Here is a 115343-nt window from a genome sequence, read left to right as displayed (position 1 = left end):
AATCTTTTAATTAATTTTAATAAAATCGCAACACTTACTTTGTCATCTAAATGACGTGATTTTATGTATCCACTCTCTGTAATTTGAACGCGCGGATCAAATGAAACGAAGTCTCCTACTTCAATTCCTAATTCGCGTACTTCATCAGCTGAAAATACGCGCTCATCAATACGAACTTCAATATTTTTCTCATCGCGTTTTGCTTCACCTGCATCTTTATATACATGTACAGATGTTTGATGCATTAAAATCGTCCCTGTATACGTCTTGCCACTTGATGTTTCAATTTCGCAATATTCTCCTTCTACAGAGTTCCAGCGAAATCCACCAATCATAGAAAGACTCAGGCGACCGTCAGGCTTAATTTCTTTCACCATCGCACCTAACGTATCAACGTGTGCCGTTAATAAGCGGTGCTGCGCATCATTCTTCCCTTTTACCGTTAAAATAAGAGCGCCTTTATTGTTACGTTTCGTTTCTACATTCCACTCACTTACATAGTTTTCAATAAAATTAATAATTTTTGCTGTATTTCCAGATGGACTTGGAATAGAGACAAGCTCCTTAATAAGTTCCATCGTTTCTCTCGCATGATGTGCCATTGTCGTTTCCTCCTCATTTTCTCTACTATTCAGTATACAAAATTCACCAGAAAACCTCTACTTATATAGCTTAATTTTCTAAATTGTAGTAAAATTCTTTTTAGTATACAAAAGGAGTCCTGAAATATGAATATATCAAAAAAATATATACACATTGCACTCATTTGGTTTTTAGCATCATTATTTTGTTTACAAGTTTCTTATGCCGTTCATACTACTACTTCTATTACAATCGGCTGGATATTAACAGCTATCTTCTTCATTATTAGCTTCATTGCAACAAAAAAGCATAGCGTTACTCATTAACGCTATGCTTTTCCTATAAAACTATTCTTCTGAAACATCTAATAAATAAATCCCTCTTTCAAATCCACCGCGCTCTACTTCTTTTTTCTTACGAAGGCGTTCCACATCTTCAATTGATGCACCTTCCGCACGTGCTAATGAAATGATTACTTCTAGTGCATCCGCAAGAGAATCTAGCGCATGTTCGCGTTCCTTCATAGAAGCAAATTCACGAATTTCTTCCGTTCCAATTTTCGCTAAAGCCTGTATGTATGCTTGACCTGTTAATTTTTGTGCTGTATACGTTTTTCCAGACATTAAAATCTTCTCTGGAACACGATCTCTTACTAACTTGTTATATGCTGACATCATTCATCCTCCTATATTTAATAACACCCGAGCTCTGCTTTATAGAACAACCATTTTTTCTTCACGCATGCACTTAACATATCAATTCCTGATCCATGTGCTCTTACATGCGGAAAGAAATAGTGCTCTGAGTCTTCTTCCTTACCGTATAAGGTTTGGTACTCATCTGGAATCGCTTCTTTTTTCACATCTTTTTCTTTCGTCACCCCGCCAGAAAACGCAACACTTGGATGTCCCTCAAAAAATAACGCAGTCCGAACTGCCAAAAATGGTGTACTATGCAAAGCATAATATGTAAGCAAAATAATAGTCATAATACCGATCATTCTCTTCATGTATTACTCCTTAAAAAAAGTGCTAACACAATTATACTAAAATGTGTTAGCACTTTCTCCCCTTTATCCCGAATTAACGAGCTAATAATCAGTGAGGAATGGACCACTTTATTCCCCTTTAAATGCTGGTAAACGTTTCTCTAAAAACGCAGCAATTCCTTCTTTATGATCCGCTGTTTGTCTCATTGCATATTGACCACGCTTTTCTAATTGCAATGTTTGCTCTAAATTAGAGCGATTTACTTCACATAAAATTTGCTTCGTTTGAATCATTGCTTTAATCGGTTTTTGTGACCATTCATTAATTTTTTGCTTCACAGCCGTTTGGAAATCTTCGCCGATTACTTCATCAATTAAGCCGATATCAAGCGCTTCTGTCGCTGATAATTTCTTACCTTCCCAAATAATTTGCTTCGTCATATTTTCACCAACGCGCTTTTGAAGGAAGAAATGACCGCCTCCATCTGGAATTAAAGCGATTCCAATAAAGTTCATTGCAATAACAGATGATATATCCGCCATTACATAATCAGCTGTTAACGCAATACTTAACCCAAGACCTGCAGTTGGTCCATGAATTGCACTAATAACAAGCTTCGGCATCGTATATAATGTCACGACAACTTCAGAAATGGTATTCATAATGCCATCAAACTTACTTTCATCATTACTTGAAAGCATCGATTTAATATCCCCACCCGCAGAAAAACCACGGCCGTTCCCGCATAACACAACAATATGCGCAGAACTTTCCGCTACTTCTTTCAACTTTTGTAATAACTCTTTTAATGTTGGCTCATCTAACGCATTTAACACCTCTGGGCGATTGACCATAACCGTTGCAACGTGGCCTTCATATTTCACAACGACAGATTCTGTTTTACTTGTTATTTCCATTATATATACCCCTCTTTTCTCCATAAAGATTATACTTATATAATTATAGAAAACCACTGAAAAATCCTTCTTTTTTCTCAATTTTCTGTCTAATAATCTCGCAATTTGTACATATACCGTATAAAACATACAATTCCGTTGAAAAATATAGAAATTAAAGTCGGTTTATCCATGCTTTTCATCTATTTACCATTACAATGAAATGGTGTATTCTTAAGTTTGATAAAAAAACAAATATTGAAATTCATTCGCCTTACTATGTAAAAAAGGCTTTATACCCATCTTTTGGGTGTTGTAATAAAGGAATGAAGAACTGGAGGAACATATGGTTACTAAGTTGAAACAAACGGATAACTACTTCCCACATTTCCTATTGCTATTCATTGTGTTTCAACCAATTTTAGATTTATTAACATCTTTTTCAATCTATATACTACACATGAGCGCAACAGTTGGAGTTGTAGTCCGTTTCGCCTTTATGCTTCTTGCATTAGGATACCTACTTCTTCATCACAAACAACAAGATGCGAAAAAGTACATCCTCTATTTATGTTTACTCGGAATCGCACTCGCAATCGGTCTTGTAAATAATATGATGGTTAAATCTCCAGTTTCATTTGGAGAAGAAGTTAAATTCATCTTAAAGAGCGTATATCCAATTGTGCTACTGTTTGGATATATTATCGCGTTTAAAGAGCTAAAAAATAAAGAGTATGTATTTCATAAAATCATTACATATTTCTTATATGCAACTTTAATTTTAAGTATTACAATGATTGTCGCAATGCAAACTGGAACAGATTTCCCAAGCTATCCTCACTCAAAAATCGGTTCAAGAGGTTGGTTCTTCGCTGGAAATGATTTAAGTTCTCTTTTCGCCATTATGTTCCCAATCATTGTCTTATATTCGATTCATAAAACAACTTCTTTCTCGAAAATATATTACTGGATTCCAACAATACTTGCGATGTATGCAAGTATTATGGTCGGAACGAAAGTCGGATATGGCGCAATTGTTATTACATTAGGAGTAGCACTTTTCTTCTCATTGATTGAATATATGATAAATCGTAAAAAAGAAGGAAAAGGATTCACACATATTGTAAATACCGTTGTTGCCGCAGTTATACTAGGCGGCTTAATTGCTCTTACACCACATACTCCTATCGCAAAAAATATGGGCATTCACATGCAAATATACGAATACAAAAAATCAGTACAAGAAGAGAAAGATCGAAAAGAAGGAAAAGTAATTAAAGAAGATCCAGAAGATGCAAAAAAACATGCAAAAGGTGAACTTACAGATTCTGAAATGAAAAGTTTGATTTACAGTGATCGCGACAAATTCTTAAAAACATACAAACAATACTATAAAGACGCACCGCTTTCACAAAAACTATTCGGAATGGGTTACGCTGGTAACTACACAGATAAAATTAAATTAATTGAAATGGACTTCCATGACCTATTTTTCGCCTTTGGCATTGTCGGTTTCCTTATTTACCTACTACCACTTCTATACTTTGGTATTAAATTATTCATCCGCATGATCACAAACTTTAAGAAAATCATGAAAGTAAAGTATATGCTATTAGCGAGCACACTCATTCTATCACTTGGCATTGGCTTTATGTCTGGCCACGTATTAACAGCGCCAGCCGTTAGTATTTTCTTCGTTGTTATACTCGCTTATCCCATTGTTGATTTTGAAATTGAATAGAAAGAAGGTGCTACGAAATATCAGTAGCACCTTCTTTTTTATTTAATTAATGTTTTACATATTCTAAGCTTTCTTTTGCGATATACGCTTCAGTTACAGTAGGATTATCTGAAATAACTTTAATCCACGCTTTTCCATTTATTATTTCTTCACCAGTAACTGTGACAACTGCATTTGTATTTAAACGATACAGTCGCTCATTTGATATGCTAGGATTCTTTTTCACTTCCACGTTATTCATCACACGTGCAAGTTTGTACTTGTTGTATTCTTTTTTACCTAAATAAGAATCAAAACGGTTCATATGCCCCGCTACTTTTTTACCCCAGTTCGCATCAGATGCATATTTCGCATTTAAACCAGCAGCTTTATCACCTGTATATGTTGCTGTATAACGCCAATGTCCTGGATTTAAATATCCTTCATTCATGTATAATTTTGCTGCATGTTCAATACAATCTTCTTTTGAATTAAATGCTTCCCCGTTACCATATGGACTATCGTCTGTTGCTTTTAAACCAAATAAATTATTTTTATCTTTTGCAAGAGCGCTTGTTCCATAATAACTTTCATGAATTGCTAATGAATATAAGAATAATGCATTTACATTATACTTGCTTTCTACTTCTTTAAATTTCTTTCCTAAACCAATTAATGGAGAGTCTGGCTTAATCGATTTCACATAACTATCTAGTTGTTCAGCTGTATAATCTGTTTTCGAACGTAATGATAAATAATTGAAATATTGATAGAAAGTTTCGTCTCCAAATGTCTTTCCATCTACACTATACATTTGCTGTCCTTGCTTCATGAAAGAAGGTGCCACACCATATCTAAATTCTGTATATCCAGGTGAACTTGTATTATATGTATAATATTTATGGTATAAATATCCATCTGATTTCACATAATAAGACGACTGTTTCATTTCATTTGTAGGAATTAAAGTGATTTCATTCTTCTTCACATAACCTGTCAAACCAGAAAGTTGAACTTTCACACGATCTTCGCCAACTTCTAACACTTTCAATTCTGTTCCATACTGAATATACGTATATACTGTTGATAAATTCTCGTCATAAATATTAATGATGTTTTGCCCAGTTATTCTTTTCGCACTTGCAAAACCATCTTTAATCCATAAAAATTCGTTCTCGTATTTTACCGCATTCATACCTTTATTTTGAGCAGCCGTAACCGCTTCTTTATACGTATTATAGCGCTCTACTTCTTGCTCTGTTCCGTTTTCTCTTACATTTGTCACAACATATTTCTTAGTTTCTACAGGATTGCTATTTCCGTTTTTTTCAATCGTCTGAAGCATGCGATCCAACATAGCTGAAGCCATCCCTCTTGTAGCTGATAAATGTGGTCTAAATGTATTATCTTCTGGATACCCTTTAATAATTTGAGTAGCCACCATAACTTGCACATGCTCTTTATAGTTAATACTATCTTTATCAGTAAAGGTAAGCGGACTTACAGCTACTTTAATATTTTTATAGTCTAACGCTCGCTTTACCATTATCGACATTTCTTCACGTGTAATCACATCATTTGGTGAGAATGTCTCGTTCGTACGACCATTAATAATTTTCGCTCCATATGCTCTACTTACACCATCATATAAACCGTAAGTCTTCGGCACATCCTCGAAATTCGAATCAGCTTTCGGTAAATTTAAAGCCCTTGCTATGAATGTAGCAAACTCTGCTCTTGTTACTAATTTATCAGGCGCATATACATTGTCTCCATACCCCATTAAAACTCCTTTAGTAATAAGTGAACGCATATGCGTCTCAAACATATGTCCTGTAATATCATCATTTGCTGCATAACTTGAAATAGGAGTTAAAAGTAATGATCCCGTTAATGCCACTGCTGTTATACCTTTTGAAAAAGTCTTCAAGGTTATCCTCCTCGTAATCTACGAATTTATTATCACAAATTTGATTATATAATAATCACAATCATTTTAGCATAATAAATAGGAATTAAAATAAAACGTTTTTTAATTAGAATTTTCATTACATTCAAAACAAAACAAAAGACACTTTACTTTTTTAATAAAGTGCCTTTTTCCATATGATCAATGAGTTTCTTTGTTGCCTGTTTGCCTTGCAACCGAAGCTCATCTATTGTCAATTGTAACTCTTGCTGCACAGTTCCTTGTTGCATTAATTGCTTTTTCGCAATTTCATATAAATATTCAGCACTCCATTCGCCATCCACACTCCCTATAACTGGCTGATTCACTTGACTTAAAAACGAATCAATTTTCGGATCGTATGAAATCCCGACCATTGGAGTTTTGGCTACAGCAGAAAAAACAAGTGCATGAAGACGCATACCAATTAGTAATGAACATTGTGATAAAATGAATATTTTCTCGTCGATATCCATTTTATATGGAAGCATATACGTCTCTTCTCCCATTAAGTCTACTACTTCACGCGAAGCTTTTTGATCAAATGGCTCATGCATTGGAACAAATAAAATTTGGTATCCTTCTTGCTTTAATTTTTTTAATGCCGCAGCTAATTTTTTTATATAATCTTCTTTTGCATTCCAATAACGCACACTAACCGCGACTACTTTTCCATGTATCGAATGCTTTTGCAACCAATCCGATTGTTTTGTCCGTTTCCATGTTAAAACAGGGTCTGGAACAATTTCAATATCGTTTTTTATGCCAAGTTCTTTTAAATATAAAAACGAGTCCTCATCTCGAACTGATACATAGGAAGCTTTTGACAAGTTCCATTTTACTAATAGACGATTATATCCTTTTGTAATTGGACCTATTCCTTGTGAATAAATATAATATGGCTTTTTTAATAATCGAGCGAGTCCCATAATACCCGTATAATATAGAATACTCTTCGTACTTGTCTGATCTTGAAGAAGGCTCCCGCCACCGCTAATAACTCCATCACTGTTTTTGATTGCATGATAAACAGCTTTTATATTCCAGCGATCTACCGATTCTACACCATACCTTTCCTTTGTATATTTAGAATCATTTGATAGTACTACTAGTTCTATATCCGGGTTCTCTTTACTTAACGATTCAATAATTGATTGTAGAATCGCCTCGTCTCCAACATTATAAAAACCATAATATCCTGATAAGACTAAACGCACCCTAAATCTCCTCCAAAACTAGGTAACCGTTTATTTCATCTAACATAAACTGGTACCCATTCCTTACCTAAACACTTAATACCCTGCATAGTTTCCTCTTTATCAGCTCATATGAATTTTAATAAAAAATTAAATTTCTATATTTATCTTTTCAAAAATGGTATTTTTTTTATTGATATCCATTTTAATTTCAAAGCACATACACCATACAAAATGGCTGTAATACTTAATGCTATACCACTGAATAATAACGTCATAATTCTTGAAGATGTAACATCTATCACATTACATAGTTCATACAATCCTAGTCCGAAAATACATGCTATTGCTAGCACACCGAAAAAGCTTTTGAAATGAATAGAATAGGCAATATAGCTTCGAATATACAAATGATTTACAATACAAATCAATACGTAAGTAATTAATGTACTATACGCCGCTCCATCTATGCCAAACTTCTGCACTAACATAATGTTTAACACGACTTTCACACAACTCGCGCCAATAACAATCCATGCAGCTTGTGCAGAACGATTAATCCCCTGTAAAACACCTATTGATAATACCATAACCGCAGTAAAATACGAACTGCCAATCATAACTGTTAACATACTACTGCCTTTTACGTCTGTGAACAATCCGACATTTAACGGTACTGTTAATGCCATCAACCATATTGTTAATGGTGCTGTCAAAACATGCGCTAGTCGATTTGTATTTTGAATTGTTATTTTCGCCAAATTTATATCTCTTTTGGCCAATGCGGAAGTTAAGAGTGGTATTAACGGAAATACAATTGCACTTGCAAAAATAACAATTATTTGCGTGAATGCAAAACCGCGACTGTATATTCCAAATTGTTCTTGAATTTCTGTTGATGATCCTTGTAATACATGCGGTATTGTAAGCGAGTCTACTAAATTTAAAAGTGGCATTGATAAAGCTCCGATAGCGATTGGGATCGATACCCGCAATATCTTTTTGCCGTTTTCTCTTAAATCTCGGAGCGAATAGGAATTGCTTTTATTGTAGTATGGACTTCTATTATATTTTATACGCAAATATATAAGCGAACTAATGACTCCAAGAAAAGAGCCAACCATTGCACCACTAGTAATAACAGTATTGCTCTTATCCCACGATACTAGTATGTAAGCAATTATTAACATAAAAAACACACGTACAAATTGCTCAATGACTTGTGATACCCCTGTTGGTTTCATATCACCGAAACCTTGAAAATATCCTCTATACACCGCCATGTATGGCGCAATGAGTAATGCTAATGAAGTAATAAGCAACGGCATTCTAGTTTCTTGTCCACCGAGCATATTTGCAATTTCAATAGAAAATAATACAATGACTAAACAACCGAAAACGCCAAATGCTATCCCTATAATTGACGCTGATTTAAATAATTTCGCAATTTCCTTTTGCTTATTTTTTTCGTTCAACTCTGCAATTAGTTTCGAAATTGCAAGTGGAACTCCGGCTACCGATAGTGTAAGAGCAATCATATATACAGGAAAAACAAGGCGGAAAATACCGAGCACTTCATCTCCTGCAATATTTTGTAATGGAATTTGAAAAAAACTACCAAGCAATTTCGACAAAAAAGTTGTAATGGTTAAAATTGCTGCTCCTTTTACAAATGTTTTATTCATATTTTTTCTCTTTTCTTTTATACATATACTCTCAAACATATTGTTTTAAACGATAGGGATTCACTTTATCCCATTGGTTATCATAACAAATTTATTATAGGTTGAATACTTGGTTTTTTTTTCAAAATAGAAAAGAGAACCCATTTAAGCCTGTCTCTTCACAATATTTTTTCTAATTCCTTCCATTATATATGTACACACTATAACTGTTTCTGTTACGCCAAAAGAGCCCTTCCTCTCTATCACTGCGATACATATTACTAAAAACATTATAAGAATATCCCACAACTCTACATTATAATTTATGTAAGATTGTGAGATATTCTAATTACCATCTAAACACTTAAGATTTTCAATTGCTCTTTCTGTTCATCGCTTGCCATTACTACGATTGTTTTTTCAATACTCGGATGTACTTGCTCAAGCTTTACACTTGCTCCTACTTTACTTGATTGCTCAACAAAATTTAATAATGCCATAGCTCCTGATACATCCATATAGCGCACATCTTTCATACGTAAAACAACCGGTGACTTCACATCTTGTAAAGTAGAGAAAATACGATCTACTGATAGGAAAGAGAGCGGTCCTTGAATTGTGTACGTTTCTTCTTTTTCTTTTACGATAGAAGTTTTACGTTCTTTACATTTCACCATATATATGATGAACGAAAGAATAATACCGAATGCAACAGCAATCATTAAATCGAACTTCACCGTTACAATCATCGTTACGAGCATAACAACGACATCACCTTTAGGAGCGACATGCATCTTTTTCATGCTTCCCCAATCGAACATTCCAATACCAGTTAAAATTAAAATACCTGATAATACAGCAAGTGGAATATATTGTACGACCGAACCAAGACCCATAATAAAAATAAATAAGATAACACTATGCATACATGCCGAAAGTGCCGTTTTACCGCCACTTCTTATATTAACGATAGACCTTACAGTCGCACCTGCACCTGCTAATCCGCCAAACAATCCGCTCATCATATTACCGATACCTTGTCCGACCAGTTCTTTATTACTTTTATGACGTGTACCTGTCACATTATCCATTACGACCGATGTTAACAACGAGTCAATCGATCCTAATAAAGCAATACTAAGCGCTGGCAAAATAAGTGCTGCTATTCCTGTTCCACTTAAAGATGGAATATGAAGCGTAGGCATCGCTTCTGGAATGGTTCCAATCTTTTCAATTACTTTATTTAGTGAAAGATTTCCGATAATCGGTAACTTTACTGTAAGTCCTTCGAGTAGAGAAGAAAATAAAGGAAGCAAAGCTGTCACACCGACTAGTGCTACTAAACTAGACGGAATCGCCTTAATCCATTTACCAGAAACAATCATTACAATAATCGTTAACACAACAAGTAAAAAACTATTTTGTACGTGCTTTATTTCGCCTAAAATAATGATTAATGCAATACCATTCATAAATCCCGAAACGACAGGATACGGAATATATCGAACGTAAGAACCGAGCTTACATACACCGAATAAAATTTGAAATAACCCTGCCATCATAAAGGCAATAAAACTTGCCTCTAACCCGTGCGTCGCAATAACTCCTGTTGCAATAACGGTAATTGGTCCAGTTGGCCCCGTTACTTGCCCAGGTGTCCCGCCAAATAACGCTGCGAATAAACCTGCAAAAATTGCACCATACAATCCAACAAGCGCTCCCTCAGACGTTCCTGTCGCGGCAATACCAAATGCAATCGCAAGTGGTAACGCAACAATCGCAACAGTAAATCCTGCTAAACATTCCTTTGCTATTTTTTGAAACATAAAAAAACCACCTTTGTATAAAGTCCATGTTCCATTGTACACCTAAAAAGATACATTCGTTAGCTCACTTTTTACATTCTCGTGACGTAAACGGATTTAATGAAAAGTTTCTCCCTTATCTTTGGAAACAATTGCAACTATGCTATAATGAACAAATTAAATCTTTTACTATATACTTGGAGGCACTATGCTAACTTTTGAACAAAAATTATCGATTATTGAATCTTTCCCAGAACTAGAAAGAAAGAACGTATCATTAAAACGTGTAAACTTCCACTTTGAAGAAAGTCGTTTAGATAAAAAGAACGTTGTATTTCATTTACACCCAAATGGAAATGGATTTGTGTATGCAAGCGGTATTAAAGGTTACAAAACGGATGATAAAGGTATGGTTAACATCCGTGAGTTTTCAGCAGAAGAATTACGTTCAGTAATTGAGAAATCAATTGACCTTCTATCACAAGAAGAAGTAGTAGCACCTGTAGAACCTGCGAAAGAAGAAGAATGGCAGAACGAAGATGGTCATATTCTTACTCTTATTTCAGAGGATGACATGTGGAACGTGTACGCTGGTGTAAACTTAGACGGTACATTCAACTCTTATCCAGAAGCTGCGGAATACCTTGATGAAGAAGGCTTTTCACGCAAATAAAAATAGAAAGTGGGTATCCCCCACTTTCTATTTTTTTGTCCCTTTCAACGACTCCCTCAGCACAAACTTCTGCAACTTCCCGCTCGCATTACGCGGAAGTTCATCTACAAATAAATAATGACGCGGACGCTTATAATCTGCTAATTCGTCACTTTCTTTGCAATACGTTTCTAAATCTGCTTCTGTTATTGTTTCATCTTTCTTCACAATAACTGCCACCACACGCTCTCCCCATAATTCATCTGGCTCACCAAGTACCGCCACATCTAATATACCGGGATGACTATGAAGGAAATCTTCAATTTCACGAGGGTAAATATTTACACCACCGCTAATTACCATATCATCAACGCGATCTGCAACGAATAAATAACCATCTTTATCGAAGTATCCTAAATCACCAGAATGATACCATCCTTTATACATCGATTTTTTATTTGCCTCTTCGCGATTATGATAGCCAGACATCATAGTTGGGCCACGTAAAATAATTTCTCCCACCTCATAAGGAGGTAATACATCATCTGGTTCTGCTGGTGCCTCCTCGTTCGGTTTCACAATACGAACTTCATGGCTAAAGCATGGCGTGCCTGCTGAACCAGCTTTCGTAATTTGATCCTCCTCTACGAGAAACGCAACAACTGGTCCCATTTCTGTCATTCCGTATATTTGAACAAGGTCAATATAAAGACGTTCTTTACATTCCTTCACTAATGCCGGCGCCATTGCCGCTCCGCCATATATACCAATTTTCATTGAAGTTAAATCATACTGAGTTAAATCTTTTTGCAACAACATATTCCACATCGTCGGTGCTGCAAAGAACGTCGTAATCTTTTCTTCTTGAATCGTATGTAATACTGTTTCTGTATCAAAATGATGCAAAATGACATTCTTCCCGCCAACTTGAATGCGTGGTATGATTCCGGCATTTAATTCACCACAGTGATATAAAGGCGCAACAACAAGCCCCACACTATCTCTATTATATTTTAGGAAATACGTACAAATCATACTATGCTCAGTCATTTCACGATGACGATGTAACACACCTTTCGGATGACCTGTCGTACCGCTCGTATAAAGCATAGAACAAAAGTCCATTTCATCAATTTCGATATTTACTTTCTCAGAAGATGCTGCATTCACTTTTTCATGGTAGGAACTTGCATAGGAAGGTTTATCGTTTTCTATAGACCAAAAAGATGTATTTGGAAAATCTCGTTCAATGATAGCAACAGTTGACTCAACTGCTTTTTCAAAGACAACGACTTTCGAGGATGCGTCCTGAAGAATATAAGATACTTCTTTCGCCTTTAAACGAAAGTTAATCGGGTTAAAAATCGCACCAATTTTCGCACAAGCTAAGTAAACGTTTACAAATTCATGGCAGTTATATAAGTAAACAGATACCGTATCTCCCTTTCTTACTCCGTCTTCTAATAAAGCGTGTGCCGTTTTATTTATTTGTTCGTCCCACTGTTTATATGTCCAGCGAATATTTTTTTCAGGTTCCACTAACGCCTCTTTATTCGGATACTTACCAACAGATAAATCAAAAATTCTCCCTATCGTCATGTACATGCCAACAATTTCCCCCTTTTCTCTTTCATAAATCTATCATTTCGTCCATAAGTAGACATTGTCCTTCAATGTTTTGACTAATTTTTCTGATTATTATCGACATAGTTTTACAACACGTGCAAACCGTTGGTACATGAAATTATATTGGCGATTTTTCAAATATATCGAACGCAATTCAATTTATAGCAGCGATTTTTCGAATATATCGCCTTACCGACAAAAGCTGACAATATAAAAAAGAGAGTGTTCCGATTTGGAACACTCTCCTTCTTATACAAATAGCTCTTCTAAAATTTTCAGTTTATCTTCTGTATATTTTACAAAGCCATCGTTATATGATTTTGGATCTTTCGGATTTGCGAAGTGCGTAATTGCCCCCGTCTTCGGATGAACAAATTTACTTGATGCACCGCAACCAAGTCCGATAATTGATTGTACTTCTTCCATAATGACAATGTTGTAAATACTTTCTTGCGTCGGCATTGCATAGCCAACGTTCTCTAAGTTACCTAAAATATTCTTTTGACGATATAGGTAGTATGGTACGTAATTATGCTTTTGCGTCCACTCTTCTGCTTCGTGCATCATCGCTGTAATCTCTTCGCGACCTGCTACTTTATATTTACGTTTGTTTTGTGTCATTTCAGAAGCACGTTTAAATGATAACGTATGAACTGTTAATGATTCTGGCATTAACTTTTCTGTTTCATCTAACGTATGCTTGAAGATATCTAACCCTTCACCAGGAAGACCAATAATTAAGTCCATATTAATATTGTTCATTCCCATTTCACGAGCTAAATGGTATTTCTCAATTGTTTCTTCTACAGTATGGTGACGTCCAATTGCTTTTAGTGTCTCTTGATGATATGACTGCGGATTAATACTAATACGGTCAATGTTCCATTTATTTAACACTTCTAGCTTTGCTGGCGTGATTGTATCTGGACGACCTGCCTCAACTGTTACTTCACGTACATTTTTCACGTCTGGGAACGCTTCATACATTTCTTCATACAGCATATCCATCTCTTCTGCTGTAATACTTGTAGGTGTACCGCCGCCATAATAAATCGTCGTAACTTTCACACCTTTTTCTTTTAAAAACTTACCAATTTCACGAACTTCATAATGTAAACCACCTAAGAACGAATCAACAGATCCTTGGCGTCCATTAATCGCATAAGCCGGGAATGTACAGTATGCACATTTCGTTGGGCAGAACGGAATACCGATATAAATACTTACTTCTTCTTTCAAACGGTATAAATCCGGAACAACTGCTAATTGGCAATCAACAATGCGCTGAAGAAGTTCAATTTTCTCTTCATGAATTAAATAACTTTCACGAAGTTCTTGATGCGCTTCTTCTTTTGACATACCATTTTGAAGCATTTTATGAAGAAGTTTCGTCGGACGTACTCCCGTTAAAATACCCCAGCTTTGTTCAAGTCCAGTTAACTGCTGAAGAACAGAAAGATATACATAAGAAACAACGTGCTTCACTTGCTTCATACGCTCTTTTTCATCTGTGAAAGCAGATAAATCTTTCGAGAATGTTTCTTCATACACATTTCCTGTGCTAACATCCGTTAATCGAGCGGATGCTTTCACATTATCCTCAATGTGTATATCAACGATCAGATTCGCTTCCTCTTGTTCAAATCCAATCGTACTATCTTCAAAAAATAAGCCGCCAATATTTTGTAGCGGACGTAAAAAACGATCATCTTGTAACGTTTTAATTGAAATTAACACATTATCACCTTTTCATTTGCAAACTCTCTTTAGTTTACTTGAAGGGCGTTTACAGGTCAATACAGAAGGTTTTACCTGTTTCTCTTACAGTTTTTCAAATAATTCTTTTTATGAATATCGCTCATGTATATAGACATCGTGATTTTCTCTTGTTAAAATTTATTAGTACAAAAAATCGTCACATAGCGAAAATACAATATATAAAGGAGGAATGTTAACACTAGATTCCATAATCTAATGTGTTAAAAAAATATGAAAAAGAAATTTTATAGTGTTTTAACTCTCTCTCTTGCATTACAAACTGTTCTTGCACCTACTTATTCATTTGCAGAGAGTGCTGAAAAATCCGCTGAAGTATATACGGAAGATCAAGTTTTTAAAAGTATTAAAGAGCATGTTAATGAGCATAGTACTCATGAAGAAGATATAGAGGTTACTGGCCAATTCCTACTATACACTTCAAAAAAACATTCATTATATACCGCGAATGATTTAAAAAACAAATCGAATATCGAGATTACAGAACAAGTTGTAACGGCGACAAAGAAAAAAGGAAATGCTTACTACATAACGACGCCAACTGGCGCTGGATGGATAGATAACAATGATAATAGCTTAGAAGTCCAAGAGATTCATAAACTATCTAATCAAAAATTAATCGTAAAAGAGGAAGCTTCCATACATGCCCTTCCGTTCCAATCGTTTAAAGAAGAAGGGAAACTGCAGCCACAAGTCATTACTCCTACTGAACAAGCTGGAAATTGGTTTAAAGTCCAAATAAATGAAACAGCAAAATGGATTTATGCACCTTCTTCTACATTTGAAGGTACAAAAGCTTCATTATTAAAAAACAGTCGTTCTGCTAAAAATAGTTTATTGAGAGCGCCAGAAGCTCTACAAACAAACAATATTTATGGCGTTACATTTAAAGAAATGATTGTCCCAAAAGGAAATGACGATATTCGCCCTGGCTACCCGATGGTGCCTAAATATATTACGATTCACGAAACGGCTAATACAGCGAAAGGTGCTAATGCTCTAAATCATGCAAAATTCTTAGATAATCAAGCACGCGGAACAGCTGATCGCGCCGCATCTTGGCATTTCACAGTAGATGATAAAGAAATTTATCAACATCTTCCAGTAAATGAAGTTGGATGGCATGCTGGAAATAAAACTGGAAACTATGAATCTATCGGAATTGAAATTGCCGTTAATCAAGATGGAAACTATGAAAAAGCGGTAGAAAATGCCCGTAAATTGGCAGCTTATTTAATGAACGACTTAAATATTTCTCTAGATAAGGTCCAAAAACATCAATTTTGGTCAGGAAAAAACTGCCCTGCGTTTATGATTCAACGCGGACAATGGAATGCTTTCTTAAAAGGAACTGAAACATACTATAAAGAAAACCAAAAAGATCCAGTAACTGATGACATTACAGGTGGATGGTATGAACAAGACATTCGTCAATTAGCAGCTAGAGGCATTATGCAAGGAGAAGGGAACGGCAAGTACTTCCCAGAACGTCTTGTAACGCGTGCTGAATTTGCTACATTAATTACTCGTGCTTTACAATTACCAAGTGGAAATGCTAATTTCACAGACTTAGAACAAGTACACCCATCTTTAAGAGACGGTATTAATCGTGCAGCAAGCGCAGGCATAATCCGCGGACGTGGTGATAATACATTTGATCCAAATACTACAATTACACGCGAAGAAGCTGTTATTATGATTGATCGTTCTCTAAAACACGCTGGTATTTTTGCAAAACAAGTTGAACTACCATTCGTAGACCAAAACTTAATTTACGCTAAAGAAGAAGTACAAAGAGTGTATGGATTTGGAATTGTAAAAGGTAATGAATTTAATCAATTCGTACCAAAAGGACCATCACAACGTGCACACGCAGCTGCATTTATAAACAGAATGCTTAGCGTAATTGAAGCTTAAAATATTTATCATTTATATAGATATTTTCATTTCATCTGTATTCACTTAAAAAGGCATCAGAGATTATACAATCTCTGATGCCTTTTTTACATCTTTTAACTATTTTTAGCCATGAATCTTAAACGTATTCCTAGTAGCAGAAGCATAAAACCGATGAATGGAACGTAATTCGTATTGTGTCCTGTAGCTGGAAGTTGTTGATTATTAGAAGAACCTTGTCCTTTTTCTGGTAAATTAGGTTTTTCTACTCCCTCACCTGGCTTCTCTGTTCCTTCACCTGGTTTTTCTGTTCCTTCACCTGGTTTTTCTGTTCCTTCACCTGGCTTTCCTGTTCCCTCACCTGGCTTCTCTGTTCCTTCACCTGGCTTTTCTGTTCCTTCACCCGGTTTTTCTGTTCCTTCACCTGGCTTTTCTATTCCTTCACCTGGCTTTTCTGTTCCTTCACCTGGCTTTTCTGTTCCTTCACCTGGTTTTTCTGTTCCTTCACCTGGTTTTTCTGTTCCTTCACCTGGTTTTTCTGTTCCTTCACCTGGTTTTTCTGTTCCTTCACCTGGTTTTTCTGTTCCTTCACCTGGTTTTTCTGTTCCTTCACCTGGTTTTTCCGGACCTTTTTCTGTATCTTTTTTATTTGTAATTTGAAGTTTTACAAATTCAATTTTTTCATTAGAAATCGTAAATTTCATTTCCTTATCGGATAAAGTATATCCTTCTGGCGCTTGGATTTCTTTTAAAGTGTAATCTCCTGGTTCTAACTTCTTAGAAGTCGCTTTACCGCTCTTATTTGTTGTTAATGTGTCGATTTTTGTTCCGTCTTTCCAAATTTCAAACACTGCGCCTGCTAATATTTTATTTGTATTATTAGCGTCTACCTTTGTAATTTCTAATTGACCTGTAATTTCTTCTTTCACTTTTTCATTCATAACTTCTTGTTTTACTACTTCATTTGCTACAATGTCTACTTCTACTGTTACTTCTACTGCTTTGTAGCCTTCTGGCGCTTTTGTTTCTTCTAACGTATACTTACCTGGCACTAAGTTTTCGAATGTTACTACACCGTCTTTATTCGTAGTTTTCGCTTCTCCAACTACTTGACCAGCTTCGTTTTTCAGTTTAAATTCTGCGCCTTCTAGAACTTTCCCACTCTCTGCATCCTTTTTGATTACTTGTAAGCTTCCTAGTTCTTTTGCGTTTTCTATTTGTACTTCTACTACTTTATTTGCTTCCACAACGACTTCAATTTCTTCTTTTAACAATTTATATCCTTGTGGTGCTTTAATTTCTTTTAATGTGTACTTTCCTGGCTCTAATTTCTGAGAAATTACTTTACCTGCTTTATCTGTTCGTAATGTATCTACTTTCTTGCGGTCTTTATACACTTCGAATTCTGCATCTGATAATACTTTCGTTTTATCTTCCGCATCTACTTTTACGATTTCGAATTGACCAAAGCTCTTACTGTTCATTACTTTTACACCAACAACTTTTTCACCGTCAACTGTTACATGAATTATTTGTTTTGTTAACTCATAACCTTCTGGTGCTTTTGTTTCTTCTAACGTATATTCACCTGGCACAAGTCCGTCTACTTTAACCGTTCCAGACTTATCTGTTGTAATTTCTTCTTTTACAACATTTCCTTTCGCATCTTTCAATGTAAATTCTGCTCCTGCTAAGCGTTTCGTTTGATCTTTATCATCCATTTTAATAATTTGTAGAGAACCTAAGATTTTTTCGTTTTCTGCCACTACTTTTACTACTTCTTTCTCGTTTTGAATTGTTACTTTCCATTCTTTACTTGAAAGCTTGTAGCCCGCTGGTGCTTTCGTTTCTTTCACTGTGTATTCACCTAGCGGTAATTTCGGTGACATCACTTTTCCACTCTCATCTGTTTTCAGTTCCGCTACCTTTTTACCATCTTTATACACTTCGAATTCTGCACCTGATAACAATTTCGTTTTATCATTCGCATCTACTTTCACAATTTCAAATTGACCTGTTACTTTTTCATTCGTAACCTCTTGTTTTACTACTTCGTTCGCTACAACGTTTACGTCCACTGTTACTTCTAACGCCTTATAACCTTCTGGCGCTTTCGTTTCTTCCAACGTATACTTTCCTGGCACTAAGTTTTCGAATGTTACAACACCAGCTTTATTTGTTGTTTTCGCCTCTCCAACTACTTGACCAATTTCGTTCTTCAGTCTAAATTGCGCGCCTTCTAGAACTTTCCCACTCTCTGCATCCTTTTTGATTACTTGTAAGCTTCCTAGTTCTTTCGCATTTTCTACTTGTACTTCTACTACTTTGTTTGCTTCCACAACGACTTCAATTTCTTCTTTTAACAACTTATATCCTTGTGGTGCTTTCGTTTCTTTTAATGTGTACTTTCCTGGCTCTAATTTCTGAGAAACTACTTTACCAGTTTTATCTGTTCGTAACGTATCTACTTTTTTACCATCTTTATACACTTCGAATTCTGCATCTGATAATACTTTCGTTTTGTCTTCCGCATCTACTTTCACAATTTCAAATTGACCTGTTACTTTTTCGGGGATCTTTTTATTCACCACATCTACAGTCACTACTTTATTAGCCTCTACATCAACAGATACTGAACTAGATGATAATTCATATCCTTTCGGTGCTGCTACTTCTTTTAATGTATAGCTTCCAACTGGAAGTTGTTTCGATAAGGCTTCACCTTTATCATCTGTAACAATTGTCTCCACAACTTTCCCATCTTTATCGATAACATCAAATTTTGCACCTGGTAGAAGTTGACCAGATTCACTATCTTTTTTCAATAATTTAAATTGGCCATTCTCTACTTTTTTCGTATTCTTCATAACAAGTTCAATTACGTTTGTATTATCAATTGTTACTTTGACTGGTGTATCAACTTTTATATATCCTTCTGGTGCATTTATTTCTTTTACAAAATAGTCACCAAGTGGTAAATCTTTAACTTCCGCAATACCCTTTTCGTTTGTTGTAACAGTAGCCACAACGTTATTATCTTTGTCTATAACATCAAATTTTGCGTCTTTTAAAACAATGTTTTCATCGTTTTCATCAACTTTTTTAATTTGTAAATGTCCTTTTTCAGCTGCTGGTTTATTCCACTTTGGCCAGTTAAATTTAAAGTTATGAACCTCAAAACCATCTCTTTGGTGTAATCCTCCAACATAAGCTTGTCCATTAATAGAACCACCTTTTGTTTCTACAACTGCATTAGGTGCAAACACACTACCTACTACACCATAACCTTTAGTTGTTATCTTTGTAGCATTAGGAAATACCCAAATTACCTTACTAGCTAACTCAGTAAAAGATGAATTAGGATCGTATGCTTGAGATGTATTAATTAAATCCGTTGCCATCCCAGTATTTCTTGTATCATACAAAATTGCACCGCCACCAAAACTCACTTCTTCTGCATCTGAATAAATAACAATAAAGTCTTTATTCTCTACATTCGGAAGAAAAACGTCTTTTACATCAAATGCTTTCTTTCCAGTTTGGCCTGAAGAGACATAAATATTAGGGTTGTTTACATCTTCACCGATTCCAAAGCTCATATTAAGTTTTGGCTTATCAGTGTGTAGTTTACTTGCATCCCCAATTACACCATCAACGTCTTTTCTAAATTCTTTAAACTTAGCATCAATCTCCGCTTGCTCTTTATAAGAGATACGGTCATATGATGTTTTCATTGCGCCATCTGGGTCACCGTCTTTTGTCATCGCCACTGTTCCATCTTGAATAATTACTTGTCCTGCTCCCGCTTTCGTAAATTGACCGCCTAGTAATAATGATGGATATCCTTCATCTACCCAAGTTGCTCCAGCTAAGTTATTTGCTCCAGTTGCAGCCGCTACGACTGTATAACTTGATGCGTTCATATTTTTCTGAACAGCCATCGCACCTTCAATATCCGCACTCGTTGCACTATGATCTCCAAAAATGATGGCGTTGTAATAAGATACATCACCTAAACCTTTTAATTCTGTTGTAGCTGCCTCTGCTTTAAATGGTAAATGGATTAAAAAATTCATACATATTAGTAATACAACTATTAAACTACTACTTAACTTTTTAATTTTTTGATTAAATGATTTCCTCAAGAAATTCATTCCCCCTTTTAAACTTCCTAAAACCACAAAAAGAAGTACATATCATATGTACCAAACCTTACTCACATTAACTTAAAATAATCCATTTAAATAAAACAAAGAAACACTACAACTACTTAATAAAATTGCTACAATTCATTTTTGAAATAATACGTGAACTAAAGTATCATGCGGAAATACTTTTACGTATGGGAGCCCAATAAAATTAATCTGAAGAATATTTCATGTGGTGTAACTGTTTTGGCAACATCATCCACTTTACATTAGTTTTCTGGAGGATTCAAGTGAATTGTATGAATACCATACACAATTCACAATTTAAAACGTTTTCATTCCTTTTAATAAGCTCAATAAAAAAACGTAGCCACAAAGCTACGTTTTCCCTTCATTGTTTCGGTGTATTTTTATGATTCTTCAAAAACGGAAGCGGGAATTGCTTACGGAAATGCTCTTTAATCATATACTCTACACCGTTCTCACTATTTGAACGTGTGATCCAATCTGCTGCTTGCTTTAATTCTACAGGTGCGTTCCCCATCGCTACCCCAAGTCCCACGTTTTCAATAACCTCTAAATCTTCCATACTATCTCCAATCGCAACCATCTCATTTAGCGAAATATTTAAATGCTCTCCAAGCAATTGTAATCCGCGTAACTTCGATACATTTTGTGGCAAGATTTCTATTCGTTTTAAATCACATTCAACATACTCAATATCTTGGAACGCTTTTCTTAATGTATTTAGTCCGCGTTCTTTTTCACCTTTACTTTGGAAAATAACATCAATTTTTGGCGCCGCTACCGGATGGTCACGAAGCGCGTCACCTAACGAATCTACAAATTGAACTGGATAAAATAACGGATCTGCGCTTGATAATACAGTGCGCGCAATTAAGTTTGGTGTATTTCTCTCACGATTTCCTATCGAAAACCGTTCATGAGAAATACGTACGTTACAATCAAAGTGCTCTAACACTTGCACAATGTTAAAAGTCTTCTCTTCAGATAATCTCCTTTGAACGTACGGCTTATCTAAAGTTGCTGAAACGAAAGCACCACCATGTGTCACTAATATAGAATCTAATTTTAACGCCTTTGCTACTTTATGAGCGGATTGAAAATTACGACTCGTAAATAACGTAACGTATACATCTTTTCTTTTCACAAATTCAATTGTTTCTCTTAACCCTTTTGCAATTTTTCCATTGTTGTATAGTAGTGTCCCATCTATATTAAGAGCTAGTAAGCGATAAATCATGTCGCACTCCCCCTCTTCGCTGTTGTACTCTATCCATAATTTATGAAATAAATGTAGCAAATAGAACGAGTTAGAATTACTACTGAAAATTTGGTTTACTATATACATATACACTTAGCAAAGGAGATAGTACAATGCAGGCACCACCTTCCTTTTATGAAGGCGATACGTTAGAAGTCGCAAAAAAATTACTCGGACAAAAACTTGTTCATATTGTAGACGGAATAAAGCGAAGCGGAATCATTGTAGAAGTAGAAGCATATAAAGGCCCAGATGATAAGGCCGCACATAGTTACGGAGGCAGACGGACAGATCGCACAGAAGTTATGTTTGGTGCACCAGGGCATGCTTACGTATATTTAATTTACGGTATGCATCATTGCTTTAACGTTATTACAGCGTCAGTTGGCACCCCACAAGGTGTTCTCATTCGAGCACTTGAACCAGTAGACGGTATTGAAGAAATAAAACTAGCGCGCTTCAATAAAACAGACATTACAAAAGTGCAATATAAAAACTTAACAAACGGTCCTGGCAAACTATGCCGTGCACTTGGCATCACTTTAAAAGAACGCGGCGTATCGTTACAAAGTGATACGTTACATATTGAATTAGTTCCAAAAGAAGAACACATGTCATCACAATATAAAGTAACGGCGGGGCCCCGTATTAACATCGACTATGCAGAAGAAGCTGTTCATTATCCGTGGCGATTTTATTATGAGGGGCATCCGTTTGTTTCAAAGAAGTAAGCGATATCAACGATTTTTCGAATATATCTATCGTAACTTACAATATATCAACGGTTCGACAAGAAATATCGATTTATCGCCAAATAATAACATTACGAATAAAAGAAGACTGTTCCAAAATGGAACAGTCTTTCCCTCTTACTCTGCACCTTCCGCAGTTGCAATATTATCCTCTAAATTTTCTCTTGATAATTCAGCCGCCATAAAATCAGCTGTTTCTGGAAGTGCTAAATGCATATGAGCTTTTTGACAAATTTGGATCGTACAGTTTTCTATAACATAGTCGAAAACATGTCCGCCCCCGCTTCTTTCATCATCAATGTAATGTAAGTGGAATCCAGCTACCCCAATACCTTGCGCATAATCTGGTGTCCAAAATCCAGCAAGCGTACCTTCTGTATTTTCAAATGAAAAGATTGGTTGTGATTTCGTCACTTCAACGAGCGGTGTATACGGTTTTTCTTGTCTTGGAACAGTTCTCGTCCTTACTTCACGGAACGTACCGTCCATTCGAATACCGTAAAATAAGTTTTTACTTGGCATTAATTCATGTAATAACGCTTCAACTTCTTCACGATTCATCGGATGCTCTACCGTATAACTCATTTCTTTTTCAAAAAACGTTACAGTCGCAAATGGCGTTGTTTCTTCTGGCTCTACTTTTTCTGCTGAACCGTCTGAACGTAAATGATAAAATTCATTATCAAATGCAATCATTTCACCATCTAATTGATCAAATGTGCCGATGCCGAAATCACCATGTTTTTTCAAATCTTCAAAGCTAATCACACCATCATATATACCATCTAATAGCGCAAGCATTGTAGATGTTTGATATACTTCATTACTCGTTTTCGTTTTTTTTGCATCAATATCAATTAATTGCGCAACAGTCATCTCAAATCTGCCTCCATTAGTTTAATTGGTTTGGTAATAATTTTTCGCTTAATTTAATGTTGTCACGATAGTCAATTGGAATATCAATAATGACAGGACCATCTGCTGCTAATGCTTCTTTTAATACCCCTTCTAATTCATCAGGTGTGTTAACACGAAGACCTAACGCCCCAAAACTTTCCGCATATTTCACAAGATCAACATCGCCAAACTCTGTAGCTGATGTTCTGCCGTATTTCATCATTTGTTGGAATGCAACCATATCATATGTGCCGTCTCTCCAAACAAGATGTACGATCGGAGAATTTAAACGTACTGCCGTTTCTAACTCCATCGCTGAGAATAAGAAACCACCGTCACCTGATACGGAAACTACTTTTTTACCTGGTTCTACTAAAGTAGCTGCGATTGCCCAAGGAAGTGCAACACCTAGCGTTTGCATACCGTTACTAAATAATAGTCTACGTGGTTCATAAGAACGGAAACATCTCGCCATCCAAATAGAATGGGAACCGATGTCACACGTAACAGTTGTATCATCACTAATTAAAGAACGAAGTGTGCGAATGACTTGAAGCGGATGCGTAACACCTTCAGAAGCACGGTTTGGAACTTCTGCTTGTTCTGATAATTTCGCGCGTAATCGTTCTAACACTGCTTCTGACTTCGTACTTAATACAAGTTTCGGTAATTTTTCTGCGATGCTATTTACAGTTAAGGCAATATCGCCAATTAATTCACGCTCTGGTTGATAGTCATGGTCGATATCCGCTTGATGATCATCAAGATGAATAATCGTTCTGTCTCCAAGTTTATTCCAGAATTTCGGATCATACTCAATTGGGTCATAACCGATAGAAATAACAAGATCCGCTTCTTCTAGTAAAATATCACCTGGTTGGTTACGGAATAATCCAACGCGGCCGAAGAAATGATCTTCTAGTTCACGCGAAATTGCACCAGCTGCTTGATACGTTTCAACGACAGGAAGTTCTGTATCTGCAATTAATTTACGAACGGCTTTCGTCACTTCATTTGTGCTCGCTCTCATACCGAGTAAAATAACTGGTAATTTCGCTGATTTTATTTTTTCTACTACATATGTAACATCATGTGTGGGAGCGATTCCAAGCTGTGGCTTAGAAAGCGCACCGATAGACTCTACATTCGTTTCCGCAGTCATAACATCTTGCGGAAGACTTACTAAAGTTGCTCCCGGATTTGTGGAGGTAGCACTTCGAAATGCATTTGATAGTGCTTCTGGTACATTATCCGGATGCTCTACTTCTACGCTATATTTTGTGATTGGTTCGAATAGTGCAGCATTATCCATAGATTGATGCGTACGTTTTAATCGATCCGTACGCGGTACTGCACCAGCTAAAGCAACAACGGGATCACTCTCCGCATTCGCAGTAACAAGACCTGTCGCTAAATTTGATGTCCCTGGTCCTGAAGTTACAAGACATACGCCCGGTTTCCCTGTTAATCTACCAATAGCAGCTGCCATAAATGCTGCATTTTGTTCATGACGACAAACGATTAACTCTGGTCCTCTTTCTTGCAATACATCAAATACAGAGTCAATCTTTGCTCCTGGAATACCGAAAACATGTGTAACACCTTGTTTAATTAAACAATCAACAACAAGATCTGCTCCTTTTGTTTTTGTCTTCACGTCGTTTGCTTTTACACCTGTACTCAAACTAATCATCCCTTTATTTCATAATGTGTGTAATAAAGACTTTAATTTCACCTAGTTAATTAATGTGGTGAAGTATTGTTATCATTATATTACAAATGCATTATTTTTCCAACAATATGAATTTGAAATTATTTTGACAACATCCAAAGAATACGCTTACAACCTTTTGTTTATCTTAAAATAACATTTTTATATCTCTCCTAAAAATGTACAAAAATACTTCCATCCATTCACATTATTAACAATTTTACAGTACCTTGCAAAGAATAATAGTAAGTGATATATTTGTAAATAATGGAACACCCATTATTTGGAATGTCATTTACAATTAGTATATCCCCCTTCAAAAGGAAGATACAGATTGTGCTGTTTAGAAAAAAGATAGGATTCTCAGCTGTAATTCATCATTTTATAAAGGAAAGTGATTGTTATGAACAAAAGTGAATTTTTAAAGCAACTTAGTTCTTCCCTATGGAATATGTCTAATTCAGAAAAGGAGGATATTATCTCGGAGTACGAAACTCATTTTATTAGTGGTAAACAAGATGGAATATCTGAAGAGGAAATTTCTAAAAAGCTAGGAAACCCTAAAGCTATCGCTAAAGAACTTAATGTTTCATATGCAATAAGCAATGCTGACAATAGGCGCAGCCTAAAAAATATTATGACAGCACTGTTTTCTGTTATGAGCTTAAGTGTTTTAAACTTTATATTTATCATTATCGCATTTTTCGTATTACTCTTTCTATTACCGCTTCTTCTAGCGCTTATAATTGCTACACCATTATTAATTATTTCACCTATCTTATTAATAGGATTAGGATTCTTTAAAGGGTTTCATCAAATCAGTTATTCCGATGTTTATAATGTATTTATAGCTTTTTGCATCGGCTTACTAATATCCGTCATATCTTATCAATTAATAAAACATATATACTCACTTTTAGTTAAGTATTTAAAATGGAATTTAGCTATTTTACAAAGATACTAATGAATATAAAAGGAGATTAATATGAAAAAGTATATTTTATATCCACTCATGTTACTTACAATGTTATTTCTATCAGCTTGTTCAAACAGTGTACAACCTAAGGAAGAAAACGATGTACAATCTATTAAAGATGTTGCTATTAAAGTTCCAGAAAATATATTTAGTTCCTCAAAGAAAAATGAAAATATTAGTGAAGACGAAATGAAACAAAATATAAAAAGTTATTTAAATTATAGCGGAGAGTTAGACGAAAACATCGTTCCACTTTCATCCACTACATCCGATGAAAATATCACTGAATCTGACCGAGAAAAATTACAAAAACTAATAGAGTTAGCGAAACAAAATGATACAAACTTCCATAATTTTATTAGTAACAATACAATCCCTGATGATTACAAAAAGCCTTCAAAAGAAATATATGAATTTATTTCATCATCTACAGCAATTTCAGTAGAACTAGATCAAGAATTAGACAAACTCGCTCAAGATGGTAACTTATTCAAAACTGATTTTTCTTTTACAAAGCGCTTTGAGAAAGCTAATGGTAGAAAGCAAAAAGAGATTGAAAAGTTTTTGAAGGAAAAGAACATTAAAACTGAGTATTTCAGTAAGTGATAATACATGTTAGATCATACATTCCGCTTTAAAATAGTCACCAACATATGAAAATTGTAAAGAGGCTTTATTATGTGTAAGGATATACTCCATCCGTTTCCCATAAAAAAAAGGCCTCCTTAAAGGAGGCCAAGCAAAAACAACAAACGCAAAATAACAACAAATAATGGACGATAAAATCACTATATTGACAAAGTATAGGATTTTTATCAATTGGAGTAACTCAACCCTAAATTACTCTTTTAACAATGCAATACTAATAACTTATTACAGCAATTTTTTACCGTGTCTTAAAATAATTGACTGTCTTTCAAATAATTTTCTTTATATTGATTGTTATTAATTAGTATATACTTGAATACGACTATACACCCTAATAAAAGGCAATATATTAAGCTGCTAGTCCTCGCGAGTTTATTTTGCCTTTAATGTAACTATACTATATTCTTCCATTTGCATCACCGAATATTCCTCTCGCATTCACGCATTTTTTCTTGCGTGAATACCGCAACTTATTACATCGGCGTATCTGCTAACACCCACTCTAACTTCCCTTTATATTCCATACCAACTTTAATAAGCGGGCTAGGCTCAATAAATAATCGGATACCATTCGTTTCTTCATTCCAAGCTACTTCAGTCGGTTCGTTATTCGTTGAAATAGACGCAGCCACTTCTACAGCCGTTTCACCTAACGTATATTGCTGACTGCCCTTTACATACCTCATGGCACCAATTAGCTGTTCTTTTCCGTCCAAAGTTAACGGCTCTGTCTCTTTAACGTATATCTTCCACGCATTTTTTTCAGGTCGATCATCCTGTACGACAAGCTTCCCATTAATTTGCGAAGGAGAATATATTGTTGGTTTAGAAGGAATCGTTAATTCTCCAAATGCTATCGTATCAGGTACACTAACTAACCTTAAATCACCTGCTGGAATATCTGGAACTACAATATGCCCGGTTACACTATCTGATACATGTATTGCGTTATTTAATACATCCTTCCCGGATACGTAAGCTGTATTTTTCACTTCCGTAATATTAGAACCTGGCTTTACCCTCACTTTAAATGTAATGGCCTCCTTTGCACCCACATCTAAAGTTCCTCCACGCTCTGCATTAGCTCCCTTACCGATGCGATATTTTATTTCATTCCCACCTATCACATCTACTTGATCATCCTTTTGTTGATCCGTTCTATTCTCTACACCATTATGTGTCTCATGCGTTATACTATTTGGAATATATTCTAAATAATCATCTAGCTTATCATATCCTTGTACACCTAATGCTTTTGCCAGCGGATTTGATACATTATTTTTAATCTCAATTCTATATAAAAACTCTTGTCCGGCTTTAACACTGTTAATTTCTTGGCCTTCTGTATTCAACATTTTTTTCGTTACGATTAAATTGGGAGAATCATATTCAGCAACAAAAGTAACATTATTTAGCGTATAAATATTTCCAGCCGCATTATATGCTTTAAAACTAATTTTTCCATCCTTTAAGTTATTCGCAATTTGATTCGGACCTTCTAGATGATACGTATGTATATCCGTTGCAAATGAATTCGTCCAGTCTGGATTATACCCCTTATACTTTTTAGTAACTAATTCATTTGTACCATCTGTTTGTATTTCTGTCATACTACCATCATTCGCATCTTCTGCATTTCCAAGATGATTTTTGACATTAACTTTACCTTTTCCAAAGTCATATGTAGCGTAATCTTTTCCATACACATCATTCTCTGCTGGCGTACCGTTAGAAGCGTAATAACTAAATTTTGCTTTAAAGTTGCCTTCTTTTGGCGTATTGATATTTTTTATATTAATATGCGTCCAATCATAACCTCTTTGCGTGATTAATCCTTCCCAAACTTGCATGTCTTTTACTGTTTCTTTTGGATCTTCATAAACAACAATTAAATTCCAATTTCCCCAGTAGTAACCAGTACCATTTGTATTTGAAAGTTGCGGAATATTAGCGACCGTAATTGGTTTATTTAAATTATAATCTTCTATTGCATTTGTCACATCAGCATATGCAACATAAGCATCACCGTTATAACCTGCAAAATAAGATCCAATATACGGTAAACCTACTTCTTTCCTTATACTGTTAGGAAATACATCTTTATAGCTTCCATCTTCCGATTTAATTTTTACAGGCTGTTGTATTTGTAAATCCGTTATGCTTTTTCCATCTAGATACCCTTTTGCTCCCATAGCAGCCGTCCAAAATAAATACGCTTTTTTCACCTTACCACTTTGAGGAACTGGAGGAAGTACTCCGGTTGACGAGTTAAAAGTGCTCTTATCATTATCGACATTCACTATGTACTTATCTGTTCTTCTTCCCATAGATCCTCTCGTATATCGATCCTTCTCTAATCCTAAAGTCACATTTCCAGTTTGCACCAAGTTCCCTTTTAGGCGTTCTTCATAAATAGGTGTATCGAATCCACCATTTGGCTTAACTGGAATTGAATTAGAAAACACAAGGTTTTCATCTTGCTTTTTTTCTTCTACAACTTCTAGCTTTTCTTTATTTTCTTCCTTAATCTCTTGTTTCTCTTCTTTTACTGTTTGTTCTTTATCTTCTTCTCTAACCTCTTGTTTCTCTTCTTTTACTGTTTGTTCTTTATCTTCTTCTCTAATCTCTTGTTTCTCTTCTTTTACTGTTTGTTCTTTATCTTCTTCTCTACCCTTTTGTTTCTCTTCTTTTATTGTTTTCTCTTTATCTTCTTCTCTAATCTTTTGTTCCTTTTCATCTTTTGTTCCTTTTTCTTCTGTAAATACTTTATTTTGTATAAATAGATGACCAACCTCTTGACCATTCTGTTCAATAATCACTTTCGGAGATTGTTCTTTATTTAATTCTTTCGCACCTATTACAATATCTATACTTTCCTTACTTTTTATATGTAGTCCTTGGATATTCCGAGCGTACATATTACTACCTGCTAGTTTTTCTTCTTTATAAAACGTATCTACTTCATCACCTATTAATTTCTTTCCATTAATCGTAAATGATTGTTTTATAAAGTGTATTCCCTTTTCTTCTTCACTAATATGCTTCAAAGATAGATTTTGAATTTCTTTTTCACCAATGTTAGAAACTGTATACTTTAAAGTCATTTTTTTACTATTTAATACCTCTACTTGAATGTGAATATCATCATTTTGAAACGTATTAAGCGGTTCTTTTACACCCTCAATCGCTAGTACATTGAGATTAGAAAATAATAAAGAAATATTGATAATTGCTATTATCATAACAATTATCACCTTTTTTCCAATTCGCATCTTGTATCGCCCTCTTTTCCCATTCATAACGCAGTGCACATTTTAAAAATCATATAATAATATTGTTATATTACATACCCTTCTCTTTCACACCCGTATATTATACGCGCTTTCTAAAATCATGTAATTTTTACAAAATATAGATTTATATATATTTCTTAAGGCACTTCATTTACGAAACATAATTTTCAAACCTGTTAATTTACGACCTTGCGAATCTATAAATTGGCCATTCTGACTAATATTCTCTTTCTTTCAAATACTTTATAAAAAAAATACAAAACACTATTTCTTAACAGTGTTTTGTATCATGCTATCATTCTCTTAATAGTACTTACATCATCAATATATATCGTTTACTATTCTTATTCGCCATCTTTTTTCTTAGAGCGTCTTCCTAGCAAGAATACTAAAACTAGTAGTGCTACAAGTAATAAAATTCCACCTATAATATAGTACAGAGTATAATCCTTTTTGGCCTCTACAGCTGTATCATTTAACTTCTGTGCTTCTTTTCCTTCAATCGTAAATTTTTTGGTCCACTCCCATTTCTGGTCACCATCCGTTGCTTTCATTTCTAGACGGTATGTTCCTGGCTCTAAAGCTTTATTGTCCCAACTAATTGCATAATCGAAATTAGAATTTGGTGCCATTCTTAAATTTTCTTTTTTCGTTTCATGTAGTATATCTTTACCTTTTTCAGTGTATACCTTTGCATCTACGCTTAAATTCTTTAACATTGCTGGTTTTATATTTTGTAAATTCGCTGTCACTACATTACGCGCATTCACTTGACCTGGTTTTACTTCATTTAATTTCATATCTGGTTTTACTTCTGCATCCGTTTCTCTTAATACAACACCGATAGCATATGCATACTTATTTTTAATTTGCACACCTTCTGATTTTTTCTTATCTTCTTCATCTTCTTTTTCTTTAAAGTATAAACCACCTAAAATCACACCATCATATGATTCTGTAGGCATTTCAATATTCACATTTAATACTACTGTACTTTTCGCTGGAATTTTTGTCTCCTTTTGTACTTTCGCAATTTTTGAAAACGGGGTCTTTAATGTAGAATCAAACTCTAGATTCACTACACTGTAATCAGTGATTCCATTATTATTTGTAATTGCGGTATTCGCATATGTCTCTACTTCTACTTCTTTATCTGTATCATTTTTCATTTGTACTTGCAGCGTTTGTTTTTGTCCTGGTTCCATCTTCAAATCAAAATATGTTTGGTTTTTATCCACTTGATTTTCTGGAATGACCGCCGTTACCGCAAATTTCATTTCAGCTGCTTCTACTTTCACATTAAAAACAGTTATACAAATCGCTACAGCCAATAAACAACTCATAATTTTCTTTACATATTTCATACTATATTCCTCACATATTCCATAGTTTAATATACAAACGAAAGAGATAAAGACTGAAAAACAGCTTTATCTCTTTCGTTATTTCTCTTAAATGCTTCTATTACATTGGTGCGTCTTTTAATTCCCAAGTTAGAGAAGTTGTGTACTGAGCTTGTTCTTTTTTTGTTTTACCCGGTACACTTAACTCAACGCTCTTCTCGCCATCTTTTACTGATTCACCGAACGAATTCGTCCATGTTCCCATACCTTCTTCTTCTTGGGCTGTCGCAACATCAAAAGCTTGACCTGGAGTTAAAGCGATATTTTGTGCAGCTGTTGGTGCCTTACTACCGGCTGCGGAATTTAACGTACCGTTCTTCAGCGTTAAAGTAGCTCCCGTTAACTCTTTAGCATCTGCAGTTTTAAATTGATCGTTTTGTTTTACTGTTAATTTCCACCCTGCATTTGTACCACGATTATCTGTTACTTGTACAAAGTTTGGAACTTCACTTTCAGCACCTGTTTTTTTATTTTTCACATTATCTAATTTTGCATAGTACACCTCGTTATTACCAGATGCTTTTTGTTTGTCAAAATTAAAGTTAGATACATAGTCGATACTTAACGGGCCGTTGGTTCCTGGCTCATGTGTATCATCTGGATTTTCTGGATCTACAATTGGCTCTACTACTTCATCCGGATTAATTGGATTAATTGGATTAATTGGATCTACCGTATCTGTATTTTTTTCAAACTGAATAAAAGCTTTTGAATTTAACGTTCCACCATCTTTTTCTGCGAAAGCTGATGTTCCTCCCGCTAATGTTGTTAATGCGAATGCTCCTACTACTGCTACTTTTGTAAATTTCATATTAGTTCTCCTTTTACGCTCTTTTTATTTTTAATATTCAGAAATTATTTTGGTGTATCCTCTAAAGTCCAAGTTAATGTCGTTTTATACTTTGCATCTTTTACCTTTTCTGTTGTACCTGGTACAGATAAACTAACACTGTTTTTAGCTTGTTCAACATCTTGACCATATGCAGTTGTCCATGTTCCCATACCTTGACCTTGTTGTGCACTTGTTACATCTTGTGCTGATCCGTCTGGATTTAACGTTACAGGTTTTGCCGTTGGCGCGTATTTTTTATCTGTTGCAGAGTTTACAACTGAATTCATTAATTTAATCTCAGCACCATCCAACTTTTTACCGTCTGCAGTTGTAAATTGATCATCCTGTTTTACCGTCAGTTTCCATCCTACGTTTGTACCACGGTTATCTGTGATTTGTACATAATTTGGCACTTTTTTTGTTTGTCCTGATGCTGTTTTTACATTTTCTAACTCAGCATAGTAAACTTTATCATGACCAGAAATCGATTGTTTTCCGAAATGGAAATTAGATACATAATCAATACTTAACGGGCCGTTGGTTCCTGGCTCATGTGTATCGTCTGGATTTTCTGGATCTACAATTGGCTCAACTACTTCATCTGGGTTCGTTGGATCCACCGGTCCCGTAATACCTTCATTTTCTGTAAAGATTACATCCGTTACAGACTTCATTGAAGCTGCTTCTTCTGCAAATGCTTGTGTTCCCCCTGCAAGCACTGAAAGTGATACTGCTCCTGCTAATGCTAATTTTATTAATTTCATCATTTACCTCCACTAAATTAATTTATTTAATAGAAACTTTTGTTTCTATTTTCCTAGTTTGAAATAATGTTATACAGGCTGCTATCAATAAACCAACCCCTGCATACTGCAAAATAAGTGAGGTTTGTCCGCCTGTTTTTGGCAACACCTTATTAGTAATCCGGTCATCTGATATATTAACGACTATTTTAGATCCATCTGGAATCAATGGATCCTCAATTTCTGACGGATTATAACTATTTGAAAAAGTAATTCCTGCTTTTGAATTCATGCTACTTGCCAATACTTCTTCATAAAAGAGAAACACCGGTACTACTAGTATCATCAGTAATAGGACGTATTTCTTCACCATTACACTATCTCCTTTCTAAATTTAATATCTACATTCTAGCTTCTAGATATTTCACTTTAAATTGGAGCATTCGTTAACGTCCATTCAAGCTCACCTTTATAGCTCTTATTTACTTTTATATTTGGACCTGAAGTAACCCGTAAGCGAATCCCTTCGTCATCCTTCCAATCAAACAAAACATCTTCATTATTCGTTGAAGTATGAGTAGTAACTAAGTAAGACTGTTCATTTAATACGGTATCAATGCCATTTGTACTATATATAATCGAATCCGGTAATATATCATTGTCCGTATTCATTAATGGGCTTGTTTGCTTTACATAAACTTGCCACTCAGTCTTATCTTTACGTTTATCAGAAACAATTAATTTTCCTTTCATACCACTGCGATTAAAGACTTTCTCCCTTGATTGAACTTTTACATTACCAAACGAAATACTTTGTGGCACATCAATTAGCTCAAGATTCCCACCAATTACACTTACTTTAATCTTTCTTTCAACATCTTTAACTTTTAAAGCTACAGTGTAATCACCGATTTGGTTTGTTAAACCACCTATATCTACAATTTGAACTTCCTTCGTAACATCAGCTCCGACTGGAAGTTCCCACGCCTTCACTTCTGCTTCTTTCAATATAAACTGCTTTAACTGTTCCACATCTGCCGGCACATCATCTACAACAGATACGAAATCCCTCGCCTGTAGGGCAGCTTCATTTCCAATCGTAACCCGATCATCTTTTATGAATACAGGAACAATCACTTTCGTTGCGTTTCCAGCCGCATCCGTTATTGTAACTTCAGCTTCAACATATCCTATTTTCGATACATCTGGTTTTTTCGTAACTTTGTAAGAAAGATTACTATCAGAAATACCCGCATTATCATTTACATTCGTTACATAATCTTTCGCATTACCCGATAAATCATCACCAATTTTGATTACTTGAGTAACCGGATTAGCTGTCGGTGGCATTGTATCTTTCACGCTAACGAGATCAGATTTCTCACTTACGTTTCCTGCTGCATCTGTAGCTGTTACATAATATTTAGTTCCAGGAACTAAAGGTCTTTTCTCTTCTGGTATTACAAATGTATATACTCCGTTAGCATCTGCTTTCACCGATCCAATTAGCACATCCTCACTATAAATATGTACGAATGAATTTGGTTCAGCTTTTCCTTGAAACTTTTCGGATATATCTTTAATTGGTTCCTCAAGAGTAGGCTTTTCTGGAGCTGTTTCATCCTTAACAATTGTTTTCGAATCAGCAAATTTACCATTTAAATACGAGAAAGCTTTTACTGTATTTCCAGCCGTTAAATATTTCCCTTTAGGCAAAGTAAATGAATATTTCCCTTCACTATCAGCAACTACGTGATACTTTTCAGAAATATTTATATCAGAAGAATCAATTGTTGGACTTGGAATTGCATCGTCTCCTGATAAACGCACTAGCGCACCTGGATTTGTAACACCCGTAATAATATGACTGTTTTCTTTATTCTGATTATCTGTTAATTTATCAATAGAAACTGCTACATTTGGAATATATTCAAATAGTACTCTTTTAAAGTTTTGCGTTCGGAAGTTTTCTCGGAAATCATTTTGTACTTTTTCAGTTAATGAATTCCCTACTGCTTCTCTAACGTCACTATAATTATATTTAACCTGCATTCCATACATCGGATTCCAGATGTAACTTGGTTTATCATCATCATCGATTGACACACCATTTTTCCAAGCTTTTACACGCTGTACATCTACATCTAATACTCCACTTACACCATACATATAAATTAGCCTACTTGATGCATGAGAACTATCTAATGCCAAATTTACTCTTTCAGCATTTGCGAATTGGAACTTTGCATTTGTACCAATATAAATAAGGTTTTTTGATCCAGTTCCATCGGAATGTACATCGAACGTTGATTTTTCACCAATTATAAAAGAGCTTCCATTCCCTGCATATACACTTGCTTGCGTAGAAGTTGATGTGTTTTCTGATTTCACAGTTAATTTCGCACTATCAGCAACTTTAAGATTTGCACTTGGTCCTAGATAAAGCGCATTGTAACCTAGATTACCTTTTGTATTAATGTTCAACTCCGCATTCTTTTTTACAGTAATCCCCGAATTTGTTCCTTCAACACGTATTCCGCCTCGATTGCTAGTTGAAGTTGTATTCACGTTAACTTTTGCACCGTCATGGATTATAAACTGCCCTTGCGTTACAATTACTGCCTGCGGATTTTCTCCGCCAGTATCAGATGCTGAAACATCAATAATGGCATCTTTCCCTACATCTACTGTTCCACCATTAAATAGCCCAAATACTGCTGATTTTTTAGTGCTACCAGTATAATGAGTACCTTCAAGAAATTTCACATTTGTCGCTTCAACATTTTGCTGTGTATCTGTACCGGTAGTTGGAATAGATTTTCCGTCTAATGACGTGTATTTTTCAACCGATTGAACATTCAGCTTACCAGCAAATATAACATCCGCATTATAAGAACACGTTAACTGCGGTCCTATATAACTCAAGTTTTCATATTTTATAACAGCAGAGTTAGAGTTTGCAGGGGCATCCATACGAAACGGACCATACCAGTTACTTCCAAGAATATTTATATTTTGTATAGTAAGATTCATTTTATTCGCCACAGTAGCTGTGAAAATCCCACATAGCCCTCCAAAGTCAACAGTATGACCATTTCCTTCAATCACCAAATCTGATCTAACTGGAAAAGTGAGAAAACCATATGCAGGGTGATTTACAGTAAAGTTGTTTTTGATGTTAATCTTTGAAACATTCTTATCATTCAACGCTTCTCTAAATGTCTTATCATCATAAACATCTACTGTGCCATTTACTACAGCATGTTTTACTTCCTGATTCTCTAGGCGCTCTTCTACATTTTCTATAGTCGCTATTTCATTAGACACTATCTCTTCATTTTTCACTTCTTCAACATGTGTTTTTTCTGAATCAATTATTTTTTCTATTTCTACTTGAGTTGTTTCTTTCTGTTTCACGACATGTTTTTTGTTTTCTTCAATGCGTCCTTCTTTTAGCCCAGTGCCTTCTTCATTATGGATTCCCACATTTTTTTCGCTTTTTTCTTCTTTATCACTTTGATGAATGATGTCAGACTTCTTTTCTTCAAAAGTCCCTTTCACCATTGTATTTTCAGTAATATGTACTATCGGATTTATTTTCGATTGAACTTCTTGATTTTCTTGCTTTAGCTTCGTCTCAAATTTATAAGTTCCAGGCCTTTTTCCTTTCACCGACAAACGTACTACATCTAAAGCTTTACTTTGTGAATTTTTTTCAATTTGAATTACCGCATTTTCTATTAAACGAATTCTTTCAGACGTGCCATTGCGTTCATTCAATACTTTAGTCGCCTCTTCATCAAATTCCATACCTTCTGGCACTACAATCTCAACTTTATCACCAGTTTTTTTCAATTCCATTATTCTTAATACTATTTCTTCATCTACCTGCGCTTTATTCTTTTCAGATTGTAACAATAATTTTATTTCTTGATTATCTTCAATTGCATAAGCTGTACTTGATAAAGCATCTAATGTACTTAGTTGTGTAAACATAATCGTACTTGCTAAACAAATACGCCCTATTTTTTTCTTTTATTCAATATCTTCATTTTCCTCCTTTCTTTATTCACTAAAGTACTTAAAACACATATAATTAAATACTTCAATTTATCTTTTTTTTAGTCTATATCCATTAAGTAAGACAACTAAGTTTTCAACTCTACATATAATGTTAACCATTTTCTTGAAATACATAAACGAAAAGTACGCACGGGGGAACGCATTTATTTTTGCGGGAAACCGCGCGAAAAACCAAAAATTATCCATAGTACATAAATAAAAAAGGCATAAACCAATATCATATTGAGCTTATGCCTAACGAAATAAACTTTATTTTGTTCTATATAAATCTATCTCTTTCATAAACAAGTTACACTTATACACATATAACCGGTCCTAATTGCTTCATATTGTTAAAGAATAAATAATCCCTAGTTCTTGCGCCTTTTGTACTGCTTCCATCCTTGATGACACCTGTAACTTATGAAATATGTCAGTTAATTTATATTCTACCGACCTTTGACTTAAATTTAATATTTCGGCAAGCTCTCTATTTGTTTTCCCCTTACTTACTTCAACTAGGATTTTTTTCTCTTCTTCATTTAAAGATACTGCCCTTTCAGGTCCATCCTCTATACTTATATTTGATATATTTTCTGTTATTCTCAATTGCCTAACTAATTGATAAGGTAAAACAACTTCTTTTTTCACTGCATGACGTATTGCATTTATCACTTGTTCCTCAGAAGAAGTTTTACTCAATACACCAAGAACCCCATTATCTATTAATAAATTATAATGTGCAAATACATCAAATCCTGTGAAAATAAGGATCGATGCCTCTGAATGTATCTTTAATATTTTCTTAGATAACTCTAAACCGTTTATATTTGGCATTTGTAGATCAATTAAGTAAACATCATATTTTTGATTCTTAATTTTTTTTTCTACTTCCATACTATCATGTACTACATCTACATTCATCTCATCGTATTTTTCAATTAACGCCTTCGTCCCTAATCCTACTGCAACATGGTCATCTACTACAAGTATTGAAATCATATTCTCACCCTTTCAATATCGTTACATACAATATCATCCTATCATCTGACGATTCATCGAAAACTAATTATCTTTAAATCTAATAATTATTTGCAAACCAAGATTAGGTTTTGATTCAACAGACATCTTTCCATTCAGACTTTGTATCCTAGTGACAATCCCAGACAATCCTAACGTGTTGTAAGAATGGTTTACTTCATCTAACTTAATACCAACCCCATTATCTACATAAGTTAAATATAGGTGATCGTCTTTATGAAATAATCTTATCGTTACATTTGTCGCTTTTGAATGTTTCATTGCGTTGTTTAATAGTTCTTGTATAATTCGATAAATCGCTTGTTCATGTTCAATACTAGGCACAACAATTCTTTCAGGAATATCATAATAGAAGAAAAAGGTCGCTTTTAAATTAATCTGCTTAAATAAATTCAGTAGTGCTTGTTTTAAACCTAACTCATATAGAAATGGTGGCCTCAAATTATTACACGTTTCACGAATTGTATAAATATGATCTAATAGTTCTTCATGTATTTCATTAAGTATATCTTTCATTTCCTCATCTTTAACACGTTCATTATAACTCTCAAATTTTCTAGTTAAACGTATTTGATCTTGCAAAACTCCATCATGTATATCACTTGCAAGATTTGTTCGTTCTTTTTCCGATAGTTTGAACATAAGTCTCGCCAACCACATGGGTGGGTGCTCTAAACTTTTTATCTCCTGTAATTGCTTTAATAAATCTTCAATTTGATTAGAACACTCTAATAATAAATCTGTATAATTACATAATGTTTCAATCCAAACTACTTCATCTACATTTAAATTTTCTTTCCCATTATAATTACACAATAAAATAAGCATTTTATCTGCTGAAGCAGATAAAACAAATCCAAAGTGTTTTTCTAACTGTACGATGGAACCAACCTTGTAGGTATCTAGTTGATGATTAAATAACGTTTCTATCGTCCGGTGCGGAACATATTCACTATCCAAAACACGGACAGACTTCTCAATTTTATTTATTTCTATGCAGCACGTCTCTTCAAGTTTTAAAATATCCGCTATCTCTCTTCGCATACTATAAATTAAATTTGATAGTTTATATTCATTTTTGGCTTGATGTAAAAATCGATGCAAACTGAATTGATAATTTTTTTGATGATGATATAAACTTTTTCTCAACTTAAAATCTATATAATCCTTAATATATAAAAAACAAATACAGATAATGATAGCAATAATTCTAAATTTTATCCACTCTAATAAACCTGCCTCACTCTCTTCAAAAAGTACCATAGTTAATACGGCCAAAAATATGTTAATCCCTACAGATAAAATAATATAATGCGGTAGTCGCTGAACGATAAATCTAAAATCAAACAACTTCCCTGCAATTACTAAATAAAATAAGCACACTGGGATAAATAAAAAGAAAATCCCCGTTGTTTCACTGCTTATAAATTCTTCCCCATAATATAAATTTGGAATTAAATATAAACAAACAAATGGGGTTACCGATACAAAAAAACTAATAATAATAATTTTTAAATATTTAATGTAACTACTATTTTTACTTTTCAAATAAAACCTTACTAAAAGGTATACTGTAAAACAAAATAATATAAAACTTAAAGTGACTGTAAACAAATTAGCCCATTCATTATGTTCTACATATACAAAAATACTCACTATAATAAGGAATACCGATATTGCATTTAAAACTTTTAATTGTTTTGGTATTAAAAACTTTATTTCATTATGCAAGAAATACAACATCATGAATCGAATAAAGAAAGTAAATGAACACACTAATGAAATTGAAGCCACAATAAAAGAGAATATATCTTCTCTTTCAACAGCCATAATGCTAATAAAATTTAATCCAAGAGAAATTAAAAAATATACTAGATTAGTGGTACTACGATTCATTTCAGGAACAAACATTAAAAGATATAATGCCATCAAAAAACATACTATATAAAATCCAACTGGAATGATAAAATGATAAAATAATTGTTTGCTATAAGGTGTATATTTTATCTCATACTCTTTTATTTGTCCGTTCCTATTTAATATGATTTTTTTTGCTTGTTCAATTGAATGATACGATACAACTGTAAAATGTTGAGATGGTGATTCGCCATCTATTTTTTCTATAATATCTCCTATTTGGAAATCTCTTTTTCCCGCCCAACTATATTTTGATAAATCATTTATAACATATTGTTTAGATTCATATTTTACAGATATACCTATCTCAGGATATTCTTTTATTAAATTAGCTAAATAACTACTAACTATAAGGGAAAATAATAGAATCAACAACTGCCACTTAGATTTCCACATTCTCGCTATCATTGCATAACTCCTTTTGCAAACACAACCATATACATTGCCCCCCCTAGGTATTATTAAAGGGAAATTTTTTACTTTTCATTCTCAATAAAAATAGAGTTATTTACCTTATACTTTCAACATTAAAAATAGATCCGCATTTTTTTCAAAGGTAAATAAATTATATATTGCCCTACCTAGGTATTCTTTAAAAATTTTTTTACTTTTCATTCCTCAATAAAGATAGAATTATTCACCTTATACTTTCAACATTAAAAATAAATCCGCTTTTTTCAAAGGTAAATAAATTATACATTGCCCTCCCTTGATATTCTTAAAAGGAAAGTTTTTTTATTTTCATTCCTCAATAAAGATAGAATTATTTATCTTACACTCAAAAAATTAAAAATAGCTCTATATTTTTCAAAAGTAAATACATTACATACACTTCTAAAAAATTAGAACCCCCATAAAAATATATACTCATCATCATGAGATTAGGAAAAAATTATAACACAAAGTAAAAAAAATTATAAGCTACTTTCTATATATATATTATATTAATATAATATCACTTTAGTACTATCTAGCTGATGTGTTAAATAAAATTCATTATTCTTCTTATAAATCTCAATACCTTTTGTAAATATCTTTACATTATTTATAAAAATAGTTGAATCATTTACCCAAATATTTTCAACCAATTGCGATCCTTGATAAAAGAAATCATTTTCTATCATCATATGAAGTACATGTTTCGCTAATATTTCCGTTTTAAAACTATTTAAATCTATAAGGGTCTCCATCTATTCTAACCTCTTCCATTTATCTCTATTAATTTCCTTATTAGTAAATACATTATATGTAAAAATTGCGATTATTTCACCGAAATACTAATGCGCCCTTACGAAATAGATAGGTGATTACCGAAAGGGTATTCCCTCGATATACTTTTTATGCATATAACTTCCCCGACTACTTTACTCTTTTATTAACCACCAAATACGGTTCACCGCAATATAAATGCGTGCAAATAAAAAATTAATATCCCACCTGTTATATATAGAGTATTTTACATGTATAAAGTTACATTCAGAGTTCCATAAAGTGAAACTTTAATCAGTGGGGGTTTTACGGGCAGCCCAACAAATAGCAGGATAAAAACAAAAAAAGACGCCCCCTAGGGACGTCTTCCACTATTACGCTTGTTGTTGCGCGCTATATAATTCTTCAAGTGGCTTCATGATAATTTTGTTAACGTCACCGATTACAACGTTTAGACGTTGCTCAGTTTCCATTAATTTTGTAATTTTAGCATCTTGTTGAATGCGAGCTACAACTTCTTGCGCTTGTTGATTGTCTTCTTCAGTGATTTCTTGGCCTTGCATCATTTTTTGTTGTAGGCTAAGTTGCATTGTACGGAACTCATCGAATAAGTTCTTTGAAGCTGTGTCAGCTTGAACGGCTGCGTAGCTCTCTTTTAACGTTTTGAAGTCATCGTTTTCAGCGATTGCTTTTTGTAATTCATATGCAACATCATGAATGTTCTTTGTCATTTTATTTTTCCTCCTTTAGAAGGCTAGCGCTTTTCACTCGCACTGCCTTTTCAGTGCATTTACATACGCACCTCTTCTTACCATATCAAACTATGCAAGAGATGTGAAGAAATTTCACTTTTATTTCTATGTACTCACCTTATTATCTAAGAAACAATAGTAACAATCCTTGCACGAGACCAATCATTCCGCCTAATAGCGCTCCTAAATACGTAATCATTTTCAATTCGTTTTTCGTAATAGACAGCACTAAGTCTTCTAATCTTTCTGTTGAGAATGTAGACACTTCTTGCTGGACAATTTCCGCAAGGTGTAGATTGTTTAGTATACTCTCTACGTTTTCTGTTCCCCACTTTAAGCCTTCCGTTACTGCGCTTGGAACCAATTTTTCAATGATTGTTTCTCGAACTGGTTCACATACTTGCTGAACAGATTGATTTAAAAACTTACTCACTGTTTCCTCTACTTTAACTGCTGACAGCACGGAGCTTACAATCATTTCTTTCTCTACAAACGCTTCTAATTCTTTTACATCTCTTCCTTTTAACTTTTCCCACTCTTTTTGCAGTACATCAGTTAAAAGCTGCTTTGTACCATCTTGACCTAAAAATTTAATAACTTCTGGCTGCACACGATCCACTACACTTACATTTCCTAAAAACATTCCGACTAAGTTAAGTAGCGTTCCGCGAGAAGCAAAGAAATCATCAATCATTTTTGAAAGACGACCTTTCCCTTCTTCACTTTCAAAAAAGCTAATTCCTCGCTCTAAAATAAACGCCGAGACATTCGGAATCGCATTCTCTACTTTTTCATTTACAGAATGAGGTAAAACCTGTTCCCATGTATATGTATAATACTCTGCTAAAAATGCATGAATTTTTTCTGTAATTACATGTTCGATTTTTCGAGTCGCTTCTTCTTCTACATGCGCTACATTCCATTTTTCTAACATATGTCGCAGTGATTGTTCATTCGTAATTACTTTATCCACTTCCACTTGCGCCCAGTGGATTAAACCTTTTTGAAACTCTTCATTTGTTAGCTTTTTTCCGATTCCTTCTGGTGTTAACAAATGTTCTACAACCATTTTCCCTAATTGAACAGCAAGTTCATCACGACGCTTCGGAATTAATCCTGGTGTAAATGGAACTTGAAACTTTCCGATATAAATAGGACGATGAGGACGAAATAACATTTTTATCGCTAAATGATTCGTGTATCCCCCAATAATTGCTCCGAGTCCTGTCGTCGTTAACATATTTAACCATATATTCATTACAATCAACCTTTCACTTCTCCAAAACTATAGCATATCATCATACGGACAAAAGTATAATGGTATAAAAACGTATTTGCAATATATAGCTTCGCCTATTATGCAAATAGTAGTAAAGGAGTGATTTCGTTGGTTCTCGGTCTTTTAGCTTCTAAACTTCATTATGAGCAAACATATTACACCGAAATCGCTAAACGCGCTCGGCTTTATCATAATGTCGTTGCCCAGTTTACGCCATTTTGTATTGATCCTAAAACAGACCTTGTTTCTGGTCTTATTTACGATACAGATACAGGAAAATGGAAAGAGCAAACATTCCCTATTCCTTCTTATATATATGATCGTTATTCTTTTCACGAGGAAACAGACTCTGAAAAAGCAACATCAATTATTCACTCTTTGCACAATCGTCCTTCCACTACCTTTTTAAATAACACACTTATTAATTTAAGTGAACTACATGATTTATTTCTCACTAATAAGAAACTGTCTCCTTATATACCAAAATTTGAAATTGCAACGATACAAAACATTTTCAAACTGTTGTTAAAAACTAAAGATATTATTATACGCCCCACTAATATACATTCTAAGGATAACTTATATCGAATTGCTTACAAAAATAAAACGTTTCATATCGATACAGTAAATGAAAAATATCATACTTCTATTCCACTCAAACGGACAGATGAATTTATATCTTGGTACAAATCTAACATACCCTCATCACGTTACATAGCGCACACTATGCTACAACCACCAAATCAACTAACATATCCACTCCATATTCGAACCATTTTGCAAAAAAACAAAGAACAAACTTGGAATGTTATCGGTCAATTTATACAAAAAAGTTCATTTCCTAATCAGCTTTTACCCTCAGCAACAGACGATGATTCATTACATTCATTTTCAAAAATTAAATACGTACTATCTAGTACGGGTGTGCAACTATTGCACGACGCTTTACACGACATTATAAATGAAGTAGTCCAAACACTAGATCAGTCTTATTCTTCGTTATTTGAACTAGAACTTTCCACAATTATGGATCAAAAAGGTGCAATCTGGCTTATGTATGTCAACACAATCCCTCCTTACGAACAATACATTCGTCATAGTGATTCATTAGCTGAAAAGATATTTCACGGACCACTTAAATTCAGTCGCTTTACACCATAATGAAAGGAGGTAAACCTATTTTGAAAGAACATATATATACATTAAACATTTCAGATGAAAATCCAAATAGCATTACTTTACCTTACGTTTTTTCTATTACGCCGCCTATTACATCCCTCTCCTTCGGTATACGTCACATTGCAAGTGAAGAGGTGAAAATTCATTATTCCTTTACTCGCGAAATTATTATCGGAAAACATATTGCCGAAAAACTTTTACTACCTCAATCAACCACTATTCATGCATTCACACAAAACCAAACAATTATTTTCGGACCATTAATCGGCATTTTTACAACTGGCTTTAACGATGATTCTTCTAACCCTTTAGGAAATCGTTCAATTGCCCTCAGTGAGTTGTTAACACCACCATTTTCATTACGACCGTTCGTATTCGTCTTTGGCGTTCAACATATAAACTGGGAAGAAGAAACGATTGAAGGATATTTCTTTCAAGAGAAACAATGGATAAAGAAAAAGGTTCCTTTACCAAATGTCATTTACGATCGATTACCAAATCGACAAGCAGAAAATTACAAACCAATTGTCAGAGCAAAAAGAAAGTTAGAACATGACTACTCCATTCCATGGTTTAACCCAGGTTTTTTCAATAAATGGGAAGTTCATCAACTTCTTATGAAAGATGAATCAATTAGACCCTTCTTACCAAACACAGAAGCATTTCAGCATTTTGAACAAGTAGAGCGGTTTCTTGGCACGTATAAATCTGTGTACATGAAACCAATACACGGAAGCTTTGGTAGAAATATTCATCAAATATTTTATTCTCAAACAGAAAATTGCTACTACTGTCGTTATCGCAAAAATGAAGAAAATAAACTGAGAAAGTATCAATCATTAGAAACGCTTCTAAACCACGTATTAAAAGGACATGATTTAAAAAAGTTTATCGTGCAGCAAGGTATTTCGTTACTTCGCTTCGATGGGCAACCTGTTGATTTCCGCATTCATACAAATAAAAATCATTTCGGTAATTGGATAGTTAGTGCAATCGTCGCCAAAATCGCTGGCAAAGGCAGTTTAACAACGCACGTAAATAGCGGCGGTGATACAAAATTACTGCAAGAGCTTTTCCCAGATTCAACGAAACAAGTTCAAATTGAAAACAAATTAAAACATACTGCCTTACAAATAAGTTACGCGCTCGATGAACAAGTAACCGGAAATATTGGAGAAATCGGTTTTGATATCGGTTTAGACACAAAGGAAAATCCGTGGCTCTTTGAAGCCAACTCTAAACCTGGGCGAACTGTATTCCAAGATGAAAAGTTAAAAGAGCAAAGTGAAATGACGCGCCAGTTATTTTACGAATATGCCGTCTACTTAACTGAACATTCTTTACGCGATACAAAAGAAAAAATGTCTCAAATAAAATCCAAGACTTCATCAAATACCGAACATATCCCTTCTCCTATGATTCACTCACAAATACAAAAACAAAAACTTCCACCTAGATAATAAGGTGGAAGTTTTCTATTTACACAAGTTTTACTACAACCTCTGTTTCCACGTTACATACTCCGCAATAAAAAATATGATTGCAATATTCATTTGAATTATTATGCGTTAAACCATCTACTGCACTTAATAATTCTTGATCCATATAGGCACTATAATCGTCTATATAATCTACAGACTTCCCATAATCTTGGAGTATACTTTGGCAATTTTGACAAGAATATGTTTGTAATTCTAATGCGTTGCATAGCGGGCAAATCCCCATCATGATTCCTCCATACGTTATCGTTTAAAGCCTCTCTTTTTTAGATTGAAGAGAGCACCTACCCATGCATAGGAGCGGTCACTCCATCCCTACTTAAAAATAGAACTATGAAGTTGCTACCGATTTCATTTCAATAAATCATAAATAAGAAGCTAATGATTAGCCTACAAGTAGCAGGCTACAATGAGAAAATTATATTTAATATCCTCCTTAGTTTGGCCTGTTTTCTTAAAAATACAACGATTACTCTTATTTCATAATTTACGAAATCAATAAGTTTTTTTGACAAAATTTACAAATTATTATTTTGTATATCTTTCTAGGTAACATCCATACTATGAGTACAAACTTAATTACCGATGGATTAGCGCCAACCGGGGCGATAATCTGGTTCAACTCCAGCTAGTCCAACCAAAAAAACTTTTATAACTCTAAGGAGGATATATTCCTATGGCAAACCAAAATTCTTCAAATCAATTAGTAGTACCAGGTGCAACAGCTGCAATCGATCAAATGAAGTACGAAATCGCTCAAGAATTTGGTGTACAATTAGGAGCAGATTCTACGGCTCGCGCTAACGGTTCAGTTGGTGGAGAAATTACAAAACGTCTAGTTGCAATGGCTGAGCAAAGCCTTGGCGGATTCCACAAATAAATATAAATGGCAAAAAGGTCTCAGGGCATATACCCTGAGACCTTTCTTAATTTACTGCAACATTTGTAAAAACTTTTTCGTGCGTTCTTCTTTTGGATTTGTAAATACATCTTCTGGTGTACCTTGTTCGACAACGACACCACCATCCATGAAAATAACACGGTTCGCAATTTGATGTGCAAAACGCATTTCGTGCGTTACAATAACCATCGTCATGCCTTCTTTAGCAAGTTCTTTCATTACTTTTAAAACCTCTTGAACGAGTTCAGGATCAAGCGCTGAAGTCGGCTCATCAAATAATAACACTTCTGGCTCCATCGCAAGCGCGCGCGCAATTCCAACGCGCTGTTGTTGACCACCTGATAATTGAAATGGATATAAATCCACTTTATCTGCTAAACCAACTTTTTCAAGGAAGTAGTTTGCTTTTTTCTTTGCTTCTTCTTTCCCTACTTTTTTCACTGTAATGAGCCCTTCCATTACATTTTGAAGTGCTGTTAAATGAGGGAATAAGTTATGGTGCTGGAATACCATACCTGTTTGTGTACGAAGATTTACAATATCTTTCTTCGATACTTTTTGAGCAAAATTAAGCTCTTTATTGCCGATGCGAATGCTACCGGCGTTTGGTGTTTCTAGTACGTTAAGACAACGTAAGAATGTCGTTTTACCAGATCCAGACGGTCCAATAATAACAACAACCTCGCCTTTCTCAACTGTTAAATCTATATGCTTTAGTACGGTATTATCTCCGAAACTTTTTTGTAAGTGCTGAATTGAAATCATAAAAACAAAAACTCCTTTTGTAAAAGGATTATTTTAATGTGTAGCGTTCTGAACGCTTCTCTAACATCTGTTGTACGATTGATAATAAGAAACAAATAACCCAATAAATAAGACCTGCTTCAAAATAAACAATTAAAAACTCGTAGTTCATCGCCGCAATTTCCTGCGCTTTTCGGAACATTTCTGTTACTAAAATTAATGATGCTAATGAAGTATCCTTCACTAAGCTAATAAATGTATTCGAAAGCGGTGGAATTGATACACGCGTTGCTTGTGGTAAAATAACACGTTTTAATGCTTGTGGATATGTCATCCCAATTGTGTAAGCTGCTTCCCACTGCCCTTTCGGAATGGAAAGGATAGAAGCACGAATAATTTCAGATGCATATGCACCGACATTTAATGAAAATCCAACAACTGCTGCTGTATATGGCTCAACTTCAATATTAAGAGTTGGAAGACCATAGAAAATAATAAATAACTGTACAAGAAGTGGCGTTCCGCGAATGATAGATACATAGATACGAGCAATCCATTGTAAAATACGACTACCAGAAATACGTGCGAGCGCCGTTAACGTTGCCAGTATAATCCCGATAATAAATGTAATAAGCGTTAATGGAATTGTCGTAAAAACAGCTTCCTTCAGCATAGGCATGAAGGAAGACTGCATAATATCTATCCAAGTAGACAATCGATCTGAAACCAATGCACTACTTAGATACATTTTCACCGAACCATTTTTTCGTTATTTTGTCATACGTACCGTCTTTTTTCATATCTTCTAACGCTTTATCTACTTCTTGTACAAGCTTAGTGCTACCTTTACGGAATAAGAATCCACTTTCTGAAGCTTCTTTTTCAGTATCTACAATTTTAATTTTCGCATCTTTTTTCGTTTCTAAGTAGTTTAGTACTGATAACTTATCATTGATTGTGAAATCAACGCGTCCTGAAGCTAATAATTCTGCTGCCTGGCTAAATCCTTCTACACCAATAATTTCCGCACCATTTTTCTTAGCGATATCTGCATAGTTACTCGTTAAAGATTGTGCTCCTTTTAGTCCTTTTACATCAGCAAATGTAGCAGGCTTATCTTTATCTTTTGCAATAACTAATGCCGCTGAAGATGAAACGTATGGCTTAGAGAAATCGTATTTCTTTTGACGATCTTCACGAATACCAACTTCGTTTGCAACCATATCGAAACGTTTTGCATCTAGGCCAGCCAGTAAGCTATCCCATTGTGTTTCTTTAAATACAGGTTTTACACCTAAACGTTTTGCAACTTCTTCTGCTAATTCAACATCAAATCCAGTTAATTTATTGCTTGAATCGTGGAACGTAAATGGTGGGTATGTACCTTCTGTACCAATTACAAGTTCACCGCTTTGTTTAATCTTTTGTAAAGCGTCTTGACTAGCTGTATCTTTTTTCTCTTCTTTACCGCAGCCGGCTACAATCCCGATCGCTAAAGTAGTTACTGCAAGCACTGAAAATAATTTCTTCATGATAGTAATCCTCCAAGTATTCTGATAGGAATTTAAAAACTATATTGATTGTATGCAATCTTGAACAATTTTTCAATGAAAATGTTCTTATTTAGTTTATCCTTTTTCTTCATAATCAAACAAAAGGGAAAAATAACGCTACATACAAAAAATAAGTAACATTTTTTAATATAGCATTTATAAAGAAAAAGGTAAAACAATACTTCTTATCTAACTGTCGTAATTTGCTAAAGAGTCGACATGTTCATCAATAAAAAAGAACTTGTGAAAATCACAAGTTCTCCTCCATATCTGTTAAGCACTCTGATTACCTTCCATTTGCGTTTTATACATATCGTAATAACGCCCGCGCTTTTTCATGAGTTCATCATGAGAGCCTTTTTCTAAAATGGTTCCTCTATCAAGCACAATAATTTGATCTGCGCTTTTAATTGTTGAAAGTCGGTGAGCAATAATAAATGTCGTTCTTCCTTTTTTCACAACTTCTAGTGCTTGTTGAATCATCGCCTCTGTTTCTGTATCAATACTAGACGTTGCTTCATCTAAAATTAAGATAGCTGGATCAAAAGCAAGCGCCCTAGCAAACGAAATAAGCTGACGTTCTCCAGTGGAAAGCGTACTTCCCTTTTCTGTAATTTCTTCATTTATATTGTTTGCAAATCTTTCAGCACCAACATCACGTAGCGCCTTTACAATGCGCTCTTTTGAAATTTTTTCATTTTCTAAACTTACATTGGAAGCCACCGTCCCGCTAAAAAGAAACGGGTCTTGCAGTACGATTCCCATATGCTCACGAGTTGCTTGTTTCGGCATTTCTTTTACATCGTGACCATCAATCGTAAGTTTTCCTTTTTCAAACTCATAAAATTGAAAGAGTACATTCATGATAGAACTTTTTCCTGATCCAGTATGACCGACAAGTGCCACTGTCTCACCTTGTTTTGCTTCAAAAGAAATATTTTTTAACACTTCATCTTTTCCATTATAAGAAAATGATACATTATCAAATTTTACATTTCCTTTTAAACGAGGCATACGTTCTTCTTCTACCGCTTCTCCTTTTTCCTCTAACAATTCAAATACACGTTCTGATGCAACGCGCGCTTGCTCTAAGTTTGCAAGCTGGTTCACCATATTCGTAATTGGCGAGAATAATCTTGTTAAATAATCGACGAACGCATACAGTACCCCAAGTGAAATAATACCTGTAGCACTTAATGACGCACCGCCGAAATACCAAATTACTCCTGTGAAAGCGATATTTCTTAATACGGCTACTAAGTTATGCGAAGTCGCTGCATTTAAATTTAAAATTTTATTTTGATATTTAAAATAATCGCCATTTAATTCTTCAAACTCTTTTTTCGTTTCACGCTCTTGACGGAACGCTTGAATAATTGGCATCCCTTGAATGGATTCATTCACTGTTCCATTAATATCAGATAAACGAGAGCGCATTTTATGATTGTATACAGACGCATATTTTCTATAAAGAATCGCCCAAACAATTAAAATTGGGATAATTAATAAACATAATGAAGCGAGCTTCACATCTAATAAAAATAGCGCAGCGAATATCCCAATAATATAGATGATACTAGAAACAAATGTTGCCAGCACCGTTACATATAAATCACGAATGGCTTCTGTATCATTCGTCACACGCGAAACAATTTTCCCCGCAGGTAAATGATCAAAGTACCGAATTGGCAACGTTTGAATATGAGAAAAAACATCTTCCCTCATAATTTGAATAATTTTGTTCGCTGCCTTCTGCAAGAAGAACTGCTTTCCGTATGCAAATAATGATACGACTACTAATAAAGCGAAATAGCCACCACCAAGTAATAATAGACGGTTTATTTCTGGTTTATAAAACGCAAACACTTCTTCTGTCGTTAATGCCTTCGCTTTATACACTTGCACCGCCTTACCATTTTGAACGGTAATCATATCACCTTTTACAGTACGTGACCCTTCAATATTCACTTTATTCGGTACAAAATAATATTGAAAACCGACTTGCATCACACGTACTTCTTTACCTTTTGTCTCGCCTTGTTCAAAGCGATCACTTCGCTTATAAAAAGCGCCATTATATGAAACAGCTTCTTCACTCTTTTCTGTTTCATACCAAGGTTTCTCTATCCCGACGATATGATCATCAATCATCGTTTTAGCGACGAAAGGACCAGCAAGCTCTGCAATGACGAAAATAAATAACATTAACATCGCTGCAAAAATCGTTCCTTTCACTTTCATCGCATATTGAAATAATCGTTTTGAAACGCTCATATTTTCACCCCACTATCCGCACTTTCACTTTCACCTTGTTGTCTTTCAAACTGCTCAGCATACCAGCCTCCGCTCTGGATAAGCTGAGCATGTGTACCTTCTTCCATTACTTGCCCCTCATCCATAACGAGAATCCAATCCGCATGTTGTACGGCAGATAAACGGTGCGTCGTAATAATCGTCGTCTTTCCGCTTCTTTCTGTTCTTATATTTTCAATAATCGCTGCTTCCGTACGAGCATCAACAGCTGATAAAGAATCGTCCAAAATTAAAATTTCTGGATTTTGAATAACAGCTCGTGCAATCGAGATCCTTTGTTTTTGCCCTCCTGATAAAGAAACACCTTTCTCTCCAACGAGCGTTTCTAACCCTTCTGGTAAAAACTCTAAATCCTTTGTAAACGCCGCAATTTCAATTGCTTTCTCAAGTTCTTCTTCAGTCGCTTCCCTATTTCCGAATAAAATATTTTCTCTCGCTGTTTTTGAGAACAAAATATGTTCCTGAGGTACATACCCAATCCATCCGAGTACATTTTCATTCGTTATTTTATCTAATGTCACATCAGAGACCGCAATATCCCCATCTCCAAGCGGATATTGGCGAAGAAGCTGACGTACAAGCGTCGTTTTTCCGCTTCCTGTTTTTCCGACAACCCCTAGCGTTTCTCCTTGCTTTAATGTGAAAGAAACCTTCTTTAAATTTTCTTCAGTTGATGAAGGGTATGAGAAAGACACATCATCAAACTGAATATAATCCGGCTCTTGCACAAGCTTTGGATGTTTTGGATTCTTTACATCTGGCTCATACGCTAACGTTTCATTCACACGGTCAAGCGAAGCATTTCCTCTTTGCATAACATTGATTAATTCACCAATTGCAAACATCGGCCAAATCATCATCCCTAAATACACGTTAAAAGAAACGAGTTCGCCAAGCGTCACCTTTGATTGGAACACAAGGTATGCGCCATACACTAAACCGATTAAATAACTAAGACCGACAAGCATTTTCACAGTTGGTTGGAATAATGCATCAATTCTCGCTACCTTCATATTTTTTTCGTAGACGTCATCTCCTAAACGATGAAATCTTTCCTGATCTGCATTCTCTTGTACATATGCACGAATAACGCGCACACCAGCTATTGACTCAAGTACTTTATCGTTCATATCACCAAACGCATCTTGCGCAACTGTAAATCTTTCATGCAGTTTTTTTCCATATATATTCATCGCATACGCCATAATTGGAAGCGGGATAAGCGCTGCAAATGTAAGCTCCCAACTAATTGTAAATCCCATCATAAAGACAATCGTAAGCATGTATAAACTAGAATCTACAAGCGTTAATATACCAAAACCAGCTGTCATAGCGATTGCTTTTAAATCATTCGTTGCTCTCGCCATTAAGTCGCCAGTACGATTTTTTTGATAAAACGTCGGTGTCATCTTAAGTAAATGCCCCATAAATTTAGAGCGCATCGTTTTCTCAAGTACAAATGCACCGCCAAACAATTGATGTTGCCACACGAAAGTAAGGCCATACCCAACGATCGTAACCCCTATTAAAATAAGAATAGACTGTATAATTGCTTCGTTCGATAACGTTCCTGTTTTGATATTATCTATCGTAACCCCTAACACTTTCGGGGGAATAACTTCAACTATATTTACAATTAAAAGAGCTCCAATGGCGATACTATATCTCTTCCAATGCTCCCTAAAAAACCATTTTAACTTTAGTAATACTGATAACAATGTAACCTCTCCCTTCTCGTTCTCTTTTAACTCTCACTTCTTTATCCACTATCCAAACCCATCACATTTACATTTCGTAACCCATACAATCTCATCACATTTTTCCACCTTCCAAAATTTCCATCGTAACCATACAAGGAAAAATAAACAAAAAAAAGCATACCGCCGCTTGACGATATGCACAAAAATGCATAAAAAGCGTACGTTACGATATACGCAACGTACGCTTCTTATAAGACAGAGAATGCCTTATATATCCGCACGGGTTGCGTAATGATATGAATGTTTTCTGCCATTTAACAGAGCTAAGCCCATTACATTTACGATTATAATCATTACGCACACCCCTTTCATTTATTTTCCATTTATAATCTTACAACTTTATTGAGTATTCTGTCAATTATTTTTTTACACATAATATAAAATACACGACAATCATAAAAAATGAAGAGGATTCATGATACGATAAATCAATTTGAAATAAGAGAATATTCCGTAAGAAAGGGCATACAAAATAAAAAAATAATAAGAAATCGTTTTCACAAACATTTCATTTGAAAAATGTTATCAAACCCCCTACAATCACCTTATACTCACTCTTACAAGTTGCTATTTTAGGAGGACTAATCATGACAACTAGCAATACGTACAAATTTTATTTAAACGGAGAATGGAGAGAAAGCTCTTCAGGAGAAACAATCGAAATTCCATCTCCATATTTACACAAAGTAATTGGACAAGTACAAGCAATTACTCGCGGAGAAGTAGATGAAGCAATTGCATCTGCAAAAGAAGCTCAAAAATCATGGGCTGAAGCTTCCCTACAAGATCGCGCAAAATACTTATATAAATGGGCTGATGAGCTCGTAAATATGCAGGATGAAATTGCCGATATCATTATGAAAGAAGTCGGTAAAGGCTATAAAGATGCGAAGAAAGAAGTTGTTCGTACAGCTGACTTCATTCGTTATACTATCGAAGAAGCTCTACATATGCACGGAGAAAGCATGATGGGCGATAGCTTCCCTGGCGGAACGAAATCTAAACTTGCGATTATCCAACGCGCACCACTTGGTGTTGTATTAGCAATCGCACCATTTAACTACCCAGTAAACTTATCTGCTGCAAAACTTGCACCAGCATTAATTATGGGTAACGCTGTTATTTTCAAACCAGCAACTCAAGGTGCAATTAGTGGTATTAAAATGGTTGAAGCACTTCATAAAGCTGGCCTTCCAAAAGGTCTTGTAAACGTAGCTACAGGACGCGGTTCTGTAATTGGTGACTACTTAGTAGAGCACGAAGGCATCAATATGGTATCGTTCACAGGTGGTACAAACACAGGTAAACATTTAGCGAAAAAAGCTGCAATGATTCCACTTGTATTAGAACTTGGTGGTAAAGACCCTGGTATCGTTCGTGAAGATGCTGACTTACAAGATGCTGCAAACCATATCGTAAGCGGTGCATTCTCTTACTCTGGTCAACGTTGTACAGCTATTAAACGTGTACTTGTACACGAAAACGTAGCGGACGAGCTTGTTGACTTAGTAAAAGCACAAGTAGCTGAACTATCAGTTGGATCTCCAGAACAAGACAGCACAATCGTTCCATTAATCGACGACAAGTCTGCTGACTTCGTTCAAGGTTTAGTTGACGACGCTGTAGAAAAAGGTGCAACAATCGTTATTGGTAACAAACGTGAGCGTAACTTAATTTACCCAACATTAATCGACCACGTAACAGAAGAAATGAAAGTTGCTTGGGAAGAGCCATTCGGCCCAATCCTTCCAATCATCCGTGTTTCTTCAGATGAGCAAGCAATTGAGATTGCTAACAAATCAGAGTTCGGTCTGCAAGCAAGTGTCTTCACAAAAGACATTAACAAAGCATTTGCAATTGCTAACAAAATCGAAACTGGTTCTGTTCAAATTAACGGACGCACAGAGCGCGGCCCTGACCACTTCCCATTCATTGGTGTAAAAGGTTCAGGTATGGGCGCACAAGGTATTCGTAAGAGCCTTGAGTCTATGACACGTGAAAAAGTAACAGTATTAAACTTAGTTTAATTTTATATGTAGAAGCTGATCTAGTTTTAGATCAGCTTCTTTTTATATCAAATAATTATTCATCCCTAATCACAAACTCTTCTCTATAATCTGATTATTACTATATCCATTGACGTATAAAAATTCATTTGTTACTCTTAAAGACGTTAATTTAATATTTAAATCCTCATTCGTATCTCGGTGAGGTAGAGGTTGCAATCATTAAGAGTATCATTTCAGGAGATGTAGTGGCATTGATGAAGGAATGAGAAAGGAATGGTTGCCGAAGTAAGTCGTGTCCACCATGCACACTTGCTGGGTCTGCATTTAATAAGTGCAGAACTGTCACAAACGTTTCGTTTGTGGAGAGCTATCGAGAGGTATGTCGTGGGTTTCTTATAAGATAGAAAGCATGTAGCGGCAGATTACGTGCTTTTTTTGTTTTGTTTGGGACTTCTCTTCCTGACTCAGGAAGACATACATATCTCCTCGCTTGACTTGGTTATACTAACTTTGGAGGTATTTTCTATGCAACAAAAAAAATGGGGCTTTTGGGTACTAACAGCTTTCGTTGTCGGTAACATGGTTGGCGCTGGTATTTTCATGGTGCCAAGTACGTTGGCACAAACAGCAAGCCCACTCGGTGTCACTTTAGCTTGGTTAACTACAGGGTTTGGTGTTTTAATGCTAGCTCTTGTTTTCGGTAATTTAGCAATTCGTCGTCCTGATTTAACGACAGGACCACAAAGTCATGCATATGCTTTATTCTCAACACCAAAAAAGAAAAAAATGGCTGGCTTCAGTATGGTATGGGGATATTGGGTTGCAAACTGGGCAAGTAACGTTGCCATCATTACATCATTTGCGGGATATTTATCACTCTTCTTCCCAATTATGAAAGATACACGACTACTATTTTCAATCGGTTCGTTTAACATAGAAGTCGGGAAGCTAATTACATTTACTATTTGTTCCATCTTACTTTGGGGAACTCATATTATATTAACAAACGGTGTAAGTGGAGCTGGAAAACTAAACTTCTTAGCAACAACAACGAAAGTAACTGGATTCCTTTTATTCATCGTCGTTACGTTATTTGCATTCGAAGCTTCTAAGTTTGGACAATGGTACACACCGATGATCGATAAATCAGGTGTATCACACGGCCTTCTTTCACAAGTAAACTTAGCTGCTCTTACAACACTTTGGGCATTTATCGGAATTGAATCAGCTGTTCTTTTATCAAACCGTGCTGTTTCTCCAAAAACGGTAAAACGTGCAACAGTTGCGGGATTACTTATTACAGTTGCAATTTACTTAGGAATTACAATTTTAACAATGGGTGTACTTCATGTTGATAAATTACAAGCTTCGGAACGTCCATTAGCAGATGCGCTAAACGCTGCAATGGGTCATGGAGGCGGGAAATTGATGGCATTACTTGCTCTTACTTCCCTGTTCGGTTCTATCTTAGGCTGGATTTTATTAAGCTCAGAAGTACCATATCAAGCAGCAAAAGAAGGTTTCTTCCCTTCCTTCTTCACAAAAACAAATAAAAAAGGAAGTCCAATTTACTCATTACGATTAACAAACATTATGTCGCAAGTGTTCTTATTCTCAACATTATCAGGAACAATTGCGGAAGCTTATACATTCGTTATTACCGTATCAACACTAGCCTACCTCATTCCATATCTCGTTTCACCAATCTTCCAGTTAAAACTAGTCGCTACTGGTGAAACATATAAAAATGAAATGCGGGCAAGAATTACAGATGGTATAGTCGCAGTAATCGCACTCTGCTACGCACTATGGGTTATTAAAACCGGCGCATCCGATATAAAAACGTTCCTTCTCGGAATTGGTTTATTCGTAATCGGATTTGCTTTCTATCCATTAATGAATCGTGATCAGAAAAAAAATAACGAAAAGAAAAACGGGCAAGTTGCATAACGCAATTTGCTCGTTTTTTCTTTTGTAAAACATATATAATAGAACAAAGAGGTGAAAAACATGTCAATCGAATCGCTATGGAGCAGTCGCTTCCAACAACATATTCAAAATATCATTACATACTTTGCACGTATGATTAACGGTTTACTATATAGCTTCATCTTTATTTCATGCGTTGGTGCATATTATTATGCCCAGTTTCTAAAAGCATCTCCTTCTAAAGGAATATCTTTACTACTCATAACGATTGTACTTACATTCATTATAACGAGATGCCCTATCCGTACATTTATTCAAAAACCTGATGCTGTCTATTTACTTGCATTAGAAGAGAAACTAACATCCTATTTCAAAAAATCTCTTCTATACAATTACATCATTCAGCTTTTTCCATTATTATTTACTTTCCTTATTCTCGTACCACTTGCTATGCAATCATTGCAATTAACTGTACCTTTTTTATGTACAATCTTTATCGTGTTAATGATTACGAAAGCTTGGAACATGTACATACATTGGATCTGGCGTGATAGTCACGAAAAAAACATATGGCTGATCATTCGTATTACTTGTAACGCCTTAATCATTTACATGCTGTTTTATTCCGCGAATGTTCTCATATTGGGTGGATTACTCTTATTACTTGCTTTCCTGCTTATATACACGAAAAAACAGCCTACAAAACGAATACCGTGGGATTACATAATCGAGCAAGAAGAAAAAATGAACGTTCGTTTTTATCAATTCGCTAGCATCTTCACCGATGTTCCGCAACTGAATAAACAAGTAAATAAAAGAAAATGGCTTACAAATTGGATTGAACCTTTATTACATAAAAAACGAGCAACTTTCTTCTATTTACATACACTCGCATTTTTACGTGGGAATGATTATTTCGGTATATATATTCGCTTAGGATTGATCGGTGCCTTCGCCTTATATTTTATACCAAACATATACGTAAAAGGCGCTATCGCTTATATCGTTCTATATATGATCTCTATGCAGCTTCGTTCACTATGGAAATATTTTTCGGGAAATATTATTGTAGCATTGTATCCAATCCATACTGAAAAACGAATGAATCAATTCCTTCGCTTAATCTTTATATTGTTAAGCATTCAACTCATTGTATTTTCAATTGTTATACTCCTTGCTACAGGACAATTTTTACATAGCCTTATCATTATGATTATCGGGTTACTCTGGATCAAATTTATTATTGTACCAAAAACGAAGCAACGCGTTTCTTCGTTTTAACGAAAAGAAATATCTTAAAAGCCAAGGAGAAAATAAATTACCTCCTTGGCTTTTTTATTTTTCTTCCTCAAACAAGAATCACTGAAACAACCGATATTTTATGATTTTTACATACAAAAACGATAATACATGTTTACGTCCTAATAAAAAGGGTATTTATTAAATTAACAGGGCAAAGGAACTGGAGGGAATGAAAAAATATGAATTAAAGTTTCACTTTATAAAAGACATTGCTCAAGGAAGATTCTGGAACCGATAATATAATGTAAGGAGCGGATTAGAATGAGTAAAAAAATTGCTATTTTAATAACGGATTACTTCGAGGATACAGAATACACAGAGCCGGTAGAAGCTTTTAAACAAAAGGGATATGAATTAACAACTATTGAAATGGAAAAAGGGAAAACGGTACACGGTAAGCAAGGAAAAAGTGAAGTCGTGATTGATAAAAGTATTGATGATGTTTCTCCAGAGAACTTTGATGCCCTCTTCATACCGGGTGGATTTTCTCCAGATATACTTCGTGCAGCTGAACGTTTTGTTCGCTTTAGTAAAACATTTATGGATGCGGAAAAACCTGTTTTCGCTATTTGTCACGGACCTCAGCTACTCATCACTGCACAAACACTTGAAGGACGTGATGTAACTGGATATAAATCTATTGAAGTCGATTTAAAAAATGCCGGCGGGAACTTTCATGACAAAGAGGTTGTCGTATGTCAAAATCAGCTAGTAACAAGTAGACAGCCAGAGGACATCCCAGCGTTTATTGAAGAATCGTTGCGTATATTAGGATAACTACTTCGGTTAACTAACCTCCTTTTATTTACATGAAAATAATTAATCAGTGGGGTTTTATTCATCCCCCACTGATTAATTATCCCTCACCAACTGGTCGTTTGCAGGAAATCCGACCACCACAAATAGCAGGATAAATAAAAAAGGGGGGAATCCAAAAGTTCAGTTTTAATAATCTTTTGGATTCCCCCCTTTTCTCGCCCCAAAATTCCTTATCACTTTTCATAGGCATTTCTCATATAGTGAAAATGACTATATAATTCCTATCCATAAGTTAAATAATGATTTCGCACATATATAAATACAAAAGATGGGAGCCTTACTTATGAATAACAATCCACCTTCAACGCCCCAAGACAACTCCGAAAACAATAGCCGTGATATTACACTGCAAACATTAAGGGTCATCGGACTCGTCGTCCTTATTAGTGGTTATATCCTCGTTGCGCTCTCTGAAGTAGGTGAGCTGAAAACCTTATTAACAAATCCGAATGCTAACCCTGATTTGGCTGAAGTTGATCCGTTTTAAAAAGAATAACATATCACCCTTCCTAAAAAACGTAACAACTGATTCATTCGGCTGGGCAAATTTTGCGAAGTTATGGATAGAGTCATCCCCGCATTAAATACGGGGATGACTCTAATTATTGAATGATTTCTTCTAAATGATTCTTCAAGTTCCCTAAATACTTCTCTATATCCGGATTCTTCACCACATCATAACAAGCAAAACTCTTTAACGGACTCATACCGAGAAACTTCTGCACGCGGTGTAAATGACTAAGCGTTGATTCTAAACTTTCTCCTTCAAAGAACTTCGTCTTATCTCCAAATGCTTTTTCAGGTGCATTCCAAGTTGTAGAGAACATATACTCTTTCTCTTTTAATAAACCACCTGTTCCATATTCATCTGCACCTTTAAAGAACAAACCGTATTCATATACTTCATCCATGTACGTTTTAAATAATCCTGGAACGCTAAACCAATAAATTGGTGTTTGATAAATTACAACATCGGCCCATAAAAATTTATCTTGTTCTTCTTTCATATTGTAACCATCTTGAATCGTTGTTGTTTTCACATGATGATTCTCTCCTAATACAGTAACCATATAATCAACTAACGTTCTATTTAATCGTCCTTCCTTTGTACCGTATTTTTCATGTCCATTTATAATAAATATATTTTTCATCGTTTTTCTCTCCCCTATATGATCTACTCTTCAGCTATTAAGCCGAGTTGCTGCTGTAGTGTAAGATTATCTTCTAAATGCCAATCTTCCGTTATCTTTCCGTCTTTCACATGTAAAATATCAATTGCAAAAAAATTGATTTTCTTCCCATTATGCGTTCCTGTAAAAGAAAGACGGGCTGTTACTTTATCACCAACAACTAATAAGTCTTCAATCTCACAATGTATATCAGGAACGACTTTATGAAAATTTTGCGCTGCAAACTTTAATCCTTCAACACCTTGTGGACGGCCTTTTGGTAACGTATTATCGAAGAAACTTTCGGTAACAGTCTGCGGAATAAGTTCCTCCTTACCTGTATTCCAAAATGCATAAAAACGCTGCGCTGCATGAACCATTTCTGTCGCTTTCTCTTTACTTAGTGAAGAATCAATTGTCATTGCTTTTGGCTTTGGCATTTCTTTTAATAACTGGACTTCAGTTTTTTCCTCCACACCACATGCTACAAGTACAATACAAACAACAAACAAACTAAGAAATCTAAACAACTTTTTTATCCCCATGAAAATCACCTCCTCTTCATCTAAACCCTTTGTATTTCGTATTGCTATTGTATATTCACTAGCTTCCTTTATGGAAGTAGTGATATTTTTTTCATATAGTTACTAAAAGTATAGTTTTGTGGTACTATAAAGCAAATTCATTCAAAAAATTTTATGGAGGCTTGTTCCATGAACAATATAGATCCAGTTGAATTAACGAAAGGTTTACCTGGCATACCTTGTCCTATCGCTAAAACGCTTGATGTAATTAGTACAAAATGGACGTTTCTAATCATTCGTGATCTTCTTATCGAAGGAACATTACGCTTTAGTGATTTACAAAAATCAATGGATGGTATTAGTCCAAAAACATTATCGCTTCGACTAAAAGAATTAGAATCTCAAGGCATTATAACGAGAAAAGTATATCCAGAAGTTCCGCCTCGTGTAGAGTACACATTAACGAATAAAGGAAAGCAATTAGAGGGGATTTTTATTGAATTAAAACGGTTTGGATTAAGCTTATAAAACAAAAAAGCCTTACCGTTAAAGTGAAGTGAACCCGAATAGTGGTACATGAAAAAAATAAGAGTTCATTACCCAGAAGAAGTAAAGTGGAAAGTGATTGAAATGAAAAAGGATGGGTATTCCAATTGGACCATTATGGAGAAACTCGGAATTAAAAATGTTTCCCAAATTAAGATATAGATGAAATGGTATCGTACAGATCAAACGTATCAGTTTCAACAACCTGTAGGAAAACAATATTCTTATGGAAAAAGACCAAAAGAGCTCAGTGAATTAGAATAGCTACGTATAGAAAATAAACACCTAAAAACAAAATTACTTGTATGGGGAAATTATCTGGAAATCGAAAGGGGCTGAAATCAGAAACTGTAGTTACTTTATGGAAAAATTTAAAAACAAAAATAACGGTAAAAGAATTGCGTAACGTATTAGAATTACCCCTTCCACATTTTATCGTTGATTACAACGAACGGAAGATCTGAAAGATGATATAGGGGTACAGACACATCGCCATCAAGCTAACAGAACAGATTGTCCCTAAACGAAAATTTTGTAGCTTTTTTAGCACGGAAGTTCATTATTATCGTTTTTTATGTTTCTTAACTTGATAGAGGTGTGGTGGATCCCTTTTTTAGAAGTAAATACTTCTAACACCTTGTAGTATTTGAAGATCAATTTTATCTGCTTTTGTCCTTTGAATTATAAAATCTAATCCATTTTTAGTATTGTCCGCATATTTAGGCATTGCTTCAAGTGTATCTGTCAATGGTTTGGTGAAATCGTCCCAGTGTATTGGAATAACAAGCTTCGGTTGTACTTTTCGTACAGCTTGCTCGTAATACATATTTTGGAAATTAATTTCCTGCTTTCCTAATCCCCCTATTCCTAAAAACAGGACATCAGCTCGAATATCATCTAATACACCTTCTATATAGTTAGCACTTGGTTTAACAAGGAAAGTTTTATTATTATACGTAATCAAGTAATCATATGAAGAGTCTTCATGATAATCTAGTGCTTTAGTTGGTTGTTTAAGTGGCTTTTTTATTTTTTCTCCTTCATCAAAGGTTGGTGAATGTTTCGATGGAAGGACAGTAACAGTAAAATCACCAAACTTCATAGCCTTATTTACTTCATATACAGACATCTGGTTCTTATTTATATCACCACCAATACCTATGTTAATTGCTGACTCTGAACCATATACATGTGTTCCAGTTCGTTTAGCTATGTAAGCTAAATCAAACGCATGATCATAATGTGTATGTGCAATAAATAATCCCTTAAGTTTATTATTATCAGCCCCTATTTGATTAAAAATTTTATCTACAGTATCTTCGTCTGTTTTTATATTGCTGAACAACATTTTTGGTAAGGATGGCCTAGAAATAAAACCATCAATCATTACTTGCGTATTTCCATCATCAAATAGTAAAGATGATGTTCCTAAGAATGTGACCTTTACCTCACCGTGATTCAATACTTTTTGTGTTGTTTTTGGAGCATAATATGCCTTGTATTGTTGAATATCTGCTGAAGGTGTTAAAAACTTATAATAAACGAAAATAGAAGCGATTAGTACTAGTACTAATAATCCTATAAAAAACACCCTTAATTTTTTTCTTAATTTATATTTCAAAAAACATTCTCCTTTCTAGACAAAAGATATTATTATTTGACTGTGCTAAATCCTCCTACTTGAGGTTACCACAAAGTATCTATAAAATTTAAAAAACACCATCCTTTCCTATGATTCTACAGAAAGAATAGCGTATTTTTTCATTTTAGGAGGAATTTTGTTTTGTTAGCTTGATAGCGATGTGGCGGTACCCCATATAGAAAAAACCGATTCCCTACACGTTAAGGATATCGGCTTTTGTTCATTCCATTATTCTTTACCATTTAAAACTTAGTAAATTTTAATTCAAACATTAAAATTATTTATTACTTATACACAATTTTAAAATAAGAATAAACCGTTAATACATAATACCCAAAATAGATTATGCAATATACACCACTACCAATTAATATAGGAATTATAATAGTATATTTAGGCATATTTGTTAGTATTGGTATAGCAAATAAGCTATGAGTTAGTCCGATTATCACAGGTAAAATAAAACTAAAGCTAACTTGTTTTGAAATTGACTTTCTTACTTCTTTTTTCGTAACACCAATTTTACGAAGTGTCTCATAATATCTCTGATTTGCATATGCTTCAGATAATTGCTTATAGTAGATAATAGAGCCTGTTTCCAGCACAAATACAGCCCCTAAAAAGATACCAATAAATAATATGAGCCCATACATCTCCATAACATCTAAATTTATTTTATAGAAAGTATTGATTTTAAAAACATCATCATCAGGTACTATTTTTAATAAACCTTCAGTCAATTCTTTACTATCCTTTTGTTGTGCTACATCAATATTTTTCACGATATAGGTCTTATGTGTTTGCTTAACTATTTCATAGAGCTCATCAGGTACAACGACAACCAATTCTCCTAAATTTGTTAGTTTACGAATTTTGACGTCCTGCATGACAATTATTTTCGGCTCAACTTCAAGGGGTAATTGAATTCTATTTCCCTTTTCAAAATTCTTATCTTCATGTAGATTATATATAAATACTTCTCCCGGATTTAAGTTGACTTTTTTCACTCCCATATTTTTAGCGTTTCTATTCAACATAGATTGGGACATAAGCTGAAAATCATACGGTATTTTAAAAGGTGAATTGGGTAAAGCTGTACTTTCTTTTTTCTCAAAAGGACCTCCCTTAATCGTTACCATTTCAACTTCAAAATCACGGATAATTGAATTTTTTTTCTTGTTCTCTTCGAAAAGAGTCTGTATGCGCCTTTCAATCGCATTCTCTTGTTTTTTATATGAAAAACTGTACGGTGCCTCGCCTTTTGCTTCCAATTGTCCTTCGAAATACCCTGATACAACAGTACTAATTGCTGTTAAAGCTACAGCACTTAATAGAGCAATGATTGCAAGTAACTTTGCGTTTCCTTTTATCCGATATAACAACTGTGAAATATTTAGTATGTTCATACCATTGTAAAGTATGTTTCTTTTACTTCTTATTTTCTTTAATACAATTACTGTGTAAGATGAGAATAGAAAGTATGTTCCAAGAACAATTGCAATCAAAATAATAACTGGGACATACACAGGATCTTCCATAGGTCTCTTCACAAACTTTACGACTTCATTAAAATAAAAGGCTAAAACATAACCTATTCCTATTAAAATAATACTCATGTACGCCAACATTCTAGATCCTTTTGGCATACTTTCTCCTTTATGATCGGCTTGAAACATCTCAATTAAAGAAAATTGATAAATTATACGAGAACTTTTCCATGCAGTATATAATAAAATAGCTAAAAAGATGACAGATGTATCTATCAGCGATTTTATAGAAAACTCAAAATAAACAGGTGCATTTAATTTCATCAAGTTTGTTAGCAATTCTAAAGCTAATTTAGAACCTAAACTACCAATTAGTACTCCAATTACTAAAGCCACGCTCCCCATAATAATAGTTTCCCAAAATAGCATTGTACTGATTTGTTTTTTAGTTATACCTAATAAAGAGTACAATCCTACCTCTTTTTTGCGCTTCCTCATAAAAAAATTAGTAGAGTAAATAATAAATATCGCTATAAAAAGGATGAGAATTACTTTGGATGATTGAAGAACACTATTAACCATCACACTATCAACTATTACTTTTTTGATTTGAGCACTATAGCGAAGTGAGGCAAATATAAAATAGATAACCATACTCACAGTTAGGGAAACAAAATAGAGTATATACTCTTTAAAATTACGTCGTATATTACATTGAACGATATCAAATAACGTCATCCATTACACCTCCGGAAATGGATGACATTACGTCAACCACTTGTTGAAAGAACTGTTTACGTGTTAATTTCCCGCGATGTAATTCTTTACATAACTCACCATCTTTAATAAAAATAACTCGTTTACAGTAACTTGCTGCAAACGCGTCATGCGTTACCATTAGAATTGTTGAGTTATCCTGTTCATTTAATGACTTCATACTTTCTAATAAGTCTGTGGCTGACTTAGAATCAAGCGCTCCTGTTGGCTCGTCTCCAAAGACCATACTTGGATTGGTAATAATTGCACGAGATGCTGCGCAGCGTTGCTTCTGTCCCCCAGATACTTGGTATGGAAATTGATTAAAAATATGCTCAATTTCAAACTTCTTCGCAATTTCCAAAACGCGTCGATCAATTTCGCTCGCTTCCACTTTTGATAATGCAAGCGGAAGGGCAATATTCTCTTTCACCGTTAGTGTATCTAATAAATTATAATCTTGGAAAATGAAACCTAAATGGTTACGTCGAAATAATGCCAACGTATCATCATTCATCTTTACAATATCTTTTCCATCAATTAAAATCTCACCGCTAGTCACATTATCGATTGTAGAAAGAACATTTAATAGCGTCGTCTTACCTGAACCAGAAGGTCCCATAATTCCAACGAATTCACCTTCTTTTACTTGTAAGTTAATATCTTTCAACGCTTCAAATGCATTTCCGCCTGTTTCATATACTTTTATTATATTTTTTGTTTCTAATACTGTTTTCATTTTTACATTCCTCTCTTCATATCTATAGCCCAAAAAAACTATATAAAATTAGAAATAAGATTGCTTAACTTTTGGGTTACCTCATGAAAGTCCTTATTTAAAAAGAATAAATACCCATATGGGTATTTATTCTTTTTAAACATCTTTCCATTCAACTACACCATTATTCATAACGAAGACAATCAACTGGATCCAATTTGGATGCTTTATTAGCTGGAAGTATACCAGCGGTAATCCCGATTGATATTGATATTCCAACAGACAGTAGACCGAGATTTACAGAAATAATAAGTGGCCAGCCACCTATGAGTGCAGCTATCCAGGCAAAGATAATACCTAAACCAAAACCAATCGCTCCGCCCAATGCTGTTAAAATACAAGCTTCAATGAGAAATTGCATTAGTATTTCCCCTCTTGTTGCACCAAGTGCTTTTCGAACACCAATTTCACGCGTGCGCTCTGTAACGGATATAAGCATGATATTCATCACACCAGCACCACCTACTATTAATGACATCCCAGCGATACAAGCGAACACCATTTTCAACTCTCGGGATGTTTCTTCTAGTCCTTGACTATTTGTTCCTGTATCCACCGCCGTAAATAGATGCTCGAATTCCGGTGATTTCAATTCATTTAATACAGATAAAGCTTGTTTCTCTACAGTTTCTCTGTCACTAGGAGAAGATAACTTAATTTGCACTGTATCATACTCCTCAACCCCTGAAATCAGCGGTACATTATCAATCGGTGTATACCCTACATAAGATTTAAATTGTCGGTTCAAACTATCCTCATGTTTGTACACCCCAGCAATCTTATATGGTTTTCCTTTTATATCTATATACAAATCATCTTTCCAAGTATCAAATACCTTTATAAATAAATCTTCATGGAGAATTACAATAGGAGTTGGTTTTTTTAGCTCATCCTCTGTTAACTCACGTCCATGTACCATTTTTATTTTACGATCCTGCATAAAATTACCTGTTCCCGCAAACAAATTAAAAGCAACATCTTGTGAACCCGTATATGCTTTTACGTTCATACTCACATCTGGATACACATCTTTTACACCAGGTATCATTTGTAATTGCTTTACCATATCTGCTGTAATTTTCGCTTTCTCTAATGGGAAATCTGGATTGTTATACTCTATATTAATTTCATCCATATGGTTGTTCTTCTCAAACTCTTTTTGCATCTTTGCAGTTTGCCCATCACCCATTGCGAGAATCGTAATAATCGCAATGATTCCAATAATAAGTCCCAGCATCGTTAAAATGGATCGCATTTTATGGGCAAAGATAGAAGAGATAGCCATACGTATATTTTCATGTATATTCAAATTTATTCTCTCCAATCCTGAACAATATTTCCGTCACGAATAACGATTTGACGTGCTGCGGCTTCCCCGATTTCACGATCGTGAGTAATCATAATAATTGTTGAACCTTGCTTGTTTAATTCATAAAATAGATTTACAATTTGTTCACTTGTTTTCGTGTCTAGTGCACCTGTTGATTCATCTGCCAAAATAAATTTCGGGTTATTTACAATTGCGCGTGCAACTGCAACACGCTGTTTTTGTCCACCTGACAATTCATTTGGAAGATGGGTAGCGTGACTAGCTAAACCAACTTTTGTTAAAGCTGCTAATGAACGCTCTTGCCTTTCTTTTTTATCGACTCCTGCATAAATAAGTGGTAATTCAATGTTTTGCAACGCTGTAAGTCGTGGCAATAACATGAAGTTTTGAAATACAAATCCAATCTCTTTATTACGAACATGCGCAAGTTCAGTTTCAGACATGTTTGAAATATTTTGCCCAGCTAATTCATACGTACCTGTCGTAGGCTTATCTAAGCACCCAATAATATTCATTAATGTTGATTTACCAGAACCAGAAGGCCCCATGATAGAAGTGAATTCTCCTTGATTTAGCGTTACATCAATTCCGTGCAATATTTGAATGGATTCTTCACCATTTTGAAAAGATTTTTTAATGCCTTGTAAGTTAATCATTGCGTGGAAACCTCCATACCGTCTTTTAGATTTACAGTAGGTCTAGAGATAATTTTTTCTCCTTTTTTCACTCCGGAAATTTTTGCTTCATTACCTGTTTCAAATTCAACCGTAACAACTTGTTCTTTTGCTTTTCCGTCTTTTACAACAAAGACAACATTTTTATCACCTTTTTTTAAAATACTGGTCTTTGGAATGACTGTACCCGTTGCTTCACCTGATTTAGTTTCTACGTATACGTGGAAACCATTTTGTAAGCCTTCACTATTGTCTAACGTCACAGTAAATGGATAACTAGAAACTGTTTTGTTTTCATCCATACTTTTTAATGGTGTAGAACCAATTTCTGTTACTTTTCCTGTCCATGTTTTACCCGCTACAGTTTTTGATGAAACTGTTATTTCTTGTCCAATTTTTACATTAGCAAGTTCAAATTCAGACATTTGACCTGCTACTTTAAATGGACCTGCATGGCGAAGTGTAATTCCGCTCATACCGTTTCTTTCATTAGAAGCTGTAATAATATCATCAATTACACCGTCAGCAGGACTCATAACAGAAAGTGTGTTTACTTTCTCTTTTGCTACTTTAATCATTTCATCCGCTTTTTCTACTTCAAACTTCTTCATTTCAAGCTGTGATTCTAATTGTTGAATTTCAATCTCTGACGCTTTTACTGCTTCTGCAGGAAGACCAGCATTTTTATCTTTTTGTAGCTTTTGTTTTGCTGCATCAATTTGTTTTTGTTGTAATGTTACTTCTTTTTGTGCAATTTTCTTTTGCATTTCCACTTCTGTTACACCTTGTTTAACAGTTGGATCATTGTATTTAAACAGAAGCTGTCCTTTCTTTACTTCATCGCCTTTTTTAACAGCTAGTTCATTCGTACCTTTTGTTGGATCAAATGAAATGATCTCCATTCCATTTGGAATCACTTCACCAGCAAACTTTTGCTGATTTTCGATTTGTTTTTCTAGTACTTCAGATGTTTTATAGGTCATAACTGGTTCAGAACTTCCGGCAAAAGTCATATAAGCCCCAGCTCCTATACCAACTGTTAATACACCAACAATGACTACCTTATTTACTGTCTTCATATTATCCTCACTATTTCTTGTACTTTATTTTTGGAGACCATTATTTCCGTTTGTATAATTAGTTAACATTTTTAGAAATTATATATAAATTAGATTTCAAAGTATTAACATATCTCTTTTAAAATCAAATTGTGATAAAAATCCAGGCGTATACTTTTCGCAATATAAAAAGCCCCACCTTTTATTAGTAATTTCTCTTTGGCCTAACCTATAAATAGGATAGAAGAAATTAATTAAATAAAAAGTGGGGTAATAATTAAATATTTATTAAATTTTTCAATTCTCTTCTTTTGGTAATCTCACTTCAAAAATTGTTCTCACTACATTACTTTCTGCAGAAATCTTCCCATTATGTTTCTCAACAATATTTTTAGCAATAAATAATCCAAGACCCGTACTATTTTTCTGTACTGTTCTTGCTTTATCACCTGTATAAAACATATCAAAAAGATAAGGTAACTCTTCTTCTGGTATACTTTCTCCATAATTAATAATCTGTACAACAACGTCTCCATCTTCAATGTATCCATTCATATCAACAAACTTCCCATTATTTCCATATCGAACCGCATTTGTTAGAAGATTTTCAAATACTCGTGCTAACAAATTCCCGTCACCGTTGATAGTTAAATTTGGTGCAACATGTAATCTAGCCTCTAATTGATTTTTCTCTAATAATGGATATAATTCCAAATCTAATTGCACGAGCAATTCACTTATATTAATGTTTTTTTTATCTATTTGTTGTACACCATAGTTCATTCGTGTAATTTCAAATAACTCATCAATTAAACTTTCAAGTCGTTGTGATTTTGCGAATGCAATTGTAGAATAATATTTAATTTGTTCCGCAGTTAAGTTTTTCTCATTGAGAATTAAATCTAAATAACCTAGGACAGATGTTAATGGTGTTCTTAAATCATGAGCTAAGTTAACAACAAGTTGATCTTTACTACTTTCTGCAAAGTCTCCTCGTTCAACCGCCTCTTTTAATTTTTCACTTGCAATATTAATTGCGCGTGCAATATCGCTGAATTCATCATTTGATGAAATATAAACTTTATGTGTGAAATCTCCTTTAGAGAGATGATGAATGCCATTAGAAATTTCATCAAAATACTTTAAATAAGGTTTCGTTAAAAAGAAAAAGAATAAAATAGATAGCAAAGTGAAGGAAAGGAAAGAGAAATAAATACTTCCCCCAACCACTCTATTTGCTACATAGTCTTCATGACTAACCATCATTCTAAAAGAGAACCCTAATGTTTTATAAATTATATATGTTCCGAAAGCTGCTAACATCATACTTAGTGCAAACAAGGCAATCATTTTAAACCTAAAACTTTTTATTATTTTAGCCATTGAAAGTATAACCTACTCCCCATATCGTTTTTATTAACTTGTTCTTCCTTTTATCTTCTCCAAGTTTCTTTCGTAAAGTACGAATATGCACCGTAACTGTATTATTGTTATCATCATAATAATCATTTGTCCATATCTGCTGAAAAATATTTTCAAGGCTATATACTTTTTTCGGATGACTTGCTAATAAATATAAAATATCAAACTCTTTTGGTGTCAAATCAATTCGTTCTCCGTATACATGTACCGTTCTTTTCTCAAAATCAATAACAACGCCTCCAGCCTCTAAAACAGATGTTTCTTCTACTTTCGGTTGATTTAACGTAAGAAATCGGCGAAGTTGAGCATTCACACGTGCAACTAATTCAATTGGTGTAAAAGGTTTCGTCATATAATCATCTGCACCTAGTACAAGACCCGTCACTTTATCAAAATCAGATGTTTTCGCACTTAAGAAAATAATTGGCATATTTTGTTTGGTACGGATTTGACGCGTCACCTCATAACCATCCATTTTTGGCATCATGATGTCTAAAACCACTAAATCAATTGCCTGCGATTGAATAATTTCAATTGCGTCTTCTCCATCAGTTGCTTTTACAACCTGGTATCCTTCTTTTTTTAAATGTATTTCAATTAATTCAGCAATCTTCAAGTCATCATCAGCTATTAGAATTGTAATCGGCTTCATTTTATCCTACCTCTTCTTTTTCTTCCTTATATTCAAATACAAAATTGATTACTCTATTAATTTCATCTGCAAAATTACTAATGTGTAATTCAGTCTTTTTGAAAATAATTTGAATTCCTGTCATTCCCTTAAAAAGAAAAATTCTTTTAGTATTTTTTAAATGGCTATAAAATTCCACGTTTCTACATTGAAATCTTATCATTTTCAGAAGGAAAGTGCAGAATGTCTCTAATAAAGCATATTTTTAAATACCTTACTAGCATCATTCTAATATTTTCCCTCATTGAAAATGTAGCTCCATTATGAATAGAACTTATCGCATACAGCCAAGTTTGGAATAAAGTATCATTGACTAGATAACAAGCAAAACCAGCTCGTATTCCATTACATACATATCAAATATATATAATATCTAGATTGCTTTTTAGCCATACATCTAAAGTTCCTTTATCAATCCATAGTTTCTTCTATAATTTTGAAGGCATCCTACTTTGTTTTTTATACGTACATACTTTTTCTACCCATGGAAAATAAATTGTTAATTTGTCTTTATCTTGTACCATTTTTTGTTTTTGAGTAAAATTGTTTCCATAATCAATATTTATCCATTCATTATCAAGCCAAGTGTATGTCCCTGCATTTTTATATTCATTTGCTATTTTTGAGTATGCATCTCTATTAACCATATAGTTTTCTTTTTTTATTTTCTGGATTAACTTCGATTTTCTTATCAAACTGGTAAGAAACCGGACAAGTAGTGTCATTATCCGCTAATCTCCAATTCCCATTCAATTCTTTACCGCTACATCCAATTAGCAATAAACTAAAGCTAATTGGAACAATTAACTTTTTTATTTTTTTCAATATACATTTACCTTTCATTATCACTTTTTTATCTAATGCGTAGCTCAGTACAATTCCTTCTTTAACAGAAAGGTATTATATGAATTCCAACATGTATAAGATAGAGAAAATTAATTAAATAAAATGTAGGGCAAATATAAAATTTTCATTAAATTTTTAAACTCTCTGCATTTTGCAATCTTATTTTAAATATTGCTCTTATTTCATTACTTCCAGCAAGCCTTGTTCACTTATGCTATTTAAAGATACCTTTAAGCAAAATAAATGTGCTTAAAAATATCTTCCTATAAAAGATTAATTACTTTTAAGATTTAAATATTAAAACAGATTATTGGGAAATCAACATTAGTTTGTAGAGGTATAATTATGGTAGAAAATGTAAAGAGATAATTTTATATGTAAAATATTTACACAAGAAATTTATCCAAGGTAGAAAAATAGTGAAATAACAGGAGTTAAGTTTATGAAACTATTAAAACTGAAGAAAAATACTTTTATAAAATAGTGAAAGAATATGAAGCACACAAAGTAACAACTAACCTATAACGAATTAGAATCGAAAATTTCTTAGAGTAGAAAAATCGGCTTTTTTATGTCAAAATTTGCTTAGCGTATACTTTCGTTAAAATGCGGGTGGTATCCCATTTAGAAGAGAAAGTAAAGGACGTCGAAAAAAGAAATATATCAATGGTGCGGAACCAATGGTAGCCCCTGATCGATTGGAGTGCCAATTCAATACATCCAGGTTTACGGATGTGACGTATCTCTTATTAGGAGAGCGTACCTTATATTTATCAACGATCATGGATGCCCTTAATCGCGAAATTATTAGTTGTGTCATCAACGAATTACAAACACTGACATTAGCGACGAAGACATTGAAACAAGCAATGAGAGGGTGAAAAGTAAAAAATGTCATCCTTCACTCATATCAAGGAAGTATTTATACTGCGAAGGAATTTCAAGCGTATGCCAAACAAAACGGCATCATCACCAGCATGTCCCGTAAAAGAAATTGCCATGATAATGCCGTCATGGAAAGCTTCTTTGGCCATTTAAAAAGTGAAGCTTTCGATTCACAAAAGATAACAAAAGTATCCAAACTGTGCGAAAGATTGTGCTAGAATACATTCATTACTACAATTATGTGAAAATTCAATTAAAATTAAACCACCTATCCCCTAAAGAATTTAGGGAACAGATGGTTTAGGTGTTTTGATATGTGTCCCGTTGTCGGGGGTCACTTTACCTCACGTCGTAAGGGGTTTTATTACTTAGCAAAACTCTCGGCCAACTGTTTCTCTCTCCACATAAATGTAATGCCGAGACCAACTATTAAAACGACTCCTGAAAATGCATATGGATAATGAATATTCATATCAAATAATATTCCGCCCATCGCTGGTCCTGCGATATTTCCTAAACTCGTATAAGTCGAGTTCATACCAGCAACGAATCCTTGCTCTTTTCCAGCTGCTTTTGATAAAAACGTCGTTAAAGCTGGACGAAGTAAATCAAATGCTAAGAAAATGAAGCAAGTAACGAGAAGTACAATCCAATAATTAAAGACTACAGTTGAGACGAATGCTAATACTGCACCTACAATTAAACATATTTGAATTAACACTTTCTCACCGAACATGTCTACCAATTTGCCAAACATAAATACTTGCACAACTACCCCAAAGATTGAACTAATTGTAATAATTGCTGCGATATCTTTCGGCGAGAAGCCAAATTTATGATCAGAGAACAAGCTAAACACTGTTTCATACGCTGATAATCCGAATGCGAGTACAAATACGATAATGAATGCAATTGCATACATTGGATGTAATGATTTCTTTAAATCACCAATAAAACTTGATTCCTTCGTATTAGAAGAAATCTCTGCAAGTTCTTCTTTCGTTAACGGTTCTTTTAAAATAAAGATCGAAATCACACATGCTATAAAAGCAATTACTGCTGCAACGAAAAACGGCACACGTATACCGTATTCTGCAATAAATCCGCCGATTCCAGGACCTATAATGAATCCAGTACTAATAGCCGCAGATAAGTATCCCATCGCCTTTGGACGTTCCTGAATAGATGTAATATCCGCAACATATGCCGTAACACCAGGCATAATAAAAGCAGCACTAATTCCGCCTAATACCCTTGCTACATAAAGCATCCATACATCTTTTCCTAATCCAAAAAGAAGCTCTGAAACACCAAAAATAAATAATCCAATGATTATCATTTTCTTTCTACCGTAAAGATCAACCCACCGGCCTGTAATAGGTGAAGTAATGAGCTGTGCCATTGCAAACACTGCAACGAGATATCCCATCGTCTTCCCTGTTAAACCCATATCATTCATAAAGGACGGCATAACCGGAATGATTAATCCAATCCCTAAAAAAGCGATAAATATATTACTCAAAAGAATGACCAATACCATCTTTTGTTCTTTTATCGGTTTCTTCACTTTTTAACACCTCTTCCCGTAAGTTCCTCTCAAAAAATAATGCCCAAGAAGCTTTTTCTCTATCCTTCTATTTGTGGGCTAGTCATGAGTAGAGATGCCCCCTACTCGTTAGAATTTCACACTATCCTTCCACACATACATACGCATTAGGTGAATGACTATCATTCAGTTTTCCTCAAAAATGAACCTACCTTTTCAGACAGGTTCATCTCACTATTTCTTTATATGTAGTGCATGTGTTAAAAAATCTAGTACTTCTGCCTTTTGTAGCTCGACTTGCTCATCATCTTTATGATCATATAGATACACTTGTTCCGCTGCTGATTCAACTAGAGCGATAAATAACTTCGCTGTTCGCTCTGCGTGAACCGAATCACGAATTTCACCAGCTTCTTTTGCCTCATTTAAAAATTCACTTAGCCACATATAAAGGGGCTCATACACAGCTTCCCATTCTTTTATATGTTCTGTAGATGCAAGACCAGCATACATTAAAGCTTGTATTTCACGATATTCAGCTATAAAGTGAAACACCGCATCGATTACTTGTGCCACTTTATTTGAAAAAGGTACATCTTTTTGTACTTTTTCTTTCACTGCAAGTATCATCTTTTCAACCATCACTTCTGCTATTGCAGGCATAACAGATAGCTTAGAAGGAAAATATAAATAGAAAGTTCCTTGCGCAATGCCAGCTAATTTCACGATATCAGAAATCTTCGTTTTTTCGACGCCCTTTTCCTGAAACACTTCAATAGCTGCATAGACAATTTTCTCTTTTTTATTCATCATCTAAACCCTTTCACACGCATATTGAATGACTGTCACTCATTTTATAAAATAACTAGCTGTACTGTCAATTATCGTGTACTTTTTATAATAAAAATCTCCTAACGATTTGTTAGGAGATACAGTATATCTTTACGAAAGAGCTTTTAATCCTGTCACTCCACATACAATAAGAAACACACTAATGATACGCGCTTTACTTTTCGACTCACCAAACAAGAACATGTTTAACAAAACTGCACCTGCTGTTCCGATACCAATCCAAACCGCATATGCGACACTTACTTGTAAAAATAAGAAGGAAGTATACAAAAATGCGAAGGATGTAGCAAACCCACCTATATAAATCGCACCATTGGCTAATGTCTTATCTTTACTATACATTTTAAGTCCTATCACACCGACTATTTCACTAATTGCAGCACAACATACGAAAAACCAACCCATTTTTAAGCAGCTCCTTCCACAGTTTCTTCTTTATTGTCAGCTAACTTTAAACCGATAACGCCGGCTACTACCATAAGAATGAAGAATAGTTTGCCTGCGCTGAAACTTCCACCGAAAAGAAATACATCCATTAAGAAAGTACCTACCGTACCAGCTCCAGCGAAAACAGCATATACAGTTCCTGTTGCAAGATGTTCACACGCTTTAGAAAGGAAGTGAAAATCAACAGCGATAACTCCTAAAATAATAATCCAATGCCACCAAGTATTAGCCGTATTAAAACCAAACACCCAAAAAATTTCAAAGATACATGTTAATATGACATATAACCAAGCTCTATTTTTCATACCTCTCACCTCTTATGACTGACTATCAGTCATTTTTATTTTAAAAAAATATACTCTTTCATCAATACTATATTAACCACTATCATCCTCATTTACCATTGTATTTGTTCCATTTCTAAGCTAACTGCATTCTGTCACATAAAAATGACTGAATGTCATTCATAAATATTGTACACGAATATTTTATAAACTGTCAATGATGAAAGATTATTTAAATTATCGTTCATCCGATTGTATATTTCTCAATAATCTGTCAATAATATTAGTAACATAATATTTTCTCCACTCCCCCTTGGAGAGATCCCTTTAATAGAGCAGTTAGCTTTTGCTAGCTGCTCTTTTTAATTTGTCCGCACACGATGATGAAATACTCATAGATCAAATCTATTTTTCATCACATAACAACATCTATTTATTTTCCAATGAGCACTTGTATGCACTAATTTTATTTTCGAGCATCTTCTCTGTAACTTCTAAGTTTTCTCTTTGAATCTGAATAGACTTCTTATGATCTTCTAGGAGCTGTAAACGCGCTTCGGTTGTATGCTCCCCTTCTGTATATAATCTAGCGTATTCTCTTATTTTCGCTATTGGCATTTGCGTTTGTTTTAATTTCATTACAAACTGCAACCACTTTATATGTGACTCTTCGTAAAGTCGATTTCCATTTGTATCGCGATTTGCCATTAATATATTTTCTTTTTCATAATAACGTAGTGTATATGTGCTCACTCCTAATAATTTTGCTACCTCGCTAATTGTGTACATACTAAAACCCCCTCCGCATGCCATTTATCCTCATACATTTTACGATCTTATCAAATTTATAAAAACCATTTGACTTAGAGTATACTCTAACAAATACAATCTAACCATAAATTAATTTGAACTTAGGAGGATTTTATATGAAATACACTGTTATTACTGGTGCAAGTTCCGGAATTGGTTATGAAGCAGCTTTAACATTTGCATCTCGCGGAAAAAATTTAGTACTTGTAGCTCGAAGACAAGAAGAATTAAACGGATTAAAATTGAAAATTAACGAAATGTATCCCGAGTTGGATGTTATCATTCGAAGAACTGATTTATCTGTCACTGAAGATGTTTATAAACTTTATGAAAGCCTACAAGCTTTTCAAATTGAAACATGGATTAACAATGCTGGTTTTGGTAATTTCGCCTCAATTGCTGAACAAAATTTAAATAAAATAGAGACTATGCTGCATGTCAATATAGAAGCACTAACAATACTCTCTTCCCTTTTCGTTCGAGATTATTCAATGGTTGATGGAACACAGCTTATTAACGTTTCATCGGGCGGCGGATACACGATTGTTGCTAATGCTGTTACGTATTGCGCTACAAAATTCTATGTAAGTGCATTTACAGAAGGGCTGTCTCACGAACTGAAGGAACAAGGCGCAAAACTGCAAGCAAAGGTTTTAGCTCCTGCTGCAACTGAAACAGAATTTGCGAAACGTTCATTTGATATTGATGAATTTCAATACGATAATGTTGTACCAAAATTCCACACTGCAAAACAAATGGCACAATTTATGCTCGATCTTTATGATAATGATAAAGTTGTAGGAATTGTCGACGGTTTAACGTATAACTATGAACTTAAAGATCCACTTTATAATTTTGCCGTGAGACAAACGAATTCAAATGCTTGATAACATCTCCATTTCTTATGAAATATATGTTCCCGCTATATATGTAAATAATAGTGGGAACTTGTTCTCTATAAATTTTTCACCCAACATACCGAACCATCGCCACTTCATCACAATAATCCACCTTTGGGCAATGTCTACAATCAATCCATACTTTCTCCGGCAAAGCTTCTTTATTTACAAAATCAAATCCACACTTTTGAAAAAATACTGTTTCATATGTTAAGGAAATTACTCTTTTTACATTTATTTTCGTAGCTTCCTCCATTACATGATTTACGAGCATACGCCCTATCCCTTTCCCTGCATATGTATGCGAAACTACTAACGATCGTATCTCTGCAAGATCTTCCCCTAATACATGCAATCCAGCAACTCCAACAATTCTCTCATCTTCTTTCATAACATATAAACATTGCAAATATTGATAAAGAGACAAAAGAGAACGCGGTAAAACAACTCCCTCTTTTGCATAAATCTCAATAAGACTATAAATTTCTTTCACATCACTCGTAACTGCATTAAAGATTTTCATATTACATCCCCTTGCTCCCGATATTAATATTTATAACTTCGAATGAATTTTAATACATAATTTTATATAATAATACAGCTCTCTTTTCTCCTCGTCAATCACTTTATACAAACAAAAAACCAAGCAATCTAATCGATGCTCGGTTCCTCATTTCGTATCGGTAATACCGTCGAATATTTAATTTCACGAAGTGCTAAACTTGTCTGTATCCTTGTAATACCAAGCTTATTCAACATTCTAATAAACTGCTCCAGTTCTTTACGATCACGATTTGCAACCTTTAATAAATAATCGTACTCTCCTGTTAAACAGTGACATTCTAACACTTCTGGCATTGATTCTAATTCTTTCTCCAACACTTCCAACTTGTCAAATTGATGAATATTCGTACTCATAAAAATAAAACATAATAAATCAAACCCAAGCTTTTCTTGATTTAAAATCGCAACTTGCTTATCGATGAAACCTTCCCCATCTAATCTTTTTATTCTTGCATGCATCGCAGCCGGTGATAAATTAACGCGACGTGCCAGTTCTGCATTACTTACTTGTGACTCCTTCTGCAATATATCTAAAATTTGTACATCCAAATCATCCAACACTTTAATAACAGACGACTCCATTACAATTCCCCCTTTTTTCTTACCGATGATTATTCGAAAAAACACCTTATAATTCATATAAAATTGAATATATTTTCGTAAATACTATTTACAACTAAACATTTTATCGAGTTTTTATCATTATACAAAAGAATATATTACATAATAAAGAAAAATGCTAAAATTATTTACAATTCGTATTGATTACAAAAAAGGGGATTTTAGTATGCCTTATTTTTATGTCTTTTTACTATTACTAACGAGCTTATTATGGGGAGGAAATTTTGTCGTTGGGAAATCACTCGTCGATCATGCATCACCGATGACACTGACAAATTTAAGATGGATGATTGCGATTGTTTGTTTATTACCAATGGTATGGTTTAAAGAAAAGAAAATCCTTCCACCACGTACCGCAATAATTCCGTTAATATTAATGGGAATTTCAGGAGTCGCTCTTTTTAACATCTTTCAATTTTTAGCATTAGAAAAAACATCCGCTACGAATGTAGGTCTTATCTCTACATTGAATGCAATTTCAATCGCATTATTTTCAGTATTATTTCTAAAAGAAAAAGTAAATACACTTCAAATCCTATCCATGATTCTTTCATTCTTCGGGGTTATCCTCGTCCTATTAAAAGGTGATTTCTCACTTTTATTTTCACTACATTTTAATAGCGGTGATTTATGGATGATTGCAGCAGTTTGTATTTGGGGAATCTATTCTGTTTGTAGTAAATGGGCAACAAAAACAACTACACCACTTATGGCAACGTTGTACTCTGGTATTTTCGGCGTTATTTTATTACTACCGTTTAACATAGGTAGCTTCACTGTTTCAAATATAAATACTTCTTTCATCACATCACTTTTATATACTGGGCTTATTTCGACAGTTCTTTGTATGGTATTTTGGAATCTTGGCGTACAAAAATTAGGCGCAACTACATCAGGTATTTTTCTAAACTTCAATCCAATTTTCACAGCCATTCTAGCATTCATATTTCTCGGAGAAGAATTAACGTGGATACAAATTTTAGGGACAATTGTCGTTGTAACAGGATGTTATTTATTTTCTCATTTCAAAACTGTTGCCGTTCAGCCTGTTAGACCTTTAATGCGAAAACATTCTTAATGAAAAAACATCGTCATCTGGGTTGGCGATGTTTTTATTTACTCTTCATTTCTTTTATATACTGCTTTTCCTCTTCTGGCGATAAACGTTCCGTCGCCTTGCCAGTATCTCCACCTTGAAGGCTCCATAAAAAGTTGTGCTCCTCAACGGTTTGAGAAAAATCTCCTTTTTCCCATCTATTTATAATAGAAAATAACTTCATTTTATATTGAAAGCCTGTACTATTTTCAATATCTCTTTTTACATTAGAAATTTCCTTTTTTGTCATCTCTACAAATCCCCATTTTTCAGAGGATTTTACCTTTTGGTGCACCATTTTATGCATAGTAGAAATAATTTCACCTTCACTAATTTGCGGATGCGGAGCTTCTTCTGCGGCTTTTTTCTCTTTTTCGTTTGCCGCTCGCTCGGTTTGAATATTTTTATTTTCTTTTTCCACATATGCAAGCAATTTCTTTCCGCCAACTATAGAAGAGAAAATTACCATAATGGTAATACATATACCTACAATCCATTTAAAAAGCATTAGCTCTTCATTGCTTCCTTAACAATATAACTATCTACATATTGCTTAAACTTCACGATTTTTCCGTTCTCAAGTTGCCATACATGAACAAATTCTGCTTCAAATGATTTTCCTGTTTCTTTATAAACTCCAGAATACATACCTTCAGCAATAATTACATCTTTTCCGTTTACTTCATGATATGTATTTACACTTGCTTTATAATCATCCCATTCTGATCCTAAACGGCTAAACACATTTTCCATTATAGCTTCTACACCTTTATATGTTCCGCCATACGGGAAACCTTCTGCCTCTGTCCATTCCACTTTTTCAGAGAAGGCTTCTGCTAAATGCTGTGCATTCGAAGAAGCTGATCCTTCATACGTGCTTTGAATAATTTCTAAATTTGATTTAGGCATATTACTTCCTCCCGTTTATTTATTTTTACACAAGACGTAACCAATATAGTTACACCTTGTGTAAAAAAATATTTAAATTGTTTTACTCTTAATCTATTTATTGTAATCATTATAGTTACAATTATTCTTCAAGTCAACAATTTATAAATAAAATTTACTTCGTTTTCATTACTTTCTCTTTTAAGAAACGATCTACATATCCTTCTGCTTTTACTACGAATAAATACGCACCCATTGATAATAATGCAAGATCTAATTCATATCCCGGATTCTTTCCATCTCCTAATAAACCTGCTGCTCCATTTACCTTTACGATAGCTCCAGCTAAAATAAGAGCGAATAACAATCCTACATATCGGACACCTAAACCGATAATTAATAATATACCACCAACTAATTCAACTGTTGCTACGCCGTATGCAAGACCACCTGGTAAACCAATGCTTGTAAACCATCCTGCTACGTTATCGATACCTGATTGAAACTTTGCTAAACCGTGTGCAAAGAACGTAACTCCTAACACGATACGAATAATTAAATTCCCAATATATTGATTCATTTTGAACTCTCCTTTTTGTTTTGTTATGGTGAACTTTTATTTACAAGTCAAAACAATACGGTATTTTATTTCATTCGTCAAATACTTTTTTAAAGAAAACAAAAAACATTATCCGTTTTACGGATAATGTTTTCCTACAAAATAGCGCTAATTCAAGCTTTTATTCTATCGCATAGAAAAAGTTGAAACATTTTTCCAACGCCAATATAAGGCAGTAAAGAAACGTCCTCTTCCATAACCATTCCAACAACATTCACTTTCTCATCTACAGGTAAATCATGTGTAGCAACTTGTATCTCCCCTGTATATCTACCGTACAATTCATTATCAATTGTAATGCTGCCTTTCTTTCTTACAATTGTATGCATCGGCTGTAAAACCACTCTATTTCTTTCCCTTGATTCTACAGATCGAATAACATCACGAGCCGGATCTAGTCTATTTGTATGCACTTGCTCCACCACTTTTAATACTTCTTTATCAGTTATAAATGATTTGTAACGCAATGGAATAATCCCTCTACTCGCACTAGCTACTTCTTGCATACTTTCCAAACTTGCGCTTATATCTCCAATCAATACTTTATCAACACCACAATCTTGAACAAGTTCTAAGTACGCTTCAAGCGGGCGCATATGGCGATGTTTTTCTAACGTTGGCAACCCTTCATGTAACGGACCACGTTTTTCCGCATCTCCTGGAATAAATGCCATCGTTTTTATTCCGCACTCCTGTAAATATTGATTTTGCTTTTGTAAGAAGGACTTTGCTAGTCCTGTCTCTGGACGTGGGTAAAAATTATGCCATGCTTCTACATTCTCTACTCTTATATGTTCTGCAAGTAATTCTTTCCAAAATGGCTTTGTAATCGTACTCGCATTTAAAGCTACTTTCATCTTATGAGATACGCTTGCAATTTCTTTTGGCGCAATGCCGTAATCCATTCTTAAACCGGTAATGCCCCAGTCCAATAGTTCTTCCACATTTTCATATGTTAGCCCTAAATGGTGTAACGATTTTGGAGAAACATCAATCATTAACTCCATTTCATGTGCAAGAGCTTGTTTCCCTAATATTTGAATTAACTCTTTATACGTATTTGGATCATCTTCTGGAATGTGCAGTGATGTAAAAATAGATGTAAACCCATTTTCCTTCGCTACTTTTAGCCACTCTTCTTGTTTCTCTACTCGTTCTTTTGAAAGATAAATGGAAACTCCGATCATATAAATCTCCCTTTCTATTAATAGAAAAAGAGAAAGGAACCCCTTTCTCTATATGTTTTCTGCCATTTCTTCTTTAAATCCGAAGAAGTACGTAAAGATAAATCCAAAAGCATATGCAATTACTAAACCTAAGAAATATAGTAAATATTTATTGTCAGCAATTAACGGAATTAAAGATAGCCCTGATACGCCAATTCCAAGAGAAGCTGTTTGCATAACTGCTTGGAATGCACCACCGACAGCCGCTCCTAAACAAGCAGTAATAAATGGTTTCCCAAGTGGTAATGTCACCCCGTATAATAACGGCTCACCAATTCCTAAAAAGCCAACTGGCAATCCACCTTTAATTACATTTCGAAGTCGCTTGTTTTTTGTTTTCACATAAATCGCAATTGCTGCGCCCACTTGTCCAGCACCAGCCATTGCGAGTACTGGCAATAAAGGTGTTACGTGTGTTTGATTAATGAATTCCATATGAATTGGTGTTAAACCGTGATGCAATCCGACCATAACGAGAGGTAAAAATGTTCCGGCAAGTACTGCGCCAGCAAATGCTCCGCCAATATTTAAAATAGCATTAATTCCGCTCGTAATACCATCTGATAAGAAACCTGCTAATGGCTGAATGGCTAACATCGTTACGATACTTACAACTAATACAGTAATGAGTGGTGTCACGATAATATCAACTGCATTCGGCACTGCTTTTCGAACTTGTCTTTCCACTACAACCATAAGCCATGCTGCAAAAATAACTGCGAATAATCCGCCCCGTCCGGGCACTAATGCTTCACCAAACAATTTTACGTTTGCCATCGCCGGATTGAAAATTAAAATACCAGCAATTGCCCCAAGAACCGGTGTCCCGCCGAACTCTTTCGCTGTATTCCAACCAACTAAAATTCCTAAGAATGTAAAGATACCGCCGCCAATGAGTAGTAACATTTGTAACCACGTTGCATTTGGATCAGCACCAGCGTTTTTCGCAAAGTTAGCAACCCCGTTTATAATTCCTGACGCAACAAGTCCTGGAATTAACGGAATGAAAATACTTCCTATTTTTCGTAAAAAGTTTTTCACCGGTGTATTATTTTTCTTCTTAATCTCTGATTTCATCTCTTGTCCAATATCTTCAAGGTGATGATCTGCTACCTCACCAATTCGTAGCCCTGTCAAACCTTCCATTTCAGCTGCTACTTTATTTACTGTTCCGGGACCAACGACAACTTGAAGCGTCTCATCTTCTATAACACCCATAACGCCTTCAACTTTTTTTAAAAGGTCCATATTTACTTTACTTTCATCATGAAGCGTTAATCGTAGTCTCGTCATACAATAAGCAATACTACGAATGTTTTTTATTCCTCCAAGTTGCTCCGAAATTTCCTTGGCCATTCTCTCTTCTTTCTTCATAATAGAATCCCCCCTCCCTATTATTTTATAGTGCTTTCTTCACAAACCCTTTTGCGTATTTTAGTTTCTCCAGTGCTTCCCCATACTCACACTGCAACAACACCATAACAATCGCAGCTTTTACGTTACGTTCTGCCTTTTCATAATACTCTCCCGCCACTTCATAACTAGCGCCTGTTGCTTCCACAATAATGCGTTTTGATCGTTCTACTAACTTTTCATTTGTAGATTGAACATCTACCATTAAGTTTTTATATACTTTCCCAACACCAATCATAGAAGCTGTTGAAATCATATTAAGTACTAATTTTTGCGCTGTACCAGCCTTTAAACGCGTTGATCCTGTTAATATTTCTGCACCTGTCTCTACTTCCACGTTTAACTTTGCATATTTACTTATTTCAGCATTTTTATTACAAGAAATACTCGCTGTACTCGCTCCTACGCTCTGTGCGTATTTCAAGCCACCAATTACGTAAGGAGTTCTGCCACTTGCAGCAATTCCAATCACTGTGTCTTTCTCATTTAATCCAATACTTTTTAAATCTTCTTCTGCTAACTCTTCGCGATCTTCGGCACCTTCCACCGCTTTAGTAAACGCTTTCAATCCACCTGCTATAAATCCTTGCACCATTTTATCATCCGTGCCAAATGTCGGCGGACATTCCACTGCATCTAGAATACCTAAACGACCACTCGTACCAGCACCAATGTAAATTAAGCGTCCCTCTTCTTCAAAAGATTTAATAACAGTCTGTACAACCTTTTCAATTTGTTCTATCTCTTTTTCAACTGCTAACGCAACAGTTCGATCTTCTTCATTCATACTTTGCAACACTTCTTTTATGCTCATTTCATCCAGATTCATTGTTTTCTCATTACGATGTTCTGTCGATAAATTTTCTAACATATTTCCACCCTCTTTGAAATTATATTTCACACTTTTATTATAACTTTAAGAAACTAAAAATCAATAACTCTTTCTTATTTTATGAAATAAAATTTCACAACATGACATATTTGTGTCAAAGATAATAAAAAAGATGAGTCTCCTCACCTTTTCTTCTACTTTAACTTCCGTAACCGCAACGCTTCTTCTCGCGTCTCCATAAATTGATCCAATACTTTATTGCCAATTCGGTTGAAAGTAATCACATATAAAGCATCAATCATATTCAGTTGCGTCATTCTCGACGCAATACTTGCAATACGATGATCTTGTTCTACATCTGGCATACAAAGACGAATGTCCGCTTCTTTATATAAGGGGGATGATTGATCTAGCTTCGTAATTCCAATAACAGTTGCACCTTGTCTCTTTGCATACTGCGCCATTTCAAGCACATCTCTCGTTCGACCAGATGTTGAAATCGCAACAAATATATCACCTTCTTTTAAATTTGTCACAAGCGGCAACATCATATGAAAATCAGATAGCATCATCGCTGTAAATCCGAGCCGCGTAAATTTATAAGCCCCGTCCATTGCTGGCGTAGCTGATCCGCCTACTCCGTAAAATATAATTTTATCCGCATTGACAATACGATCTGCAGCTTTCTCAAGTTCCTTCTTATCTATCGCAGTAACACTCGCCTCAATCGCAGCTTTATTCACATAAGTGACTTTATTAAACAAATCGTACGGGCCATCTTCCGTATTCATCACTGAAAAATCGTTAATATTATAATCAGCAATCGTTAATTCACGAACGAGTGCTATTTTAAATGCTTTAAAGCTCCCAATCCCAATCGACTTACAAAAGCGAACGACACTCGCTTCACTTGCGCCTGCATTCGTTGACACTTCTTTCGTCGTTAAATTCGGTACAATCTCTGCATTCTCCATTATGTACATGGCAACCTTCTTCTCAGCTGGTGAAAATTGATCCATATTACTTTCAATTTTAAATAGTAATGTTGAAGCTTTCACTATTTAACCTCCACTTCTTACGGTTGCGTTCACTTATTTTCTCTTACTTCAAGAAGGTAAAAACCATCATCGCCAGGAGGATGAAACACATTTACAATGCGATTCCCTTTTTGATAAACAGTTCTTTCTCCTTCTGTCCACTTCTCTTTCCAACCGTTCATCCAAATCGCAACATCAGGTAAAAAAGCAGTATATTTCAGCTTCTGATCGTACTCACCATCTGCTTCTTCCGAAAAAATAGAAACCGGAAAATCTTTCACTTTTGATTCTTTCCATGCAGTAAATGGTATACATACTGCAATAAGTACAATTACACCGATAACCTTCTCCTTCGTAATCTTCACACTTCCCTCTCCTTGTCATATCACATACATAGATTTTACCATAATTACAAACCCTTCATGCTATATGATCGTTGCTTTTAGGAATAAAAAAAGAGCTTACCTACATCAGATAAGCCCTTCCTCTCTATACAAAATATTTCTTCAAAAGTGGCGGTGTAATAATCGTCGTCAATATAACAACAATAACAATCGCTGTGAAATTTTCTTTCGCTAATAAATTCGCCGTAAGTCCATTTGCTGCGATGATAAGCGCTACTTCACCACGTGATACCATCCCCGCACCAATACTAATAGAAGATTGGAGATTAAATCCTGTCAGTCTCGCTCCTAAACCTGATCCGATTAACTTTGTGAAAATTGCAATGAGAGTCATAATAATAATGAACCAAAGCTGGCTTCCAATGCCTTGAAATGTAATTTCCATTCCGATACTTACGAAGAATACTGGAACAAATATTGCATAAGCAATCGGTTCAATTTTATGTTCCACCTCATGCTTATACTCTGTTTGAGAAATAGCAATTCCTGCTGCAAATGCTCCAATAATGCCTGCAATCCCCATCATTTCACTGTAATAAGAAAAAGAGAAGCAAATAATAAGAGCCGCGCTAATTAACGCTTCTGTTACACGAAGCGGGACAAGCATTTTCATAATCCAAGGAACGACTTTCCAAGCAATAAAAACAATACTTACAAAGAAAATAATTTTCTTTGCAATGACAAGTGTTATATTAACATCTTGTGTTCCTAAAAAACTCATTACAAATGCCAATAAAATAACGACAATGACATCATCAAATACGGCAGCACCTAAAATTGTTGTACTTTCTCTCGTATTCATTTTTCCTAGATCACGTAGCGTCTGCACCGTAATACTAACCGATGTTGCGCAAAGTAATAACCCTAAAAAAATGGCATAGGACTGCATTAATCCAAACAGCAATCCTGTTACATAACCACCGATGAAAGGAAAAATAATTCCACCAGCCGCTACTGCAAATGACGATTTCAAATTCCGATTTAACTCTTCTAAATCTGTTTCAAGTCCCGCCATAAACATAAGTAACAAAACACCAATCTCACTCAATTCATCAATCAGTTCAGAACTATTAATAATACCTAATACAGCCGGACCGATAATAATACCGACAATTAACTTACCAAGTACAGAAGGCTGACCAAGTCTTACACTAATGTCACCAGCTAATTTCGTACAAAGTAAAATGACGACAAGTTCAAAATAAAATAACATAGCATCTGCTCCTACTTTAACTTTAATCAGTGGGTCGTTAACCCCCGTCCATTTCTGCAAGTAGTTTCCCCTATTGATCCGCATTTTATTTGTCATATTTTTATTTGACAAAATATTCTGAATTATATTAAGATTAATCCAGCAATTTTAAAAACTACATACCATAACTGCACCTCCACTTCCTTACTTACTCTTTTTTAACGGGCTCATACTATAGTCGTAGTTATGGAAATGAAAAAACGGGGGGAGAGTCCAAAGTGAAGTCATTATTACGAAAAAAAGCGCTTAGTACTGAATCACCAAAGCAGCTAGATAGAACATTAACTGCACTCGATTTAACGTTTCTAGGAATCGGCGCCGTAATTGGGACAGGGATTTTTGTATTAACAGGTATTGTTGCAGCAAAACATTCTGGTCCTGGTATTATGCTATCATTTCTTATTGCTGCATTTACTTGTGCTTGTGTAGCCTTTTGTTATGCTGAATTTGCTTCTTCTATTCCTGTCTCAGGAAGTGTGTATACTTACGCATACATGACAGTCGGAGAAGTCGTCGCCTTCATCGTCGGCTGGTGTTTAATGCTCGAATATTTACTTGCCGTTGCAGCAGTAGCTGTCGGTTGGTCTGGTTATTTACAATCTTTACTACAAGGATTTAACGTCCATCTTCCCGCCATAATCGCCTCGGCCCCTGGCGTAGGAAAAGGTGGTCTCATTGATTTACCAGCTGTCTGCATTTTACTTCTTATTACTGGCCTTTTAAGTTTTGGTATACGCGAAAGCGCACGCATTAATAATATTATGGTTCTTATCAAGTTAGCCGTTATTATCGCCTTTATCGTAGCAGGTGCAAAATATGTAAAACCTGAAAATTGGACACCGTTCATCCCATTCGGATACGACGGTATTATTACTGGGGCTGCCACTGTGTTCTTCGCCTTCTTAGGATTTGATGCAATTGCAACCGCTGCAGAAGAAACGAAAAAACCGCAGCGTGACTTACCAATTGGTATTATCGGTTCTCTTCTTATTTGTACTGTTTTATATATGATTGTATCTTTCGTTTTAACAGGTATGGTTCCTTATACGCAATTAGACGTTTCTGATCCAGTTGCATTTGCATTGCATTTCGTTGGTGAGGATACAATTGCAGGACTACTCGCTGTTGGAGCGATGACTGGAATGACAACCGTTCTCTTAGTCGTTATGTATGGACAAGTTCGCGTTTCGTATGCAATGAGCCGTGATGGTCTACTTCCAAAAGCGTTAGCACGTGTAAATAAAAGAGTAAAAATCCCTTTATTAAATACGTGGATTACTGGCGTTGTTGCTGCTTTATTAGCAGGACTTTTAGATTTACATTTGCTAGCGAATTTAGTAAACATCGGCACGTTAACAGCCTTTACATTCGTTTGCTGCGCAGTACTTATTTTACGAAAAACACACCCTGATTTAAAACGTGGATTCCGTACACCTTTCGTACCTGTATTACCAGTTGTCGCGATTCTTTGCTGCTTATATTTAATGATCAATTTGTCTAAAACAACATGGATTAGCTTTGCAGTTTGGCTTATAGTCGGCTTATGCTTCTATTTCTTCTACTCTAGGAAACATAGTCATTTAGCTATTGAAAAAACAAATGATGAAAAGAAAAAAGCATAACAAAATAGCTCGCCGATAAAACGGCGAGCTACCTTCATATCTTATTATTTTTTTTCGTCAACGATTGTAAAATGATGAATATGCCAATGCAAGCTGTAAACCATGCCCAATTTCCTATTGGTGTCGAGTATTTAACCATTCCAATACCTACAAGCAATAGGAAAATAATCACCTGATATATGAGCTTCCACTTTTGCATATATTCCCTCCTTTACTTCGTTCCCTTCTTTTTATTCTTCCAGGCATTCAAACTATCAAAGAAAAAGTTAATAAATAACGTTCCTAGTCCTGCTAATAAAAAAGTCATTAAAAATAAAACCCAAATACTTTTCTCTTTTAAGAAATAATATCCTACAAGGAGCACAACCGCGATCCATACATATTCAAGAATCCTTTTTAGCTTTTTCTGTTCCAAATTATTCGCTCCTTCATTCTATGCTACTTTTAGTATAACAAAAAAGAAGCCTATCATGATAAGCTTCTTTTCTTCTCTCTTATTTGTTCATACTTTTGTCAACGAGTGAAATCGCATACTCTAATGTACGATTCATCGTTTCTACCTGTGCATCTTTTACTTCCACATCTTTTAATACAGCTTCTGCAACTGTAATTTTTTGTTGCAATGATTTCACTGAACCATCTGTTACATTTACAGCTTGCGCTTTCTTCACTACTGCTTTTGCAGATTCAATATTGATCTGTAATTTTTCTTTCGGTGTTTTTGGTTGTTCTTCTGCCACTTTTGATTGTACAAATGTTACATTAGCTGTTTTTAATTCGTTATACGTTTGAATAATTTGTTCCCCAGTACTTCCTACATTTTCGAACGCTTGCTTTGCAATGTTATAGCTTTTCTCTAGTTCTTGAAATGCTTCCTTTGAATATTGACCTGGCTTATCACCAAATTCATACGTACCAGCTAACACTTCTTTTACTTTTCCAAGCTCTTCAAATAACGCAGTTACTTGCTCTAACTTCGTACGGTTAGAAAACTCATTGTACGCTGCTAATACTTCTGAAGAACTTAACGCTTTACTATATAATTTCGCAAGCGCAATTTGTCCGTTTAACGGAATACCACCATTTCCGTTACTATCAGGATCCGCTCCAAGTGCAAATGGTACGTTTGGATGATACACTTTCCCAGTAGCTGGCTGGCTATTTACTTTTTTACCATCTACGTAAATTGCCACTTCACTTCCGTTATATGTTCCTGTTAAGTGATACGTTTTATTTGCTGCTAATTTCGTTCCAACACGTTTATAGCTACCACCAATATGAGCCCACAGTTCTACAGTTCCATCGCCTGTAGATTCAAAACCAATTCCACCGCTCTCTGTATTTTGCAAAATACCTTGGCCACGGATTTGATTCATTGAAAATACCGTTTCTAGCGTAAATGTATTTGCTACTTTCTCTTTTTGTGCTGCTGAAAATGGAAGGTATCCAAATGTATTAGATTGTCCGTTTAACTTCATAACATTCTTTTTCAATGCTTTATCATATTCAATAGTCACATTGCCCTTCACATCACCTTTTGTACCAAATGGTGAATTGTCTTTAAATGTACCATCTGCAAAGTTTACATCAAAAACATCAGCTTTTGGTACTTTCACATTCGGGTCAATATTATCTTTTTTCGTAGTAATTTCCGCAGTTAACGGCTGCGCGGTTTCATTGCCAAATGAATCAATCGCAAAGACTTCAAGTGTATATGTTTTCCCGCCATCTAATCCTGCAAGCGTAAACGTAAGATCTTTCGGCACTGGATCACGATAAAACTCTGAGAATGCTAACAATTTATTTTTTATTTCACCCGTTTGCTTATCTCTAGCCTGTACACGGTAAGAGTGAACAAGAAGGTTGTCCAATGCTTGCGGGAATGTTACTGTTGCCGCATTTTCTGTTACATTTGATACAGCAAGCTTTGCATCCTTAGCAAAGTAAGGCTTTTCTTTATCACGATCTTCTACATGTGTAAATGTTTCTTTCTTTGCTGGTAATTTAATTTTCCATGGCTCGCCTGTCCAAGAATTCGTATGGAAATCGCGTCGATTAATCGTTACTTCTTTATCGTCTACTTCTACTAATAAACCTTGGCTTAATGCACGCGATTCTGAAGGAGTATTCCCTTGCACTTTGCCACCCTCTACCTCCATATAGCTTACAGAAGAGGTACCAACAGATGTAAAGTCCTTTTGATGAATCGATCTTGGATCATCTAATGGATAATGTGAATGACCTGAAAACGTAATGACTTGCGGATATTCTTTTAATACTGCATTAATTTTTGCACTATCCTTTGTTCCCCATTCTTGGCTACCGTACACTGTATCTTTAATATGTTGATGTAAAAATACAAAAATCGGTTTTTCTGGATCATCTTTTTGCGCCTTTGCCATTTCTTCTTTTAACCAATTAATTTGTTTGTCCGAATAATACCCATGTGTCGTTTCATTTTCTGGAGACATTACGATAAAATGATACCCTTTTACCACTTTATGATAATAAATTGATTCCATTCCTGTTTTTTCTAAGAAACGCTTCTGCGCTCCTTCTACAGATAAACCGTTCCAATAATCATGATTACCAAGAGAATTCATTCGTACTGCATCTTTATTTGCATTTTCGTTATATACTTGCATGAAACGATCATATTGCTGCACAGACCCTGAATCAGTAAAATCTCCCACAATTACGAACGCATCTTGCTTTGGTGCAAGCGTATTGAACTGTTCAATCGCTCTTTTCCAGCGAAACATATCATCTGTTCCACTATTTTTAATATGAACATCACTTACAACTGGGAAAACTATTTTCTTCTCATTTGGTGCCTTTTCTTGCTTTTTCTCTTCCGCTTTGACTGATGTACTCCACGGAAATGATACAAATGCTAATACAAAAACCATCAATAATCCAATAAGACCTTTTACTTTTCGTAAAGCAATTCTTTCCACGTGAATCCTCCTCATAATAATTGATTCATTACAAGGGCTATTTTATCTAATACATGTTAATGTCGTTTAAATAACAAATGAACTTTATTAGATTTTTGTAAATATACAGTTAATTAGAAATTAAGTCCAACATTCCTCGTACTATTGTATACAACCACCTTTTGTCTAAAAGAGTCTGATCATTCTTTTCCTATGACTATTCACATATAATCTTTTCTATAACACTAATGATAAGTTAAGGTTTAAGCCTATTAGACAATTTTAATTTTTAATATTTCCTTCTTTTTTTAACACATCGGCCATGCTTTTACATTTAATAGTAGTAAAAGACAACTTAAAAGGAGGGGTTGTATTGAAGAATAAAAAAAATATCGGCTGTTTCGCTCCTTTATCTATTATTTGTCCAGACCCTTGTCCACCGCCCCCTCCTCCAAATCCAAATTGCGAGCGAGTAACAAATGAATTTGCAGGGAATTTCCTTATAACTAATAACACCATTCCTTCTACCAAAGATGCATCACAATCAATGATACTGTGGCAAAGTGATGGGATACTACTTATATCAGGTACTGTCTCAGTTTACAATAGTACTAGCAGCACAGAAGCAATTACAATTCAGATCGTTGGAGCCGTAACCAATATTTTCACTGTGTTTCCTGGTAATACAATATCGTACACAGGAAAAGACTTACAATCGGTCAGTATTATCAATATAACAAGTAATCCTTCACTATATTTAGAAGGCAAGTACTGTTGTGAATTTACATGTTGCTTATAGAATACCAATTTCATTACTTTCTCAAAAAAAGCATACCGTTCACGGTATGCTTTTTATGAGATTGGATAACGTACTGTAATACAAAACTCACCTTGATTAACAGTCGTTCCTGTCGTAGTAATTCGGACAGTAGTAAAATATCGGACAGTGAAAGTACCACTACTTTGTGGTTGTACAGTAATTGTATCAACTACTGTTGCCCCTACTAAAAAATCAACTGTAATCGGGTTGGCTCCCACATCGTATTTCACGTAACCTGAACCATATACTTCTTGCGTGATATTATTTGTATATACAATTTGAGTACCAGCACCTGTAATAGACCAGTCTGTACATACTTGGTCTTGCACAAGTGTTTTATTAGAACAACAAGACAAACTGGAACTTCTCATTCCCATTTTGAACCTCTCCTATTCTGCTATGAAAGTGGATAACGTGTTGTAATACAAAATTCTCCCTGATACGTTCCAGCAGGTGTTGCAGGTAACACAACTTGTATACTATCAAAGCGGCGATACGTAAAAGCAATACTCGTTCCTGGGTTTAATGTTTGTGTATCAATTGTACCCCCAGCAGAATCAAGTACCTCTACAGTAATTGGGCCTGGTCCAACATCATATTTAACAAAACCAGTACCAACTACGTTTTGGTTAATATTATTTGTATAGAGAACATTATCAATTGCTGTTGCAACTACAGTAGCAGACCACGGACTACACACTTTATCTTGCACATAATTTTTATCTGGACAACAAGTTAATGCTGACCCTGAGCACTCACAAGACATAGTTGTTTCCCCTCTCTCTTTTATATTCCCTATATGTGTATGTACCTCAGAGTCTTTTGCCTGTACTATTCATCTATTTTCAAAAAATATTCAAATGACTAGATAGATTCCGTTTTATTTCTTTTCTTCATATATTTATAGACAAAGATACTAGCAACGATAAGAATAACGCCTCCTAATATCGGTAGCATATATTGCCCAACAACATCCGCTGCCTTTTCCCAATGCGGACCTAATTTCATTCCAAAATAAACATACAAAGTCGTTAACGGGAACATTGCTACAAATGTATATATACTAAATTTCCATATGTTCATTTTCGCCATACCACACGGAACAGAAATAAGCGTTCGAACTCCTGGCACAAAGCGTCCAACAAATGCTACAACCGGTCCATATTTCTCAAAGAAATCATCTGCTTTTTGAATTTGTTCTTCTTTAATGAAGAAGTATTTCCCGTATTTTATTAATAGAGGACGACCGCCGTAATAACCGAGTGCATATAACGTTAAAGGTCCTGTCGTTCCGCCGAGGGTTCCGGCTAGTACAGCAAGCCAAAAATTCATATCTCCCTCGTACACCCAATAACCAACCATGGGCAAAACTACTTCTGCTGGAATAAATTCAAACGTTAATGCTAACACAACTCCAAAATAAGAAAACTGCTTTAAAAACTCGATTATATCTAAAATAATTTGCTCCATATTTTTAACTCCTATCCTACGTTTACGTTATGCTTTTCTTGTAATTGAACTGGCGCCATTTTTACAATTCGGTTCAAAATAAATAACACAATTCCAATATCATCTAAAATACCGATAAACGGTAAGAAGTCTGGAATTAAATCGAGCGGCATCGCAACATAACCAACTAAAAACGCAATAGATAAAATTTTCTTCTTTATTGAAACCTCTTTTGAAGTGAAAAAGTCAAATAGGAATGGAACAAATCGGCGAACATGAAATACAACTCTTAATCTACTAATAAGTTTTTTCATTTTTATATCTCCTCTCTTTGTATACAAAAAGGACCCTACCAAACATGGTAAGGGTCCTAAAAAAGACAATAAGGGGCCTTTACCATTGCTGGTAAAGGTCTCACTAACAACGAAACGTTGCCAATAAAGCCGAGGGTTTCTCCCTGTAATGACGACTTTACTGTAATAAGTTACTCCCCTTTATAGACAATTTTATACACTCACATTAAAATATTTCGAAGGGCTTGTCAATATATTTTATATCTCAGGCTCTCCCGCTTACTCTTCACTAAAAAAGCAAATAAACGTATAGGAAATTTCTTACTATCTCATAATATACATAATCATTTTTAAGGAAAGGAGAGACTACATTTGCATACCGTATGGAAAGGTGCACTCTCACTTGGATTATTAAATATAGGAATCAAACTATACAGTGCCGTAGAAGAAAACGATATAAAATTTTTAAGTCTTCATAAAGAATGCTTAACACCTATTAAATATAAAAAATTTGCTCCTGATTGTACGGATGAAGAAATTGATGATAAAGATATTGTAAAAGCCTATGAATACGCACCTCATAAGTACATTATTATGGATGAAAAAGAATTAGCTGAGTTGCAAAAAGCTCACGAACCAAGATCTATTCGTATTATATCTTTTGTCCAAAATAACGAAATTGATTCTGTTCTCTACGATCGTTCTTATTTTATAGGCCCTACCTCAGGACATGAAAAATCGTATTTATTATTAAAAGAAGCACTTGAACGTACGAATAAACTTGGTCTTATCCATATTTCCATTAGAAAAAAACAACATTTAGCTATTATCCGTAACTTTGAAGATGGGCTTATATTACAAACTATTCACTACCCTAATGAAATTCGCGATATAACAAATACACCTAACTTACCAAGTAATGAAAATTATCCGATTCAAAAACAAGAACTCACCACAGCAATCAATTTAATCCACCATCTTACAAATCCTTTTGAACAAGAAATGTATACAGATGAGTATAAAGAAGCACTTACCGAACTAATCGAAAACAAAATTGAACAACAGGAAAAAACCGAAACAATCTCTCCTGCTCCAAATATCATCAATATTATGGAGACATTACAGGCAAGTATTGAACAAGCAAAAATAAAAAGAGAAAATAAAACAGAAAAAGAGGCCAAATAAAATTGACCTCTTTTTTCTTTAAAGCGGATTACACTTTGGCATCTCAAGTCCAGAAGATTGGGCTAATTTTAATAAGTAATAACATTCTTCTCTTGCCATATGATCCGCCATTCTAGCAGATAATGCACTTAATATTTCATTCGATAACTCCAGCTCTTCAACCTCATGGAGAAAATGCGAAAATAATTTTAACTCAAGTGAAACATCTTTTGTAAACTTCTTTAATGCAGGAAAATGATGAAGCTCTGTCCGTAAGTACCCCGTCATCTCAACTGCCTTTAAGTAAAATTGTTCAAAATGCTTCGTAAATTCTTCGCTTTTCTCTTTTAATCTTTTTTCAACAAGATCTAATCCACCAGAAATAGACCCTGCATGGCCAGCCGCATCCGTTAACCAAACGAGATGATAATGTAATTCATGAAAAACAGGCGGAACTTCTCCTTTCTTTAAAAATTCTAACACCGTTATATATTCTTCTACTTCGTTTACCATATGATTGATGAAAGTTGGCGTAAAATGAATAGTGATTTTTCCCTCGAGTTGTTTCTGTATAATACTTAATTTAAACATTCGTATTTCCTTTGCGGCTCGTTCTGCCTCTTTTGAAAATGCAATGAGATTCACATTATGAACTTTATTTAAAAGATTCGTAAATGTTTCAACAAAGTAAGTAGCTTTCTTTATATCCTCTTTTTCCTTCGGAGCTAATGCATCCAGTAAAAATTGTGCATGATCAGTAAGTACCTTTAGCCAAAATTGATGCTCAAACAACGCACTTTCTTCATAATTTCTCTCCACTAAATCCCCTCCGTTTATTCGGCCTTCTCTATCACTTGAAGTTTGTATCCATCTGGGTCTTGTACTACAATACTCTTCTCACTTTTGTTTTCCGTATATAAAATTTCATAAAACGCTAGCTTCTTTTTTAACTTCTCTATGTTAGAAATCGAAAATGTTAAACCAGCGCATGAATTCGTAACACTCTTCTCTCTTCCTCCTAACATACGATTCATAACAAAACTAATTCTCGTTGAATCGGCATCATACCAAACACCTGTAATATCTAATTGTGGTCTTTCTGAACTAGGTGTTATCCCTAAAATTCCTTCGTAAAAATACAGAGTTTCCTTTAAGTTCTTTACTTCTAACACAATTAAATTTTTTACATTCTCCACATTCATTCCCCCTGCACTTATTACTTTTTTATATGTGTCATAAAGGCCTATTATGTCTGAATACAATACGTAGTAATGGACATTTAAGGAGGTTTATTCGTGAATAAATATATGAGATCATTCGTGCCCTATCATAGTCCTCTCGATCCTTGTCCTCCTATCGGAAAAAAATATTATTCTACTCCTCCTAATTTATTTTTAGGCTTTCAACCGCCAAACTTGCCGCAATTCACACCAAAAGAAGCACTACAAAAAGGGACTTTATGGCCTGTTTTTTATGACTATTATGAAAATCCTTATAAAAAAGGGCGGTGACTACTGACGTGAATCAATCGCTACCAGAAGAATACTATCAGCTTTTACTGGAGCTTCAAGAATTAGACTTTGTACTAGTTGAACTCACTCTTTATTTAGATACACATCCAGATGACACCGCCGCGATTAATCAATTTAATGACTTTTCCTATAAACGGAGAGTATTAAAACAAAAGATGGAAGAAAAATACGGACCACTCCAACAGTTTGGAAACAGCTATTCTAATGCCCCTTGGGAATGGAGCAAAGGACCGTGGCCATGGCAAATATAAAGGAGAGAAACTATGTGGATTTATGAAAAGAAATTACAATACCCAGTTAAAGTGGGAACTTGCAATCCAGCGCTTGCAAAATTATTAATTGAGCAATACGGCGGTGCAGATGGGGAACTAGCTGCTGCACTACGGTACTTAAATCAACGTTATACAATTCCTGATAAAGTCATTGGCCTACTTACTGATATTGGCACAGAAGAATTTGCTCACCTTGAAATGATTGCTACGATGGTTTATAAGCTGACGAAAGATGCGACCCCTGAACAAATGAAAGCTGCTGGTCTTGACCCTCATTACGCTGATCATGACAGTGCTCTTCATTACCATAACGCTGCTGGTGTTCCATTTACTGCAACCTATATACAGGCTAAAGGTGATCCAATTGCCGATCTATACGAGGATATTGCAGCTGAAGAAAAAGCACGCGCAACATATCAATGGCTCATTAACTTATCAGATGATCCAGATATAAATGACAGCCTACGCTTTTTACGTGAACGAGAAATTGTCCATTCACAACGTTTCCGAGAAGCAGTTGAAATTTTAAAAGAAGAACGCGATAAAAAAATATTTTTTTAAAACACGTATCCTAGCGATATGTGTTTTTTTGCGTTAAAAGTTAAATCCTTCCTATTAAACATATAAATAGTATATTTATTCGATTTAATGCATTATTTTTTAATATTTTCAAAATTCCCTATTGCTTTCTAGTCATCAGACCTTTAAAATAATAACAGTTACTCGACAAATTATTTGAATTTTCGACAAAAAATACTCATTAGGAGGATTTTCTTTATATGCGTACAACTTTAAAACCAGCGCAAATACTTTCGATTAGTTTATTACTATTCGCAGTTTTCTTCGGTGCTGGTAATATGATTTTCCCGCCCCTTCTTGGTCTTTCTTCCGGAGAAAATATGTGGGTTTCCATTACAGGATTTATTATTACAGACGTCGGTTTATCTTTACTTGCTATCGTTGCTGTTGCCCTTGCTGGTGGTAGTTTTAACACTTTAGCGAGCCGTGTTCACCCAAAATTCGCAGCAGTATTCGCTATCATTATTTATCTTTCAATCGGCCCACTATTTGTTATTCCACGAACTGGATCTGTATCTTATGAAATCGGGATTGCACCACTTTTCCCAGATCAATGGTATTCTATGTTAGTTTTTAGTGCGATTTTCTTTACAGTCGTTTACTTCTTATCATTAAATCCATCCAAGCTAGTAGATCATATCGGTAAAATATTAACACCAATTTTACTTGTAATTATTGCAATTATGGCAACAAAAGCGATTCTTTCACCAGGAACGTTTGCAGAGCCTATCGGTGACTATAAAGACATCCCGTTTTTCAAAGGATTTCTTGAAGGATTTTTAACGTTAGATGCAATTGGCGCTCTCGTACTATCAACAATTGTTGTAAATGCAATTCGTCAAAACGGTATACAAGAGAAGAAATCTATCGCGAAATATACAATCATTTGCGGAAGCATTGCTGCTCTATTCTTAACAATTGTTTACTTCTTACTCGGTTATATCGGCGCTTCAAACGGCAACTTAGGGCAATTCGAAAACGGTGGTCAACTATTAGCTACTGTTATGTATCAATTCTTTGGGACAAGCGGTAATGTTTTATTAAGTATCGCCATTATCTTCGCTTGTTTAACGACGGCAATTGGTGTTGTAAGTGCATTTGCAAATTACTTCACAACAGTGCTAACAAATGTTTCATACAAAAAGCTTGTGCTATACGTTTGTATCTTTAGCTTCGTTATTTCAAACTTAGGATTAAGCTTATTAATTAAAATCACACTACCTGTATTAATTATTTTGTACCCAATTACAATCATTTTAGTTTTCGTATCATTTATCGACAAATATACGAAACGTAAACCTTCTGTCTACATCGGAGCGATGATCGCAGCATTTATTATTAGCTGTATTCATGCACTTGATAATGTGGAAATGATACCAAGTTTTATCGCTAATATCGTACACACCATTCCTTTTTATAACTTAGGAATTGGCTGGATCATTCCAGCCATAATCGGTGGTATAATTGGATACTTTATTCCGCAAACAGAAGCTGCAGGTGAAGTTTCTACAAAATAAAGAAAAGAAGCAAGCATGAAATCCATGCTTGCTTCTTTTTTCTCTTCACATCGTATGTTTAAAAGTAAATAACTCTTCTTTTGACTGCACAGCAGATTGTTCCTCTTCTATATCAGCCTTCTTTATCTCTCCGCCTAACCTTACTTTCATCATTGCCTCTTCTATACTTTTTACGATCATATTTCCTGAAAAAATGGTAAGTCCAAAAAATGTAATGGGAACGAGCGGGATCCACGGATTCACTGTTAATGATCTAAAATAGACTCCAATTAAGCCTGACCATTCATGTGTGTATGATTCTATTTCTTCTATCGGTCCTAAAAACTGAACTGTTCCGCCAAAGAATATTTCTAGTAACCCTAAGTGCAGTAAAATAGTAAGAGTTTGCGTAAACTGCTGAAAAAATACAAGTATAAACGTCATATAGAGATGCGGGAAAATATGCTTTATAACAATATGCCTTCTCGATCCACCTAATATGCACGCAGCTTCAATAAATTCTTCGGTTCTCAACTTACGGACTTCCTTCGCAACATACAGTGCAATAACTGGCATCACAAGCATTACAAGTAATAAAACTTGAAACGAAGCCCTTTCAAAAAAGGTTGTTGTTTCCTCTCCACTCCCAAATGCATTTGCAAAGTGAAGAAAAAAGTACGCAATCATAACTGTTGGAATAACTGTAAAACTATCAAAGAAAGCCTCAATTTTTGAAAACCCTCTTTTTACATATGTTCCAAGCACAACACCAAAAAACACACCTATCACCATTCTAAGTGCCGCAATTAAAATAGATATACCAATCGTCCACTTCGCACCTTCAATGACTAAATGTAACAGGTCGTATCCTTTCCGGTCTGTCCCGAGTAAAAATTGTGATGAAGGTGAAAACGGTGGCACTTGTGGATTTTCATCCGCATCATATTGCAATGTAACTTGCCTAATGTGTCCATCATTCCATAACGTATTTCCGATGCTCAAAAGAACTAATAGGAGAAGAAACCCAATGCTTATCCAAAATCTTTTATCACGTTTTATATACGTCCACATATTATAATCTCTCCTTCATCGCAGCCGGAATGAGATAATGAAACAATTTAAATAAAATAAAAACCGGAATATAAATAAGCAGTACACTAACGATGAAAACCTCCACCCTAATACCCTCGTACGATTTTAAAAACATGAAAATACCACCCGTATTAAAAATCCATTCTATAATATATAAATTAGATAACATAAAAAAGATATTCGTTTTCGCAAAGAATAGTGTACTAAGCAACACATTTCGTAAAATATGACGATTTAAAATATGAAAGCGCCCCAGCCCTTTCGCCTTAGCAAATAGTACATAATCTTTTTCTAGTTCATTTTCAAAACGAAGCACTACCATTTTTACAAACATAATCGTAGTCGGGATGCTCAAACACAATATTGGCAACCCTCTAATCGACTCGCCTCCAATTGACGCAATTTGAAAAGGTAAAAAACCTGTTTGTTTAAAAAACCATACAACTAAAATTTGTGATACTAAAATAAGAAGAATATCTGGAATGGATTCTAGGAAGATAAGAAATGATTTAATTCGATGTTGTATACGCGGTGAACTACTCATAATTACATAAACGATACAAAATGCTACAAATAATGAAATGAAAAAAGCAGCCAAAAAAATAATAATCGTTTCTTTATAATGGACGAACAACTGTGGAAATAAAAATTTACCTCTCACATATTGCAAATTGGAAATATCCATTAAGTTCACAAACACTTCTTTTAAACTCTGTATGTACTTTGATACATCCACCTTAAATCCATAAAATAATTTCGGCAAAGCCCCTAAAATAATAATCCCCAAAATCGAAATAAGAAATTGAATCGTCACTTCCATTCCATTCAAAAATACCTTTTTGACCATTTTCGCCCTTCTCTCTCTATAATTTACCCCTTAATTTTATTCTTAATTTTCTGAATTGTAAATATTCAATAGATAAAAAATCGCTAGGTTATGACCCTAACGATTCTTTGTGTAACTGTTTTTCTCTTTTCACAAATGGCATATACAAAATAAAACATCCAATAAGTGCAGCTATCTCTAATGAAATAATATAGTAAGGATGCGGTCCTAACATATCGAGTAATGAAGCTGTTTCTGGCTTATGAGCTAAAAACATATAATTACCACCTGTTTTGTAATTTACAAACGAAACAATCGGAATCAATATGTTTAAAAATATCATCGTACGTTTAATAGATTGTAATGTAGGACGATACCCTTCTACCCAAGTCATAAAGAGCGGTGTCCAAATGAGCAATACATGTGCGATGAAATATTCAATGAAACGAAAATATGGAAAAGTATACTGCAAGTTCGGCGTTAAAATGGCTTGTGATGCACCAATAATTCCTGTAAAAAATACAATCTCATATATGCGGTAACTTTTCGTTACAATCATAATCGACGCTAATAATAAACTAATCGTACATAACTCAAACGGTAATGAAGTGCCTAGCTCAAAAATCCCTGCTTTCCATTCCCACATATAGAGCCCAATTTCACTCCCTATAAATAGAAATGCAATCGCATATCGAACCGTTATATTCCACTCACTTTGACGCAATAAATCTTGGTATTGATACAGAAAAAATATCCCCACCAACATAATAAATAATATAAGGACGTGTTGTCTTGAGTATGGAATAAACGATTTTAATGGATGCGCACTAAAATAAGCTTCCATCTTCCTTCCTCCTCTCCTTCATACAATATTATTGTAAGAAAGAAACAATGAGTCAATTCATTTGCTTATACTAGGACAACCTCTACCTTACATTTACATATTCATACCTTACAAAACTGTAAGGTTATTGTAAGCTAAAACGATTTGTCAGATTCTTCTCCTCTTCTATACTTAATGTAGATACTAAAACGAACGAAAAGGTGATAAATAGATGAAAAAGAAAAATAAAGTGTTAATTACTAGTGTAGTAGCAATTGGAATTGCAGCTGGATCATACTTTGCATTTGCTGGTGGTGGCGGTTCAGAAGTAGCAATGGCATATAGCGGATATAAAGTAACTGAAAAACAAATCCAAAACGCGCAAAAATTTGGTGGCGAAGTTATTCCAAACGGAATTGAAACTATTTCATTCGATCCAACAAAAGGAACATATGAATTAGCTGTAAAAAAAGGCGATGAAGTGAAAAAAGGTCAGCTTCTGTTTAAATACAATGACCCTACTGCTAAACAAGGTGTAACAGAAGCAGAAATGCAAAAGAAAATCGCACAAAAAGAAGTAACGTTGTTCCAAAAACAAATTGATGCAGCGAAACAAAAATTACAAAAAGATAAAAATGCAGGCCTTCCTGCTGAAGCATTAAAAGCATCAGAAGTTGAAGTTGGGCAATTAGAATCACAACTTGAAATGAAAAAGTTTGAAGTTGAAAAAGCTGATGAAATGATTAAAGCAGCAAAAGAAAAAGTAAACACACTTTCTGTAACAAGTCCTGCTGATGGCGTAATTGATGATATCGTGAAAACTGCTGACGAAAAAACAGGTATGAGCGGAATTACTCTTCGTCACGCTGGTCAATTTAAGGTAAAAGGTCAACTTTCTGAATATGAGCTTGCTAGTATGAAAGTTGGGCAAGAAGTAACTGTTTCATCAAAAACTGTCGCTGGTAAGACTTGGACAGGAAAAGTAACAGAAATCGGTTCTACACCATTAAAGAGCATGGATGAAAATAAAACTGTTTCTAACTATCAATTCACTGTCACTTTAGATAATAGTGACGAACTACAAAACGGCTTCCACGTTTACGTAACAAGTAAATCTGGCGAAGCAACTGGTACAATTGTTCCGAAAAGCAGTATCGTGAAAAAAGGTGACAAAAATGTTGTCTTCGTTGTAAAAGACGGTAAAGCGAAAGAACAAGCAGTTACTGTTGAATTCGAGACTGATAGCGAAGCAAAAGTTTCTGGAGTGAAAAAAGGAGAGGAAATTATCTCTAAACCTGAAAAAGACTTAAAAGATGGTATGGAGGTTGTCGCCCAGTGATTAACTTAAAAGGCATCACGAAATCCTTCCAAAATGGTGCAGAATCCGTTCAAATATTACACGGAATTGACGTAACACTGAACCAAGGAGAATTCACTTCTATTATGGGACCTTCTGGTTCTGGTAAATCAACATTAATGAACATTATCGGTTGCTTAGATAAACCGACGACAGGTACGTACGAACTAGCTGGACAAAACATTTCAAACATGTCTGAAACAGAACTTGCACATGTTCGTAATAAAGAAATCGGATTCGTATTCCAAAACTTCATGTTATTACCGAGACTTACAGCACTTCAAAATGTAGAGCTACCTCTTATTTACGCTGGAGTCGATAAAAAGGAAAGACGTGAGCGCTCATTAGCTGCTTTAACAAAAGTCGGTTTAGCTGATCGCGCTACTCACTTACCGAATGAATTATCAGGTGGACAAAAGCAGCGTGTCGCTGTTGCACGCGCAATCGTAAATAACCCAAAATTCATTTTAGCCGATGAACCGACGGGAGCACTTGATACGAAAACAAGTACACAAATTATGGATCTCTTTTACGAATTAAATAAACAAGGCTCAACAATCATTATGATTACCCATGACCGTGAAATCGGGGAAGCTGCAGCACGTCAAATTGTAATTCGTGACGGAAATATCGTCCAAGATTGGAGAGGTTAATTTTGAATACGAGTGAAAATATACGCATGGCCCTTTCCTCTATCTTTGCTCATAAAATGCGTTCCATCTTAACGATGTTAGGTATTATTATCGGTATTAGTGCCATTATTACTATCATTTCAATGGGTGATGGTACAAACGCAAAGTTTAAAAAAGAATTAGGCCAAGGAAAAGATAACGAAGTAACGATTTACTACAACAATCCTGATTACGGAACAGATAGTGCCAAAATCACACCTGATATGCTAAAACGTCTACAAACTATACCAGGCGTAAAAGATGTGTATCCAGACGTAAGTATGAAAGTAAAAGCATCTGCTGGTTCAAAAGATGTAAATCTTGATTTAAAAGGTGGAACAGGCGCCTTTATGACAGATTCGAAAATAAAATTAGTTCACGGTCGTGAATTAAATGACAGTGAACTAAACCAAGCAATCCCTGCTGTTATATTAAATGAAGAAGCTTTCAACAAATTATTTAATAGTGGTTGGGAATCAAATCAATACACGGATATAAAAGGAAAGCCGTATAAAATAGTCGGTGTATACGAAACGAAAAACGACTTTGGAATGCCTATGCCTGAAGGTTATACATCACTTGAAAATGCACCTGTAATTTCAGGAGTAAATGAGTATGACTCCGTAAGATTAACAATGACCTCTCCGACAGAACGTAAAAGTGTAGAAAAACAAGCCGTTTCTGTCTTAAACGAACTGAAAGCTCCTAAATTTGAGCACAAATTCGAAGCACAAGACTTAGGTGAATTTACGAAACAACTAGACGAATCAATCGGTATGATGAAAATGGTATTCGGTGGTATTGCTGCTATCTCCTTACTTGTTGGTGGTATCGGTGTAATGAACATCATGCTCGTATCTGTAACAGAACGTACACGTGAGATTGGTATTCGTAAAGCTCTTGGTGCAACACGTGGTAAAGTATTAACACAATTCTTAATCGAATCTTGTATTTTAACAGGACTTGGTGGTTTCATCGGATTCATGCTCGGTATTTTCTTCGCTTGGATCGTCTCAATCTTTGCTGGATGGCCACTCGTTGTCTCAAAAGAACTTGGACTTCTTGCAGTAGGTATTTCAATGCTGATCGGTATTGCATTCGGACTACTACCAGCTAACAAAGCTGCAAAACTTGATCCAATTGAATGTTTACGATATGAATAAACAAAAACGTAGGAGTTTACACTCCTGCGTTTTTTATTTACCTATTAAATCGAGTTTCTTCTATTATATATGTTTCACGTTACAACTATCATTCTATTACTCTTCATTATTTATAGGTACTAAGGCTATTATCTAATCCTATTATTGCAAAAATACTATGTAACAGACGAAAATCAAGGCGTAATTTTTTCCATACTTCGACTGATTCTGTAACAATTATATCGATATTTCATTAAATTTCACCTCATTTATATCTTTTTACGTCTAAAAAGATTATTATTTCATAACTATTTTTCATTTAAACAGTAAAACGAACTACTTTTGTAACATTATAGATATCTCCAAGAAACATTACTGTAACATTATTAATGTTACAGTAATTGAAATACTACTCATTTTGTGTTCCATATGCCCTAATACGCCAAAAAACAACAAGGAAGCGCTATCAGGATATTTATGGAATTGTTACAGAATATTAATGCCCCGTTACGAAAGCTTTGTAATTTTATGTTTTTCGCAAATAAGAAAATAATGGTTGCTATAATGAGGTCAACGAAAACAAATGCAATGGAGGCTATTATGAAAAAATTTATGGGTATAGCAACAGCAGCGGTTTTTGGTCTTGGGATTTTCACAACATCTGCTAAAGCAGAAACGATCGTAACGACTGACGTACTAAACGTACGAGAAAACCCAACTACTGAATCAAAAGTTGTAGGAAAATTATTAGATGGATATAAAGTAAATGTTTTACATACAGAAAATGGTTGGTCAAAAGTTCAATTGAATAGCGGTAAAGAAGCTTTCATAAGCGCTGACTATACAAAAGACACTTACTACGTAACAGCAAACGTATTAAACGTACGTGCTGGAGCAAACACAGACTCAGAGATTCTTGGTAAGTTGAAAAAAGATGATGTAATCGAAACAACACACCAAGTACAAAATGATTGGATTCAATTTGAATATAACGGAAAAACAGCTTATGTTCATGTTCCTTACTTAACAGGTAAAGCACCAGTTAAAGTTCAACCAGTAGTTAAAGTTGAAAAAACAACTACAGTTCAAGATACAGCTAAAGTTCGTGAAGCAGTTAAAGCTCAGGAAGTAGCTGAAACTCAAGCAAAAGCTAAAGCAGTGGAAGCAACTAAAGCTCGCGAAGCAGCTGAAGCTCAAGCAGAAGTTAAAGCTCAAGAAGCGGCTAAAGCTCGTGAAGCAGCTAAGGCTCAAGAAGCAGCTAAAGCTCAGGCAGATGCTGAAGCTCAAGCAGAAGTTAAAGCTCAAGAGGCGGCTAAAGCTCGTGAAGCAGCTAAAGCTCAAGCAGATGCTGAAGCTCAAGCAGCGGCTAAGGCTCAAGAAGCAGCTAAAGCTCGTGAAGCGGCTAAAGCTCAAGAGGCAGCTGAAGCTCGTGAAGCAGCTAAGGCTCAAGAAGCAGCTGAAGCTCGTGAAGCGGCTAAGGCTCAAGAAGCAGCTAAAGCTCGTGAAGCGGCTAAAACTCAAAAACCAGCTACACAACAACCTGTTGCAAAAGAAACTGAAACTAGTGCACCATCATCTTCTCGTGAGTTACGTGTTGTAGCAACAGCTTATACAGCAGATCCACTTGAAAATGGTTATAAAGCAGGCGACCAAGTAAAATCAGCTTTAGGCCACAACTTAACAGCTAATCCAAACATGAAACTAATTGCAGTTGATCCAAGTGTCATTCCATTAGGTTCAAAAGTATGGGTTGAAGGTTACGGAGTAGCAATCGCTGGTGATACTGGTGGAGCTATTAAAGGTAATAAAATCGACGTTTTAATGCCAGATAAAGGTTCATCAAGTAGCTGGGGACGTAAAACAGTTACAGTTAAAGTATTAAACTAGTCAGTAAAAAAGAGTCAGTCTCATCGTTGAGGCTGGCTCTTTTTTTACTCTATTAAACTACTGAAAAATGACATAGTAAATGAAATTATATCAACGATTTTTCAAATATATCTATCGTAACCTACAATATATCAACGATTTTTCGAATATATCTATCGTAACTTATAATATATCAACGATTCGACAAGAGATATCGATTTACCGACAAATTTTGACGTTAAAAGTACTTTAATATTAAAAAGGCGGTCCAAAATTTGGAACGCCCCCTATCTTCCCTATTCCACACAAGTAAACTGCGTCCAAGCTCCTACATAATTTAGTAAGAATAACTCCTCTTCCGCAATTGTACCGACGATATTTTTCCGTTCATCTATCGGCATTTCTTTTAAAATGATTTGCAGTTCACCTTTATACTTTCCGAATGAGTTATTACCAATTACAACTTGCCCTCTTTCCTGCAGCACACTTTCACGCACTGGGAAGTCATAGTCTTTGTACTTTTTACGTACTTCTGTAGAACGTACCATATACTCTGTTATGTCGCCGCGTCTTACGTGTAATTCTTGCAGCGTCGCTCTCTTCTCTACTTCAGTCGCTTCGTCTACAAAGTGCACTTTTAGCTGTAACATGTAGCGATTTAAGTTTCCTAGTTTCTCTAACTCTTCCTCACTCGCATAAGCATTTCCGATAATGACATCATCGATTAGCCCTGTTGCCCATAAATGCTTCGCTTGTACTTCAATTGGTAAATTACGATGCTCTTCTAACGTACATAATCCGTCGTTAATATCCCATGGACCGATGTTTGCGGCATGTGATGTAATAAAGGCTGCACTGCGAATACCATGCTTTTTAAAGCGTTCACTGCAGCGAATGAAATAATCGTACGGAAGACCAGTGAATTTTTGCGGATAAAAATTATGGCAACCAATTAAAGCTGATTTATTTGCTTGATGCGAAAGAATATTTTCTAAGTACGCAATATCGTTACTTACATTTAACTCAATTTGTAAACCGTACGGATTATTCGTCATTTTCGCTTCCGTTAACCCGTCAAAGCCTACATCTAAACGAATACCGTCTGCGCCTAACTCTGCGAAGAATGATAGATCGCTATAACTAATACCAAGCTGATCAAACACAGCCGGAGCTACATCTAAAATAACTTCCATATTGTTATCTTTTGCGTGATTAATAATCTCTTTAAATTCAGCTACAATTTCTTCTTTCGGACGATTCACAGATAACAAACAAGTAAATATTCTTGAAAAACCGTGTCGTGCCGCTACGGAAATATAAGCCATATCTTTTTCTTTCGTTGAATGTTCTGGATAAAGTGAAATCCCTAATTTACGCTCCATGCTTTTGCATCTCCTTCACACGTTGTATTAATGCCATGCTCGTAAATCTATATTTTGCAGATAAACACGTTGCACATAAAATTGTCGGTACAATAATTACGTACGGTGATTGCAATCCTAACATTACATATGCACCCATTGAACAACCGATTAATAAAACTGATACTAGTAGTAACACTAATAAAGATTTACTTTGTACCCATTTCGAATAATGGGCAATACACTGCCCGATCACGAATGTAATTAAGATGATAATTGCTCCGAGCATTCTGTTTTCTCCTCTCCTGCTAATTGTTGTTTCTCATACATTTTGAAGAATGGATAGTAAATAACGAATGAGATCGCAAAGTTAACAAGTACAAGTACACCAGCCATAATTGTCCAGTCCGTGCTAATAATCGCTGCAATTGGTGCTAACATCGTAAATGGCAGTTTCGCCATCATGAGTGGAATCATACCTGAAACAACTGCGAAATATGATACTGTCGTTGTCACTAGCGGTGTAATAACGAACGGAATAATTAAGATTGGGTTCATTACAATCGGAGCCCCGAAAATAATTGGCTCGTTAATATTGAATAAACCTGGTACGAATGATAATCTACCTAACTCTTTTAGGAACTTAGATTTAGAGAACATAAACATAATTACTAAAGCTAACGTTGATCCTGATCCGCCAATCCATACGAACCATTGAATGAATTGCTCTGTAAATAAGTTTGGTAACTGATGTGCATTTCCTGTAGCCGTGAACACTTCCATATTTTCAAGAATTGCTGAATCCCACATCGGACGAATGATTGGTCCTAAAATCGCCGGTCCATGTATACCAAATGACCAGAAGAACACGATTAAGAATACTGTTAATAAACCACCGAATAAGTTATTTCCTACTAGTACTGATTTTAATGGTGCGATTAAGTATGTAATTGTTGTATTTACATCGAATTTCAAACCGTAGCGAATGCCCCAGAATAAAAGAATAACTACTAATGTTGGAATTAATGCTGCAAACGAATTTGAAACTGCTGGTGGTACACTGTCTGGTAATTTTATTGAGATATTATGCTTAATCATAAAATGATAAATTTCTACTGCAATTAATGCTGTAACAATTGCGCCGAATAAAGACGTTGCACTTAATGTTCCTACTGAAATATATCGACCTGCATCAATAACACCTGGTACAGCTTTCGTAATTTGAATTGGTTCAACTGATGCTAGTAAAAAGGCGAGTACAGATAGTAGCCCTGCACTTAATTGATTGAGCTGATAAAAGTTCGCGAGCGAAGCCCCTACACCAAACGCTGCGTATAAGGCCATTAGTCCTACTGTAAATCGGAATGGAATATCTAAAATATGGCGAAACGGTGCAATCCATTCCATATATGCATCAATTGGTAAATTTAAAAAGATAACGAAAAATGACCCGACGATCGTTAACGGTAATGTAGAAATAACCCCATTTCGAATTGCCAATAAATGTCGTTGTCCTGCAATCTTTTGCGTTGTTGGCATAATCTTTTGTTCCATAAAACTCATAAACCCATTCATCAATAGCCCTCCTCTTTCTCTCTACTATAAAAGAATGAAATAAACTTTATAACATTATAATGTTTATATTTAAAAAGATATAATTATACTAAGACTAATTGTTCTGCTTGCTTCAGTACTTTCAAACCATCACACATGCCATAATCTCGTTGGTCTATAATTGCAACTGGTATGTTGTATGAGTTTGCAAGAAACTCTACAGCTGGAAATAAATATTTCACTTGTGGACCAATTAAAACGACATCAGCTTCCTTAATTTCAAGTTTCACGAGTTCTGAATCAACCGCCTTAATTTTATAATTCTTCCCCTGTTTCTTTGCCTCTTCTTGCATTTTTCTTACGACCATACTCGTTGACATACCTGCTGCACAACATAATAAAATATACATCTTATACTGTCACTTTCTCTTCCACTCGTTTATGAAGAGTAATAAATTCTTCAGCTAGTTCTTTCACTGTAATTGCATTCATTAAATGATCTTGTGCGTGCACTAACAGTAAACTGATTTCTGCATGATTTCCTCTTGCCTCTTCTTGAATTAAATCCGTTTGAATACGATGAGCTGCTGAAATTTCTTCACTAGCAAGTTCCATCTTTTCACCCGCATTCTCAAAATCTCCTTGTCTTGCAAAAGCGATTGCTTCAAGCGCCGCGCTTCTCGCGTTGCCACCATGTAAAATTAACGCAAATGGAGTTTGCATATCAGTCATTTTAAATTCCCCCAAGCTATATGTTTTCTATATTTTTATCTTATTATGAAAACGCATACAATTAAACATAAAAAACTTCCGTTATGTAACGGAAGTTTTTATATACTTTTTCAAAATGATAATAAAATCTCTTGAAAATCTTCAATCACCTCGGTCTGAGTTAGCTTCTCTATCACACTTTGACTAGACATAATATCATATAAAAAATCATAAAGCCTTTGCAAATCTTCATTATTATTGCGCTTTACACTAAATAAAATAATTACTTGTACTTTTTTATCTCCCCAATCAACAGCCTTTTCAAGTGTGCAAAACATCAAAAAAGTTTCCTCACTTAATAACTGCATCGGATGCGGGATTGCAACTGAATTCCCAACCGCTGTCGGAGACGTATTTTCTCTTTCCATAACAGAAGCATAAAAGTTTTCTTGTACATAATGTTTCTCAGCAGCTTTCTCACATAAAAACTGAATAACATCCTCTTTCGTAGAAGCACTATGATTTAAGAAAATTAAATCTTCCTTAATATAAGGCTGCACACTCGTATTCACATGCGTAAACAACCGCTGACCAATCAATTTAATCTCTTTATCATCAAATATTGAATTCACTTTTATAACTGGCACAGGCAAACCACTCGGTATATGAATCGTACTAATAATACAATCTATTTTTTCTTTATAAATATCTTCTACTTTCAATTGATAATAACCTGTAATACCTACAATCTCTAATTTATCTCGGAACTGTGATAAAATTTTATATTTCAATAGTTGTGCACTTCCTTGACCAGTCGCACAAACTAATAAGCATCTTTTCTTTTGATTCTGCTCCTGCAAACGGCTCATCGCTCCGCCGAAGTGAATAGCAATATAACCAATTTCACTTTCAGGGATCGATTCACCCGTATATTCACCAATGATATCTCCAACAAGAACCGCAATTTCAAAAGCATACGGATAATTCTTTTTCACTTCTGCCAAAAGAGGATTTCTCGTATTTAACTTATACTTCAAACGATTTAATAACGTTTTTAAATGAATACCAAATCCAAATAATAATTCTTCATCATAATAAAAAATAAGATTCCGTTCTTCCGCTACTTTAAAAAGAATATGTTGCATAAATGCATATATATCTTTTCCTAATAGCTCTTCTACATTTTCATAGCGATCTCTCGTTGTAACAGCAGTACTTAATAAATGCATCGTCACATATAATACTTCTTCTTCTGGAAATAAAAATTTTAACTCTTTCTCTAAATCTCCTAAAATCTGCTTCGCAATTGTATATTCTTTCTTTATTATAAGTTCTGATTGCTCCGCATGCAGTTCTTTCATATAATGTTGACTTTGACAACGCTTTAATGCGATTGCAATATGAATGACTAAATTATCAATTTCTATATCAGATAAATATATTGTTCCACCTTCAATATACTTTAATATAATTGAACGAATGAGTGATATATGAGGTAGCGATAAATATGTCTCCGTCTGCTCAAATTGCTCATGAAACGGAGTATGGCCATAACGCGGTAAACCATATTGTGATAAACAAGAACGAATATTAAATTCCTCTCCAACAATACGTATACCATAATACGGTCTCTTCTCAATTTGTAATTTATAGCGGCCACATATATCTGTAACATCTTTCATAATTAAATTGACCGTTGATTTGCTCACATAAATCTCTTCTGCTAATTCTGAAAGCTTCACATATCCCTCTGTCGTTAAAACACGCTGCAGAATATACGCTATTCTTTCTTCATAAGAAGTTGGGATCTTTTCCGTCTGTTTTTGAAATAGGCTCACACAAAAGTCTTCAAATTTCTTCGTTTGTATAATTTCTAATTCGTACCCAGTCCCTCTTTGCGATTCGATTTTCGCTCCGTTTTCTTCCAATATATCATTTAATAATTTTATATCCTTTTGAATCGTCTTCGTCGATACATGTAAACGGCCCGCTAAAAAAGCTCGATTTAACATCGATTTCTCTTCTAAAAACTCCTCTAAAATAGAAATTAATCGCTGATGCACCTTTGTCATAGCTCTTCCTCTCGCTCTTTATATATAAAGGGGGAAAAGCTGCTGAAATCAGTAGTTTTTCCCCTTTATATTCCCTCTATTTCTTTAACGTGAATCCAAATTTATCCCATGCTTGTAAATAGTCTAGTAAGAAAATCTCTTCTTCTACAATTCGACCAACTACATTTGTTTTTCCTGTATTCACCATATCTTTTAATGCAATTTGTAATTCGCCTTTATACTGGCCATATTGTTCATTATCAATTAATAAATCTCCACGCTTAATTTCACGCGTATTATGAGGTTTAAACTCTTCTTTTTTATATTTCACACGACTTTGTGTAGAACGAATCATATATTCAGATACATCTCCGCGATAAAAATGTGGTTCGTCTAATACGATAATTCTTTCTAGTTCTGTCGTTGTATCATATATTTCTATATCAAATGTTTGTTTCTCTTTATTTAATGCACCTAGTGCTTGTAATTCTTCTTCTGATGCATATGCGTTTGCAATAATAACATCATCAATTAATTCCGTCGCGAATAAATGCTTTGCCTGTGTTGTCATCGGTAATTCACGATGCTGCTCTAACGTACATAATCCTTCTGTTACTGGCCAAGGTCCATATGTTGCATCAAATGATGAAATAAAAGCAGCCGTTCTCATACCGTAATCTTTAAATTGTTTCGAGCATTTAATAAAATGATCGTATGATAATCCTGAATAACGATGCGGATAAAAATTATGGCAACCAATTAAATTTTCGCGATTTGGTCTATGGCTCATAATGTTATCTACATACTTCGTACCATTGCTCATATTAATCTCAATTTTCAAACCATATGGATTATAAGTCATAATTGATTCTTCTAATCCTGAGAAACCGACATCTAAACGAATACCGTACGCACCTAATTCATGGAAGAATGATAAATCATTATACGAAATACCTAATTGTTCAAAAACAGACGGACTAATATCAACTAATACCTGAAACCCTAATGCATTCGCATGAGAAATCGTTTCTTTAAATTCTTCTATAATTTTCTCTTTTTCTCCATCCACAGACAATAAACATGTGAACACACGTGTAAATCCATATTTACTTGCTAATGTTAAATACTCCTTATCTTTCTCTACTGTTGAATGTTCTGGATAAATAGAAATACCTAATCGTCTCATATGTACACGCCTCTTTCTTCATCATATTGTAAACCTTTTCAAATATATGTAGTGAAAAAGTATATCTCCCCTTCTTGTTCACTACTCTTTTGAATCCGCTTTCTTTAAAGAAAAAACAATTTCTATCATTCTTAACACCTACAAGTCTATACATCTATACTTTACATCTTTTTTTCATAGTTGTGTAGCTTTTACACAAATTTGTCAGTTTTTCGCCTTAAAAATTGTTATCCGTT

General features: G+C 34.8%; 109 protein-coding genes, 2 pseudogenes and 1 riboswitch (1 of these 112 only partly in view). Of the genes and pseudogenes, 31 read left to right on the top strand and 80 right to left on the bottom strand.

What is annotated here, in order from left to right; genetic code table 11:
• Window positions 1-602, bottom strand: the 5' portion of a protein-coding gene (locus MHI26_RS04625) for a M42 family metallopeptidase (protein WP_000930045.1). It extends 448 nt beyond the left edge of the window; the window shows 602 of its 1050 coding nt (coding positions 1-602); it begins with the start codon at window positions 600-602; its stop codon lies off the left edge, out of view.
• 126 nt (window positions 603-728) lie between these two features.
• Here MHI26_RS04625 and MHI26_RS04620 point away from each other — a divergent pair, with 126 nt between their 5' ends.
• Window positions 729-908: a hypothetical protein gene (locus MHI26_RS04620; protein WP_001027087.1), complete on the top strand. Its 180-nt coding sequence runs from the start codon at window positions 729-731 to the stop codon at window positions 906-908.
• Between the two features lie 21 nt (window positions 909-929).
• Here the strand turns inward: MHI26_RS04620 and MHI26_RS04615 are convergent, their stop codons facing one another.
• The 3 genes from MHI26_RS04615 to MHI26_RS04605 all read right to left on the bottom strand — a co-directional run bounded on the left by MHI26_RS04615 (window position 930) and on the right by MHI26_RS04605 (window position 2512).
• Window positions 930-1256, bottom strand: coding sequence for a nucleoside triphosphate pyrophosphohydrolase (locus tag MHI26_RS04615; RefSeq protein WP_001277348.1), 327 nt, complete (start codon window positions 1254-1256; stop codon window positions 930-932).
• 17 nt (window positions 1257-1273) lie between these two features.
• Window positions 1274-1591 carry a hypothetical protein gene (locus tag MHI26_RS04610; RefSeq protein ID WP_061667404.1) on the bottom strand — a complete coding sequence of 106 codons (318 nt, stop codon included), beginning with the start codon at window positions 1589-1591 and terminating at the stop codon, window positions 1274-1276.
• Window positions 1592-1699: 108 nt separating this feature from the next.
• Entirely contained in the window at window positions 1700-2512 is an 813-nt protein-coding gene (locus tag MHI26_RS04605) for an enoyl-CoA hydratase (RefSeq protein ID WP_001999174.1), read from the bottom strand.
• A 301-nt stretch (window positions 2513-2813) separates the two neighbouring features.
• Between MHI26_RS04605 and MHI26_RS04600 the strand changes: the two genes are divergently transcribed.
• Entirely contained in the window at window positions 2814-4208 is a 1395-nt protein-coding gene (locus MHI26_RS04600; RefSeq protein WP_061667405.1) for an O-antigen ligase family protein, read from the top strand.
• A gap of 46 nt (window positions 4209-4254) precedes the next feature.
• Here the strand turns inward: MHI26_RS04600 and MHI26_RS04595 are convergent, their stop codons facing one another.
• The 4 genes from MHI26_RS04595 to MHI26_RS04580 all read right to left on the bottom strand — a co-directional run bounded on the left by MHI26_RS04595 (window position 4255) and on the right by MHI26_RS04580 (window position 10821).
• Window positions 4255-6117, bottom strand: a complete 1863-nt coding sequence (locus tag MHI26_RS04595) for an S-layer homology domain-containing protein (protein ID WP_061667406.1) — start codon at window positions 6115-6117, stop codon at window positions 4255-4257.
• 146 nt (window positions 6118-6263) lie between these two features.
• Entirely contained in the window at window positions 6264-7352 is a 1089-nt protein-coding gene (gene csaB, locus MHI26_RS04590; protein WP_061667407.1) for a polysaccharide pyruvyl transferase CsaB, read from the bottom strand.
• Window positions 7353-7495: 143 nt separating this feature from the next.
• Complete coding sequence (locus MHI26_RS04585) at window positions 7496-9016, bottom strand: putative polysaccharide biosynthesis protein (protein WP_001044002.1); 1521 nt, start codon at window positions 9014-9016, stop codon at window positions 7496-7498.
• Between the two features lie 335 nt (window positions 9017-9351).
• The gene (locus tag MHI26_RS04580) at window positions 9352-10821 is read right to left on the bottom strand and encodes a SulP family inorganic anion transporter (protein ID WP_061667408.1); all 1470 of its coding nucleotides are present in this window, start codon (window positions 10819-10821) and stop codon (window positions 9352-9354) included.
• 187 nt (window positions 10822-11008) lie between these two features.
• Here MHI26_RS04580 and MHI26_RS04575 point away from each other — a divergent pair, with 187 nt between their 5' ends.
• Window positions 11009-11473, top strand: coding sequence for a hypothetical protein (locus MHI26_RS04575; RefSeq protein WP_061667409.1), 465 nt, complete (start codon window positions 11009-11011; stop codon window positions 11471-11473).
• A 27-nt stretch (window positions 11474-11500) separates the two neighbouring features.
• Here the strand turns inward: MHI26_RS04575 and MHI26_RS04570 are convergent, their stop codons facing one another.
• Window positions 11501-13057, bottom strand: a complete 1557-nt coding sequence (locus tag MHI26_RS04570) for a fatty acid--CoA ligase (protein ID WP_061667410.1) — start codon at window positions 13055-13057, stop codon at window positions 11501-11503.
• 270 nt (window positions 13058-13327) lie between these two features.
• Entirely contained in the window at window positions 13328-14815 is a 1488-nt protein-coding gene (locus MHI26_RS04565; RefSeq protein WP_000908777.1) for a coproporphyrinogen III oxidase, read from the bottom strand.
• 252 nt (window positions 14816-15067) lie between these two features.
• Here MHI26_RS04565 and MHI26_RS04560 point away from each other — a divergent pair, with 252 nt between their 5' ends.
• Window positions 15068-16771: an S-layer homology domain-containing protein gene (locus MHI26_RS04560; protein WP_061667411.1), complete on the top strand. Its 1704-nt coding sequence runs from the start codon at window positions 15068-15070 to the stop codon at window positions 16769-16771.
• Between the two features lie 95 nt (window positions 16772-16866).
• Here MHI26_RS04560 and MHI26_RS04555 read toward each other — a convergent pair whose 3' ends face one another.
• Together MHI26_RS04555 and MHI26_RS04550 are read right to left on the bottom strand one after the other, a co-directional pair.
• Complete coding sequence (locus tag MHI26_RS04555) at window positions 16867-20895, bottom strand: SpaA isopeptide-forming pilin-related protein (protein ID WP_340808684.1); 4029 nt, start codon at window positions 20893-20895, stop codon at window positions 16867-16869.
• A 394-nt stretch (window positions 20896-21289) separates the two neighbouring features.
• A complete protein-coding gene (locus MHI26_RS04550; RefSeq protein WP_000640414.1) occupies window positions 21290-22162 on the bottom strand; it encodes a Cof-type HAD-IIB family hydrolase in 873 nt (290 codons plus the stop codon).
• A gap of 134 nt (window positions 22163-22296) precedes the next feature.
• On the opposite strand from MHI26_RS04550, the gene MHI26_RS04545 reads away from it, so the two are divergent.
• Complete coding sequence (locus tag MHI26_RS04545) at window positions 22297-22914, top strand: DNA-3-methyladenine glycosylase (protein WP_001148776.1); 618 nt, start codon at window positions 22297-22299, stop codon at window positions 22912-22914.
• Window positions 22915-23052: 138 nt separating this feature from the next.
• Here MHI26_RS04545 and alsD read toward each other — a convergent pair whose 3' ends face one another.
• Together alsD and alsS are read right to left on the bottom strand one after the other, a co-directional pair.
• The gene (alsD, locus tag MHI26_RS04540; protein WP_000215018.1) at window positions 23053-23811 is read right to left on the bottom strand and encodes an alpha-acetolactate decarboxylase; all 759 of its coding nucleotides are present in this window, start codon (window positions 23809-23811) and stop codon (window positions 23053-23055) included.
• Window positions 23812-23827: 16 nt separating this feature from the next.
• Window positions 23828-25516, bottom strand: coding sequence for an acetolactate synthase AlsS (gene alsS / locus MHI26_RS04535; protein ID WP_061667599.1), 1689 nt, complete (start codon window positions 25514-25516; stop codon window positions 23828-23830).
• A 430-nt stretch (window positions 25517-25946) separates the two neighbouring features.
• Here alsS and MHI26_RS04530 point away from each other — a divergent pair, with 430 nt between their 5' ends.
• Both MHI26_RS04530 and MHI26_RS04525 read left to right on the top strand, forming a co-directional pair.
• On the top strand, window positions 25947-26507 hold the full coding sequence (locus MHI26_RS04530) for an HAAS signaling domain-containing protein (protein ID WP_001042978.1): 561 nt from the start codon (window positions 25947-25949) through the stop codon (window positions 26505-26507).
• 21 nt (window positions 26508-26528) lie between these two features.
• Window positions 26529-27125, top strand: a complete 597-nt coding sequence (locus MHI26_RS04525; RefSeq protein ID WP_061667600.1) for an NDxxF motif lipoprotein — start codon at window positions 26529-26531, stop codon at window positions 27123-27125.
• Between the two features lie 515 nt (window positions 27126-27640).
• Here the strand turns inward: MHI26_RS04525 and MHI26_RS04520 are convergent.
• The 11 genes from MHI26_RS04520 to MHI26_RS04470 form a co-directional block, all read right to left on the bottom strand.
• Entirely contained in the window at window positions 27641-30409 is a 2769-nt protein-coding gene (locus MHI26_RS04520; RefSeq protein ID WP_225988061.1) for an isopeptide-forming domain-containing fimbrial protein, read from the bottom strand.
• Window positions 30410-30804: 395 nt separating this feature from the next.
• Window positions 30805-31824 carry a DUF916 and DUF3324 domain-containing protein gene (locus MHI26_RS04515; RefSeq protein WP_061667602.1) on the bottom strand — a complete coding sequence of 340 codons (1020 nt, stop codon included), beginning with the start codon at window positions 31822-31824 and terminating at the stop codon, window positions 30805-30807.
• Window positions 31825-31924: 100 nt separating this feature from the next.
• The gene (locus tag MHI26_RS04510; RefSeq protein ID WP_061667603.1) at window positions 31925-32674 is read right to left on the bottom strand and encodes a WxL domain-containing protein; all 750 of its coding nucleotides are present in this window, start codon (window positions 32672-32674) and stop codon (window positions 31925-31927) included.
• 44 nt (window positions 32675-32718) lie between these two features.
• Window positions 32719-33459, bottom strand: coding sequence for a WxL domain-containing protein (locus MHI26_RS04505; protein ID WP_061667604.1), 741 nt, complete (start codon window positions 33457-33459; stop codon window positions 32719-32721).
• A gap of 22 nt (window positions 33460-33481) precedes the next feature.
• Entirely contained in the window at window positions 33482-33811 is a 330-nt protein-coding gene (locus MHI26_RS04500; protein ID WP_061667605.1) for an LPXTG cell wall anchor domain-containing protein, read from the bottom strand.
• A gap of 56 nt (window positions 33812-33867) precedes the next feature.
• Window positions 33868-37434, bottom strand: a complete 3567-nt coding sequence (locus MHI26_RS04495; RefSeq protein ID WP_151547475.1) for a pectate lyase-like adhesive domain-containing protein — start codon at window positions 37432-37434, stop codon at window positions 33868-33870.
• Between the two features lie 411 nt (window positions 37435-37845).
• The gene (locus MHI26_RS04490) at window positions 37846-38502 is read right to left on the bottom strand and encodes a response regulator transcription factor (RefSeq protein ID WP_061667606.1); all 657 of its coding nucleotides are present in this window, start codon (window positions 38500-38502) and stop codon (window positions 37846-37848) included.
• A 63-nt stretch (window positions 38503-38565) separates the two neighbouring features.
• Window positions 38566-40866, bottom strand: a complete 2301-nt coding sequence (locus MHI26_RS04485; protein ID WP_061667607.1) for an ATP-binding protein — start codon at window positions 40864-40866, stop codon at window positions 38566-38568.
• A gap of 536 nt (window positions 40867-41402) precedes the next feature.
• A complete protein-coding gene (locus MHI26_RS04480; RefSeq protein ID WP_061667608.1) occupies window positions 41403-41648 on the bottom strand; it encodes a hypothetical protein in 246 nt (81 codons plus the stop codon).
• Window positions 41649-42041: 393 nt separating this feature from the next.
• Window positions 42042-42398 (bottom strand): YlbF/YmcA family competence regulator, encoded by a 357-nt coding sequence (locus tag MHI26_RS04475; protein ID WP_000164610.1) that lies wholly within the window; start codon window positions 42396-42398, stop codon window positions 42042-42044.
• Window positions 42399-42540: 142 nt separating this feature from the next.
• Window positions 42541-43677, bottom strand: coding sequence for a DUF445 domain-containing protein (locus tag MHI26_RS04470; RefSeq protein WP_042973213.1), 1137 nt, complete (start codon window positions 43675-43677; stop codon window positions 42541-42543).
• A 129-nt stretch (window positions 43678-43806) separates the two neighbouring features.
• Here MHI26_RS04470 and MHI26_RS04465 point away from each other — a divergent pair, with 129 nt between their 5' ends.
• Together MHI26_RS04465 and MHI26_RS04460 are read left to right on the top strand one after the other, a co-directional pair.
• Window positions 43807-44859, top strand: coding sequence for a YheC/YheD family endospore coat-associated protein (locus tag MHI26_RS04465; protein ID WP_000242804.1), 1053 nt, complete (start codon window positions 43807-43809; stop codon window positions 44857-44859).
• Window positions 44860-44879: 20 nt separating this feature from the next.
• Window positions 44880-46337: a YheC/YheD family endospore coat-associated protein gene (locus tag MHI26_RS04460; RefSeq protein WP_061667609.1), complete on the top strand. Its 1458-nt coding sequence runs from the start codon at window positions 44880-44882 to the stop codon at window positions 46335-46337.
• A gap of 19 nt (window positions 46338-46356) precedes the next feature.
• On the opposite strand, the gene MHI26_RS04455 is transcribed toward MHI26_RS04460, so the two are convergent.
• Window positions 46357-46602 (bottom strand): hypothetical protein, encoded by a 246-nt coding sequence (locus MHI26_RS04455; RefSeq protein ID WP_061667610.1) that lies wholly within the window; start codon window positions 46600-46602, stop codon window positions 46357-46359.
• Between the two features lie 450 nt (window positions 46603-47052).
• Between MHI26_RS04455 and sasP the strand changes: the two genes are divergently transcribed.
• Window positions 47053-47256, top strand: coding sequence for a small acid-soluble spore protein, SasP family (sasP, locus tag MHI26_RS04450; RefSeq protein ID WP_000013338.1), 204 nt, complete (start codon window positions 47053-47055; stop codon window positions 47254-47256).
• Window positions 47257-47307: 51 nt separating this feature from the next.
• Here the strand turns inward: sasP and MHI26_RS04445 are convergent, their stop codons facing one another.
• From MHI26_RS04445 to MHI26_RS04425, 5 genes are all read right to left on the bottom strand, one after another.
• Window positions 47308-48042, bottom strand: a complete 735-nt coding sequence (locus tag MHI26_RS04445; RefSeq protein WP_000623613.1) for an amino acid ABC transporter ATP-binding protein — start codon at window positions 48040-48042, stop codon at window positions 47308-47310.
• Between the two features lie 28 nt (window positions 48043-48070).
• A complete protein-coding gene (locus MHI26_RS04440) occupies window positions 48071-48769 on the bottom strand; it encodes an amino acid ABC transporter permease (protein WP_000281496.1) in 699 nt (232 codons plus the stop codon).
• Window positions 48756-49553, bottom strand: a complete 798-nt coding sequence (locus MHI26_RS04435) for an amino acid ABC transporter substrate-binding protein (RefSeq protein ID WP_000732844.1) — start codon at window positions 49551-49553, stop codon at window positions 48756-48758. The genes MHI26_RS04440 and MHI26_RS04435 overlap by 14 nt, the downstream gene beginning before the upstream one ends.
• Window positions 49554-49847: 294 nt before the next feature.
• Window positions 49848-51848, bottom strand: coding sequence for an ABC transporter ATP-binding protein (locus MHI26_RS04430; protein ID WP_061667611.1), 2001 nt, complete (start codon window positions 51846-51848; stop codon window positions 49848-49850).
• Window positions 51845-53605, bottom strand: a complete 1761-nt coding sequence (locus tag MHI26_RS04425) for an ABC transporter ATP-binding protein (RefSeq protein ID WP_061667612.1) — start codon at window positions 53603-53605, stop codon at window positions 51845-51847. The genes MHI26_RS04430 and MHI26_RS04425 overlap by 4 nt, the downstream gene beginning before the upstream one ends.
• A 629-nt stretch (window positions 53606-54234) precedes the next feature.
• Between MHI26_RS04425 and gapN the strand changes: the two genes are divergently transcribed.
• The 5 genes from gapN to MHI26_RS04400 all read left to right on the top strand — a co-directional run bounded on the left by gapN (window position 54235) and on the right by MHI26_RS04400 (window position 60193).
• Window positions 54235-55674, top strand: a complete 1440-nt coding sequence (gene gapN / locus MHI26_RS04420; protein ID WP_000213644.1) for an NADP-dependent glyceraldehyde-3-phosphate dehydrogenase — start codon at window positions 54235-54237, stop codon at window positions 55672-55674.
• A gap of 178 nt (window positions 55675-55852) precedes the next feature.
• Window positions 55853-56034, top strand: a riboswitch (Lysine riboswitch).
• Window positions 56035-56181: 147 nt separating this feature from the next.
• Complete coding sequence (locus MHI26_RS04415) at window positions 56182-57606, top strand: amino acid permease (protein WP_001186292.1); 1425 nt, start codon at window positions 56182-56184, stop codon at window positions 57604-57606.
• Window positions 57607-57666: 60 nt separating this feature from the next.
• Window positions 57667-58866, top strand: coding sequence for an ABC transporter permease (locus tag MHI26_RS04410; RefSeq protein ID WP_061667613.1), 1200 nt, complete (start codon window positions 57667-57669; stop codon window positions 58864-58866).
• A gap of 282 nt (window positions 58867-59148) precedes the next feature.
• Window positions 59149-59664, top strand: a complete 516-nt coding sequence (locus tag MHI26_RS04405; RefSeq protein WP_061667614.1) for a type 1 glutamine amidotransferase domain-containing protein — start codon at window positions 59149-59151, stop codon at window positions 59662-59664.
• A gap of 325 nt (window positions 59665-59989) precedes the next feature.
• Window positions 59990-60193 carry a hypothetical protein gene (locus tag MHI26_RS04400; RefSeq protein WP_016078064.1) on the top strand — a complete coding sequence of 68 codons (204 nt, stop codon included), beginning with the start codon at window positions 59990-59992 and terminating at the stop codon, window positions 60191-60193.
• A gap of 115 nt (window positions 60194-60308) precedes the next feature.
• On the opposite strand, the gene MHI26_RS04395 is transcribed toward MHI26_RS04400, so the two are convergent.
• Both MHI26_RS04395 and MHI26_RS04390 read right to left on the bottom strand, forming a co-directional pair.
• The gene (locus MHI26_RS04395) at window positions 60309-60857 is read right to left on the bottom strand and encodes an NAD(P)H-dependent oxidoreductase (RefSeq protein ID WP_061667615.1); all 549 of its coding nucleotides are present in this window, start codon (window positions 60855-60857) and stop codon (window positions 60309-60311) included.
• Between the two features lie 23 nt (window positions 60858-60880).
• A complete protein-coding gene (locus tag MHI26_RS04390; protein WP_061667616.1) occupies window positions 60881-61420 on the bottom strand; it encodes an ester cyclase in 540 nt (179 codons plus the stop codon).
• Between the two features lie 168 nt (window positions 61421-61588).
• Here MHI26_RS04390 and MHI26_RS04385 point away from each other — a divergent pair, with 168 nt between their 5' ends.
• Both MHI26_RS04385 and MHI26_RS04380 read left to right on the top strand, forming a co-directional pair.
• Window positions 61589-61927 (top strand): winged helix-turn-helix transcriptional regulator, encoded by a 339-nt coding sequence (locus tag MHI26_RS04385; RefSeq protein WP_061667617.1) that lies wholly within the window; start codon window positions 61589-61591, stop codon window positions 61925-61927.
• Between the two features lie 48 nt (window positions 61928-61975).
• Window positions 61976-62384, top strand: a pseudogene (locus tag MHI26_RS04380) (IS3-like element ISBt2 family transposase); the annotation flags it as partial.
• A 174-nt stretch (window positions 62385-62558) separates the two neighbouring features.
• Here MHI26_RS04380 and MHI26_RS04375 read toward each other — a convergent pair.
• From MHI26_RS04375 to MHI26_RS04325, 11 genes are all read right to left on the bottom strand, one after another.
• Entirely contained in the window at window positions 62559-63566 is a 1008-nt protein-coding gene (locus tag MHI26_RS04375) for an MBL fold metallo-hydrolase (RefSeq protein WP_061667618.1), read from the bottom strand.
• 305 nt (window positions 63567-63871) lie between these two features.
• The gene (locus MHI26_RS04370) at window positions 63872-65812 is read right to left on the bottom strand and encodes an ABC transporter permease (protein ID WP_061667619.1); all 1941 of its coding nucleotides are present in this window, start codon (window positions 65810-65812) and stop codon (window positions 63872-63874) included.
• Window positions 65799-66569 carry an ABC transporter ATP-binding protein gene (locus tag MHI26_RS04365; protein WP_061667620.1) on the bottom strand — a complete coding sequence of 257 codons (771 nt, stop codon included), beginning with the start codon at window positions 66567-66569 and terminating at the stop codon, window positions 65799-65801. Before MHI26_RS04365 ends, MHI26_RS04370 begins: the two co-directional genes overlap by 14 nt.
• A 163-nt stretch (window positions 66570-66732) precedes the next feature.
• Window positions 66733-67917, bottom strand: coding sequence for an ABC transporter permease (locus MHI26_RS04360; protein ID WP_061667621.1), 1185 nt, complete (start codon window positions 67915-67917; stop codon window positions 66733-66735).
• 2 nt (window positions 67918-67919) lie between these two features.
• A complete protein-coding gene (locus MHI26_RS04355) occupies window positions 67920-68594 on the bottom strand; it encodes an ABC transporter ATP-binding protein (RefSeq protein WP_061667622.1) in 675 nt (224 codons plus the stop codon).
• Window positions 68591-69691 (bottom strand): efflux RND transporter periplasmic adaptor subunit, encoded by a 1101-nt coding sequence (locus tag MHI26_RS04350; protein WP_061667623.1) that lies wholly within the window; start codon window positions 69689-69691, stop codon window positions 68591-68593. Before MHI26_RS04350 ends, MHI26_RS04355 begins: the two co-directional genes overlap by 4 nt.
• A 276-nt stretch (window positions 69692-69967) precedes the next feature.
• Complete coding sequence (locus MHI26_RS04345) at window positions 69968-71053, bottom strand: HAMP domain-containing sensor histidine kinase (protein ID WP_061667624.1); 1086 nt, start codon at window positions 71051-71053, stop codon at window positions 69968-69970.
• Window positions 71046-71744: a response regulator transcription factor gene (locus MHI26_RS04340; protein ID WP_061667625.1), complete on the bottom strand. Its 699-nt coding sequence runs from the start codon at window positions 71742-71744 to the stop codon at window positions 71046-71048. Before MHI26_RS04340 ends, MHI26_RS04345 begins: the two co-directional genes overlap by 8 nt.
• 1 nt (window position 71745) lies before the next feature.
• The gene (locus tag MHI26_RS04335; protein ID WP_255259182.1) at window positions 71746-71868 is read right to left on the bottom strand and encodes a hypothetical protein; all 123 of its coding nucleotides are present in this window, start codon (window positions 71866-71868) and stop codon (window positions 71746-71748) included.
• A 343-nt stretch (window positions 71869-72211) separates the two neighbouring features.
• Window positions 72212-72430, bottom strand: coding sequence for a hypothetical protein (locus MHI26_RS04330; protein WP_225988062.1), 219 nt, complete (start codon window positions 72428-72430; stop codon window positions 72212-72214).
• On the bottom strand, window positions 72423-72626 hold the full coding sequence (locus tag MHI26_RS04325; RefSeq protein WP_225988063.1) for a hypothetical protein: 204 nt from the start codon (window positions 72624-72626) through the stop codon (window positions 72423-72425). Before MHI26_RS04325 ends, MHI26_RS04330 begins: the two co-directional genes overlap by 8 nt.
• Before the next feature lie 647 nt (window positions 72627-73273).
• On the opposite strand from MHI26_RS04325, the pseudogene MHI26_RS04320 reads away from it, so the two are divergent.
• Window positions 73274-73818 (top strand): annotated as a pseudogene (locus MHI26_RS04320) (IS3 family transposase); the annotation flags it as partial.
• A gap of 60 nt (window positions 73819-73878) precedes the next feature.
• Here MHI26_RS04320 and MHI26_RS04315 read toward each other — a convergent pair.
• From MHI26_RS04315 to MHI26_RS04295, 5 genes are all read right to left on the bottom strand, one after another.
• Entirely contained in the window at window positions 73879-75081 is a 1203-nt protein-coding gene (locus tag MHI26_RS04315; RefSeq protein ID WP_000742945.1) for an MFS transporter, read from the bottom strand.
• 213 nt (window positions 75082-75294) lie between these two features.
• A complete protein-coding gene (locus tag MHI26_RS04310) occupies window positions 75295-75873 on the bottom strand; it encodes a TetR family transcriptional regulator (protein ID WP_061667626.1) in 579 nt (192 codons plus the stop codon).
• A 129-nt stretch (window positions 75874-76002) separates the two neighbouring features.
• Window positions 76003-76317, bottom strand: a complete 315-nt coding sequence (locus MHI26_RS04305) for a DMT family transporter (protein ID WP_000539667.1) — start codon at window positions 76315-76317, stop codon at window positions 76003-76005.
• 2 nt (window positions 76318-76319) lie between these two features.
• The gene (locus tag MHI26_RS04300; RefSeq protein ID WP_000796020.1) at window positions 76320-76664 is read right to left on the bottom strand and encodes a DMT family transporter; all 345 of its coding nucleotides are present in this window, start codon (window positions 76662-76664) and stop codon (window positions 76320-76322) included.
• A gap of 408 nt (window positions 76665-77072) precedes the next feature.
• The gene (locus MHI26_RS04295; RefSeq protein WP_003306379.1) at window positions 77073-77456 is read right to left on the bottom strand and encodes a MerR family transcriptional regulator; all 384 of its coding nucleotides are present in this window, start codon (window positions 77454-77456) and stop codon (window positions 77073-77075) included.
• A gap of 113 nt (window positions 77457-77569) precedes the next feature.
• Here MHI26_RS04295 and MHI26_RS04290 point away from each other — a divergent pair, with 113 nt between their 5' ends.
• On the top strand, window positions 77570-78340 hold the full coding sequence (locus MHI26_RS04290) for an SDR family NAD(P)-dependent oxidoreductase (protein WP_000878084.1): 771 nt from the start codon (window positions 77570-77572) through the stop codon (window positions 78338-78340).
• 79 nt (window positions 78341-78419) lie between these two features.
• On the opposite strand, the gene MHI26_RS04285 is transcribed toward MHI26_RS04290, so the two are convergent.
• Window positions 78420-78875, bottom strand: coding sequence for an N-acetyltransferase (locus MHI26_RS04285; RefSeq protein WP_000689150.1), 456 nt, complete (start codon window positions 78873-78875; stop codon window positions 78420-78422).
• Between the two features lie 128 nt (window positions 78876-79003).
• Window positions 79004-79498 carry an Lrp/AsnC family transcriptional regulator gene (locus MHI26_RS04280; RefSeq protein WP_061667627.1) on the bottom strand — a complete coding sequence of 165 codons (495 nt, stop codon included), beginning with the start codon at window positions 79496-79498 and terminating at the stop codon, window positions 79004-79006.
• Window positions 79499-79703: 205 nt separating this feature from the next.
• Between MHI26_RS04280 and MHI26_RS04275 the strand changes: the two genes are divergently transcribed.
• Window positions 79704-80615 carry a DMT family transporter gene (locus tag MHI26_RS04275; RefSeq protein WP_061667628.1) on the top strand — a complete coding sequence of 304 codons (912 nt, stop codon included), beginning with the start codon at window positions 79704-79706 and terminating at the stop codon, window positions 80613-80615.
• Between the two features lie 34 nt (window positions 80616-80649).
• Here the strand turns inward: MHI26_RS04275 and MHI26_RS04270 are convergent, their stop codons facing one another.
• The 9 genes from MHI26_RS04270 to MHI26_RS04230 form a co-directional block, all read right to left on the bottom strand.
• Window positions 80650-81141: a PRK06770 family protein gene (locus MHI26_RS04270; RefSeq protein WP_061667629.1), complete on the bottom strand. Its 492-nt coding sequence runs from the start codon at window positions 81139-81141 to the stop codon at window positions 80650-80652.
• The gene (locus MHI26_RS04265; RefSeq protein ID WP_001126709.1) at window positions 81141-81542 is read right to left on the bottom strand and encodes a nuclear transport factor 2 family protein; all 402 of its coding nucleotides are present in this window, start codon (window positions 81540-81542) and stop codon (window positions 81141-81143) included. The genes MHI26_RS04270 and MHI26_RS04265 overlap by 1 nt, the downstream gene beginning before the upstream one ends.
• 154 nt (window positions 81543-81696) lie before the next feature.
• Window positions 81697-82101, bottom strand: coding sequence for a DoxX family protein (locus tag MHI26_RS04260; protein ID WP_001077751.1), 405 nt, complete (start codon window positions 82099-82101; stop codon window positions 81697-81699).
• Window positions 82102-82253: 152 nt separating this feature from the next.
• Entirely contained in the window at window positions 82254-83327 is a 1074-nt protein-coding gene (locus MHI26_RS04255) for a DUF871 domain-containing protein (RefSeq protein WP_061667630.1), read from the bottom strand.
• Between the two features lie 48 nt (window positions 83328-83375).
• Window positions 83376-84740 (bottom strand): PTS transporter subunit EIIC, encoded by a 1365-nt coding sequence (locus MHI26_RS04250; RefSeq protein WP_061667631.1) that lies wholly within the window; start codon window positions 84738-84740, stop codon window positions 83376-83378.
• A gap of 25 nt (window positions 84741-84765) precedes the next feature.
• Window positions 84766-85650 (bottom strand): N-acetylmuramic acid 6-phosphate etherase, encoded by an 885-nt coding sequence (murQ, locus tag MHI26_RS04245; protein ID WP_000892346.1) that lies wholly within the window; start codon window positions 85648-85650, stop codon window positions 84766-84768.
• 155 nt (window positions 85651-85805) lie between these two features.
• Window positions 85806-86669, bottom strand: a complete 864-nt coding sequence (locus tag MHI26_RS04240; protein WP_000648167.1) for a MurR/RpiR family transcriptional regulator — start codon at window positions 86667-86669, stop codon at window positions 85806-85808.
• Between the two features lie 29 nt (window positions 86670-86698).
• Window positions 86699-87013 carry a hypothetical protein gene (locus MHI26_RS04235; protein WP_000704955.1) on the bottom strand — a complete coding sequence of 105 codons (315 nt, stop codon included), beginning with the start codon at window positions 87011-87013 and terminating at the stop codon, window positions 86699-86701.
• Window positions 87014-87137: 124 nt separating this feature from the next.
• Complete coding sequence (locus tag MHI26_RS04230) at window positions 87138-88361, bottom strand: cation:proton antiporter (protein WP_061667666.1); 1224 nt, start codon at window positions 88359-88361, stop codon at window positions 87138-87140.
• 161 nt (window positions 88362-88522) lie between these two features.
• On the opposite strand from MHI26_RS04230, the gene MHI26_RS04225 reads away from it, so the two are divergent.
• Window positions 88523-89926 (top strand): amino acid permease, encoded by a 1404-nt coding sequence (locus tag MHI26_RS04225; protein ID WP_061667632.1) that lies wholly within the window; start codon window positions 88523-88525, stop codon window positions 89924-89926.
• Between the two features lie 34 nt (window positions 89927-89960).
• Here the strand turns inward: MHI26_RS04225 and MHI26_RS04220 are convergent, their stop codons facing one another.
• The 4 genes from MHI26_RS04220 to MHI26_RS04205 all read right to left on the bottom strand — a co-directional run bounded on the left by MHI26_RS04220 (window position 89961) and on the right by MHI26_RS04205 (window position 93393).
• The gene (locus MHI26_RS04220) at window positions 89961-90125 is read right to left on the bottom strand and encodes a hypothetical protein (protein WP_086406527.1); all 165 of its coding nucleotides are present in this window, start codon (window positions 90123-90125) and stop codon (window positions 89961-89963) included.
• 12 nt (window positions 90126-90137) lie between these two features.
• Window positions 90138-90341: a hypothetical protein gene (locus MHI26_RS04215; RefSeq protein ID WP_000435797.1), complete on the bottom strand. Its 204-nt coding sequence runs from the start codon at window positions 90339-90341 to the stop codon at window positions 90138-90140.
• 79 nt (window positions 90342-90420) lie between these two features.
• A complete protein-coding gene (locus tag MHI26_RS04210; protein ID WP_000439560.1) occupies window positions 90421-92883 on the bottom strand; it encodes a LamG-like jellyroll fold domain-containing protein in 2463 nt (820 codons plus the stop codon).
• 261 nt (window positions 92884-93144) lie between these two features.
• The gene (locus tag MHI26_RS04205; protein ID WP_003306373.1) at window positions 93145-93393 is read right to left on the bottom strand and encodes a hypothetical protein; all 249 of its coding nucleotides are present in this window, start codon (window positions 93391-93393) and stop codon (window positions 93145-93147) included.
• On the opposite strand from MHI26_RS04205, the gene MHI26_RS04200 reads away from it, so the two are divergent.
• Window positions 93278-93661 carry an S-Ena type endospore appendage gene (locus tag MHI26_RS04200; RefSeq protein ID WP_232294445.1) on the top strand — a complete coding sequence of 128 codons (384 nt, stop codon included), beginning with the start codon at window positions 93278-93280 and terminating at the stop codon, window positions 93659-93661. The genes MHI26_RS04205 and MHI26_RS04200 overlap by 116 nt on opposite strands.
• A gap of 53 nt (window positions 93662-93714) precedes the next feature.
• Here MHI26_RS04200 and MHI26_RS04195 read toward each other — a convergent pair whose 3' ends face one another.
• The 4 genes from MHI26_RS04195 to MHI26_RS04180 all read right to left on the bottom strand — a co-directional run bounded on the left by MHI26_RS04195 (window position 93715) and on the right by MHI26_RS04180 (window position 95445).
• Entirely contained in the window at window positions 93715-94059 is a 345-nt protein-coding gene (locus MHI26_RS04195) for a DUF3992 domain-containing protein (protein WP_000525819.1), read from the bottom strand.
• Window positions 94060-94079: 20 nt separating this feature from the next.
• On the bottom strand, window positions 94080-94448 hold the full coding sequence (locus tag MHI26_RS04190) for a DUF3992 domain-containing protein (RefSeq protein WP_001277542.1): 369 nt from the start codon (window positions 94446-94448) through the stop codon (window positions 94080-94082).
• Between the two features lie 98 nt (window positions 94449-94546).
• Window positions 94547-95152 (bottom strand): DedA family protein, encoded by a 606-nt coding sequence (locus tag MHI26_RS04185; protein WP_000435017.1) that lies wholly within the window; start codon window positions 95150-95152, stop codon window positions 94547-94549.
• A gap of 11 nt (window positions 95153-95163) precedes the next feature.
• Window positions 95164-95445, bottom strand: a complete 282-nt coding sequence (locus MHI26_RS04180; protein ID WP_000733844.1) for a YkvA family protein — start codon at window positions 95443-95445, stop codon at window positions 95164-95166.
• Window positions 95446-95796: 351 nt separating this feature from the next.
• On the opposite strand from MHI26_RS04180, the gene ku reads away from it, so the two are divergent.
• The gene (gene ku / locus MHI26_RS04175) at window positions 95797-96609 is read left to right on the top strand and encodes a non-homologous end joining protein Ku (protein WP_061667633.1); all 813 of its coding nucleotides are present in this window, start codon (window positions 95797-95799) and stop codon (window positions 96607-96609) included.
• A gap of 18 nt (window positions 96610-96627) precedes the next feature.
• On the opposite strand, the gene MHI26_RS04170 is transcribed toward ku, so the two are convergent.
• Window positions 96628-97407: a DUF2935 domain-containing protein gene (locus MHI26_RS04170; protein ID WP_000440972.1), complete on the bottom strand. Its 780-nt coding sequence runs from the start codon at window positions 97405-97407 to the stop codon at window positions 96628-96630.
• 14 nt (window positions 97408-97421) lie between these two features.
• Window positions 97422-97790 carry a VOC family protein gene (locus tag MHI26_RS04165; protein WP_080546776.1) on the bottom strand — a complete coding sequence of 123 codons (369 nt, stop codon included), beginning with the start codon at window positions 97788-97790 and terminating at the stop codon, window positions 97422-97424.
• Window positions 97791-97883: 93 nt separating this feature from the next.
• On the opposite strand from MHI26_RS04165, the gene MHI26_RS04160 reads away from it, so the two are divergent.
• The 4 genes from MHI26_RS04160 (at window position 97884) to brnQ2 (ending at window position 100488) form a co-directional block, all read left to right on the top strand.
• Window positions 97884-98099 carry a spore coat associated protein CotJA gene (locus tag MHI26_RS04160; RefSeq protein ID WP_001046257.1) on the top strand — a complete coding sequence of 72 codons (216 nt, stop codon included), beginning with the start codon at window positions 97884-97886 and terminating at the stop codon, window positions 98097-98099.
• Between the two features lie 8 nt (window positions 98100-98107).
• Complete coding sequence (locus MHI26_RS04155; RefSeq protein ID WP_001076510.1) at window positions 98108-98371, top strand: spore coat protein CotJB; 264 nt, start codon at window positions 98108-98110, stop codon at window positions 98369-98371.
• 12 nt (window positions 98372-98383) lie between these two features.
• Complete coding sequence (cotJC, locus tag MHI26_RS04150; RefSeq protein WP_000265273.1) at window positions 98384-98953, top strand: spore coat protein CotJC; 570 nt, start codon at window positions 98384-98386, stop codon at window positions 98951-98953.
• Window positions 98954-99171: 218 nt separating this feature from the next.
• On the top strand, window positions 99172-100488 hold the full coding sequence (gene brnQ2, locus MHI26_RS04145) for a branched-chain amino acid transport system II carrier protein BrnQ2 (protein ID WP_061667634.1): 1317 nt from the start codon (window positions 99172-99174) through the stop codon (window positions 100486-100488).
• A gap of 45 nt (window positions 100489-100533) precedes the next feature.
• Here the strand turns inward: brnQ2 and MHI26_RS04140 are convergent, their stop codons facing one another.
• From MHI26_RS04140 to MHI26_RS04130, 3 genes are all read right to left on the bottom strand, one after another.
• Entirely contained in the window at window positions 100534-101538 is a 1005-nt protein-coding gene (locus tag MHI26_RS04140; RefSeq protein ID WP_061667635.1) for an ABC transporter permease, read from the bottom strand.
• A 1-nt stretch (window position 101539) separates the two neighbouring features.
• Entirely contained in the window at window positions 101540-102406 is an 867-nt protein-coding gene (locus tag MHI26_RS04135; protein WP_061667636.1) for an ABC transporter permease subunit, read from the bottom strand.
• An 88-nt stretch (window positions 102407-102494) separates the two neighbouring features.
• Window positions 102495-103229, bottom strand: coding sequence for a YwaF family protein (locus MHI26_RS04130; RefSeq protein WP_061667637.1), 735 nt, complete (start codon window positions 103227-103229; stop codon window positions 102495-102497).
• Window positions 103230-103440: 211 nt separating this feature from the next.
• On the opposite strand from MHI26_RS04130, the gene MHI26_RS04125 reads away from it, so the two are divergent.
• From MHI26_RS04125 to entC, 4 genes are all read left to right on the top strand, one after another.
• Window positions 103441-104547, top strand: coding sequence for an efflux RND transporter periplasmic adaptor subunit (locus MHI26_RS04125; protein WP_061667638.1), 1107 nt, complete (start codon window positions 103441-103443; stop codon window positions 104545-104547).
• Window positions 104544-105218, top strand: a complete 675-nt coding sequence (locus MHI26_RS04120; RefSeq protein ID WP_000609100.1) for an ABC transporter ATP-binding protein — start codon at window positions 104544-104546, stop codon at window positions 105216-105218. Before MHI26_RS04125 ends, MHI26_RS04120 begins: the two co-directional genes overlap by 4 nt.
• Window positions 105219-105220: 2 nt before the next feature.
• Window positions 105221-106399 carry an ABC transporter permease gene (locus MHI26_RS04115; protein ID WP_001097711.1) on the top strand — a complete coding sequence of 393 codons (1179 nt, stop codon included), beginning with the start codon at window positions 105221-105223 and terminating at the stop codon, window positions 106397-106399.
• A 456-nt stretch (window positions 106400-106855) separates the two neighbouring features.
• Window positions 106856-108265: a cell wall-binding protein EntC gene (gene entC / locus MHI26_RS04110; protein WP_000421972.1), complete on the top strand. Its 1410-nt coding sequence runs from the start codon at window positions 106856-106858 to the stop codon at window positions 108263-108265.
• A 275-nt stretch (window positions 108266-108540) separates the two neighbouring features.
• Here entC and MHI26_RS04105 read toward each other — a convergent pair whose 3' ends face one another.
• From MHI26_RS04105 to MHI26_RS04075, 7 genes are all read right to left on the bottom strand, one after another.
• The gene (locus tag MHI26_RS04105) at window positions 108541-109626 is read right to left on the bottom strand and encodes a DUF871 domain-containing protein (RefSeq protein ID WP_000440073.1); all 1086 of its coding nucleotides are present in this window, start codon (window positions 109624-109626) and stop codon (window positions 108541-108543) included.
• Window positions 109616-109894, bottom strand: coding sequence for a hypothetical protein (locus tag MHI26_RS04100; RefSeq protein ID WP_000900042.1), 279 nt, complete (start codon window positions 109892-109894; stop codon window positions 109616-109618). Before MHI26_RS04100 ends, MHI26_RS04105 begins: the two co-directional genes overlap by 11 nt.
• Window positions 109870-111180 (bottom strand): PTS sugar transporter subunit IIC, encoded by a 1311-nt coding sequence (locus MHI26_RS04095; RefSeq protein WP_001013057.1) that lies wholly within the window; start codon window positions 111178-111180, stop codon window positions 109870-109872. The genes MHI26_RS04100 and MHI26_RS04095 overlap by 25 nt, the downstream gene beginning before the upstream one ends.
• Before the next feature lie 83 nt (window positions 111181-111263).
• Window positions 111264-111569, bottom strand: a complete 306-nt coding sequence (locus MHI26_RS04090; RefSeq protein ID WP_000275644.1) for a PTS sugar transporter subunit IIB — start codon at window positions 111567-111569, stop codon at window positions 111264-111266.
• A 1-nt stretch (window position 111570) separates the two neighbouring features.
• A complete protein-coding gene (locus tag MHI26_RS04085) occupies window positions 111571-111891 on the bottom strand; it encodes a PTS lactose/cellobiose transporter subunit IIA (protein WP_000131324.1) in 321 nt (106 codons plus the stop codon).
• Between the two features lie 110 nt (window positions 111892-112001).
• Entirely contained in the window at window positions 112002-113942 is a 1941-nt protein-coding gene (locus tag MHI26_RS04080) for a BglG family transcription antiterminator (protein WP_000169803.1), read from the bottom strand.
• Window positions 113943-114018: 76 nt separating this feature from the next.
• Window positions 114019-115107: a DUF871 domain-containing protein gene (locus MHI26_RS04075; protein ID WP_001253348.1), complete on the bottom strand. Its 1089-nt coding sequence runs from the start codon at window positions 115105-115107 to the stop codon at window positions 114019-114021.
• Window positions 115108-115343 lie beyond the last annotated feature (236 nt).

It is taken from the genome of Bacillus sp. FSL K6-1218 (assembly GCF_038006445.1).
Classification (GTDB): Bacteria; Bacillota; Bacilli; order Bacillales; family Bacillaceae_G; genus Bacillus_A; species Bacillus_A thuringiensis_S.
This window is presented reverse-complemented; position numbering and strand designations above follow the sequence as displayed.

Excerpts from the sequence above, each read along its gene's own strand:
- MHI26_RS04620 (WP_001027087.1), top strand. The coding sequence starts at position 729 with ATGAATATATCAAAAAAATATATACACATTGCACTCATTTGGTTTTTA.
- MHI26_RS04615 (WP_001277348.1), bottom strand. The coding sequence starts at position 1,256 with ATGTCAGCATATAACAAGTTAGTAAGAGATCGTGTTCCAGAGAAGATT.
- MHI26_RS04610 (WP_061667404.1), bottom strand. The coding sequence starts at position 1,591 with ATGAAGAGAATGATCGGTATTATGACTATTATTTTGCTTACATATTAT.
- MHI26_RS04605 (WP_001999174.1), bottom strand. The coding sequence starts at position 2,512 with ATGGAGAAAAGAGGGGTATATATAATGGAAATAACAAGTAAAACAGAA.
- MHI26_RS04600 (WP_061667405.1), top strand. The coding sequence starts at position 2,814 with ATGGTTACTAAGTTGAAACAAACGGATAACTACTTCCCACATTTCCTA.
- MHI26_RS04585 (WP_001044002.1), bottom strand. The coding sequence starts at position 9,016 with ATGAATAAAACATTTGTAAAAGGAGCAGCAATTTTAACCATTACAACT.
- MHI26_RS04580 (WP_061667408.1), bottom strand. The coding sequence starts at position 10,821 with ATGTTTCAAAAAATAGCAAAGGAATGTTTAGCAGGATTTACTGTTGCG.
- MHI26_RS04575 (WP_061667409.1), top strand. The coding sequence starts at position 11,009 with ATGCTAACTTTTGAACAAAAATTATCGATTATTGAATCTTTCCCAGAA.
- MHI26_RS04570 (WP_061667410.1), bottom strand. The coding sequence starts at position 13,057 with ATGTACATGACGATAGGGAGAATTTTTGATTTATCTGTTGGTAAGTAT.
- MHI26_RS04560 (WP_061667411.1), top strand. The coding sequence starts at position 15,068 with ATGAAAAAGAAATTTTATAGTGTTTTAACTCTCTCTCTTGCATTACAA.
- MHI26_RS04550 (WP_000640414.1), bottom strand. The coding sequence starts at position 22,162 with ATGATTTATCGCTTACTAGCTCTTAATATAGATGGGACACTACTATAC.
- MHI26_RS04545 (WP_001148776.1), top strand. The coding sequence starts at position 22,297 with ATGCAGGCACCACCTTCCTTTTATGAAGGCGATACGTTAGAAGTCGCA.
- alsD (WP_000215018.1), bottom strand. The coding sequence starts at position 23,811 with ATGACTGTTGCGCAATTAATTGATATTGATGCAAAAAAAACGAAAACG.
- MHI26_RS04530 (WP_001042978.1), top strand. The coding sequence starts at position 25,947 with ATGAACAAAAGTGAATTTTTAAAGCAACTTAGTTCTTCCCTATGGAAT.
- MHI26_RS04525 (WP_061667600.1), top strand. The coding sequence starts at position 26,529 with ATGAAAAAGTATATTTTATATCCACTCATGTTACTTACAATGTTATTT.
- MHI26_RS04520 (WP_225988061.1), bottom strand. The coding sequence starts at position 30,409 with ATGATAATAGCAATTATCAATATTTCTTTATTATTTTCTAATCTCAAT.
- MHI26_RS04515 (WP_061667602.1), bottom strand. The coding sequence starts at position 31,824 with ATGAAATATGTAAAGAAAATTATGAGTTGTTTATTGGCTGTAGCGATT.
- MHI26_RS04510 (WP_061667603.1), bottom strand. The coding sequence starts at position 32,674 with ATGAAATTTACAAAAGTAGCAGTAGTAGGAGCATTCGCATTAACAACA.
- MHI26_RS04505 (WP_061667604.1), bottom strand. The coding sequence starts at position 33,459 with ATGAAATTAATAAAATTAGCATTAGCAGGAGCAGTATCACTTTCAGTG.
- MHI26_RS04500 (WP_061667605.1), bottom strand. The coding sequence starts at position 33,811 with ATGGTGAAGAAATACGTCCTATTACTGATGATACTAGTAGTACCGGTG.
- MHI26_RS04495 (WP_151547475.1), bottom strand. The coding sequence starts at position 37,434 with ATGTTTACACAACTAAGTACATTAGATGCTTTATCAAGTACAGCTTAT.
- MHI26_RS04490 (WP_061667606.1), bottom strand. The coding sequence starts at position 38,502 with ATGATTTCAATACTTGTAGTAGATGACCATGTTGCAGTAGGATTAGGG.
- MHI26_RS04485 (WP_061667607.1), bottom strand. The coding sequence starts at position 40,866 with ATGATAGCGAGAATGTGGAAATCTAAGTGGCAGTTGTTGATTCTATTA.
- MHI26_RS04480 (WP_061667608.1), bottom strand. The coding sequence starts at position 41,648 with ATGGAGACCCTTATAGATTTAAATAGTTTTAAAACGGAAATATTAGCG.
- MHI26_RS04475 (WP_000164610.1), bottom strand. The coding sequence starts at position 42,398 with ATGACAAAGAACATTCATGATGTTGCATATGAATTACAAAAAGCAATC.
- MHI26_RS04470 (WP_042973213.1), bottom strand. The coding sequence starts at position 43,677 with ATGAATATATGGTTAAATATGTTAACGACGACAGGACTCGGAGCAATT.
- MHI26_RS04455 (WP_061667610.1), bottom strand. The coding sequence starts at position 46,602 with ATGGGGATTTGCCCGCTATGCAACGCATTAGAATTACAAACATATTCT.
- sasP (WP_000013338.1), top strand. The coding sequence starts at position 47,053 with ATGGCAAACCAAAATTCTTCAAATCAATTAGTAGTACCAGGTGCAACA.
- MHI26_RS04445 (WP_000623613.1), bottom strand. The coding sequence starts at position 48,042 with ATGATTTCAATTCAGCACTTACAAAAAAGTTTCGGAGATAATACCGTA.
- MHI26_RS04440 (WP_000281496.1), bottom strand. The coding sequence starts at position 48,769 with ATGTATCTAAGTAGTGCATTGGTTTCAGATCGATTGTCTACTTGGATA.
- MHI26_RS04435 (WP_000732844.1), bottom strand. The coding sequence starts at position 49,553 with ATGAAGAAATTATTTTCAGTGCTTGCAGTAACTACTTTAGCGATCGGG.
- MHI26_RS04430 (WP_061667611.1), bottom strand. The coding sequence starts at position 51,848 with ATGAGCGTTTCAAAACGATTATTTCAATATGCGATGAAAGTGAAAGGA.
- gapN (WP_000213644.1), top strand. The coding sequence starts at position 54,235 with ATGACAACTAGCAATACGTACAAATTTTATTTAAACGGAGAATGGAGA.
- MHI26_RS04415 (WP_001186292.1), top strand. The coding sequence starts at position 56,182 with ATGCAACAAAAAAAATGGGGCTTTTGGGTACTAACAGCTTTCGTTGTC.
- MHI26_RS04410 (WP_061667613.1), top strand. The coding sequence starts at position 57,667 with ATGTCAATCGAATCGCTATGGAGCAGTCGCTTCCAACAACATATTCAA.
- MHI26_RS04405 (WP_061667614.1), top strand. The coding sequence starts at position 59,149 with ATGAGTAAAAAAATTGCTATTTTAATAACGGATTACTTCGAGGATACA.
- MHI26_RS04400 (WP_016078064.1), top strand. The coding sequence starts at position 59,990 with ATGAATAACAATCCACCTTCAACGCCCCAAGACAACTCCGAAAACAAT.
- MHI26_RS04395 (WP_061667615.1), bottom strand. The coding sequence starts at position 60,857 with ATGAAAAATATATTTATTATAAATGGACATGAAAAATACGGTACAAAG.
- MHI26_RS04390 (WP_061667616.1), bottom strand. The coding sequence starts at position 61,420 with ATGGGGATAAAAAAGTTGTTTAGATTTCTTAGTTTGTTTGTTGTTTGT.
- MHI26_RS04385 (WP_061667617.1), top strand. The coding sequence starts at position 61,589 with ATGAACAATATAGATCCAGTTGAATTAACGAAAGGTTTACCTGGCATA.
- MHI26_RS04370 (WP_061667619.1), bottom strand. The coding sequence starts at position 65,812 with ATGACGTTATTTGATATCGTTCAATGTAATATACGACGTAATTTTAAA.
- MHI26_RS04365 (WP_061667620.1), bottom strand. The coding sequence starts at position 66,569 with ATGAAAACAGTATTAGAAACAAAAAATATAATAAAAGTATATGAAACA.
- MHI26_RS04355 (WP_061667622.1), bottom strand. The coding sequence starts at position 68,594 with ATGATTAACTTACAAGGCATTAAAAAATCTTTTCAAAATGGTGAAGAA.
- MHI26_RS04350 (WP_061667623.1), bottom strand. The coding sequence starts at position 69,691 with ATGAAGACAGTAAATAAGGTAGTCATTGTTGGTGTATTAACAGTTGGT.
- MHI26_RS04345 (WP_061667624.1), bottom strand. The coding sequence starts at position 71,053 with ATGGCTAAAATAATAAAAAGTTTTAGGTTTAAAATGATTGCCTTGTTT.
- MHI26_RS04340 (WP_061667625.1), bottom strand. The coding sequence starts at position 71,744 with ATGAAGCCGATTACAATTCTAATAGCTGATGATGACTTGAAGATTGCT.
- MHI26_RS04335 (WP_255259182.1), bottom strand. The coding sequence starts at position 71,868 with ATGACAGGAATTCAAATTATTTTCAAAAAGACTGAATTACACATTAGT.
- MHI26_RS04330 (WP_225988062.1), bottom strand. The coding sequence starts at position 72,430 with ATGGTTAATAGAGATGCATACTCAAAAATAGCAAATGAATATAAAAAT.
- MHI26_RS04325 (WP_225988063.1), bottom strand. The coding sequence starts at position 72,626 with ATGAAAGGTAAATGTATATTGAAAAAAATAAAAAAGTTAATTGTTCCA.
- MHI26_RS04310 (WP_061667626.1), bottom strand. The coding sequence starts at position 75,873 with ATGATGAATAAAAAAGAGAAAATTGTCTATGCAGCTATTGAAGTGTTT.
- MHI26_RS04305 (WP_000539667.1), bottom strand. The coding sequence starts at position 76,317 with ATGGGTTGGTTTTTCGTATGTTGTGCTGCAATTAGTGAAATAGTCGGT.
- MHI26_RS04300 (WP_000796020.1), bottom strand. The coding sequence starts at position 76,664 with ATGAAAAATAGAGCTTGGTTATATGTCATATTAACATGTATCTTTGAA.
- MHI26_RS04295 (WP_003306379.1), bottom strand. The coding sequence starts at position 77,456 with ATGGCATGCGGAGGGGGTTTTAGTATGTACACAATTAGCGAGGTAGCA.
- MHI26_RS04290 (WP_000878084.1), top strand. The coding sequence starts at position 77,570 with ATGAAATACACTGTTATTACTGGTGCAAGTTCCGGAATTGGTTATGAA.
- MHI26_RS04285 (WP_000689150.1), bottom strand. The coding sequence starts at position 78,875 with ATGAAAATCTTTAATGCAGTTACGAGTGATGTGAAAGAAATTTATAGT.
- MHI26_RS04280 (WP_061667627.1), bottom strand. The coding sequence starts at position 79,498 with ATGGAGTCGTCTGTTATTAAAGTGTTGGATGATTTGGATGTACAAATT.
- MHI26_RS04275 (WP_061667628.1), top strand. The coding sequence starts at position 79,704 with ATGCCTTATTTTTATGTCTTTTTACTATTACTAACGAGCTTATTATGG.
- MHI26_RS04270 (WP_061667629.1), bottom strand. The coding sequence starts at position 81,141 with ATGCTTTTTAAATGGATTGTAGGTATATGTATTACCATTATGGTAATT.
- MHI26_RS04265 (WP_001126709.1), bottom strand. The coding sequence starts at position 81,542 with ATGCCTAAATCAAATTTAGAAATTATTCAAAGCACGTATGAAGGATCA.
- MHI26_RS04260 (WP_001077751.1), bottom strand. The coding sequence starts at position 82,101 with ATGAATCAATATATTGGGAATTTAATTATTCGTATCGTGTTAGGAGTT.
- MHI26_RS04255 (WP_061667630.1), bottom strand. The coding sequence starts at position 83,327 with ATGATCGGAGTTTCCATTTATCTTTCAAAAGAACGAGTAGAGAAACAA.
- MHI26_RS04250 (WP_061667631.1), bottom strand. The coding sequence starts at position 84,740 with ATGAAGAAAGAAGAGAGAATGGCCAAGGAAATTTCGGAGCAACTTGGA.
- murQ (WP_000892346.1), bottom strand. The coding sequence starts at position 85,650 with ATGTTAGAAAATTTATCGACAGAACATCGTAATGAGAAAACAATGAAT.
- MHI26_RS04230 (WP_061667666.1), bottom strand. The coding sequence starts at position 88,361 with ATGACAAATAAAATGCGGATCAATAGGGGAAACTACTTGCAGAAATGG.
- MHI26_RS04220 (WP_086406527.1), bottom strand. The coding sequence starts at position 90,125 with ATGCAAAAGTGGAAGCTCATATATCAGGTGATTATTTTCCTATTGCTT.
- MHI26_RS04195 (WP_000525819.1), bottom strand. The coding sequence starts at position 94,059 with ATGGGAATGAGAAGTTCCAGTTTGTCTTGTTGTTCTAATAAAACACTT.
- MHI26_RS04190 (WP_001277542.1), bottom strand. The coding sequence starts at position 94,448 with ATGTCTTGTGAGTGCTCAGGGTCAGCATTAACTTGTTGTCCAGATAAA.
- MHI26_RS04185 (WP_000435017.1), bottom strand. The coding sequence starts at position 95,152 with ATGGAGCAAATTATTTTAGATATAATCGAGTTTTTAAAGCAGTTTTCT.
- MHI26_RS04180 (WP_000733844.1), bottom strand. The coding sequence starts at position 95,445 with ATGAAAAAACTTATTAGTAGATTAAGAGTTGTATTTCATGTTCGCCGA.
- MHI26_RS04165 (WP_080546776.1), bottom strand. The coding sequence starts at position 97,790 with ATGAATGTGGAGAATGTAAAAAATTTAATTGTGTTAGAAGTAAAGAAC.
- cotJC (WP_000265273.1), top strand. The coding sequence starts at position 98,384 with ATGTGGATTTATGAAAAGAAATTACAATACCCAGTTAAAGTGGGAACT.
- brnQ2 (WP_061667634.1), top strand. The coding sequence starts at position 99,172 with ATGCGTACAACTTTAAAACCAGCGCAAATACTTTCGATTAGTTTATTA.
- MHI26_RS04140 (WP_061667635.1), bottom strand. The coding sequence starts at position 101,538 with ATGTGGACGTATATAAAACGTGATAAAAGATTTTGGATAAGCATTGGG.
- MHI26_RS04135 (WP_061667636.1), bottom strand. The coding sequence starts at position 102,406 with ATGGTCAAAAAGGTATTTTTGAATGGAATGGAAGTGACGATTCAATTT.
- MHI26_RS04130 (WP_061667637.1), bottom strand. The coding sequence starts at position 103,229 with ATGGAAGCTTATTTTAGTGCGCATCCATTAAAATCGTTTATTCCATAC.
- MHI26_RS04125 (WP_061667638.1), top strand. The coding sequence starts at position 103,441 with ATGAAAAAGAAAAATAAAGTGTTAATTACTAGTGTAGTAGCAATTGGA.
- entC (WP_000421972.1), top strand. The coding sequence starts at position 106,856 with ATGGAATTGTTACAGAATATTAATGCCCCGTTACGAAAGCTTTGTAAT.
- MHI26_RS04105 (WP_000440073.1), bottom strand. The coding sequence starts at position 109,626 with ATGGAGCGTAAATTAGGGATTTCACTTTATCCAGAACATTCAACGAAA.
- MHI26_RS04100 (WP_000900042.1), bottom strand. The coding sequence starts at position 109,894 with ATGCTCGGAGCAATTATCATCTTAATTACATTCGTGATCGGGCAGTGT.
- MHI26_RS04095 (WP_001013057.1), bottom strand. The coding sequence starts at position 111,180 with ATGAATGGGTTTATGAGTTTTATGGAACAAAAGATTATGCCAACAACG.
- MHI26_RS04090 (WP_000275644.1), bottom strand. The coding sequence starts at position 111,569 with ATGTATATTTTATTATGTTGTGCAGCAGGTATGTCAACGAGTATGGTC.
- MHI26_RS04085 (WP_000131324.1), bottom strand. The coding sequence starts at position 111,891 with ATGACTGATATGCAAACTCCATTTGCGTTAATTTTACATGGTGGCAAC.
- MHI26_RS04080 (WP_000169803.1), bottom strand. The coding sequence starts at position 113,942 with ATGACAAAGGTGCATCAGCGATTAATTTCTATTTTAGAGGAGTTTTTA.
- MHI26_RS04075 (WP_001253348.1), bottom strand. The coding sequence starts at position 115,107 with ATGAGACGATTAGGTATTTCTATTTATCCAGAACATTCAACAGTAGAG.